The sequence below is a fragment of the Dietzia sp. UCD-THP genome (genome assembly GCF_000349585.1).
GTDB lineage: Bacteria > Actinomycetota > Actinomycetes > Mycobacteriales > Mycobacteriaceae > Dietzia > Dietzia natronolimnaea_A.
In genome coordinates this window covers 1-99064 of the sequence record NZ_KB714650.1, presented here as the reverse complement: position 1 = coordinate 99064, position 99064 = coordinate 1, and the positions used below count along the sequence as shown (strand labels likewise).

The 99064-nt window shown below is 70.2% G+C and carries 92 protein-coding genes and 1 tRNA gene; 61 read left to right on the top strand and 32 right to left on the bottom strand.

What is annotated here, in order from left to right; genetic code table 11:
• The 8 genes from H483_RS28980 to H483_RS28945 form a co-directional block, all read left to right on the top strand.
• Positions 1 to 413 (top strand): metalloregulator ArsR/SmtB family transcription factor (locus tag H483_RS28980; protein ID WP_017836806.1); only part of this gene is annotated, 413 nt, incomplete at its 5' end.
• Complete coding sequence (sufB, locus tag H483_RS28975; protein WP_017836805.1) at positions 410 to 1867, top strand: Fe-S cluster assembly protein SufB; 1458 nt, start codon at positions 410 to 412, stop codon at positions 1865 to 1867. The genes H483_RS28980 and sufB, both read left to right, overlap by 4 nt.
• Positions 1868 to 1872: 5 nt before the next feature.
• Positions 1873 to 3081 (top strand): Fe-S cluster assembly protein SufD, encoded by a 1209-nt coding sequence (gene sufD / locus H483_RS28970; RefSeq protein WP_017836804.1) that lies wholly within the window; start codon positions 1873 to 1875, stop codon positions 3079 to 3081.
• Positions 3082 to 3135: 54 nt separating this feature from the next.
• Entirely contained in the window at positions 3136 to 3906 is a 771-nt protein-coding gene (gene sufC / locus H483_RS28965; RefSeq protein ID WP_017836803.1) for a Fe-S cluster assembly ATPase SufC, read from the top strand.
• Positions 3907 to 3925: 19 nt separating this feature from the next.
• On the top strand, positions 3926 to 5188 hold the full coding sequence (locus H483_RS28960) for a cysteine desulfurase (RefSeq protein WP_017836802.1): 1263 nt from the start codon (positions 3926 to 3928) through the stop codon (positions 5186 to 5188).
• The gene (sufU, locus tag H483_RS28955) at positions 5185 to 5637 is read left to right on the top strand and encodes a Fe-S cluster assembly sulfur transfer protein SufU (protein ID WP_017836801.1); all 453 of its coding nucleotides are present in this window, start codon (positions 5185 to 5187) and stop codon (positions 5635 to 5637) included. The genes H483_RS28960 and sufU overlap by 4 nt, the downstream gene beginning before the upstream one ends.
• A 6-nt stretch (positions 5638 to 5643) precedes the next feature.
• The gene (locus H483_RS28950) at positions 5644 to 6114 is read left to right on the top strand and encodes a metal-sulfur cluster assembly factor (protein WP_017836800.1); all 471 of its coding nucleotides are present in this window, start codon (positions 5644 to 5646) and stop codon (positions 6112 to 6114) included.
• A gap of 131 nt (positions 6115 to 6245) precedes the next feature.
• Positions 6246 to 7031 carry a hypothetical protein gene (locus tag H483_RS28945; RefSeq protein WP_238556289.1) on the top strand — a complete coding sequence of 262 codons (786 nt, stop codon included), beginning with the start codon at positions 6246 to 6248 and terminating at the stop codon, positions 7029 to 7031.
• On the opposite strand, the gene H483_RS28940 is transcribed toward H483_RS28945, so the two are convergent.
• Complete coding sequence (locus H483_RS28940; protein WP_017836798.1) at positions 6993 to 8201, bottom strand: lycopene cyclase family protein; 1209 nt, start codon at positions 8199 to 8201, stop codon at positions 6993 to 6995. The genes H483_RS28945 and H483_RS28940 overlap by 39 nt on opposite strands.
• Positions 8202 to 8235: 34 nt before the next feature.
• On the opposite strand from H483_RS28940, the gene H483_RS28935 reads away from it, so the two are divergent.
• The 3 genes from H483_RS28935 (at position 8236) to H483_RS28925 (ending at position 12035) form a co-directional block, all read left to right on the top strand.
• Positions 8236 to 9018, top strand: a complete 783-nt coding sequence (locus tag H483_RS28935; protein WP_017836797.1) for a thioesterase family protein — start codon at positions 8236 to 8238, stop codon at positions 9016 to 9018.
• Between the two features lie 783 nt (positions 9019 to 9801).
• A complete protein-coding gene (locus H483_RS28930; RefSeq protein WP_017836796.1) occupies positions 9802 to 11433 on the top strand; it encodes an ABC-F family ATP-binding cassette domain-containing protein in 1632 nt (543 codons plus the stop codon).
• A gap of 164 nt (positions 11434 to 11597) precedes the next feature.
• Positions 11598 to 12035 carry a universal stress protein gene (locus tag H483_RS28925; protein WP_017836795.1) on the top strand — a complete coding sequence of 146 codons (438 nt, stop codon included), beginning with the start codon at positions 11598 to 11600 and terminating at the stop codon, positions 12033 to 12035.
• An 83-nt stretch (positions 12036 to 12118) separates the two neighbouring features.
• Here H483_RS28925 and H483_RS28920 read toward each other — a convergent pair whose 3' ends face one another.
• Both H483_RS28920 and H483_RS28915 read right to left on the bottom strand, forming a co-directional pair.
• A complete protein-coding gene (locus H483_RS28920) occupies positions 12119 to 13336 on the bottom strand; it encodes an alpha/beta fold hydrolase (RefSeq protein WP_031264862.1) in 1218 nt (405 codons plus the stop codon).
• Positions 13337 to 13388: 52 nt separating this feature from the next.
• The gene (locus tag H483_RS28915) at positions 13389 to 14603 is read right to left on the bottom strand and encodes a hypothetical protein (RefSeq protein WP_017836793.1); all 1215 of its coding nucleotides are present in this window, start codon (positions 14601 to 14603) and stop codon (positions 13389 to 13391) included.
• A gap of 100 nt (positions 14604 to 14703) precedes the next feature.
• Between H483_RS28915 and H483_RS28910 the strand changes: the two genes are divergently transcribed.
• Positions 14704 to 15405, top strand: coding sequence for a GAP family protein (locus H483_RS28910; RefSeq protein ID WP_017836792.1), 702 nt, complete (start codon positions 14704 to 14706; stop codon positions 15403 to 15405).
• A 67-nt stretch (positions 15406 to 15472) separates the two neighbouring features.
• Positions 15473 to 15820 (top strand): hypothetical protein, encoded by a 348-nt coding sequence (locus H483_RS28905; protein ID WP_017836791.1) that lies wholly within the window; start codon positions 15473 to 15475, stop codon positions 15818 to 15820.
• 100 nt (positions 15821 to 15920) lie between these two features.
• On the opposite strand, the gene H483_RS28900 is transcribed toward H483_RS28905, so the two are convergent.
• The 4 genes from H483_RS28900 to H483_RS28885 all read right to left on the bottom strand — a co-directional run bounded on the left by H483_RS28900 (position 15921) and on the right by H483_RS28885 (position 21225).
• On the bottom strand, positions 15921 to 17066 hold the full coding sequence (locus H483_RS28900; RefSeq protein WP_152427949.1) for a hypothetical protein: 1146 nt from the start codon (positions 17064 to 17066) through the stop codon (positions 15921 to 15923).
• A gap of 142 nt (positions 17067 to 17208) precedes the next feature.
• Complete coding sequence (locus H483_RS28895; RefSeq protein WP_017836789.1) at positions 17209 to 18753, bottom strand: aminotransferase class V-fold PLP-dependent enzyme; 1545 nt, start codon at positions 18751 to 18753, stop codon at positions 17209 to 17211.
• A gap of 64 nt (positions 18754 to 18817) precedes the next feature.
• A complete protein-coding gene (locus tag H483_RS28890) occupies positions 18818 to 20197 on the bottom strand; it encodes an MFS transporter (protein ID WP_017836788.1) in 1380 nt (459 codons plus the stop codon).
• Between the two features lie 185 nt (positions 20198 to 20382).
• On the bottom strand, positions 20383 to 21225 hold the full coding sequence (locus tag H483_RS28885; protein WP_017836787.1) for an aldo/keto reductase: 843 nt from the start codon (positions 21223 to 21225) through the stop codon (positions 20383 to 20385).
• A 134-nt stretch (positions 21226 to 21359) separates the two neighbouring features.
• Between H483_RS28885 and H483_RS28880 the strand changes: the two genes are divergently transcribed.
• Positions 21360 to 22067, top strand: coding sequence for a hypothetical protein (locus H483_RS28880; RefSeq protein ID WP_017836786.1), 708 nt, complete (start codon positions 21360 to 21362; stop codon positions 22065 to 22067).
• Positions 22068 to 22109: 42 nt separating this feature from the next.
• On the opposite strand, the gene H483_RS28875 is transcribed toward H483_RS28880, so the two are convergent.
• Positions 22110 to 22679 (bottom strand): TetR/AcrR family transcriptional regulator, encoded by a 570-nt coding sequence (locus tag H483_RS28875; protein ID WP_017836785.1) that lies wholly within the window; start codon positions 22677 to 22679, stop codon positions 22110 to 22112.
• 91 nt (positions 22680 to 22770) lie between these two features.
• Positions 22771 to 25584, bottom strand: coding sequence for an aconitate hydratase (locus tag H483_RS28870; RefSeq protein WP_017836784.1), 2814 nt, complete (start codon positions 25582 to 25584; stop codon positions 22771 to 22773).
• Between the two features lie 251 nt (positions 25585 to 25835).
• Here H483_RS28870 and H483_RS28865 point away from each other — a divergent pair, with 251 nt between their 5' ends.
• The 8 genes from H483_RS28865 to H483_RS28830 all read left to right on the top strand — a co-directional run bounded on the left by H483_RS28865 (position 25836) and on the right by H483_RS28830 (position 34007).
• Positions 25836 to 26366: a DUF6676 family protein gene (locus H483_RS28865; RefSeq protein ID WP_017836783.1), complete on the top strand. Its 531-nt coding sequence runs from the start codon at positions 25836 to 25838 to the stop codon at positions 26364 to 26366.
• Positions 26367 to 26746: 380 nt separating this feature from the next.
• Positions 26747 to 28180: an NlpC/P60 family protein gene (locus H483_RS40100; protein ID WP_017836782.1), complete on the top strand. Its 1434-nt coding sequence runs from the start codon at positions 26747 to 26749 to the stop codon at positions 28178 to 28180.
• A 131-nt stretch (positions 28181 to 28311) separates the two neighbouring features.
• The gene (locus tag H483_RS28855) at positions 28312 to 29394 is read left to right on the top strand and encodes a MoxR family ATPase (RefSeq protein ID WP_017836781.1); all 1083 of its coding nucleotides are present in this window, start codon (positions 28312 to 28314) and stop codon (positions 29392 to 29394) included.
• On the top strand, positions 29391 to 30371 hold the full coding sequence (locus H483_RS28850) for a DUF58 domain-containing protein (RefSeq protein WP_017836780.1): 981 nt from the start codon (positions 29391 to 29393) through the stop codon (positions 30369 to 30371). Before H483_RS28855 ends, H483_RS28850 begins: the two co-directional genes overlap by 4 nt.
• The gene (locus tag H483_RS28845; RefSeq protein ID WP_017836779.1) at positions 30368 to 31348 is read left to right on the top strand and encodes a VWA domain-containing protein; all 981 of its coding nucleotides are present in this window, start codon (positions 30368 to 30370) and stop codon (positions 31346 to 31348) included. Before H483_RS28850 ends, H483_RS28845 begins: the two co-directional genes overlap by 4 nt.
• 54 nt (positions 31349 to 31402) lie before the next feature.
• A complete protein-coding gene (gene fabG1, locus H483_RS28840; RefSeq protein WP_031264859.1) occupies positions 31403 to 32134 on the top strand; it encodes a 3-oxoacyl-ACP reductase FabG1 in 732 nt (243 codons plus the stop codon).
• Between the two features lie 2 nt (positions 32135 to 32136).
• Positions 32137 to 32964 (top strand): NADH-dependent enoyl-ACP reductase InhA, encoded by an 828-nt coding sequence (gene inhA, locus H483_RS28835; protein ID WP_017836777.1) that lies wholly within the window; start codon positions 32137 to 32139, stop codon positions 32962 to 32964.
• Entirely contained in the window at positions 32961 to 34007 is a 1047-nt protein-coding gene (locus H483_RS28830; protein WP_017836776.1) for a ferrochelatase, read from the top strand. The genes inhA and H483_RS28830 overlap by 4 nt, the downstream gene beginning before the upstream one ends.
• 23 nt (positions 34008 to 34030) lie before the next feature.
• Here H483_RS28830 and H483_RS28825 read toward each other — a convergent pair whose 3' ends face one another.
• Positions 34031 to 34873, bottom strand: a complete 843-nt coding sequence (locus tag H483_RS28825; RefSeq protein WP_017836775.1) for a hypothetical protein — start codon at positions 34871 to 34873, stop codon at positions 34031 to 34033.
• Between the two features lie 77 nt (positions 34874 to 34950).
• Between H483_RS28825 and H483_RS28820 the strand changes: the two genes are divergently transcribed.
• The gene (locus H483_RS28820) at positions 34951 to 35763 is read left to right on the top strand and encodes a DUF3097 domain-containing protein (protein ID WP_017836774.1); all 813 of its coding nucleotides are present in this window, start codon (positions 34951 to 34953) and stop codon (positions 35761 to 35763) included.
• Between the two features lie 16 nt (positions 35764 to 35779).
• Here the strand turns inward: H483_RS28820 and H483_RS28815 are convergent, their stop codons facing one another.
• Positions 35780 to 36484 carry a TVP38/TMEM64 family protein gene (locus tag H483_RS28815; protein WP_238556288.1) on the bottom strand — a complete coding sequence of 235 codons (705 nt, stop codon included), beginning with the start codon at positions 36482 to 36484 and terminating at the stop codon, positions 35780 to 35782.
• Positions 36485 to 36618: 134 nt separating this feature from the next.
• Here H483_RS28815 and H483_RS28810 point away from each other — a divergent pair, with 134 nt between their 5' ends.
• From H483_RS28810 to meaB, 3 genes are all read left to right on the top strand, one after another.
• Positions 36619 to 38466 carry a methylmalonyl-CoA mutase family protein gene (locus tag H483_RS28810; RefSeq protein WP_017836772.1) on the top strand — a complete coding sequence of 616 codons (1848 nt, stop codon included), beginning with the start codon at positions 36619 to 36621 and terminating at the stop codon, positions 38464 to 38466.
• Between the two features lies 1 nt (position 38467).
• Positions 38468 to 40762, top strand: a complete 2295-nt coding sequence (scpA, locus tag H483_RS28805; protein WP_017836771.1) for a methylmalonyl-CoA mutase — start codon at positions 38468 to 38470, stop codon at positions 40760 to 40762.
• Between the two features lie 134 nt (positions 40763 to 40896).
• Entirely contained in the window at positions 40897 to 41880 is a 984-nt protein-coding gene (meaB, locus tag H483_RS28800; protein ID WP_017836770.1) for a methylmalonyl Co-A mutase-associated GTPase MeaB, read from the top strand.
• A 54-nt stretch (positions 41881 to 41934) separates the two neighbouring features.
• On the opposite strand, the gene H483_RS28795 is transcribed toward meaB, so the two are convergent.
• From H483_RS28795 to H483_RS28755, 9 genes are all read right to left on the bottom strand, one after another.
• A complete protein-coding gene (locus H483_RS28795; protein ID WP_017836769.1) occupies positions 41935 to 43188 on the bottom strand; it encodes an RNA polymerase sigma factor in 1254 nt (417 codons plus the stop codon).
• Positions 43189 to 43232: 44 nt separating this feature from the next.
• On the bottom strand, positions 43233 to 43598 hold the full coding sequence (locus tag H483_RS28790) for a YciI family protein (protein ID WP_031264856.1): 366 nt from the start codon (positions 43596 to 43598) through the stop codon (positions 43233 to 43235).
• A 171-nt stretch (positions 43599 to 43769) separates the two neighbouring features.
• Entirely contained in the window at positions 43770 to 43967 is a 198-nt protein-coding gene (locus H483_RS28785; RefSeq protein ID WP_017836767.1) for a hypothetical protein, read from the bottom strand.
• A gap of 75 nt (positions 43968 to 44042) precedes the next feature.
• The gene (locus H483_RS28780; protein WP_017836766.1) at positions 44043 to 45359 is read right to left on the bottom strand and encodes an acyltransferase; all 1317 of its coding nucleotides are present in this window, start codon (positions 45357 to 45359) and stop codon (positions 44043 to 44045) included.
• Between the two features lie 172 nt (positions 45360 to 45531).
• The gene (locus H483_RS28775; protein ID WP_017836765.1) at positions 45532 to 46563 is read right to left on the bottom strand and encodes a nucleoside hydrolase; all 1032 of its coding nucleotides are present in this window, start codon (positions 46561 to 46563) and stop codon (positions 45532 to 45534) included.
• Complete coding sequence (locus tag H483_RS28770) at positions 46560 to 47072, bottom strand: DUF664 domain-containing protein (protein ID WP_017836764.1); 513 nt, start codon at positions 47070 to 47072, stop codon at positions 46560 to 46562. The genes H483_RS28775 and H483_RS28770 overlap by 4 nt, the downstream gene beginning before the upstream one ends.
• A 90-nt stretch (positions 47073 to 47162) precedes the next feature.
• Entirely contained in the window at positions 47163 to 48611 is a 1449-nt protein-coding gene (locus tag H483_RS28765; RefSeq protein WP_017836763.1) for an SDR family NAD(P)-dependent oxidoreductase, read from the bottom strand.
• A gap of 33 nt (positions 48612 to 48644) precedes the next feature.
• The gene (locus tag H483_RS28760) at positions 48645 to 49352 is read right to left on the bottom strand and encodes a hypothetical protein (protein ID WP_017836762.1); all 708 of its coding nucleotides are present in this window, start codon (positions 49350 to 49352) and stop codon (positions 48645 to 48647) included.
• 77 nt (positions 49353 to 49429) lie between these two features.
• Positions 49430 to 49515, bottom strand: a tRNA-Leu gene (locus H483_RS28755).
• A gap of 187 nt (positions 49516 to 49702) precedes the next feature.
• Here H483_RS28755 and H483_RS28750 point away from each other — a divergent pair.
• The gene (locus H483_RS28750; RefSeq protein WP_017836761.1) at positions 49703 to 50245 is read left to right on the top strand and encodes a YbhB/YbcL family Raf kinase inhibitor-like protein; all 543 of its coding nucleotides are present in this window, start codon (positions 49703 to 49705) and stop codon (positions 50243 to 50245) included.
• 2 nt (positions 50246 to 50247) lie between these two features.
• Here H483_RS28750 and H483_RS28745 read toward each other — a convergent pair whose 3' ends face one another.
• Both H483_RS28745 and H483_RS28740 read right to left on the bottom strand, forming a co-directional pair.
• On the bottom strand, positions 50248 to 51315 hold the full coding sequence (locus H483_RS28745; RefSeq protein WP_017836760.1) for a quinone-dependent dihydroorotate dehydrogenase: 1068 nt from the start codon (positions 51313 to 51315) through the stop codon (positions 50248 to 50250).
• Positions 51316 to 51349: 34 nt separating this feature from the next.
• On the bottom strand, positions 51350 to 52381 hold the full coding sequence (locus tag H483_RS28740) for a hypothetical protein (protein WP_017836759.1): 1032 nt from the start codon (positions 52379 to 52381) through the stop codon (positions 51350 to 51352).
• Between the two features lie 174 nt (positions 52382 to 52555).
• Here H483_RS28740 and H483_RS28735 point away from each other — a divergent pair, with 174 nt between their 5' ends.
• The 5 genes from H483_RS28735 to mshC all read left to right on the top strand — a co-directional run bounded on the left by H483_RS28735 (position 52556) and on the right by mshC (position 56870).
• Positions 52556 to 53401: an undecaprenyl-diphosphate phosphatase gene (locus tag H483_RS28735; RefSeq protein WP_042329841.1), complete on the top strand. Its 846-nt coding sequence runs from the start codon at positions 52556 to 52558 to the stop codon at positions 53399 to 53401.
• Between the two features lie 40 nt (positions 53402 to 53441).
• On the top strand, positions 53442 to 54149 hold the full coding sequence (locus H483_RS28730) for a histidine phosphatase family protein (protein ID WP_017836757.1): 708 nt from the start codon (positions 53442 to 53444) through the stop codon (positions 54147 to 54149).
• Between the two features lie 76 nt (positions 54150 to 54225).
• Positions 54226 to 54813 carry a DUF3090 domain-containing protein gene (locus tag H483_RS28725; RefSeq protein WP_017836756.1) on the top strand — a complete coding sequence of 196 codons (588 nt, stop codon included), beginning with the start codon at positions 54226 to 54228 and terminating at the stop codon, positions 54811 to 54813.
• Positions 54810 to 55592 carry an SCO1664 family protein gene (locus H483_RS28720; protein ID WP_017836755.1) on the top strand — a complete coding sequence of 261 codons (783 nt, stop codon included), beginning with the start codon at positions 54810 to 54812 and terminating at the stop codon, positions 55590 to 55592. The genes H483_RS28725 and H483_RS28720 overlap by 4 nt, the downstream gene beginning before the upstream one ends.
• A 27-nt stretch (positions 55593 to 55619) precedes the next feature.
• Positions 55620 to 56870: a cysteine--1-D-myo-inosityl 2-amino-2-deoxy-alpha-D-glucopyranoside ligase gene (gene mshC, locus H483_RS28715; protein ID WP_017836754.1), complete on the top strand. Its 1251-nt coding sequence runs from the start codon at positions 55620 to 55622 to the stop codon at positions 56868 to 56870.
• A 31-nt stretch (positions 56871 to 56901) separates the two neighbouring features.
• Here mshC and H483_RS28710 read toward each other — a convergent pair whose 3' ends face one another.
• Positions 56902 to 57834, bottom strand: a complete 933-nt coding sequence (locus tag H483_RS28710) for a PAC2 family protein (protein ID WP_017836753.1) — start codon at positions 57832 to 57834, stop codon at positions 56902 to 56904.
• Positions 57835 to 57883: 49 nt separating this feature from the next.
• Here H483_RS28710 and metH point away from each other — a divergent pair, with 49 nt between their 5' ends.
• The 6 genes from metH to hisG all read left to right on the top strand — a co-directional run bounded on the left by metH (position 57884) and on the right by hisG (position 66042).
• The gene (gene metH, locus H483_RS28705) at positions 57884 to 61444 is read left to right on the top strand and encodes a methionine synthase (protein ID WP_017836752.1); all 3561 of its coding nucleotides are present in this window, start codon (positions 57884 to 57886) and stop codon (positions 61442 to 61444) included.
• Positions 61445 to 61508: 64 nt separating this feature from the next.
• Positions 61509 to 63458 (top strand): heavy metal translocating P-type ATPase, encoded by a 1950-nt coding sequence (locus tag H483_RS28700; protein ID WP_017836751.1) that lies wholly within the window; start codon positions 61509 to 61511, stop codon positions 63456 to 63458.
• Positions 63459 to 63563: 105 nt separating this feature from the next.
• Complete coding sequence (locus H483_RS28695) at positions 63564 to 64091, top strand: hypothetical protein (protein WP_017836750.1); 528 nt, start codon at positions 63564 to 63566, stop codon at positions 64089 to 64091.
• Between the two features lie 75 nt (positions 64092 to 64166).
• Positions 64167 to 64883, top strand: coding sequence for an HAD family phosphatase (locus tag H483_RS28690; protein WP_017836749.1), 717 nt, complete (start codon positions 64167 to 64169; stop codon positions 64881 to 64883).
• Complete coding sequence (locus tag H483_RS28685; protein WP_017836748.1) at positions 64880 to 65143, top strand: phosphoribosyl-ATP diphosphatase; 264 nt, start codon at positions 64880 to 64882, stop codon at positions 65141 to 65143. The genes H483_RS28690 and H483_RS28685 overlap by 4 nt, the downstream gene beginning before the upstream one ends.
• A gap of 47 nt (positions 65144 to 65190) precedes the next feature.
• Positions 65191 to 66042 carry an ATP phosphoribosyltransferase gene (gene hisG / locus H483_RS28680; protein WP_017836747.1) on the top strand — a complete coding sequence of 284 codons (852 nt, stop codon included), beginning with the start codon at positions 65191 to 65193 and terminating at the stop codon, positions 66040 to 66042.
• A 52-nt stretch (positions 66043 to 66094) separates the two neighbouring features.
• Here hisG and H483_RS28675 read toward each other — a convergent pair whose 3' ends face one another.
• Together H483_RS28675 and H483_RS28670 are read right to left on the bottom strand one after the other, a co-directional pair.
• Positions 66095 to 66862, bottom strand: coding sequence for a thioesterase family protein (locus H483_RS28675; RefSeq protein ID WP_017836746.1), 768 nt, complete (start codon positions 66860 to 66862; stop codon positions 66095 to 66097).
• On the bottom strand, positions 66859 to 67788 hold the full coding sequence (locus tag H483_RS28670) for a RecB family exonuclease (RefSeq protein WP_152427948.1): 930 nt from the start codon (positions 67786 to 67788) through the stop codon (positions 66859 to 66861). The genes H483_RS28675 and H483_RS28670 overlap by 4 nt, the downstream gene beginning before the upstream one ends.
• 57 nt (positions 67789 to 67845) lie before the next feature.
• Here H483_RS28670 and H483_RS28665 point away from each other — a divergent pair, with 57 nt between their 5' ends.
• The 10 genes from H483_RS28665 (at position 67846) to H483_RS28620 (ending at position 79901) form a co-directional block, all read left to right on the top strand.
• Entirely contained in the window at positions 67846 to 68685 is an 840-nt protein-coding gene (locus H483_RS28665; protein WP_017836744.1) for a tRNA (adenine-N1)-methyltransferase, read from the top strand.
• A gap of 127 nt (positions 68686 to 68812) precedes the next feature.
• Positions 68813 to 70513 carry a proteasome ATPase gene (arc, locus tag H483_RS28660; protein WP_031264854.1) on the top strand — a complete coding sequence of 567 codons (1701 nt, stop codon included), beginning with the start codon at positions 68813 to 68815 and terminating at the stop codon, positions 70511 to 70513.
• Positions 70510 to 72036 (top strand): depupylase/deamidase Dop, encoded by a 1527-nt coding sequence (gene dop, locus H483_RS28655; RefSeq protein WP_017836743.1) that lies wholly within the window; start codon positions 70510 to 70512, stop codon positions 72034 to 72036. The genes arc and dop overlap by 4 nt, the downstream gene beginning before the upstream one ends.
• 55 nt (positions 72037 to 72091) lie before the next feature.
• A complete protein-coding gene (locus H483_RS28650) occupies positions 72092 to 72268 on the top strand; it encodes a ubiquitin-like protein Pup (protein WP_017836742.1) in 177 nt (58 codons plus the stop codon).
• A gap of 6 nt (positions 72269 to 72274) precedes the next feature.
• Positions 72275 to 73681: a Pup--protein ligase gene (gene pafA, locus H483_RS28645; RefSeq protein ID WP_017836741.1), complete on the top strand. Its 1407-nt coding sequence runs from the start codon at positions 72275 to 72277 to the stop codon at positions 73679 to 73681.
• 10 nt (positions 73682 to 73691) lie between these two features.
• Positions 73692 to 74660: a YafY family protein gene (locus H483_RS28640; RefSeq protein WP_017836740.1), complete on the top strand. Its 969-nt coding sequence runs from the start codon at positions 73692 to 73694 to the stop codon at positions 74658 to 74660.
• Complete coding sequence (locus tag H483_RS28635; protein WP_017836739.1) at positions 74657 to 75610, top strand: YafY family protein; 954 nt, start codon at positions 74657 to 74659, stop codon at positions 75608 to 75610. The genes H483_RS28640 and H483_RS28635 overlap by 4 nt, the downstream gene beginning before the upstream one ends.
• Before the next feature lie 108 nt (positions 75611 to 75718).
• Positions 75719 to 76201, top strand: coding sequence for a Sec-independent protein translocase subunit TatA (tatA, locus tag H483_RS28630; RefSeq protein WP_017836738.1), 483 nt, complete (start codon positions 75719 to 75721; stop codon positions 76199 to 76201).
• 117 nt (positions 76202 to 76318) lie between these two features.
• Entirely contained in the window at positions 76319 to 77257 is a 939-nt protein-coding gene (tatC, locus tag H483_RS28625; RefSeq protein WP_042329840.1) for a twin-arginine translocase subunit TatC, read from the top strand.
• Positions 77241 to 79901 (top strand): RNA helicase, encoded by a 2661-nt coding sequence (locus H483_RS28620; RefSeq protein ID WP_017836736.1) that lies wholly within the window; start codon positions 77241 to 77243, stop codon positions 79899 to 79901. The genes tatC and H483_RS28620 overlap by 17 nt, the downstream gene beginning before the upstream one ends.
• Here H483_RS28620 and H483_RS28615 read toward each other — a convergent pair whose 3' ends face one another.
• Entirely contained in the window at positions 79902 to 80831 is a 930-nt protein-coding gene (locus tag H483_RS28615; protein ID WP_017836735.1) for a 5'-3' exonuclease H3TH domain-containing protein, read from the bottom strand.
• Positions 80832 to 80964: 133 nt separating this feature from the next.
• On the opposite strand from H483_RS28615, the gene H483_RS28610 reads away from it, so the two are divergent.
• The gene (locus tag H483_RS28610) at positions 80965 to 82071 is read left to right on the top strand and encodes a Xaa-Pro peptidase family protein (RefSeq protein ID WP_017836734.1); all 1107 of its coding nucleotides are present in this window, start codon (positions 80965 to 80967) and stop codon (positions 82069 to 82071) included.
• Between the two features lie 340 nt (positions 82072 to 82411).
• Here the strand turns inward: H483_RS28610 and H483_RS28605 are convergent, their stop codons facing one another.
• The gene (locus H483_RS28605; protein WP_017836733.1) at positions 82412 to 82819 is read right to left on the bottom strand and encodes a pyridoxamine 5'-phosphate oxidase family protein; all 408 of its coding nucleotides are present in this window, start codon (positions 82817 to 82819) and stop codon (positions 82412 to 82414) included.
• Between the two features lie 135 nt (positions 82820 to 82954).
• Between H483_RS28605 and H483_RS28600 the strand changes: the two genes are divergently transcribed.
• Together H483_RS28600 and H483_RS38775 are read left to right on the top strand one after the other, a co-directional pair.
• Positions 82955 to 83734: an SDR family NAD(P)-dependent oxidoreductase gene (locus H483_RS28600; protein WP_017836732.1), complete on the top strand. Its 780-nt coding sequence runs from the start codon at positions 82955 to 82957 to the stop codon at positions 83732 to 83734.
• 28 nt (positions 83735 to 83762) lie between these two features.
• A complete protein-coding gene (locus H483_RS38775; RefSeq protein ID WP_017836731.1) occupies positions 83763 to 85400 on the top strand; it encodes a cobalt-precorrin-6A reductase in 1638 nt (545 codons plus the stop codon).
• On the opposite strand, the gene H483_RS38770 is transcribed toward H483_RS38775, so the two are convergent.
• On the bottom strand, positions 85392 to 86234 hold the full coding sequence (locus H483_RS38770) for a hypothetical protein (protein ID WP_017836730.1): 843 nt from the start codon (positions 86232 to 86234) through the stop codon (positions 85392 to 85394). The genes H483_RS38775 and H483_RS38770 overlap by 9 nt on opposite strands.
• A gap of 72 nt (positions 86235 to 86306) precedes the next feature.
• Between H483_RS38770 and H483_RS28585 the strand changes: the two genes are divergently transcribed.
• The 3 genes from H483_RS28585 to H483_RS28575 are packed head-to-tail and all read left to right on the top strand — an operon-like array spanning position 86307 to position 89593.
• Positions 86307 to 87206 (top strand): hypothetical protein, encoded by a 900-nt coding sequence (locus H483_RS28585; RefSeq protein ID WP_017836729.1) that lies wholly within the window; start codon positions 86307 to 86309, stop codon positions 87204 to 87206.
• Positions 87203 to 88813 (top strand): apolipoprotein N-acyltransferase, encoded by a 1611-nt coding sequence (lnt, locus tag H483_RS28580; protein ID WP_017836728.1) that lies wholly within the window; start codon positions 87203 to 87205, stop codon positions 88811 to 88813. Before H483_RS28585 ends, lnt begins: the two co-directional genes overlap by 4 nt.
• A 12-nt stretch (positions 88814 to 88825) precedes the next feature.
• The gene (locus tag H483_RS28575; protein WP_031264851.1) at positions 88826 to 89593 is read left to right on the top strand and encodes a polyprenol monophosphomannose synthase; all 768 of its coding nucleotides are present in this window, start codon (positions 88826 to 88828) and stop codon (positions 89591 to 89593) included.
• Between the two features lie 90 nt (positions 89594 to 89683).
• On the opposite strand, the gene H483_RS28570 is transcribed toward H483_RS28575, so the two are convergent.
• Positions 89684 to 90028: an RNA polymerase-binding protein RbpA gene (locus H483_RS28570; protein ID WP_017836726.1), complete on the bottom strand. Its 345-nt coding sequence runs from the start codon at positions 90026 to 90028 to the stop codon at positions 89684 to 89686.
• A gap of 168 nt (positions 90029 to 90196) precedes the next feature.
• Here H483_RS28570 and H483_RS28565 point away from each other — a divergent pair, with 168 nt between their 5' ends.
• Together H483_RS28565 and H483_RS28560 are read left to right on the top strand one after the other, a co-directional pair.
• Entirely contained in the window at positions 90197 to 90553 is a 357-nt protein-coding gene (locus H483_RS28565) for a hypothetical protein (protein WP_042329798.1), read from the top strand.
• Between the two features lie 98 nt (positions 90554 to 90651).
• Complete coding sequence (locus H483_RS28560; protein WP_017836724.1) at positions 90652 to 93021, top strand: excinuclease ABC subunit UvrA; 2370 nt, start codon at positions 90652 to 90654, stop codon at positions 93019 to 93021.
• Positions 93022 to 93034: 13 nt separating this feature from the next.
• Here H483_RS28560 and H483_RS28555 read toward each other — a convergent pair whose 3' ends face one another.
• The gene (locus tag H483_RS28555) at positions 93035 to 93241 is read right to left on the bottom strand and encodes a sigma factor-like helix-turn-helix DNA-binding protein (RefSeq protein WP_017836723.1); all 207 of its coding nucleotides are present in this window, start codon (positions 93239 to 93241) and stop codon (positions 93035 to 93037) included.
• A gap of 89 nt (positions 93242 to 93330) precedes the next feature.
• On the opposite strand from H483_RS28555, the gene H483_RS28550 reads away from it, so the two are divergent.
• The 3 genes from H483_RS28550 to H483_RS28540 are packed head-to-tail and all read left to right on the top strand — an operon-like array spanning position 93331 to position 95033.
• Positions 93331 to 93915 carry a pyridoxamine 5'-phosphate oxidase family protein gene (locus tag H483_RS28550; RefSeq protein ID WP_017836722.1) on the top strand — a complete coding sequence of 195 codons (585 nt, stop codon included), beginning with the start codon at positions 93331 to 93333 and terminating at the stop codon, positions 93913 to 93915.
• Between the two features lie 3 nt (positions 93916 to 93918).
• Positions 93919 to 94572 carry a GyrI-like domain-containing protein gene (locus H483_RS28545; protein ID WP_017836721.1) on the top strand — a complete coding sequence of 218 codons (654 nt, stop codon included), beginning with the start codon at positions 93919 to 93921 and terminating at the stop codon, positions 94570 to 94572.
• Between the two features lie 23 nt (positions 94573 to 94595).
• The gene (locus H483_RS28540; protein ID WP_017836720.1) at positions 94596 to 95033 is read left to right on the top strand and encodes a PaaI family thioesterase; all 438 of its coding nucleotides are present in this window, start codon (positions 94596 to 94598) and stop codon (positions 95031 to 95033) included.
• Positions 95034 to 95051: 18 nt separating this feature from the next.
• Here H483_RS28540 and H483_RS28535 read toward each other — a convergent pair whose 3' ends face one another.
• A complete protein-coding gene (locus tag H483_RS28535) occupies positions 95052 to 95492 on the bottom strand; it encodes a MarR family winged helix-turn-helix transcriptional regulator (RefSeq protein ID WP_017836719.1) in 441 nt (146 codons plus the stop codon).
• Between the two features lie 60 nt (positions 95493 to 95552).
• On the opposite strand from H483_RS28535, the gene H483_RS28530 reads away from it, so the two are divergent.
• Positions 95553 to 96032, top strand: a complete 480-nt coding sequence (locus H483_RS28530; RefSeq protein WP_031264849.1) for a membrane protein — start codon at positions 95553 to 95555, stop codon at positions 96030 to 96032.
• 56 nt (positions 96033 to 96088) lie between these two features.
• Here H483_RS28530 and H483_RS39620 read toward each other — a convergent pair whose 3' ends face one another.
• Positions 96089 to 97048, bottom strand: a complete 960-nt coding sequence (locus H483_RS39620) for a PHB depolymerase family esterase (protein WP_017836717.1) — start codon at positions 97046 to 97048, stop codon at positions 96089 to 96091.
• Between the two features lie 66 nt (positions 97049 to 97114).
• Here H483_RS39620 and H483_RS28520 point away from each other — a divergent pair, with 66 nt between their 5' ends.
• Complete coding sequence (locus H483_RS28520; RefSeq protein ID WP_017836716.1) at positions 97115 to 98620, top strand: amidase; 1506 nt, start codon at positions 97115 to 97117, stop codon at positions 98618 to 98620.
• Positions 98621 to 99064 lie beyond the last annotated feature (444 nt).

Sequence of the window (99064 nt, the reverse complement as noted above, 5' to 3'; positions counted from 1 at the left end):
CCGTGGCGGACTTCGCCCGCCAACGCGTCCGGTCGATCGTCGGGCACGTCCGCCCCGCGGACGGGCCGGAGGACGTCGAACGCGCGGCAACCGATGTCGCCGCGGCCCTGACCGAATCGGGGTACGCGGCATCCATCGAGGACGCCGGGGCGGGCCTGCAGATCTGCCAGCACCACTGTCCGGTGTGGAACGTCGCGTCCCGGTTCCCCGAATTGTGTGAGGCCGAGCAGGAGGTGGTGTCCGAGATAGTCGGCACCCACGTCCAGCGCCTCGCCACCATCGCCGGCGGACACTGCGCCTGCACCACGAACATCCCCACGGGGATGGTGACCGCCGGCGACCTGGCGGCCACCATGCCCGCAGCGGCCGACGCAGACGCGTCGGTTCCGACCCCCGAAAGGACTGTGCGATGACCATCACCCCAGATCAGGTGACGGCCGACGTCACCGTGCACGAGCCGACCACCGACGAGGAGCGGATCGCCTCGCTCGGCCAGTACAACTACGGTTGGCACGATTCCGACTCCGCCGGTGCGACCGCACAGCGTGGCCTCTCGGAGGCCGTGGTGCGTGACATCTCCACCAAGAAGAACGAGTCCGAGTGGATGCTCGCCAAGCGACTCAAGGCGTTGTCGACCTTCTACAAGAAGCCCATGCCCGCCTGGGGCTCGGACCTGTCGGGGATCGACTTCGACAACATCAAGTACTTCGTGCGCTCGACGGAGAAGCAGGCCACCTCGTGGGAGGACCTGCCCGAGGAGATCAAGAACACCTACGACAAGCTCGGTATCCCGGAGGCGGAGAAGCAGCGCCTGGTGGCGGGCGTCGCGGCCCAGTACGAGTCCGAGGTGGTCTACCACCAGATCCGCGAGGACCTCGAGAGCCAGGGTGTCATCTTCATGGACACCGACACCGCGCTCAAGGAGCACCCGGAGTACTTCGAGGAGTACTTCGGCTCGGTGATCCCGGCCGGTGACAACAAGTTCTCCGCGCTCAACACCGCCGTGTGGTCGGGCGGCTCGTTCATCTACGTGCCCAAGGGCGTCCACGTGGACATCCCGCTGCAGGCCTACTTCCGGATCAACACCGAGAACATGGGCCAGTTCGAGCGGACGCTGATCATCGTGGACGAGGACGCCTACGTGCACTACGTCGAGGGCTGCACGGCGCCGATCTACAAGTCGGACTCCCTGCACTCCGCCGTCGTCGAGATCGTGGTCAAGAAGGGCGGCCGCTGCCGCTACACGACCATCCAGAACTGGTCGAACAACGTCTACAACCTCGTCACCAAGCGCGCCCGGGCCGAGGAGGGCGCGACCATGGAGTGGATCGACGGCAACATCGGGTCCAAGGTCACCATGAAGTACCCTGCGGTGTGGCTCACCGGCGAGCACGCGAAGGGCGAGGTGCTCTCGGTGGCGTTCGCAGGTGAGGGACAGCACCAGGACACCGGGTCCAAGATGCTGCACCTGGCCCCCAACACCTCCTCGAACATCGTCTCCAAGTCGGTGGCACGGGGTGGTGGCCGGTCGGCCTACCGTGGGCTCATCCAGATCAACCCCGGCGCGAAGGGCTCCAAGTCCAACGTCGAGTGCGACGCCTTGTTGGTGGACAACATCAGCCGGTCCGACACCTACCCGTATATCGACATCCGTGAGGATGACGTGACGCTCGGGCACGAGGCCACCGTGTCCAAGGTGAGCCAGGACCAGCTGTTCTACCTCATGAGCCGCGGCCTGGCCGAGGACGAGGCGATGGCCATGATCGTGCGCGGCTTCGTCGAGCCGATCGCCAAGGAACTCCCGATGGAGTACGCCCTCGAGCTCAACCGCCTGATCGAACTCCAGATGGAAGGATCGGTGGGCTGACAGTCATGACCGACACCACTACTGCCACCACGGGATCCGGCCCCACCCCGGTGACGGATCGCTACGGGATCCCCGTCACCGCCACCAAGGGTGACCAGTTCTCCTCCTTCGACGTGAACGCGTTCGAGGTGCCGAGCCACAAGGACGAGATCTGGCGCTTCACCCCGCTCAAGCGGCTCCGCGGGATCCACGACGGATCCAATGTGACCGCCACCGGGAACCTGCTCGTCTCCGTCGCCGAACGTGACGGCCTGACGGTCGAGAGCGTCGGGACCGACGACAAGCGGATCGGCGAGGCCGGGGCCCCCCGCGACCGCGTCGCCGCGCAGGCCTTCACTTCCGTCGCCGAAGCGACGGTGCTGACAGTGGCCACGGAGACGGTCCTCGACGACCCCGTGTACGTCACCGTCGACGGCCCGGGGGAGGGGGAGCTGGCCTACGGCCACGCCCAGATCCGACTCGAGCCGTTCGCCAACGCGACCTTCGTGGTCGACCAGCGCGGCGGCGGGACGATCGCCGAGAACGTCGAGTTCGTCGTCGGCGACTCGGCGCACCTCGAGGTCGTCCTCATCCAGGACTGGGACGACGACGCCCTGCACCTGGCCAACCACCACCTGCAGGTCGGTCGCGACGCGACCCTGACCTACACCGCGGTGACGTTCGGCGGTGAGCTGGTCCGGATCGCGCCGCTGACGACGTTCACGGCCCCCGGGGGCACGGTGAACGTCAACGGCCTGTACTACGCGGACGACGGACAGCACATCGAGCACCGTCTGCTGGTGGACCACGCTGTGCCCAACTGCACCTCGCGGGTCCTGTACAAGGGCGCCCTGCAGGGTGACGCGTCGTCGAACCTGCCCGACGCCCACACCGTGTGGATCGGCGAGGTCCTCATCCGCGCGGCCGCCGAGGGTACGGACACCTATGAGATGAACCGCAACCTCGTCCTCACCGACGGGGCACGCGCGGATTCCGTCCCGAACCTCGAGATCGAGACCGGCGAGATCGCCGGTGCCGGTCACGCCAGCGCCGTGGGCCGATTCGACGAGGAGCACCTGTTCTACCTCATGTCCCGGGGGATTCCCGAGGACACCGCACGCCGCCTGGTCGTCCGGGGCTTCTTCGGCGAGGTGATCAACCGCATCGGCGTGCCCGAGGTGCGTGAGCGGATCGCCGAGGCCGTCGAATTGGAACTGCAGTCCTCCGGGATCTGACCCCCGGGCCCGAGAGACCACCCCGAAGACTTCACGAAGATTGCGAGCACACCAATGACCATTCTCGAGATCAAGGGCCTGACGGCCCGCGTCGCGGCGACCGCCGACTCGGCCGAGACCGTCGACATCCTCAAAGGTGTCGACCTGACCATCGAGTCCGGGCAGACCCACGCCATCATGGGGCCGAACGGCTCCGGCAAGTCGACCCTGGCCTACGTCATCGCCGGCCATCCCAAGTACGAGGTCACCGGCGGCACCGTCACCCTCGACGGTGAGGACGTGCTGTCGATGGAGGTCGACGAGCGGGCCCGCGCCGGTCTGTTCCTGGCCATGCAGTACCCGACCGAGATCCCCGGGGTCTCGACCGCCAACTTCCTGCGTACCGCGGCCACCGCCGTGCGCGGCGAGGCGCCCAAGCTGCGGCACTGGGTCAAGGAGGTCAAGGAGGCCATGTCCGACCTCGACTTCGACCCGGCCTTCTCCGAGCGCAGCGTCAACGAGGGCTTCTCCGGTGGCGAGAAGAAGCGCCACGAGATCCTCCAGCTGGATCTGCTCAAGCCCAGGATCGCCGTGCTCGACGAGACCGACTCCGGCTTGGACGTGGACGCCCTGCGCGTGGTGTCCGACGGCGTCAACCGCTACAAGGCCGAGGAGAACGGCGGCATCCTCCTCATCACGCACTACACCCGCATCCTGCGGTACATCACGCCCGACCGCGTGCACGTCTTCGTCGACGGCCGGATCGCCGCCTCCGGGGGCGCCGAGCTGGCCGACGAGCTCGAGGCGAACGGGTACGAGAAGTACCTGACGCCCGCCACCGCCTGATCGGAACAGCTGGGAGACCATGACCTCGACCCTCGACCTGACAGCAGTCCGCGCGGATTTCCCCATCCTGTCGCGGACGGTCCGTGACGGAAAGCCCCTGGTCTATCTGGACTCCGGGGCGACGTCGCAGCGCCCGACCCAGGTGCTCGACGCCGAGCGGGACTTCCTCCTGCACTCCAACGCCGCGGTCCACCGGGGCGCGCACCAACTCGCGGAGGAGGCCACGGACGCCTACGAGGGCGCCCGCGCCGACATCGCGCGATTCGTCGGAGCCGACGTGGACGAGCTGGTCTTCACCAAGAACGCCACCGAGGGACTCAACCTCGTGGCGTTCGCCCTGGGGGACCAGCGGTTCGGCGCGCACGCCGTCGGCCCCGGCGACGAGGTCGTCATCAGCGAGCTCGAGCACCACGCGAACCTGGTGCCGTGGCAGGAGCTGTGCCGGCGCACCGGCGCGACCCTGCGCTGGTACGGCGTGACCGACGACGGCCGGATCGACCTCGACTCGCTCGAGCTCACCGACGCCGTCAAGGTCGTCGCCGTGACGCACCAGTCCAACGTGACCGGCGCGGTCACCGACGTGGCCCGCGTTGTCGACGCGGCCCGCGCGGTCGGCGCGCTGGTCGTGCTGGACGCCTGCCAGTCGGTGCCGCACATAGCGGTGGACTTCCACGCGCTCGGTGTGGACTTCGCCGCCTTCTCCGGCCACAAGATGCTCGGCCCCACCGGGATCGGCGTCCTCTACGGACGTCGCGCACTGCTGCACGCGATGCCGCCCGTGCTCACCGGGGGGTCGATGATCTCCACCGTGACGATGGAGGAGTCGACGTTCGCCGAGCCGCCGCAGCGGTTCGAGGCGGGCGTTCCCATGGTCTCGCAGGCGGTCGGCCTGGCCGCGGCCGTCCGCTACCTCGAGGCGGTGGGGATGGAGACCATCGCCCGCCACGAGGAGGCGCTGACCGTGGCCGCCCTCGAGGCGCTGCAGCAGATCCCGGGCATCCGCATCGCCGGGCCGACGGACATGGTCTCCCGCGGCGGGGCCGTCTCCTTCGTGGTGGACGGCATCCACGCCCACGACGTGAGCCAGGTCCTCGACGACGACGGCGTCGCGGTCCGGGTGGGTCACCACTGCGCGTGGCCGCTGCACCGGCGCCTGGGCGTCCAGTCCACGGTTCGGGCGTCGTTCGCGCTGTACAACACCCTCGACGAGGTCGAGGCGTTAGCTCGGTCCCTGCGCCGTGCCCAGGAGTTCTTCGGAGTGGACAGGGGTGGAGTGAAGTGAAGCTCGAGCAGATGTACCAGGAGGTCATCCTCGACCACTACCGCCACCCGCACCACAGCGGGCTGCGGGAGCCCTTCGGCGCCGAGGTCCACCACGTCAACCCGACCTGCGGCGACGAGCTGACCCTGCGGTTGCGCCTGTCCGATGATCTCGCCACCGTGGAGGATGTGTCCTACGACGCACAGGGGTGCTCGATCAGCCAGGCTTCGACCTCGATGATGGCCGACCTCCTGGTCGGTCGACCCGTGGGGGAGTCACTCGATGTCGTCGACGCCTTCCAGGCGATGATCTCCTCCCGTGGCCAGGACGAGGGGGACGAAGAGGTCCTCGACGACGCGGTGGCCCTCGCCGGGGTGTCGCGGTACCCCGCGCGGGTGAAGTGCGCCCTGCTGGGCTGGATGGCGTTCAAAGACGCCCTCGGCCGACAGACCGAACACCATCAGGAGTGATGAGACATGACCGAGCAGATGACACCTGCCAACGATCCGACGGTCGACGACCCCATGTCGGCCACCGAGAACGACACGCCCGCGGGCACCGCCTACAACGGGGAGTTCCGCCCGGACCCCAACCGGCCCGAGCAGTCGGAAGAGGACCTCGCCCTGGTCGCCGATCTCGAGGAGGCCATGCGTGACGTGGTCGACCCCGAGCTCGGCATTAACGTCGTGGACCTGGGTCTGGTCTACGACATCTGGGTCCGCCCCGGCGAGACCGAGGGCTCCACGATCGCCCGCGTCGACATGACGCTGACGTCGGCGGCCTGCCCGCTCACCGACGTGATCGAGGACCAGGCTCGCTCTGCGACGGTCGGCTCCGACCTCGTCAACGACCTCGAGCTCAACTGGGTCTGGATGCCGCCGTGGGGACCCCAGATGATCACCGACGAGGGACGCGAGCAGCTGAGGGCCATCGGCTTCACCGTGTAGCCCTCCTCGCGGCGCCGCCGCCGCGATCCGCGTGCCCGCTAGAGCGCCCGCCCCGTTCCGGACGGGGCGGGCGTCTCCGCGTCGTCGCCGGCGATTACGGTTCCGTTCGGCCGACATTTACGCTGGGGGACATGTCCGCATCCGCTGATCACATTGTTGGCGACCGGTCTGAGGCCGAGAGTGGGGGCGGGCGTGTCATCGAAGGAACCCGCCTCACCCGGGCGACGGCGTGGCTGGTGTTCCCCCCGTCGCTTCTGCTAGCCCCGCTGTCGGGTTTCCTGCTCTACATGGTGCACGCCACTGGCAGCGATCAGCCGTGGCACGTCTGGAACCTGCTGTGGACCGCCTTCGACATCGGTGCCGAGGGCAACGCGGCCGTGTGGTTCGCCTCGGCGGTCTGGCTCCTCGTGGGCGCCTTCGCGGCCCTCGCCGCCGTCACCACCTCCCGTTTCCGCTCGTCGTGGTGGCTCTTCTCCGCGGTCGCCGTGACCGCCTCCGTGGACGAGGCGGGCGCCCTCCACGAGCGGCTCTTCGTGGTGGGGGACCGGCTGGCCCCGTACCTGCCGTTCGACACCTACTACAACTGGGTGATCCCCGGCGCCGTGATCGCCCTGATCGTGGGCGGTCTGCTCATCAGGCTGGTCCTCGCTCTCCACCGCCGCGTCGCCGTCTCGTTGATCGCGGCGGCCGTGGTCTTCCTGTCCGGCTCGCTCGTGATCGAGAGCCTCACCGGGCTCGTCGACCGCGAGATCGGCGCGTCGTCGACTCTCTACCTCACACTGATGTACATCGAGGAGACGTTCGAGCTCCTCGGCGTTGCGGGGGCCGCGGTCGCGCTGTCGTCGATGTTCCGCGTCGCTCGCCGCCCGGGCGGCCTGTTACTCACGTTCGACGGGTTTCGATCGCGCGACGCCTGACAGCGCCGCGGGACCGCGGGCAGAGCGCCGCAGGACCGCGGCCACCATCCCGGCCTTGTCGCGCACGGGCATGGTCACCCACATGTCCCACATCGCGGCAGCGACCTGGTACGAGGGGCTCGCCCCGTCGAGGAACCACCGCTGGCGGCGGCCGTCGAGGCGCCCGAACGCCGCGAACAGCGCCCGGAGGGTCCGGTCGTCCGCACGGAGTAGCGCCCGCAGGCCAACACCGTGAAGGGTCGTGCTCAGGGGGGACCGCGGCTCGGGAAGCGGGTAGCCGGCCCCGAGCGCGAGGACGGCCGCGGGGACGGCCGCGAGCATCGCGGCCACCGAATACCCCGTCGCCGCGTGTCCGTGCCCGCCCGCGGTGCCGAACGCCTCGACCAGCGGGTTCCCGGACCCGCCCGGCCGCGGCAGGAGCGGGATGTGCACCCGCTCGACCGATAGCGGGTCGTCGATCGCCGCGCTGGGCACCCCCCGGCCCGCCAGGCGCGAGCGCAGCCGGCTCGCCAGGACGGCGGGATCCGGGGCGGGCAGCCCCGCCAGACACGTCTCCTCCAGCAGAACCCGATCCGCGGACAAGGGGATCGCGTACAGGAAGCTGGTGCCGATCTCGTCGTCGTCGTTCCCGTCACGCGCGTAATCGGTGCGCCAGTCCATGAACAGGGCCGCCTCCCCACCCAGCGCGGGGGCGGCATCGGCGGCGTCCAGCACGATGCCGTAGGCCGTCTGCAGCGGGCCCGAGTTGAGCCGGCCCCCCGCGCCGCGGCAGTCCACCACGCGGTGGGCCCGGGCGGTCAGGGCAGGCAGTGCCTCGTCGTCGATCGCCTTCCGCTCCACGGTGACCCCCGCCCCGAGCGGGAGGGCGCGCCGCAGTGCGTCGTTGTCCAGCACCGCGTACTCGCGGTGGAGCACCGCGCGCCCGGGCGCGTACAGGGCGGGGGAGGAGACCCTGTGCGCGAGCACGTCGATCCCACACACTTCCGGACGCAGCCACGGCGGCACCTGGTCGGCCCACACCGACAGGGTCTGATGCCACGGCGCGTCGGGCCGCGGGTCGAGCGCCAGGACCGTGAGACCGTCTGCGGCGCAGCGGGAGGCGAGCGCGCGGCCGGCGGGGCCGAGCCCGACGACGGCGACGTCGAACAACTCGTCACCCGTAGCATTCATACGGACCGACACTACCGTCGCGCGAGAGGAACCCATGTCAGGCGCGTTCTACCAGCAGATGGACCACGGTCGCTTCGAGTCGACCGCGCTCACCGCAGGCCCGTGGTCCGCCGAATCGCAGCACGCCGGGCCGCCGAGTGCGCTGCTGGTGAGGGCGATGGAGAGGTTCGAGGCGGACGCGACGCTGCGGCTGGCGCGGATCTCGGTGGACGTGCTGGGCCCCGTTCCCATCGCGCCGCTCGACATCGAGGTCCGCACCGTGCGCCCGGGACGCAGCGTCGAACTGCTCGAGGCCAGCGCCTCCGTGGCCGGCCGGCCCGCGCTCGTCGCCCGCGGGTGGCGCATGCGCCGCACACCCGACGACTTCCCGACGGTCGGGACCCACGACGGGCCGCCCGTGCCCGCCACACGCGAACGCGGACCGATGATGAGCTTCGCCCACGCCGACGGCTACCTGTCCGTCGTGGACTTCTCCTTCGTCTCCGGCGGCGGCGACGAGCTCGGGCCCGCGCAGGCCTGGGGGCGTGCGCGCGTCGATCTCGTCGAGGGGGAGCGCATGACCGGGTGGCAGCACACCGTGGTGGTGGCCGACTCCGCCAGCGGGGTGTCCCTGGCCAGCGACCCGCTGAGTCACCCGGCGGTCAACTGCGACCTCGTGGTCTCGCTGCACCGCGACCCCGAGCCCGGCTGGGTGCAGCTGGACAGCGAGACCGTCGGCGGGCCCGGTCAGGGAGTGCTCACCGACACGCTGATCTCGGACGATCGCGGGCGGCTCGGCCGCTGCGTGCAGAATCTCTACGGTCGACGCGCGGGCTGAGTTCGGGTGGGCGTAGGTGCCTTCCCCCGGGGCCGGGTGAGCACTCTCGCAGCGCATCCCGGGCCGGGTGAGCACTCCCGCAGCGCATCCCGGGCCGGGTGAGCACTCCCGCAGCGCATCCACCTCCAGATCCGCTGCCCCTTTGTCCCGCGCTGGGAGAATGCACGCACCAGACGGGGTTGCGCTGGGAGAATGGACCATTGCGGCCGCATAAGCCGAAGCGCCAGCGCATCCCAGCGGGGTCACGCTGCCTGTCTGACAGTCTGGCCGCACCTGTCGCACCAGCGGCCTGAGCCGGCCCCCGAGCGGGCACTAGGACATGGCGGGCCAGCGGGCCAGCGGGTTGGCGGGTTGGCTGGCCAGCCGGTCGGCCGAACTCTTCGCAGCCGCCCCTCACGATGGCGTCTGGCCTGCCCCGATGCGCGGGCGAGACGCCATCGTGAGGAGCGAGGAGGGCTGTCGTGGACATCTGCAGACGCGAGACGTCAGGCAGAGGAGCGTCTGCTCGGACGTGTGACATGGCCGCGCGGGGCGGGAATGCACGGGCGGGAGCGAGGCGCCAGGGCCAGGAGCGGCTGCACAGAGCGGTAGGACCGCGGCCAGCAGGCCGCCCACAGACCGCAGCGAACGGAGCGCGGCAGGAGAATCCGCTCGAACGCCGACCCGGCGTGGTCGCTCTGGTCGCGGAGACCCAGGTCACCGGAGTCGTCCCGCGTCTCGCGCCGCAGGTAGAGTGGCTGGTCGGCCAGAACCCACCCGAGAACAGACGAGGTACCCGCGCACGTGATCACCATCGACGACCTGGAGGTGCGCGCCGGCGTGCGCACCCTGCTCCACATGGACGGGTCCTCGCTGCGGGTCCAGCCCGGCGACCGGATCGGCCTTGTGGGCAGGAACGGCGCCGGTAAGACGACGACGATGAGGATCCTCGCCGGCGAGGGTGAGCCGTACGCCGGGAAGGTCGTCTCGACCAGCGACGTGGGGTACCTGCCGCAGGATCCCCGCGAGGGCAACATGGACCAGCTCGCCCGCAGCCGGGTCCTCTCGGCCCGCGGGTTGGACGTACTGATGCTCCAGATGGCCGAGGCCCAGGAGCAGATGGTCGAGGCGCCCGACGACGCGGCGATGGACAAGGCCGTGCGGAAGTACGGTCGGCTCGAGGACGAGTTCTCCGCCCGGGGCGGATACGAGGCCGAGAGCGAGGCCGCCCGCATCTGCAGCAGCCTGGGGCTGGAGGATCGGATCCTCACCCAGAACCTCGGGACGCTCTCAGGAGGTCAGCGCAGGCGCGTGGAGTTGGCCCGGATCCTGTTCGCCGCGTCCGACGGAGCCGGCAAGTCCCAGACGATGCTGCTGCTGGACGAGCCCACCAACCACCTCGACGCCGATTCGATCACGTGGCTGCGCTCGTTTCTCGAGAAGCACGAGGGCGGGCTGATCATCATCTCCCACGACGTCGAACTGCTCGAGGCCGTGGTCAACAGGGTGTGGTTCCTCGACGCCGTGCGCGGGGAGATCGATGCCTACAACATGGGCTGGCAGAAGTACCTCGATGCGCGCGCCACCGATGAGGCCCGGCGCCGGCGGGAACGCGCGAACGCCGAGAAGAAGGCCTCCGCCCTCAAGACGCAGGCCGCCAAGCTGGGCGCCAAGGCCACCAAGGCCGCCGCGGCCAAGCAGATGATCCGCCGCGCCGAGACCATGATGAACCAGCTCGACGAGGTTCGGGTGGCGGACAAGGTGGCGCACATCAAGTTCCCCACCCCGGCCCCGTGCGGCAAGACCCCGATGTTCGCCAAGGGCCTGACCAAGATGTACGGCTCGCTGGAGGTCTTCGCCGGGGTGGATCTGGCGATCGACAAGGGCAGCCGGGTGGTGGTGCTGGGCTACAACGGCGCCGGCAAGACCACCCTGCTCAAGCTTCTCGCGGGTGTCGAGCGCACCGACGGTGAGGGCGGCGTCGTCTCCGGCCACGGCCTGAAGGTGGGCTACTTCGCCCAGGAGCACGACACCCTCGATATGGACGCCAGCGTGTGGGACAACATCCGCCACGCCGCCCCCGACGCCGGGGAACAGGACCTGCGCGGCCTGCTGGGCGCGTTCATGTTCACCGGCCCCCAGCTCGAGCAGCCCGCCGGCACCCTGTCCGGTGGTGAGCGCACGCGTCTGGCGCTGGCCGGGCTGGTGTCCTCGGCGGCCAACGTGCTGCTGCTCGACGAGCCCACCAACAACCTCGACCCGATCTCGCGCGAGCAGGTCCTCGACGCCCTGCGCAGCTACGAGGGCGCGGTCGTCCTGGTCACCCACGACCCGGGCGCCGTGGAGGCCCTTGAGCCCGAGCGGGTCATCATCCTGCCCGACGGTACCGAGGACCTGTGGAGCCAGGAATACATGGAGATCGTCGAGCTCGCGTGAGCCGAGCGGCGCGAGGGCTCGTGTCGTCGGCGACCTGCACGGTCGGCCTGGATTTCTCGCCCACGACCGCGCGGCATCGTGGCCGTGGGGCTACGGTGGGAGTGTCGCTGGATTCGGCCGGACGCCGGGTGCACCGACGACGGTGTCACCGAGGAGGTCGACCAATGGACGCACAGCCGGTCGTAGTCGGAGTCGACGGGGGACCCGACTCATTGAAAGCCCTGGCCTGGGCCGCCGAGTACGCGAACACGGTCGGGGCGCCCCTGATCGCCCTGGCCGCCGTCGAGACCCCCGCCGTCGTCGGCCCGTACGCGATGGCCGGGTGGGTGGACCCGTCGATTCTGGAAGAGAGGGCGAGGACCATGCTCTCGGATTCGGTGCGCGACACCCTGGGTGACGACGCCCGCGTCGACCAGACCGTCCTCCGCGGCCACCCTGCGGAGGCGATCGTCGCGGCCTCGCGGGATGCCCGGCTCGTGGTGGTGGGGAGCCGGGGGTGGGGTGGTTTCCGGGGACTGCTCATGGGCTCGGTGAGCCAGCACGTCGTCGCGCACTCGCGGTCCCCGGTCGTGGTCCTGCCGCGTCAGGCCGACGACGCCTGAGCGCGGTCGGCGTCGCGCGGCGAACGACGCACGACGCACGACGCACGACGAACATGACGGGTCCCTGCCGCTCCACGGACGGATCAGGTCTCCGTGTGTCCCACCAGACCCTCGAGCAGTGTCGGGAACCGGGCTGAGACGCCCCGGCGGGGGAGGGTGCTCAACGCCTCGCCCTGACCGGGAAGCGCGGCGTGCCTACCCGTGACCAGGTGGTCGAGTGCCCTCATCAGCGCCGCGGGGTGGGTGTCCAGCGCACTGTGGCCGTTCTCGATTCGGGTGACCGCCGCGTCCGGGGCGATCGACGCCACGCGGTCGGCGATGTCCGGAGGGGTGCGGAGGTCCCTGGTGCCGCTGAGGAGGACCATCGGCCAGGTGAAGCGGGATACCTCTCGACCCAGGTCGACCGGTTCCGCGTCGAACCCAGGAAACAGAGGTGCGAGCGGCGCATACGTGAGTGCGGGGTCGAGGGGCTGGCCGTCCGCCGGGGCGCCGTACCCCAGTTCGCGAAAGCCGATCGCTCCGGCGATGTCGAACTCGTAGACGCCCGGCACGCGGGCGAGCGTGCCTTCCCTGGTCGCGTAGGCCTCGAGTAGTCGCCAGGCTGCGCCCGCCGGCACCCGCAGCCGTCCCGGTGCCCGACCGCGCACCCGGCCCCGCAGCAACGGACCGAGCAGCTCCGGCCCGCCCAACTCGTAGGCCGCGCGGACCACGTCGAGCAGGCGTCGGCCGTCCTCTCCGCGGAGGTAGAGGCGCCGCACATCCGCCGCGATCGCGGTGTCTGCATCCCAGAACACCGAGCGCACCGCCCGTCGCTCGAGGTCGATGTCCGCCGACGACTGCAGCGCCGAATCCAACAGCATGCCCGCGACGCGCTCGGGATACAGGGCGCCGAAGTAGGACACCACATAGCTGCCGTAGGAGGACCCGACCAGGTAGGCCGAGTCCACCGCCTCCCGGTCGAGAACCGCCGCGATGTCGCCGGCGACAGCGGCGATGCGCATCGCCGACACCGGCAGGTCCCGGCCGGCGGTATCGGTGCGGGACAAGCCCACACCTCTGTGCTCCACCATGATCAGGTCGTGCCCGAGGCCGGCCGCCCATCGACGCAGGCCGCGATACGGCAGTACCGACCCGAGGCCCGGGCCGCCGGGGACCACCACGGTCGGCCGCCGGGCGTGCGGGCCGGTCCGCACGTAGGTCAGGTCGAACCCGGGCCCGGTGTCGTCGGCTGGCCGCCTGACGCGGCGGATCCCCGCGGTGCCGCGGGCCAGCGCCGACACCAACCCTCGGCCCCGGGTCACCTCCGCACCGACCGGAGCACCGGCGCGGCCATGGCAGCCGCTCGCGCGATTGTCAGACCCGCTGCTCGTGGACATCCTCGAGCGCCGCGGCGTCAGCCGCGCTCATCCCGGTGATGGGTTCTCCGTTCCACACGATGTCGTCGCCCAGAGCGCCCAACAACTCCTTGCGCTGACCGTGGCTCAGCTTGGCACCGTGGATGAGCGTCGCGGGGCTCCACATCATGGCGAAGGAGTCGTGCCACCCCGAACCGACGTCCTTCACGTGGAGCAGGTCGTGCAGCGACGTGGGCAGGTGCTTGAGCGGCTCTGCGAACGCGTCGGCGAGGACAGCCAGGCTGATCTGACGTTCGACGCCCGGTTCGACGACAAACGCCTCGGGGTTCCGGCCGGTGAGCGCCTGTTCGAGCTGCTCCGCCTCGAGCAGGATGACGCCGTTGGTCGGGCGTGGGTTGCACTCGATGGAGTAGAGCTGACCGTCGTTGTCGACGAAGTCGAAGGAGAGCTGGCCCGTGAACCCCGGGTCGAGCGCGTCGACGATGCGCTGCGTGTAGTCGAGGGTGTCGGTGCTGTCCACGGCGAGGAAGGTGATCCCCGTGCTGTGCGCCCACTGTTCGGGCGCGCGGTAGGTGCAGTGCGAGGTGACCCGGCCGTCCACGATGGTGCTGTAGGTGCACACCATCGGGCCGTCGACGAACGGTTGCACCAGCCACGGCTGCTCTTCGGTGGGGTGGCAGTCGTCGACGGACATCTTCCCCGCCAGCGGCCCGGTGTTGGTCAACAGACCCACGCCGCCTCGCGAGAACGCCGCCCGGGCGAAGTAGCGCGGGTACTTCTCGATCGCGGCCACGAGCGAGGCGTGGTCGGTGGCGACGGTCGTCTCGGGGATCGGCACCCCTGACCGCTCCACCAGGCGTTGGAAGCTCGCCTTGTCGTGCAGTTGCGCGAGTTTCGCGAAGCTCCCGCCGAACAGCGTCACCCCCTCGGGCAGGTCCGCGACCCGGGCGGCGAGGTAGAAGACCTCCTCGAAGGTCGGGATGATGAGGTCGATGTCGTATTCGGAGACGATCCGGCTCACGTCCCGGATGAACTGGTCGGTGTCGTAGCGGGGGGAGGCCGTGACGGCGTGACCCGCGAGGTATTTGGAGTGACTGCCCGTCGCGCCCGGATAGGTGTCGCTCGCCACCACGGTGTGGCCACGGCTCCCGAGCTTGCGGATGATGTCCAGGGCGAAGGTGTTCCTGGAGCTGGTGACGAGTACGCGCATCATGGTCCTCTCGGGTCTGGTGACCGTCCGCTTATCCTAATCACGGCCGCAGACGGGACGGCGCCCAATCGGTACTACTGTCGAGACGACGGAATGGGAGCACATGCACGAGGTGGCGAGATGGATCGCGGCCGTCCCGACACTCGTCGGGTTCGGTCTGGCGCTGGGCCTGAGCCCCGCGCTGTATGGGGCGACCGCCGACATCCTCGCGAGGAACCGGAACGTGCGCGCGCGTCTGACATGGTTGCTCTCGGGTCTGGCGTCGGGGGCCACCGCGCTCGGGTTGCTTCTCCACGGCGTCAATCCCGCCAACCTGGTGGATCAGGTGCGCCAGCGCGGGGACGCGGTGGTGGAGAACCACGTCGTCGACCTGGTCGTGGGTGTGGTCCTGCTGGTGGCGGCGTGTGCGATGGTGGTGTGGCTGCGGGTCGTGCCCGTGCGCCCGCAGCGTCCCGAGCGCGCACCCGATCAGAACTCCCCGCCGGCAGCCCTGTTCGTGCTCGGGTTCAGTTCGGCGATCATCGGTCTGACCACCCTCCCGATCATGTATCTCACCGGCCGTCTGGTCGAGAGCGTGAGCTCGGATCCCGTACTCAGGCTGTGCGCCTATCTCGTCTTCGTGCTGGCCCTGGTCGCACCGTTCGTCCTCCTCGCGTGGGTGTGGTCCCGATTCCCCGTCGCCACACGAAAGGTCACCGATGTGTACGAACGCATGCTCGGGTGGGACACACGGTGGGTGTCATTCGGCGTGATGGTCTTCGGCGGGATCGCCCTGCTGGTGTTCGCGACTCTCGTGCACCGCTGACCCTCCGTCACCGGTTAGGTGATCCTTAGCAACTACTGTGACCAGTGCGTTTGAGACACTTGTCCACATGGACATCGTTTTCGACATCGTTCTGATCCTGCACTTCATCGGCCTGGCCGGCATCATCGGCGGGTGGCTCGCCACCATCAAGGCGCCTCACATGAACAAGGCGATCCTGCACGGGGCGATCCTCCAGGTGGTCACCGGTCTGCTGCTCGTCGGTCTGCGCGAGATGCAGGACGTGGACCTCAATCACATGAAGATCGGGATGAAGCTCGTCGTCGCGGTTGTCATCCTGGTCGTCGCGGTGGTGGGCGTCCGTAAGGAGGCCAGGGCGGCGGGCAGCACCGGCACCCTCGCGACCATCGCCGGCGTCCTCGGCGTGGTCAACGTCGCCATCGCGGTCCTGGTCTGACACGGTCCTGGTCTGACACCGGGACTCCACGCCCCGCGCCGCCCCCCGACTCCGGTCGGGGGGCGGTTCGTGTGTCGCCTGTGAGGAGAGCGCAGACCTGTCAGTCCTTTTCCAGATAGACCGTCGAAGCGCTCACGTCCGAGTAGTACAGCGACCACCCCTCGACGGGCGACCCCATGTAGAGGGGCTCATCGGTTGCCAGGGTCTCGACCGTCGCCCCGGGGAAACTCAGAGCGATGGTCTCGTTGCTCTTCCTGATGATAAGGCGGCCATCCCCATCCAGGAGATGGTTGTTCGCCTCGAGATCGTTCAGCTCATCCTTGGTGATCCTGAATAGATATGTCCCGGTCGCGGCGTCGACGACTGCCAGGTCGTTGCCGTTCCTCACCAGGACGTGGTCGGCTGAAGCGCTCACGATCTCTGAAAAGTATTCGTCCACCTTGAACGGGGTTTCCCCGTGGCCGGGACAGAGCATCTTCGTTGGCGTCAGGTCGCTGCCGCTCGGAATGGTGAGCCAGCAGTCGCCGCGTGTCAACTGGTCGCTCGACAGCGGTGCACCCGGGAGTTCCCGCACGTTCTCCAGGTCGATGGTGGCACTCTCCCAGCCGTCCCCGCTGACGGGAAGGAAGTGACCGTAGAAGTAAGCCGGACTGCACCACTCACCAAAGCTCCCGGCCCGCTCGAACGTGGAGCTGTCGAACACCGTGATCTCGCCGCACTCTGAGTACGGTCCCTCTTCCACGGCGAACTTGGTGGGCGACGCCGCGAGGATTCCTTTGAACCCGGCCTCCTCGTTGCGGTCATTCTCAAACGTCGCGGTGAACAGAGGCTCATCCGAACCCGGTTCCAGAGCGTAGAGATGCGTGAAGTTCCGAACCGGGTCGAGCCCGGTCGACTCGATTTTGGTGCGCATCGTCGTGAGCATGGCGGGTCCCGACGCGCTCATGATGCCGATGCACTCGCCGCCCCACTCCTTCAGCACCTCGCCCTCGGGAACCTCGGGATACTCCACGGGCACGAACTCTCCGGATTCGTAGTCGAACACCTCAGTATCGTTGATCGAGTGGCAGTTCCTGATCACGACACCCGCCGGACCGGGCTCGTCATGGCGGCTGATCTCCACCCGGGTTCCGCTGGCGACCACTGTCGCCGTGGGCGTAGCGGTTTCGGACGTGCGGGAGGTCTCGGGCGCACTGGAGATGCTCGGTGACCGTTCGGGTGGTGGCGCCGCCTGTTCCTCGTTCACCCCACACCCCACAACGAGACCGATCGAGGCCAGGAGAACAAGAGGTAGGCCGGCGCGCAAGGAGTGGTCCCTTCTCGAAGAAGACGTAGACGAGGATCTTCTCACAACGCCGGATCGACGCCTGTCCCATCAACGGATGACTTCACCCCTCCATCACGGCGGCGAGGTACGCGCGCACCAGCCGGGCACCCACCTCGGCCGGAAGGCGTTCGATCGCCGCGAGGAGCGGCGCCATGCCGTCGTCGTCGCCACCTGTCTCGCCGAGGACCCCGGACACCATCGCGTGCACGTCGTCCTCGGGGAGGGCCAGCAGATCACCGGGGGAGAGAGCGCCGGCCTCCAGCGCGGCCAGCACGTCGGCGAACGCCGCCGGAGGCGACGGATCCGGCAGCCCGCGTACCGCGTCGGCGGACGCCCGGGCCACGGTGAGGATCTCGTCCGTCAGGCGTTCGGTCACCGGGGTGATGGTGAGGTGGGACGACGACGGCAACTCACCCCGCTCCTGACGGTAGGCAGGTTGCGCCTGCACCGCGATGCCCCTCCGACCGCACTCGTCCGCCCACAGGTGGGGGTGGACCCGCCGGGCATCTTCGACGGAGCCGTCGGCCACCACGGCGATCAGCGGGCCCGGATCGGAGTCGATCACCCGCAGTCCCTCGATGCCGGACAAGCCCTCCACGAGGCGTGCGGTTGCCCTGGCGGTGCGCGCGGCGAGTTCGGCCTGGCCGTCGTCGCCCAATGCCTCGAGCACGGCCCACGCGGCGGCCGCGGGCTCGAGAGGCTTGGACCCGGACAGAGTGGGGTTGACCACCGGGTAGCCCGGCCAGTCGACGGTGGAGAACCAGGATGCGCGGTGCCTGGCGCGGCCCCGGCTGAGCAGGACCGAGGTGCCCTTGGGGGCGAACCCGTACTTGTGCAGATCGGCCGAGATGCTGGTGACGCGCTTGATCCGTAGATCCCAGGTCGATCCCACCCCACCTGGCCAGAAGGGGAGGACCAGCCCGCCCAGGCAGGCGTCCACGTGCAGCCCGATCCGCGGGTCGTGGTACGCGTTGAGCCCGGCCGCGACCTGCTCCACCGGGTCGATCACACCGGTGGGGTAGGAGGAGGCCGAGCACACCACCAGGCAGGTGTCCCGATCCACGGCACCCAGGAGGTCCGCGGCGGACACGCGGCCCGAAGCGGGGTCCACCTCGACGCCGACGAAGCGCATCCCCAGAACGTGGGCGGCCTTGCGGAACGCCGCGTGGACGGTCACCGGGGCGACGATCGTCCCGCCGCTGCCCGGCACTCTCCCGGCGACCTCCCGGGCCGCCAGACACGCCAGGATGCAGCTCTCGGTGCCGCCCGACGTCACGACACCGTGGACCTCGTCGTCGTCGCCCGGACCGTCCCCGGGGTCCCCGCCCAGGATCGTGCGGACCCTTGCGACGATCCCGCCGTGGATCCATGCGACCGACCCGAACACGGTCGGGTCCAGGCCGTTGACCCCGTGTGCCAGACCGGCCGCGCGCACGGCCACCCGGTCCACGCCCACGATTCCCGAGTCGTAGACGTAGGAGAGCACCCTGCCGCCGGTCGTGGGCGGATCCGACGCCCGCAGCGCGGCCAGCGTCTCGAGGGCCGCCTCGCCTCTCCGGGCGATGAGGGCGTCCAGGGGATCGGTGTCCGGTGGTTCGACTGTCATGCGGGCTCCGTCCGTCGTGCGGGCTCGGTGATGCGGGCTCGAGCTGTCATGCGGGTTGGATCCGTCATGCGGGCTGAGTCCAATTCGGGTGTTCCCGGCCCAGTGCGCGGATGACGAGCAAACTGGCCGCGGTCAGCAGGGCCGGCACGAGGGAGAAACCCAGGACGATCGCCCACAGGGCCGGTTCGGGCTGATCGGCGACGCCGCCCGAGCGGAAGCCGGTCACCGCGAGCAGCGCCAAAACCACGACGGGCCCGAGCGCCATGGATCCCGTCTCGGACGCCGTCCACAGCCCGCTCATCGCCCCGCTGCGACGACGGCCGCCCAGCTCGCGGTCCATGTCCGTGGTGTCGGGGAGCATCGACATCGGTAGGGCCTGCATCCCGGCGTAGGCGACCCCCGCGAGCGCCACGGGGACGTGCACCCACATCCCGGGCCACACACCCGCGGGGATGAGCATGAGAGCCGACACGGTGAACAGGATCGTCGCGGTCGCCAGAGCGGGGACCTTGCCCCGGGCGTGCGCCAGGCGGGCCCACAGTGGCATCACCAGCAGGGCGGGGGCGATCAGCGCGAGGAACAGTCCGGTCAGCGCGGCCTCGTTGCCCAGGATGTAGGTGGCGACGTACTGACCACCCGCGAGCATCACGGCCGTGGCCACCGCCTGCAGGCAGAACAAGCCCACCAGCAACCGGTACGGCCGGGTCACCCGCAGCGCGTCGAGGCCGTCGCGGTACTGGCGGCCCAGGTCGCCGACCTGCGCGTCCGCCCGCAGGACCGTGCGCCGACCGGATCCGAGCGTCGCCCACAGCATGCCGCCGAGCATCAGGGCGGACACGGCGACGGCCATCACCACGTACCCCGTCGCCCCACCGCCCGCCGCCTCACGCAGGGCCGGACCACCGCCCCCCACGACGAGGATCGTCGCGGCCAGCACCGCGACGCGCCACGCGAGGATCGTCACCCGCACCCCCGAGTCGCCGGTGAGCTCCGCCGGCAGGGCGAGGTAGGGGACCTGGAAACACGAGAAGGCCAGCGAGGCCAGGAGGAAGAATCCCATCACCCAGACGCCGGCCAGGGCGGTGCCCCACTGGGTGGGCGCCGAGAAGGTCGCCACGAAGAGCAGGGGCAGCGCGAGCGCACCGAACAGCATCAGCCCCGTGCGGTAACCGGTGCGGTGCGAGGCGCGGTCGGAGATCGCCCCGATCAGAGGGTATGCCAAGACATCGATCACCTTGGGCACCAGCACGAGTACCGTCGCCACCGCGGCGGCCACCCCGATCGAGTCGGTCAGATAGTAGGCGAGCACCAACCCGGGCAGGGTGCTGAACGCCCCCGTGCCCACGCTGCCGGCGGCGTACGAGGCGAGCATCCGACCCGAGGGCCCCCCGGTGGACGAGCCGTCAGCGCGCGCGGCGTCACCGTGCGCTCGAGTGGTGGACATGAACGGACTCTAATTCCAGTCGACCGCGTTCATTGCCGAAAAGCGCCGCGAAGTGGGCGAACCGTCGGTCCGGTACGTTCCGCCGCAGGTTCACGAGGGAAAACGCTGACCGGAGTGACGGCTCACCCGGACCGGGGCCGGACTGGGGCCGGACTGCGGCCGGGCCGGGCCGGGCCGGGCCCGCCTCAGCCGCGCCAGTCGAAGGTGTCGGGGTCCGGCCCCGACCGCGTGCCGTTGTGCAGGGCCGATATCGAGGCCATCTGCTCGTCGTTCAGCTCGAAGTCGAAGAGGTCGAGGTTCTCGCGCATCCGACCCGGGCTCGAGGACTTCGGAAAGACGATGTCCCCGCGCTGGAGCACCCACCGCAGGACCACCTGCGAGATGGAACGGCCGACCTGGTCCGCCAGGGCCGTGAGCTGGGGGTCGTCGAAGACAGCGCCCTGCGCGAGCGGGCTCCACGCCTCCACCGCGATCCCGCGGTCGGTGCACGCCGCGCGCACCTCGTCGTTCACGAAATACGGGTTCGACTCGATCTGGTTGACCGTGGGAGTGCTGAGTCCCGCCTCCGACAGCCGCGCCAGGTTGGCGGGGGTGAAGTTGGAGACGCCGATCGAGTCCACCGCGAAGTCCGAGCGGATGCCCTCCATGGCCTCCCACACGCGGGCGACGTCGTCGTGCATGGCCAGCGGCCAGTGCACAAGGAACAGGTCGATCCGGCCACCGAGTGCCTCGAGAGAGCGCTCAGCGGAGTCGCGGGCCGCGGCGCGCTCGTGGAAGGAGTTGTTGAGCTTGGTGGTGAGCCACAGTTCGTCGCGCGGGATACCCGATGCCGCGATCGCACGACCCACCCCGTCCTCGTTGCCGTACATCTGGGCGGTGTCGAGGTGCCGGTATCCGGCCTCGAGCGCGTCCGAGACGACCTTCTCGGTATCAGCCGGGGGGACCTGATAGGTCCCGAAGCCGAGCTGGGGGATCGCACGGCCGTCGTTGAGGTCGATCAGGGGGATCTGGGGAGTGGAGGCGGTCATGCGCCCCACCGTACGCGCGCTCGCGGGGGAGAAAATCATGAGTTCGCCCGACAGCGATCCGGTAGCAGGACTCTTACGGTCAACCCACACGGTCTCTCCCACCGTCATTCTCTCCCGAATGGAGCCGACACCTCATGACGACCACTCTCCGCACCCATCTCGCCCGGGCCACCGCCGTCGCGGCCGCCTCGGCCACAGTTCTCGCCCTGACCGGCGGGCCAGCGCACTCGCAGACCGGAGAATCCGGCGGGTCCCTCGACTCGAGCCTCGCCCTGCTCGACACCAGCACGCAGCTGCAGGGCGGCGAGGGCAACCTCGGGAACATCGCGGGGTTGCTGGGGAGCCTCTCAGGGGTCGCCGAGGGGGATCTCAACGCCATGCAGATGGTCGACGCGATGTCGAGCGCGCTCGATTCGGGGGCGTTCGCCGTCCTCGCCGGGCTCCCCGGTGGCCTGAACGACTTCGCTCAGACCTGCATGCGAGCGATCGCGGGGCAGGCCACCATCGAGGACGTCTGGCGCCAGTTCAACGCGATCGGGGCACCGCTGCAGTACTGCAACGATCTCAGTGAGTCCGGCGGCTTCGGAGGCGTCTACCGGCGGGTCGAACTGGGGCGGCCGGGCCCGACGGTCTTCCGTCTCCGGTACGAGACCTACAGCATCCCCGACACGATCACGGTGCTCTACGAGGGGCGGCGGATCTTCATCGACCCGGAGGCGAGCACCCGCGGGAACCGGTGGGTCGACATCGACGTGCCGCCCGGGGCGTCCACCGCGGTCCAGGTCGAGGTGATCGCGCCGATCCAGGGCACCGACTGGAACTTCACCGTCCACTGCCCGTAGAACTGCGCGCCCGGAGGCGCGATGGACCTTCCGGTTCCGGGATCACTCGCGACCGGTGCGCAGCGAGGCCTCCACCAGATCGAGCATCGCACTGACGTGCTCGGTACCCCGCCCGGTGGCGAGATGGGTGATGAGCCCGTCGAGGACGATGTCGAGGTAGACGCGCAGTACGTCATCCGGCACGTCGGTCCGCATCCTGCCGGAGTCCTTCTGTTCCCGCAGGCGGGTGAGGATGGCGTCGTCGAGCTCCACCTGCCGGTCGGTCCACCGTTCGCGGAAGGCCGGGTCGGTGCGGATCCGTCGCGCGATCTCCAGCCGGGTTCCGAGCCAGGAGAACTCGTGGGGATCCGCGAGGATCTCCCGCATTACCTGGACCAGCCCCTGCTCCGCCACCGTGGCCGCCATCGCCGCGGCGTCGTCATGGGCGAGCGCGAGGAACAGCGCGTCCTTGTCGTCGAAGTGGTGGAAGATCGCACCGCGGCTCAGACCTGTGACCTCCTCGAGGCGACGAACGGTGGCGCCCTCGAACCCGAACTCGGCAAAGCACTCGCGCGCCCCCGACAGGATCTCCCGACGCCGGGCGTCCATGTGGTCCTGACTGACCCTGGGCATCTCACAACCTTCCTACGGATACACCACGGCGGTACGCGGTTCCCCCTGTCTCACCAGGAGTTACCGCGCACCGCCGTCGGGGTGGAGGTGATCAGCCCTTGATCATGTTGCGCAGGACGTACTGCAGGATTCCGCCGTTGCGGTAGTACTCCGCCTCGCCGGGGGTGTCGATGCGCACCTTCGCGTCGAACTCGACCGTTACGCCATCCTCCTTGGTGGCGACGACCTTCACCGTCTTGGGCGTGGTGCCGTTGTTCAGCTCCTCGATCCCGGTGATGTCGAACGTCTCCGTGCCGTCCAGTCCGAGGGTCTCGTGCGACTCGCCCTCGGGGAACTGCAGCGGCATGACGCCCATGCCGATGAGGTTCGAGCGGTGGATGCGCTCAAACGACTCGGTGATGACCGCCTTGACGCCGAGGAGGCTGGTGCCCTTGGCCGCCCAGTCGCGCGAGGACCCGGTGCCGTACTCCTTGCCGCCGAGCACGACGAGCGGGGTGCCCTGAGCGGCGTAGTTCTGCGCGGCGTCGTAGATGAACGCCTGCGGGGCGCCCTCCTGCGTGAAGTCGCGGGTGTAGCCGCCCGTCACGCCGTCCAGCAGCTGGTTCTGCAGACGGATGTTGGCGAAGGTGCCGCGGATCATGACCTCGTGGTTGCCGCGACGGGACCCGAAGGAGTTGTAGTCCTGACGGGCCACGCCATTGGCGTCGAGGTACTGCGCGGCCGGGGTACCCGGCTTGATCGTCGACGCCGGCGAGATGTGGTCGGTCGTGACCGAGTCACCGAGCTTGGCCAGCACGCGGGCGCCCTTGACGTCCTCGACCGGGGTGAGCTCCATCTGCATCCCCTCGAAGTACGGGGGCTTACGGACGTAGGTGGACTTCTCGTCCCACTCGAAGGTCTTGCCGTCCGGGGTGCTGAGCCCGCGCCAGCGGTCGTCGCCGGCGAAGACATCGGCGTACTTGGACGTGTACTCCTTGGACGAGATGGAGGCCTTGATGGTCTCCTCGATCTCCTCGCTGGAGGGCCAGATGTCCTTGAGGTAGACGTCGTTGCCGTCCGAGTCCTTGCCCAGGGAGTCGGTCTCGAAGTCGAAGTCCATGGTCCCGGCGATGGAGTAAGCGATGACCAGCGGCGGGGACGCCAGGTAGTTCATCTTGACGTCCTGGTTGATCCGGCCCTCGAAGTTGCGGTTACCGGACAGCACCGCGGTGGCGGTGAGATCGTGCTCCTGGATGGCCTCGGAGATCTCCTCCGGCAGCGGGCCGGAGTTACCGATACACGTCGTGCAGCCGTAGCCGACCAGGTAGAAGCCGAGGGCCTCGAGGTCCGGCCAGAGTCCCGCGCGCTCGTAGTACTCGGTGACGACCTGGGAGCCCGGCGCCATGGAGGTCTTGACCCACGGCTTGGCCTTGAGGCCCTTCTCGTGCGCCTTGCGCGCGAGGAGTCCGGCGCCGATCATCACCGACGGGTTGGACGTGTTGGTGCAGGAGGTGATCGAGGCGATGGAGACGATGCCGTGGTCCAGGACCATCTCGGTGCCGTCGACAGACACCTCGACGGGCTTGGAGGGACGGCCCTCGGCACCGGCGGAGGCGTCGGCACGGACCGAGCCCTCCTCCGCGTGGGACAGGGTGGCCGTACCGACGTTGTCGGAGGGGGCACCGCCCTCGGACTGCATCCGACCCTTCTCGGTGTCACCGAGGGGATCGACACCGGCATCCACGTAGTTGTGGATGTCCTTGCGGAACGCGCTCTTGGCGTCGGCCAGCTCGATGCGGTCCTGCGGACGCTTGGGCCCGGCGATCGACGGCACGACATCGCCCAGGTCGAGCTCGAGGTACTCGGAGAAGACGGGCTCCTCCGCCTCGGGGTCGAGCCACATGCCCTGCTCCTTGGCGTACGCCTCGACCAGCGCGAGCTGCTCGTCGTCGCGACCCGTCAGACGCAAGTAGTCGATCGTCTCGCCGTCGATGGGGAACATGGCGCAGGTGGAGCCGAACTCCGGGCTCATGTTGCCGATCGTGGCGCGGTTGGCCAGCGGCACGGCCGCGACACCGGCACCGTAGAACTCCACGAACTTGCCGACGACGCCGTGCTTGCGGAGCATCTCGGTGATCGTCAGGACGACGTCCGTGGCGGTGACGCCCGGCTTGATCGAGCCGGTGAGCTTGAAGCCCACCACGCGGGGGATGAGCATGGAGATGGGCTGGCCGAGCATCGCGGCCTCGGCCTCGATACCGCCGACGCCCCAACCAAGGACTCCCAGTCCGTTCTCCATGGTGGTGTGCGAGTCGGTTCCCACGCAGGTGTCGGGGTAGGCCTGGCCGTTGCGGACCATCACCGACCGCGCGAGGTACTCGATGTTGACCTGGTGGACGATGCCGGTACCCGGGGGGACGACCTTGAAGTCGTCGAACGCGCCCTGGCCCCAGCGGAGGAACTGGTACCGCTCCTCGTTGCGCTGGTATTCGATCTCGACGTTCTTGTCGAATGAATCCCGGCCACCGAAGGACTCGATGATGACCGAGTGGTCGATGACCATCTCGGCCGGCGCGAGGGGGTTGACCTTGTCGGGGTCGCCACCGAGGGTCTTGACGGCCTCACGCATGGTGGCGAGGTCGACGATGCAGGGGACACCGGTGAAGTCCTGCATGATCACGCGGGCGGGCGTGAACTGGATCTCGGTATCGGGCTCGGCGGAGGGGTCCCAGCCCGCCAGCGCCTCGATATGCGCCTTGGTGACGTTCTTACCGTCTTCGGTGCGCAGCAGGTTCTCGGTGAGGACCTTGAGGGAGTAGGGGAGCTTGGCGGCTCCGTCGACCGCCGACAGGCGGTAGATCTCGTAGGCTTGGCCGCCGACCTCTAGGGTTCCCTTGGCGCCAAAGCTGTCAATGCTTGCTGTCACGTCAGCTCCACTCGTGGTGTGAATGTCGATTCGTCATCCCTCCCGGTGTCACCGCGTGTCTCGGGCGGCGACGCCGGGGGCGGACACAGGACCCATTGTGGACCCTCGCGCCCGGTTGCGGTCACCAATTTACCAGTACGGTCGTTCTGTATAGGTCCCGGCACGCCCGAAGGTGGGGGGCGCGGAGTGGGTGTCGCGCCGTACGGCGCGCGTATTCGGTTCGACGACGACGAGATGGCACCATATCGCCCGTGGACAACTCCGACGATTCCGTGACCACGCTCGCCTACGAGGCCGAGCCGGTGATGTCATTGCAGGAGGGGGAGGTCCCGCAGTGGCTGGACTACGAGGCGGTGTCACGGGACCTCGCCGACGACGGCGTCTCCGCTCCGGAGCCGTTCGTCGAGGGCCTGCGGACCGTGGTCATCGAAGCGGGGGACCGTGGGCTCGACCTCAAGGTGGTCTACACCGAGGCCCCTGCGCTCGTCTACACGGACGCCCGTGACCTCGCGACCCTGCTGAACGAGGAGTACGAGGGGACGATCCTGGTCCGGACCCCGGCCTTCGTCGGCAGTTCCAGCGACACGATTCCGCGGCACCTTCTCGAGGCAGGTCAGGACGACGCCTGGGAAGAGTTCGACCCCGTTGCCTCCGCCGCGGTGTTCGCGCACAAGGTCACCGCTCCCGCTCCGCCCTGGGGAGCGCTCTCCGCCATCGTGCTCGTCCTCGCGATCGTGGTCGCGGTCGCGTTCGCGGTCGCGCTCCGGCGTCGCCTCCGCTGACGGTCGCGGCCCCGCATCACCGCCCGACACGCCGAGTTTCCTCGGGCTATTCGAGTTACAGCAGTGTATTTTGCCGCCTGATGTTCCAGACGGGGCTTCTGTGACCTACGGTGCTAGAGGAACCATCGGTTCTGCCGAGTTGGTATGAGGCTCTAGTGGCGCAGGGGAAGGCATCACCGGCACCTCACCCTTCTCGGTGACGCGTCCCGCCGTGCGGGTCGCGCGGTCGACCGCATCCTCGTGCGGTTATCGGAAGGTGAAACGTGAAGCCTGACCATTCATCAAGCCGCGCTCCGGGAGCGCGGAGACGTCGGGGTCCGGGGCCGGCGCGCGGACGCGCCCTACTCGCTGCGGCTCTCGTCCTGGGCACCGCGTCGGCTGTGGTCCAGGCGCCCGTCGTGGCGGCGCAGGTGGAACCCGCGGCCTCGCCCGAGGACATCAGCAGCCTGATCCGCGCGGTCGCGGACGCGTCCGCGCGGCTCGACGCCACCCGCCAGGACATCGCGGTCAAGCGCGAGGGGGTCAACAAGACCCTCGTCGACCTGCAGATGGCCCGGCTCCACCTCGACCGGTCGATAGCGGAGGCCGACCGCACGATCGCCGAGCGGGAACAGGCGGAATCCGGCGTGGAGTCCGCCAGGAGCACCCTGGACGAGTACTCCCGGTTGCTGCACCGCCAGGGAACGGCTCCGGGCGCGGCCTCCGCGATCCTGGACCCGGGCGGCCCCGCCGATGCCGGGCGACGTCAGGAGTTCCTCCGACGTGCGGCCGCGGACCAGCAGCACGTCGTGGGGGACATGGTCGCCGCGGTGGACGCCGCGGCCCGCCGGGAGTCCGACGCCGCACTCGCGAGGACGGAAGCCGAACAGCGCTACGCCGACGCCTCGTCACGACGTGACGCCGCGGAGTCCGAGGTGGCGGCCGTCTACGCCGAGGTCACCGACCTGGAGGCGGAGGTCGCCGACCTGACCCGGGCGCTCGAGCAGAACCAGAGCGCGCTCGCGGAGTCCGGAGCCACTCCCGCCGGACCCCAGACCGCCGACCCGTACACGGTCGACCAGGACGCGATGCGCGACGAGGCGGTCCGCGCCCTCGCCTCGGACCCCCGAGCGGGCCGCCAGGCGGCGGACATCGCCTCTGCGCTCCCCGGCCATCTCGACCTCGGCGCGGTACGCCAGTTCGCCGCGGGTTCCTCCGACGGGGCGACCAGGGCGATCGGCGGGACGATCGACGCCGGCAGCGTCGGAGCCGCGATCGACGCGGGTGTCAACGGGAACACCGAGGCGATCATCCAACAGGTGGCCGACGCGATCGGACGGGCCGACTTCGGGTCCATCCAGCAGGGCCCGGCAGCACCTGCCCCAGCGCCCGGGCAGGGGGGCGGCAACTCGGGCACGCCGTCGAGTTCGGCCCGGGTGGAGACGGTCGTCAACCGGGCCCTGTCCCAACTCGGCGTCCCCTACGCCTGGGGAGGCGGTGACGCGAAGGGGCCCACTCGTGGCATCCGGGACGGAGGCGTCGCGGACAGTCACGGTGACTACAACAAGATCGGCTTCGACTGCTCCGGCCTGATGATCTACGCGTTCGCCGGGATCGGGAAAGCCCTCCCGCATTTCACCGGTTACCAGTACACGGCGGGCCCCCAGTACCCGGTGGCCACCCGCCAGCGCGGTGACATGCTCTTCTGGCCCGGTCACGTCGCCCTGTACCTGGGCGACGGCCGGATGGTCGAGGCTCCCCAGTCCGGCGATGTCGTCAAGATCTCACCGGTGCGGATGGCGGGGATCTCACCCATGGTCGTCCGGTTGACCTGACGAGTCGGCCGGACCCGGCGCGGCCGGACACCGGTACTGTCAAGCCCGGGCCGTCCCGACGGCCCGGCCCCAGTGTCACCGAACCCGGTACCCCCGACCCCGATCCCGACCTCGCGAAGGAGCCCCCCGCGGTGAGCGATCCCCGAACCGACCACCCGGCCGACCCGGGTTCCGACCCCGCGGTGATCGCGTCCTCCGCGTCCTCCGCATCCTCCGCGGCCTCGGACGCCAGGCTCCTGGAGCAGGCGGTGTACGAGGTCAAGAAGGTCGTGGTGGGCCAGGACCGACTCATCGAGATGATCCTGGTGGGGCTGCTCTCCCGCGGCCACATCCTCCTCGAGGGCGTGCCGGGGGTCGCCAAGACGCTCACCGTGGAGACCTTCGCCACCGTGGTGGGGGGCAGCTTCCGCCGCCTCCAGTTCACCCCGGACCTGGTCCCGGCGGACATCGTGGGAACGCGGATCTACCGCCAGGGCCGCGAGGAGTTCGAGGTCGAACTCGGTCCGATCCTGGCCAACTTCGTGCTGGCAGACGAGATCAACCGCGCCCCGGCCAAGGTCCAGTCGGCCCTGCTCGAGGTGATGGCGGAGGGTCACGTCTCGATCGGCGGGCAGACCTTCCCGATGCCGGCGCCGTTCCTGGTGATGGCCACCCAGAACCCCATCGAGAGCGAGGGGGTCTACCAACTGCCGGAGGCCCAGCGGGACCGGTTCCTCTTCAAGCTCGTGGTGGACTACCCCAGGCCCGAGGAGGAGCGGGAGATCGTCTACCGGATGGGGACCCGGCCGCCGGAGCCCTCGCGCGTCCTCGGCGTGGACGCGTTGCTCCGGCTCCAGGGCGCCGTGCGTGAGGTCTTCGTCCACCACGCGCTGGTCGACTACGTGGTCCGCGTGACCGTCGCGACCCGCGAACCCGGGAGGCACGGCCTCGAGGACGTCGCCAGATGGCTCGCGTACGGCGCGTCCCCCCGCGCCACCCTGGGGACCGTCACCGCGGCCCGGGCACTGGCCCTGGTCCGGGGTCGCGACTACGTGGTGCCCCAGGACGTCGTCGACGTGCTGCCCGCCGTGCTCCGCCACCGGCTGGTGCTCACCTATGACGCGCTGGCGGACGAGATCACCGCGGACACCGTGGTGCGCCGCGTCCTCGAAGCCGTCCCTCTCCCACAGATCAGCGCGGTTCCCGCACAGCCCGGGCCGCCGTCCGCACGGTGACCCGGGCAGACGAGGGGACCCGCGACGACCCGGTCGCGGCGGCGTCCCGCGCCGCCCTGACGCAGCTGGAACTACTCGTGACCCGCCGCCTGGACGGCGTGCTCAACGGCGACCACCGGGGACTGCTCCCCGGGCCCGGTACCGAGCCCGGGGAGGCACGTGCCTACGAACCCGGTGACGACGTCCGCACCATGGACTGGTCCGTGACGGCCCGGACCACCGTGCCGCACATCCGTCAGACCATCGCCGACCGGGAACTGGAGACCTGGATCGTCGTGGACATGACGCCCAGTCTCGATGTGGAAGGGCGGTACGGCACCAAGCGTCGGCTCGTCGAGGCCGCGGCGGCCACGGTGGGGTTCCTGTCCGCAGTGGGCGGCAGTCGTGTGGGAATGGTCCTCACCGGCTCCGGTCGGCCCCGGGTACTCCGGGCCACGAGCGGGCGCGACCATGTCAGGCGCCTTCTCGAGGAGATCTCCCGGTCCGGGACCGAGATCTCGCCGGGCGGCACCCTCGACGATGCACTGCGCGCCGTCCGGAACGCGGCCCGCCGGCACGGGCTCGTGGTGGTGGTCTCCGACTTCCTCTCCGAGGTCGACTGGGAGCGGTCCCTCCGTGTCCTGGGGACCCGGCACGAGTTCCTCGCGGTCCACACCGCCGACCCGCTCGACATCGCTCTACCCGCGGTGGGGGCCGCACTCCTGCAGGACCCGGCCACCGGAGAGGTGCTCGAGCTCGACGTGGACGACGCGCTGGCCGCCGACTACCGGCGCGCCGCGGACGCCCATCGCCAGGAGGTCCACTCTGCGCTTCGCCGCTGCGGCGCACCGGTCCTGGCCCTGCGCACCGACAGGGACTGGATCAGGGACGTGATCGACTACGTCGGCGCACGGCGCCAGGGTGGTCTGCCCACGGGTGAGAGCCTCGTCCGAGACCTGCCCGACGAGTACCCGTCGACGAGCGGGACGCCCCGATGAGCCTGTCGGAGTTCCAGCACCCGCTGTGGCTCGCCCTGATCGTGGTGCCGCTGACCCTGGCGATCGGCTACGTGATCGCCCTGCGCTCCAAGAAGCGACGCACCGTGCGCTTCGGCAATTTCGGGGTCCTGCGAACGGTCGACCGCGGCGGACGGAGATGGTTCACGCACGTCCCCGCCGTCCTGCTCATCCTGTCGATACTCGCGCTGGTGGTGGCCCTGGCGGGCCCGCAGCAGGAACAGAAGGTGCCACGGAACCGCGCGACGGTGATGCTCGTCATCGACGTGTCCCTGTCCATGGAGTCCACCGACGTCGCACCCTCCCGCCTGGAGGCCGCACAGCAGGCCGCCACGACCTTCGCCAACAACCTCACACCGGGGGTCAACCTCGGACTGGTCTCGTACGCCGGCACCGCCTCCATGCTCGTCGCCCCGACCACCGATCGCGGGCCGGTCACCCGGGCGATAGAGCGGCTCAGGCTGGACGAGCGGACGGCCACGGGCGAGGGGATCTACACCGCCCTCCAGGCGATCACCACCTTCACGGAGAGCCTCGGTGGACCGGACCAGGCCCCGCCCGCGCGAATCGTCCTGCTCTCCGACGGCAAGGAGACCGTTCCCGCGGACCCCACGGAGGAGCGGGGTGGATTCACCGCCGCCGCCCGGGCCGAGGAGGCCGGCATCCCGGTCTCGACCATCTCCTTCGGCACCCTGTACGGGACCGTCGACATCCAGGGCCGTCCACAACCGGTCCCCGTCGACGACGCCTCGCTGCGCACGATCGCCGAGATCTCCGGGGGTGACTTCTTCACCGCCTCCAGCCTCGAGGAGCTCGACTCCGTCTACCGCACCCTCGAGGAACAGATCGGGTACGAGTGGAAGAAGGCGGACGCCTCGCGTCCGTGGCTCGTGATCGGCTCCCTGATGGCGATGCTGGCCGCGGCCGGCTCACTGGTGGCGCACCGCCGGATCCCATGAGCGGTCGGTGCACCGCCATCGGGCCACCCGCCCCCGTTCGATAGGTTGGTGCTCATGGTTCCCGACAGCACGACCACCCCCACGCCCCGGACGGTCCTGGTGACCGGGGGCAACCGCGGCATCGGACGCGCCGTTGCCGAACGACTCGCCGCCGACGGCCACCGCGTGGCGGTGACCCATCGGGGGTCGGGCGCACCGGAGGGGGTGTTCGCGGTGAGGTGCGACGTCACCGATCCCGACTCCGTCGAGGCGGCGTTCACCGCGGTCGAAGCCGAGTTGGGCCCCGTCGAGGTGGTGGTGTCCAACGCCGGGATCACCGATGACACCCTACTGATGCGGATGAAGGACGAGCAGTTCACCCGGGTGGTCGAGGCCAACCTGTCCGGCGCGTTCAGGGTGGCCAAGCGCGCGTCCCGCGGGATGCTGCGCGCCAGGTTCGGCCGGCTCATCTTCATCGGATCCGTGGTCGCCCAGTCGGGGACGGCGGGTCAGGTCAACTACGCGTCGTCCAAGGCCGGACTCATCGGGATGGCCCGGTCTCTGACCCGTGAACTCGGGTCGCGCAACATCACGGCCAACGTCGTGGCCCCCGGCTTCATCGACACCGACATGACCGCCGGCCTCGACGACAAGACGCAGGCCCTCGCGGTGGCGGCCATCCCGCTCGGCCGGAAGGGGAGCGCCGACGACGTGGCGGGGGCAGTCAGCTTCCTCGCCGGAGACGACGCCGGATACATCTCGGGTGCCGTCATACCCGTCGACGGTGGAATGGGAATGGGGCACTGATCATGAACGACGACACCGGCACCGGGCTCCTGGCGGGCAAGACCATCCTCGTCACCGGGGTGATCACCGACGCCTCGATCGCTTTCCACATCGCCAAGCACTGTCAGCTCCACGGCGCCACCGTCATCCTCACCGCGTTCGGTCGGCCGTCACTGGTCAAGGCCATCTCCAAGCGACTGCCGCACAGACCCGCGGTGATCGAACTGGACGTGCAGAGCGAGGAGGAGCTCGCCGCCCTCGAGGGCAGGGTAAGGGAGCACGCCGATTCACTCCACGGTGTGGTCCACTCGATCGGTTTCGCGCCCCCGAGCTGCCTCGGCGATCCGTTCCTCGACGCCCCGTGGAAGGACGTCTCGGTGGCCGTGGAGGTCTCCGCCTACTCGTACGCGGCTCTCGCCCGGGCGGTGCGCCCACTGCTCGCGCCCGGCGCATCGATCATCGGCCTCGACTTCGACCCGAGGTTCTCCATGCCCTTCTACAACTGGATGTCGGTGGCCAAGAACGCCCTCGAAGCGGTCAACCGCTACGTGGCCCGCGAACTGGGCCCCGAGGGGGTGCGGTCCAACCTCATCGCCGCCGGCCCCGTCAAGACCCTCGCGGCCAAGGCCATCGCCGGCGACGCACTCGGCCCGGGGGGAGAACTGGACCTGATGCAGGAGGAATGGGCCGAGCGTGCGCCCCTCGGATGGGACGTGGACGACCCCACCTCGGTCGCGACCACCGCGGTGGCGCTGCTCTCGGACCTCATGTCCGCCACGACGGGAACCGTGATCTACGCGGACGGTGGCGCCGGCACCGTCTCGTTCAGCGGACAGGAGAACTCCAGATGACCGATGGTGCCCTCGAACACACGGGTCCCGTGGACGCCCTTCTCGTGCTGTCCTTCGGTGGGCCCGAAGGACAGGAGGACGTGATCCCGTTCCTCGAGAACGTCACCCGCGGCCGCGGGATCCCGGCGTCGCGACTCGAGGAGGTGGCCACCCACTACCGACAGCTGGGCGGTCGCAGCCCAATCAACGACCTCAACCGCGAGATCATCGCGAACGTCCGCGCCGAGTTGACGCGGCGCGGCAGGGATCTGCCGGTCTATTTCGGCAACCGCAACTGGACGCCGATGATCGAGGAGACCGTACGGCAGATGACCGCGGACGGCGTCCGGTCGGCGGCGGTGTTCGCCACCTCCGCATGGGGTGGTTACTCGGGGTGCGCGCAGTACCAGGAGGACATCGCCCGTGCGCGCGAGCAGGTCGCCGGTGCACCGACCATGGTGCGCCTGCGCCAGTTCTACGACCATCCCCTGTTCATCGAGCGGTTCGCCGGCGACCTTCGCGCCGCGATGGCCTCGGCCGCCCCGGGCGCCCGCGTCATCTTCACCGCGCACTCCGTTCCCGAGGCGGCGGACGCCGTCGCGGGGCCGCCCGCACTCGGAGGCCACCTCTACAGCCGTCAGGTCGCCGAGGCGGCGCGGTTGGTCGCCGAGGCCGCGGGGGTCGAAGACCACGATCTGGTGTGGCAGTCCCGTTCGGGCCCCCCGAGCGTGCCGTGGCTCGAGCCCGACGTGGTGGATCATGTCAGGGAACTCGCGGAAACGCAGGGCGTCCGTGACGTCGTGGTGGTCCCCGTCGGGTTCATCTCCGATCACGTCGAGGTGATCTGGGACCTGGACACCGAGTTGGTGGACGAGGTGCGCGACCTCGGCGTGACGGTCACCCGGACCGCGACGCCCGGGCCCAGCCCGGAGTTCGCCCGGATGGTTCTCCAACTCCTCGATGAGGTCGAGACCGGAGCGGCCGGGGACAGGCTCGGTGGCGTGCCCGCGCTGGGCTGCAACCGGGACGGTGCCCGGTGCGCGGTGGGGTGTTGCGCTCGTTAGGACTGGCCCGGGCCGGGCCCGCGTCAGGGCCCGCGCAGGGGCGCGTCCCCCTTAGCCGCACCCCCCGCGGCGGCGATCCCGGCGGCGGCGACCGCCGACCGGCGCGCGGCGTCCTTCACGGCCACGAGGCGCCGCAGGACGGGCTCGCGGGTGGCCGGGTCGACGCCCAGGTCGGGATGTGCCAACGCGACCGAGATGATCGCCTCCACCCTGTCGATCCTGTCCACGAGCTCGATCACGCGGGACGGTAGACCGCCGGGCAACCGGGTGACGGGGGAGTCGGGATCCGGTCCTCCCACCTGGCCCACCCGCGTGGTGGTCCGCTCGATCGACTCCGCCGCCTCGAGCACCGCCTGACCCAGCGCGAACAACGCCCCGGAGGGCCCGTCGGGCTGGGGCGGCACAGGACAGTCCGCGACGCCGCGGGCACGCCACCGCAGGACGTCCGCATGCGGATGGACGCACGTAAGACAGACCGCCTCGCGGGTCGCCGGATCGCGGACGAGGACCCCCCACCCCGCCGCCGCCACGTCGGCCCGGACCGCGGGGACAGCGGGCAGGCTGGACGAGTCCCCGGGCGCGGCGGTCAGCAGGGCCAACGACTCCGGGGCGGGATACGTCCGACCCGATCGCCGGAGAGAGGTGATCAGGCCCGGGAGCAGTGCGGTCGGCCCCGAGGCGGGGGAGACCCCGTCCAGCATCCGCACGGGATCGCCCGTCACCTCGACAAGGTGGGACCCGGCGAGACCCGAGACATATCCGGTGAGGGCGTCGAACGGCTGGTCTCCCCAGGCGGTGCGCAGCAGGAAGAGCGGCAACGGCCACGCGGGGGACAGCGCGGCGCCGCGGGTGAGGGGGCGTGACATGCCGATCGATCCTACCGGTCGGTGCGCCGCCCCCTCCCGGTGCGCGCATCCGGCTAGCCTGTCGGGCCATGACAGACATGTACGGATCCGACATCCTGTCCGGGACCGCGCGGCGCCGCCGGCCGGAGATCCCCGTCGTCGTCGCCGAGACCGACCTGGTGGCGGAGCACGCGGACTCCGGCTTCTGCGGTGCCGTGGTGGGTTTCAGCCACACCCCCGACGGCGACTTCGTGAAGCTCGAGGACCGTCGCGGCCTGGTCCGCCTCTTCGCCATGACCCCCTCGGCCTTCCTGATCGACGGCTCACCGGTCACGCTGCGGCGGCCCGGCCCGGTCGTGAAGGCGGGCCCGAAGGTCACCGCGTCCGGGTCCCGGAAGGTCGAGGGCCTGCGTGCCAGGACCGCGCGCGCGGGCCGCATCTGGGTCGAGGGAATCCACGACGCAGCCCTCGTCGAGAAGATCTGGGGCCACGACCTGCGTGTAGAAGGGATCGTCGTGGAACCGCTCCACGGGATCGACGACCTGCCCGCGCTGGTGGCGGAGTTCGGGCCGACGCCGCAGGCGCGCCTGGGTGTCCTGGTCGACCACCTGGTGCAGGGCAGCAAGGAGTCGCGCATCGTGGCCGGGCTCGGGAACGACGTGCTGGTGACCGGCCACCCCTACGTCGACATCTGGCAGGCGGTCAAGCCCCGGGCCGTGGGTATCCACACGTGGCCCGTGGTCCCGCGGGGGGAGGACTGGAAGACGGGCATCTGTGACCGTCTGGGCTGGGGGGAACCCGCGGACGGCTTCCGGCGGGTCCTGGCGGCGGTGAGCTCCTACCGCGACATCGAACCCGCCCTGCTCGGGGCGGTCGAGCGGTTGGTGGACTTCGTCACCGAGCCCGTCTGATCGCCCCGGGGGCGGGTCACCGCGCCGCGGTGTCGTTCCCCGGCAGGGTGTCGCTCCCCGGCAGGGTGTCGTTCCCCGGTTCGGTGTCCTCGTCCCCCCGAACGGGCAGGCGGGCGTCGAGGATCATGCCGACCAGCCCCACCGCGGCGAACGCGACGGTCGCCCACAGTGCGGCGGTTCCGTCGCCTTCGGTGAGGGAGTGCCCCAGCAGGACCGCCGCGACCGTCCCCGGAGCACTGCCAAGGACCGTCGCGACAAGGAACTGACGGAACGGGATCGAGGTGAGGGCGGCCGCGTAGTTGAGTACGGAGAACGGCACCGCCGGGACCAACCTCAGGCTCCCGACGGAGAGCCATCCGCGCCGTCGGAGACGTGCGTCCACCGCGGCGATGCGGGGGTCAGAGCGCAACGAGGCGGTGCGGCGGTGGCCAAGCCGGCGGACCCCGACGAACGCCAGCGAGGCCGCTGTCCCGGAGGCCACCAACGACGCAGGAATCGCGACGGCGGGGGTGAAGAGCACCGCGGCCGAGTACGTGAAGGTCGACCGGGGGATCGGGCCCACCGTGACGAGTGCGTAAGCGGTGAAGAACGCGACCGGGAACCACGGTCCCAGCTGTTCCGCCCAGTCACGTAGTTGCTCCAGGCCAGGGGTCGGGATGACGGTGGCAAGCAACACCAGGAGCAGGACGACCGCCGCCCACCCCGCCACCCGTCCTCGCACGCGTCGACTCTAATCCCCGGGTTCCGTCGTACCCGCATCGGTGACCCCGCACACACGGTCACGTTCCGGCGGGCGAAGATGCTGCATTAGAGTCCGAGGTGACCCCCTTCACTCCACAAGAGAACGAGGTACCGGTGTCCAGTCCGACCACAGGCCCCGACCTTCAGTCCTGGTACGCCTCTGTGGGAGCCGTTCTCGCGAAGGCCGCCCGCAAGGATCCGTCCGAGATGCCGGAGGACGCGTGGCGCGCCCTCGTGGCCACCACCCGGGACGGGATCGAGGTGAACCCCCTCTACACGCGCGCCGACGAGACGTCTGAGCGCTCCGCGCCGGGCTCGTTCCCGTTCGTACGAGGAGGGGACCGGTCAGGGTTGCCGGACAACGGTTGGCACGTGTGCGTCCGGGTCGACGCCCACGGCGATCCGAGCGACGTCAACACCGCCGTCCTGGACCTCCTCGGCCAGGGGGCGTCCGCCCTCTGGTTGCGGGTGCCCGCCTCCCAGGTGGGTGCCGTCCTCAAGGACGTCTACCTCGACCTCGCCCCGGTGACGTTCGACGCCGGTGCCGACCTCGTCGAGGTCACCGACGCGTTCCTCGAATTGCTCGACCAGCGCAGGACCCAGGGCGACGGGGTGACCGACCGGTCCGCGATCATCGCCGACCTGGGCGCGGATCCGGTCACCGCCGCGTACGCCGACGGAGGGTCGTCGCGATCGATCGACCTCGGCGCGGCGGTCTCCCTGGCCACACGCGTGACCGAGCGGGAGGAGACCGTCCGTACCTTCGTGGCCGACGGCACGGTCTTCCACGCCGACGGCGCCGGGGACGCCCAGGAACTCGCCTACGCCACGGCGGCGGGCCTGGAGTACGTGCGCGCACTGGTCTCGTCGGGGCTCGACGTCGACCTCGCCCTCCGCCAGATCTCGTTCCGGCTGGCCGCCACCGACGACCAGTTCGTCTCGATCGCCAAGTTCCGTGCCGGGCGTCTGATGTGGGCCCGCGTCGCGGAACTGCTGGGCGCGCCCGAGGCCGGCGACGCGCCCCAGCACGCCGTGACCTCCGCGGCCATGATGTCGCGGCGTGACCCCTGGGTGAACATGCTGCGGACCACTCTCGCCTCGTTCGGTGCCGGGGTCGGCGGCGCCACCTCCGTGACCGTCCTGCCGTTCGACGCCTCCCTACCGGGGGGACTGGAGAGCACCTCCCCGGCCTTCGCCGAGCGGATCGCTCGTAACACCCAACTGCTGCTGCTCGAGGAGTCGCACCTGGGGCACGTGGTCGACCCGGCCGGTGGATCGTGGTACGTCGAGTCACTCACCGACTCGCTCGCCGAGGCGGCCTGGTCCGCGTTCCAGACCGTCGAGTCCGAAGGCGGGCTCACGGCCGCGATCGCCTCCGGAAGCGTCGCCGACGCCATCGCCCGTGTCCGCCAGGCCCGTGATGCCGACATCGCTCACCGCACGGCACCCGTCACCGGGGTCTCCGAGTTCCCGAACCTCGCCGAGCCACCACTCGACGCCACGCGTCGGGGCGGGGAGGACTACCGGTACGGCCGCGACTTCGAAGCGCTGCGTGATCGCTCGGACGCACACCTGGAGTCCACCGGGGCCCGACCGACGGTCCTGCTCGCGGGGCTCGGCCCGATGGCCGAGACCACGGGCCGGGTGACCTTTGTCGCCAACCTGCTCGCGGCCGGCGGCATCGACGCCCGGAACCCCCTGGCGACCGCGGCAGACCAGTACGCCGGCGTCCGGGAGACAGAGGACATCGCCGTCCTATGCGGTGCCGACAAGCGCTACGCCACCGAGGGCCCGGACGCCGTCCGTGCGCTGCGTGAGGCGGGTGTGGGAACGGTTTACCTCGCCGGCGCCGAGAAGGGTTTCCCCGCCGAGGCCACCGACCGGCCGGACGGGTACCTCGCCACCGGGATCGACGCCGTCGCCGCCCTGACCACCCTCCTCGACCAGCTGGGAGTGAAGTGAGATGACCGTCTTCCCCGATTTCAGCATCGCCCCGCTACGCGAGACCAGCGAGGGTGCTCCACTACCGGACGGTGTCGAGACCGCCGTCGACCACCACGCCGTCGGCGGTGTCGACCGGGACGTCGACGCCGGCCCGCGGTGGGAGACCCCGGAAGGTATCGACGTCAAGCGGGTGTTCACCAAGGCGGACCGTGACGCGGTCGAGGCGGGCGACGCCCCGACCGACGACGGCGAGAGGGTGACCCCCTTCCCTCTGGACACCGTCCCGGGAGCGGCGCCGTTCCTCCGCGGCCCGTACCCGTCCATGTACGTCAACCAGCCGTGGACGATCCGGCAGTACGCCGGCTTCTCCACCGCGGCCGAGTCCAACGCCTTCTACCGCCGCAACCTCGCGGCGGGCCAGAAGGGCCTGTCGGTGGCGTTCGACCTGGCCACCCACCGCGGGTACGACTCCGACCACCCCCGCGTCGCCGGCGACGTCGGGATGGCGGGCGTGGCGATCGACTCGATCCTCGACATGCGGGAGCTGTTCGACGGCATCGACCTGTCCGCCGTCTCCGTGTCGATGACCATGAACGGGGCCGTCCTGCCGATCCTCGCGTTGTACGTGGTGGCGGCCGAGGAGCAGGGGGTGGCGCCGGAGCAACTGGCGGGGACCATCCAGAACGACATCCTCAAGGAGTTCATGGTCCGCAACACCTACATTTATCCGCCCACGCCCTCGATGCGGATCATCTCGGACATCTTCGCCTACACCTCCCGCAAGATGCCCAGGTTCAACTCGATCTCGATCTCCGGATACCACATCCAGGAGGCCGGCGCGACGGCGGACCTGGAGCTCGCGTACACGCTCGCGGACGGCGTCGAGTACCTGCGTGCCGGGTTGGACGCCGGGCTGGAGATCGACAAGTTCGCACCCCGGTTGTCCTTCTTCTGGGCGATCGGGATGAACTTCTCCATGGAGATCGCCAAACTCCGGGCCGGCCGTCTGCTGTGGAGCGAACTGGTGGAGAAGTTCGGGCCGAAGAACGAGAAGTCCAAGTCGCTGCGTACCCATTCCCAGACCTCCGGGTGGTCGCTCACCGCCCAGGACGTGTTCAACAACGTGGCCCGCACGTGCGTCGAGGCCATGGCCTCGACGCAGGGGCACACGCAGTCGTTGCACACCAACGCACTGGACGAGGCGCTGGCCCTGCCCACCGACTTCTCGGCGCGCATCGCGCGCAACACCCAGCTCCTGCTCCAGCAGGAGTCGGCCACGACCCGCCCGATCGACCCCTGGGCCGGGTCGTACTACATCGAGTGGCTCACCGCTCAGCTCGCCGACAAGGCCCGCCTGCATCTGATCGAGATCGAGGAGGCGGGAGGGATGGCGCAGGCCATCGGCGAGGGGATCCCGAAGCTGCGCATCGAGGAGGCCGCGGCCCGCACCCAGGCGCGGATCGACTCCGGGCGCCAACCGGTCATCGGGGTCAACAAGTACGTCGTGACCGAGGACCAGGAGATCGAGGTCCTCAAGGTCGAGAACTCGCGCGTGCGCGCAGAGCAGCTGGCGAAGCTGGACAAGCTCCGTGCGGAACGGGACGAGTCCGCGTGTCAGGCGGCGCTCGCCAGGCTCACCGAGGCGGCGGCCGGGGGAGCCGGGAGCGGACTGGAGAACAATCTCATGGCGCTCGCCATCGACGCCGCCCGCGCCCACGCGACCATCGGCGAGATCTCGGACGCGCTCGAGGAGGTCTACGGTCGACACAAAGCCGAGATCAAGACGCTGTCCGGCGTCTACCGGCAGGAGGTCTCGAAGGAGGGCGCCGTGGACAACGTCACCAGGGCCATGAAGATGGCCGAGGAGTTCTCCGAGCTGGAGGGTCGCAGGCCCCGCATCCTGCTGGCCAAGATGGGCCAGGACGGCCACGACCGCGGCCAGAAGGTCGTGGGGACCGCGTTCGCGGACCTCGGTTTCGACGTCGACATGGGTCCGCTGTTCCAGACCCCGGACGAGGTCGCCCGACAGGCCGCGGACGCCGATGTGCATGTGGTCGGCGTGTCGTCGCTGGCCGCCGGTCACCTCACCCTGGTCCCGGCGTTGCGGGAGGCGCTCGCCGAGGTGGGACGCGACGACATCATGGTCACCGTAGGAGGCGTCATCCCGCCCGGAGATTTCCAGGAGCTCTACGACGCCGGTGCGACCGCCATCTATCCGCCCGGAACCGTGATCTCGGACGCGGCCATCGAGTTGCTCGAGGCACTCGCCCGGGAGCTCGGACACGAGCTGGCCTCCGCGGGGGCCGAGTCCTGAACCGCCTCGGTTCCGGTCCGGATCCCGCGGGCTCGGGCAATACCTCGGGCAGCCTGTCGACGACTCTCGGCACAGGTGCGGTCCGCGGTCCGGTCCCCTCGGCGACGGGCGCGCGGCCGCGCCGGGAGATCGATGTGGGGGCCCTCCTCGAGGGAGTGCTCCACGACGACCGCCCCGTGCTCGCGCGCGCCATCACGCTGCTGGAGTCCACGAATCCCGCGCACCGGGAGAAGGCGCAGGAACTGCTGCTGGGAGCTCTGCCGCATGCCGGGGGCGCCCTGCGCATCGGGATCACCGGGGTACCGGGCGTGGGCAAGTCGACGTTCATCGAGTCGTTCGGGCTGTATCTGGTGGAGAAGGGATACAAGGTCGCGGTGCTCGCCGTCGACCCGTCCTCGACGCGAACCGGCGGTTCGATCCTCGGCGACAAGACCCGGATGGCGACGCTCGCCACGGAACCCCGCGCCTACATCCGGCCCTCACCGACCTCCGGGACTCTCGGGGGCGTGGCCAAGGCCACCCGGGAGACGATGGTCCTCCTCGAGGCCGCGGGATTCGACGTGATCCTCGTCGAGACCGTCGGGGTGGGCCAGTCCGAGGTCACCGTCGCCGGGATGGTCGACTGTTTCACGTTCCTCACCCTCGCCCGCACCGGGGACCAGCTCCAAGGCATCAAGAAGGGTGTGCTGGAGCTGGCGGACGTGGTCGCCGTGAACAAGGCCGACGGCCCCCACGTCAAGGACGCCCGGCGCGCCGCGCGTGAACTCGGCGCGGCGCTGCGGCTCGTGCGACCGGCGGACTCGGTGTGGAAGGTGCCGGTCCTGACCATGTCGGGGCTCGAGGGCGAGGGTCTGGACGACTTCTGGGACGCCGTGCGATCCCACCAGGACACGATGGGGGAGATCGGCGAGGTCGAGGCCCGTCGCGCCCGCCAACAGGTCGAGTGGACCCGGTCGATGGTGCACGACACGCTCATGGCGCGACTGGCGGCCGACCCGGAGGTGAGGCGGGTCACGGCCGATGTCGAGCGACGCGTCAGCGAAGGGACGCTGACGGCGGCTCTCGCGGCCCAGGCCATCATCGACGCCTTCGATTCGCAGCGCTCGGAGCACTCATAGCGCTCGGGTCACTCGTAGCGAGTGACCCGAGCGGCGCACTCGGCGCCCGGCCGGCTACGCCTCCCACCACCGGCGGGTCAGATAGGCACGCTCGACCTCGTTCCTCGACAGCTCGAAGGCCCGGGCCCAGGCCAGGCGCGCGTCCTCGCTCCGGCCGAGGAGTTCCAGCGTGACCGCACGGGCCTCGTGGAACGGGTGGTGCTCCCGCAGTCCCGGATCCGGGGACAATGCGTCGAGTGCCACCAGACCCGCGTGGGGCCCGTCCCTACGCCCCACAGCGACCGCTCTGGCCACCCGCACGGCCGGCCCGGGGGAGAGCCTCAGCAGGACGTCGTAGAGCAGCACGATCTGGGCCCAGTCGGTCGAGTCGACGTCCTCGGCCTCGGCATGGAGTGCGGCGATCGCCGCCTGGACGCTGTACCGGCCCGGACCTCCCGCGGCAGCGGTCCGTGCCAGGGCGAGCCCCTCCTCGACGAGGAGCCGGTCCCATCTGCTGCGATCCTGGTCCGAGAGGGGGACCGGCATCCCGTCGCGGTCCATCCGCGCCGGCGTCCGCGCCTCGGTGAGCAGCATCAACGCGAGCAGGCCCGCCACCTCGCTCTGGCCCGCCATCAGGCGGTGGACGATGCGTCCGAGGCGGATCGCCTCCGAGGTGAGTTCGGTGCGCACATGATCCGCTCCCGCCGTCGCCGCGTAGCCCTCCGTGTAGATCAGGTAGATCACCGCGAGAACCGCCGGTAGGCGCCGGGGGAGGTCAGCGGCCTCCGGGACGCGGACCGGGATCCGGGTCACCCGCACGCGTTTCTTCGCCCGTACCAGGCGCTGCTGCATCGTGGGGACCGGGACGAGGAAGGCCTGGGCGATCTCGACCGTGGTCAGTCCGGCCAGGCACCGCAGGGTCAACGCGATCTGTTCCTCGATTCCGAGGGTCGGATGGCAGCAGGCGAAGAACAACTCGAGCCGCTCGTCGGGGATCTCGTCCGGATCCACGGGTGACACGCTCGGCGGCGGTGGGGACCGCCTCTCCTGCTCCACCCGCAACCTCGCCAGCCGCTCCGTCAAGGCCTTCTCCCGCCTGAGCCGGTCGATCGCCTTGCGGGTCGCGGTGGTCATCAGCCAGGCCAGCGGGGTGTGGGGGACGCCGGTTCTCGGCCACGTCTCCAGCGCTGCGGTGAGAGCGTCCTGCGCGGCGTCCTCGGCGAGCTCGAGGTCTCCGAACCGGGACACCAGCGCCGCCAGCAGCCGGGACCGCTCCTCACGCCTGATCCCGGCCAGCGCGTCGGACGCCGCGGACCCCGGGGAGGTCACGGGTGGGCCCCCGCTCCTCCTCCCCGGGGTACACGGACGTGCATCTAGAACTCCGCGATGGCGCGGACCTCGACCCGCCCGCCGTGGACCCCGGGACACCGGGCCGCCCACGACAGTGCCTCGTCGATATCGGGGACGTCGATGATGATGGTCCCACCGACGAATTCCCGGCTCTCGGCGAACGGCCCCGCCGTCACGACGGGTTCGGTCGCGCCCGGCGGGAGCGAGACGATGACCCCCGTGTCCGGATCCTCCAGGGCGAACCCACCGGCGAGCACCCCGGCCTTCTCCAGCTCTGCATCGAAGGCCATGAATTCCTCGACGCCGGGTCCCTCGTCCGCACCGGTGGCCGAATCCTCGCCGCAGCGGGCGGCATCGAGGTCTGCGAAGAGCAGTAGTACGTACTTCATGTCGATCTCCTGACCGATCGTGGTGGAAGTCGGCCGCGAGAGCGCCGACACCATGATGACGAACAGTCGCCGGGAGATCGACAGGACCGCGAAAAGAAATCTCCGCGCTCTGGCGGATTCCGCTCCCGGAGCGTCCGCGCAGGGGATGTCGCGCAGGGGATGTCCTCGGGCTCAGTACCGCTCGTCCGGAACCCGGCGCCCCCGGGAGCGCATCGCGAAGAGGAGACCGATCACGAAGAGCACCACACCGGCCACCATGAGGATCACCGCGAGGGTGTTCGAGTCGATTCCGGGAATGGTGACCTCGACCGCGTACATGAGTATCGCGCCGATCACCACAAGGACCACTCCGCCGCCGATGTAACCCATGGCTGTATCTCCTTCGTCGTGACCGCGCGCCTGTCGGCGGTCGTGGGCTCACCCTACGAGAACCGGGCGCGGAGTTCAGGCGTGCGGAGAGAGGAGCTTTCGCGCCGGCTCCTCGATGAACCGGTAGCTGGCCGCGCCCACGGCGATCGACCCGGCCACGGTCACGGGCCAGATCACGCCCATCCGCCGGGTCCACAGCGAGGTGCGGGTGAGCGGAAACGCGTAGTGCAGCACGATCAGGTGCCAGAGGAAGATGCCGTACGACCAGCGACCGATCGCCTGCAGGGGTGCCGATTCCAGGACGCGGAAGCGCGTCCCCGCCGGGGCGAGGATCACCGGTCCGAGGAAGAAGAACGCCATCGCGGCGGTGAGCCCGTTGCGCGCGGCGTACTCACGGCCGCTCGGATGGCGGAAGCCCTCGGAGAACCAGCGGGTCGACGTGGTGGCGAGCAGCGCCCCGGCGCCGGCCGTCCACCAACCCCACCTCGCGTAGGGTGCCCGGCTCAGTCGGGCGAGCAGTCCCGGGCGGGCGGTGGCCAGCTCGGCCAGCAGCATCCCGGAGCCGAACCAGGCGGAGAACGACGGCGGCAGGATCTGGTCGTTGACGCCCCTGGGCAGGAGTCGCAGCCGCTGCCAGGGGATCAGCGGGAACAGCAGGCCGGAGAGTCCGAAGGCGCCGACGACGGGCAGCCGCAATCGGGCCCGGTCGCCGCGCAGGTTCTTCATCCCGGTCCACAGCGCCGGGAGCGCCAGGTAGTAGGCCATCTCGACCGCGAGTGACCAGGCGTGGGTCAGCCCGGAGACGAGGAACTTCCTCTGGTAGATCTGCGTCAGGGTGAGGTTGCGCAGCCAGACCACGGGGCCGTTGACCCTGTTCTGGGGCAGGAGCACCATCGCGATGGCGACGAGCACCGTGTAGGCGGGCATGATCCGCACGAACCGGGCCCGCAGGTACGGGATCACCGCCCGGGCCGTTCCCGGCCGGTCGCGGCGGGCGTGGTCGGAGTGTGCGCGCCACAGGAGAAAACCGGTCTTGGCGAAGAACACCGCGACCAGCATGTCCAACCGGCCGTAGAGGCGGCGCACCGGCGTCCCGTAAGACATCCGGGTCACGAACGCGACGTGGGTGGTGATAATGCCGATCGCCGCGAGGCCGCGAAGACCCTCGAGTGCGGGGAGGTGACCGCGCGCACCGGCGAGCCGCGTCTGCTGCTCGCCGGTCGCCTCGGCTGCGGAGGTCTCGAAAGCGGCGGTCTCGGAAGCGGCGGTGTCGGGCGCGTCGACCGGGGCCGGAGCCGCCGCCGTCGGCCGGACGGGGTGCGCGAGGCGTCGCGCGGCGAACCCGGCCGCGACAGCTCCACCAGCGAGGGCGACGGCGGCGACAGGCCTCATGGACTCTCCTGGGGTTACTTCACGTGAGACGACGGTCCGTCGTCCGGCGACGGCGGTGCCGCCGTCAGGGCATCCGGACGAGATTAGCACCGGTTCCACCCGGCGACCCCAGGGGTGGTCGACCGCTCACAGGTGCTGGTCGTGACACAGGATCGCACTGGTGGAGGTCATCTCAGCGTAGGCCCGCGATCGAGACGGTGACCTCCTCGAGCACCGCACCCGCACCACCCGGAACGGAGAGATCCACCACGAGCTCGGCGTTCGCCGGCCGCCCCCGGTGGCCACGGCGGTCCTCGACCGTCATCCCCCGGGTGTGCTCTCCCGCGCACTCGACACGCAGATGGACGGGTTCGGTCACGGCCGCCTCGGGGTGCAGCGCCAGCCAGGCCACCAGGGGATCATGCACCTGCGCCAGATAGCCCTCGCCCACGGACTCGTGGAACTCGAAGTAGAAGCGCAGTGCGTCGACCAGATGTCTGGCCAGCGGGGTCCCGGAGGCCGCCAGGAGCCGCTCGGAATGCTCGGGGGTCCACACCGCGCGCTCGGTCAGATCGAGTCCGCACCACATCACGGGCGGCACCGCCGGGTCCGTGGACCGTGCCGCCTCCCACGACAGGCACACCCGGTCGGCGGCCTCGGGGTCCACGTCGACGTTCCACTCGCTCACCGGCGTGGTGTTACCCGGGTGTCCGCGGAAGGACCCGCCCATCACCACAAGCCGACGCAGCAACCGCGGGAGCGCGGGCTCGAGCTCCAGCGCGTGGGCGAGCGTGGACGAGGGACCGGTCACGATCCCCACCAGATTACCCGGAGCAGCGCGAGCCGCGTCCACCCAGAGTCGGGCCCCGGTCCGCGGATCCGGAACCCTCGTCGTCGTCGGCAGCCCCGCGTGTCCCGCACCGCGGGGGCCGTGGGTCTCGGGCGTGAACGCGTGGGGCACGACCGTCGCACCGGCGGCCCCGGCCGCCACGGGGACCGGGGGAGCGCCCGCCAGGTCCAGCCAGACCAGGGCGTTACGGACCGTGTCCTCGATGCCGACGTTCCCGGCCGTGCACACGAGCCCGGCCAGGTCGATCGACCCGGCTCGGTGCTCGGCGACCAGATAGGCGATCGCCAAGGCGTCGTCGATCCCCGGGTCGCAGTCGAGAAGGACCGGGATCCGGCCGCTCCGCTCGGAGTCAACCCCGGTGCGTGAGGAGCTCACCGGGAGCCGGCGGACAGCAGGACGTCGCGGGTGACCTCCAGGTGACCGAGGTGGGTGGCGACGTCGTGCAGGATGTGCGCCAGCACCCACTCCACGGTCAGGGTGCCGGCAGCACGGGCCCGTTCCACCGGGAACGCCGTACCCGCGGGGTGAGCGAGCTCGCCCCGTCGCAGAGCCGCCGTGGTCCAGTCCGGGACCCGGTCGGCCAGTGCGGACAGCCTGTCGAGTTCGGGCTCGACCGGCCCGTCGTACGCGAACTCCGATTCCCGGTGTCGGCGGACCTCCTCGCCCCCGAGGCACGCCGCTCCCCATGAGGTGAGGACCCCGCAGAGATGACGGACCGTCGCGCCTGCGGAGTTGGTCGGATGCGCCGAACCCACCGCCGTGGGCCGCGAATGGACCAGGGTGCCCGGGCCGTCCCCGCCGAGTTCGGTCACCACTGCGCGCAGCGCAGGCAGGAGCTCGGTGGTCAGGATGAGGTGCACGGCCGCCGAGGTGGGTGAGTCCATGCCGACGATCCTATTGTCCGGGCCGCCTATCGTCCGGGCCGCCTTCAGTCGGGACCGCCGGGTGCCCGGACTGCCCGGTGTCCGGACCACTCACCACGGGCTGGGGCGGAAGTCCTTGAGAAAACACCCGTAGAGGTCCTCGCCGGCCTCGCCACGCACGATCGGGTCGACCACGCGCGCCGCCCCGTCCACCAGGTCGAGAGGCGCGTGGAAGCCCTCCTCGTGCAGCCGGACCTTGGTCGTGTGCGGCCGCTCGTCGGTGATCCACCCGGTGTCCACGGCGGTCATGAGGATGCCGTGCTCGGTGAACATCTCCTCGGCGGAGGTGCGGGTGAGCATGTTCAGGCCGGCCTTGGCCATGTTGGTGTGCGGGTGGCCGGCACCCTTGTAGCGACGGGAGAACTGCCCCTCCATGGCGGAGACGTTGACGACGTACTTGCGGCGGGCGCCCGACGCCGCCAGTGCGGGCCGCAGGCGCGAGACCAGGATGAACGGCGCGACCGAGTTGCACAGCTGCACCTCGAGCATCTCCATGGGCTCCACCTGCTCGACCGTCGCCACCCAGCTGTTGTGGTCGACCACGTCCGGCAGCAGCCCGCCGGCGTCGATTGCGGTGCCGGCGGCGACCCGGTCCAGGGACGCCGACCCTGCCAGGAGCGCCTGCTCGGCGATGTGTCCGGCCTCGCGTTCGGCCTCATCGGTGCCGATGAGCGCGGATTCGCCGCCCATCAACGCGGCCGGATGCAGCTCCGAGGTGCGGCCCATCGTGATCATGGGGATGTCGGCGGCCCGTCCGGTGAGGGGCGCGGACTCGCCGTCCACGAGTCCGGAGTACGACCCGGGGGAGCGGCGCACCGTCTGGGCGGCGTTGTTGATGAGGATATCCAGCGGACCGGCGGCGGCGACCTCGTCGGCCAGTGCCACGACCTGGGCGGGATCGCGCAGGTCCACACCGATCACGTGGACCCTGTCGGCCCAGTCCGCGTGGTCGGGCATCGAGGCGAACCGTCGGACGGCGTCGCGGGGGAACCGGGTCGTGATGGTCACGTGAGCCCCCGCCCGCAGCAGCATGAGAGCGATGTACATGCCGATCTTCGCGCGCCCCCCGGTGAGCAGGGCCCGCCGCCCGGTCAAGTCCATGTCCGGGTCCCGTCTCGCGCGGTTGGCCGCCGCGCACTCCGGGCACAGCTGGTGGTAGAAGGCGTCGACCTGCGTGTAGAGCTGCTTGCAGACGTAACAGGCCACCGCGCGCTGCAGGTGCCCGGCCACGGCTCCCGGAGTGTTCGAGACCAGGCGGATCCCGGCCGTCTCGTCATCGATCCGGGTGGGCGAACCGGTCGCGGTGGCCTCGATGACGGCCTTGTCCGCCTCCTGCCGGGCGCGCCGGACCTCGTTGCGGCGAGACTTCTTGAGCAGCTTGAACATATGGCCGACCGAGCGCTGTACACGGATTGAATCGGGGTGGTCCTCCCCGAGCGCCGCAGCCTGGTCGAGGACGCGCTGGAGGGTCTCGAGGTCGTCCGGATCGATGCCTGTCACCAGGACACGGTACGACGACGAGGCCGCCGGTCCCTAAACCGCTCGCGCCCGCAGGGTGGGCGCGCGACCTGCCCTGAGCCCGGCGAGCACCTCCTCCACGGCTCGCGGCTCCCGGTCGTGCCCCGCGTCAACGGTGAGTCGGGTGAACCCGTGGCGGCGGGCGTAGGCATCGGAGACCAGCTGGGCGTGGGCCTCCACCGGGAACATCCACGGGACTCGGTTCAGTGGAGCCCGGTCCTGGGGGGCATGGTCGTGGGCAGCCCGGTCGAGGACCGCGCGCCAGTCGTAGGCCCGGCGCCCCTTCAGCGCCTGCTCGACGAGCGCGATGACCACGTAACGGGGTCCGACGACCCGGCCCTGCCAGACGTGGACCAGTTCGTGCACCAGCGTCGGTGTGGCCCTGAGTTGCTGGTCGCCCCCGCCGCCCGCGCGCACGATCCCGGCGTCGACGCCCAGATAGATCAGGCCCGGAAGGGCGAACGCCCGCGGGTGGGGCACTCCGGGCACGTGGCCCCGACGGATCGTCACCTCCGACGGGTCGATGGTGTGGCCGAAGAACGCGCGAAGGTCGTCGCGGACCCCGGAGGGCAGGTCGAGCGGCGGGGGAGCCAGCCCGAGGGCGTCGAGTCGCCGGTCCACGGCGCGAGCGGCGGCGCCGATCAGCGACCCCAGCGTGTCCGTCGCCCGTCCGGCGGCCGCTCCCAGCACTTGACGGACCGGGGTCGGCGGTGTGCGGGCCATCGGGAGACCTCCCGGGAAAACAAGTGGGCCCCGGATCCTCACGGATCCGGGGCCACTTCTACTGTCTCGACACAGTGTGCGCGAGGGGGGACTTGAACCCCCACGTCCGTTAATAGGACACTAGCACCTCAAGCTAGCGCGTCTGCCATTCCGCCACTCGCGCTCGCACACTGGTGACCTGCACCGGTTCGTACCCGGCTTGGTCGTGCGAGGAATGACACTAGCCGATGCGCGAACCGGGGGCCAAATCGGACCCCACTCCCACCCGACGCCGTCCGGTCATCGCTGGTAGACAAGGACGTGACCGGCCGGGGACTCCTCCCCGCACCGTCCGACCCAGGAGGATGACGATGACCGACTTCCGTGTGCCGAACCCCTACGACGCCCTTCCGGATCTCCCCGCTCTCGAGGTGACGAGCGAGTCCTTCGACGAGTGGGCCAGCCTCTCGCCCGCGCAGCTCGGCGGGAAGATGGGCGTGGAGGGAGGCGAGGACAAGTCGCCTCAGGTGAGCTGGAGCGCCGGACCGGAGGGTACCCGGACCTACGTGGTCACCGTGTTCGATCCCGACGCGCCGACGGCCTCGGGGTTCTGGCACTGGTCGGTGGCGAACATCCCGGCCGACGTGACCTCGCTGCCGGAGGGGGCGTGCACGGGGGAGGACACCTCGGGGCTCCCCGAGGGGGCCGTGGTGGTCCGCAACGACGCGGGGTTCAAGGGGTTCGTGGGCGCGGCCCCGCCGGAGGGCCACGGCCCGCACCGCTACATCCTCGCCGTCCACGCCGTCGGTGACCGGATCGACCTGGGGGAGGACGCCTCCTGCGCCTTCGTCGGGTTCAACCTCTTCGGCCAGGGCCTGGCCCGCGGTACCACCACGGCGGTCTTCGAGCAGTAGGGTCAGTCGACCGCGGAGCCGACGGCCTCCGCCAGCGAGGTGAACCCACCCTGGCGGAGCCGTCGCGCGACCACCTTGTTGGTTCCCCGGATCAGCCCGGGGCCGGTGAAGACGAAGCCCGTGTAGGTCTGGACGAGGTGGGCGCCGTGGGTGATGCGTTCCCACACGTCCTCCGGCGTCTCGACACCGCCCGCCGAGATGAGGACGAGCCGGTCACCGGCCCGCCGGTGGATCCGGGCGAGCACCTCGCGGGACCGGGCCGCGACGGGCGCCCCCGAGATCCCTCCCGCCCCCATCGCCTCCACGAGGTCAGCCGGTGTCCTGAGCCCGTCGCGGGAGACGGTGGTGTTGGTGGCGACGATGCCCGCGAGCCCGAGCTCCACGACGAGGTCGGTGACCGCGTCGATGTCGTCGTCGTCCAGGTCGGGCGCGATCTTGACCAACACGGGGATCGTCGCCACGTCACGGACCGCGGTGAGGATGGGGCGAAGCGAGTCGACCGCCTGGAGATCCCTGAGGCCGGGGGTGTTGGGGGAGCTGACGTTGACCACCATGTAGTCGGCCAGCCCGGTGAGCATGCTGGCGGACGCCACGTAGTCCCGGACCGCATCCTCCGCGGGCACCACCTTGGTCTTTCCGATGTTGATCCCCACGGGGTCGCTGCTGCGGCGCCTGCGCAAATTGTTGGCCGCGTTGCCCGCGCCATGGTTGTTGAACCCCATCCGGTTGAGGATCGCCCGGTCCTCGGGCAGCCGGAACAGACGGGGCGCCGGGTTCCCGGGCTGGGGTGACGCGGTGACCGTGCCCACCTCGCTGAACCCGAACCCGATCGCCCCCCACGAGTCGACGGCCGCGGCGTTCTTGTCGAAGCCGGCGGCGAGCCCGAGCGGCCCGGGGAACCGGCGCCCCAGGACATCCTGGGCCAGGACCGGATCCCGGACGCCGAGGACCCGGCGCACGAGCGAGCCCAGCGGCGGAACCAGGGTCAACAGCTTGAGAAAGCCGAAGACCAGGTGGTGGATCCGTTCCGCGGGAAAGCGGAACAGCACACTCTTCATCAGCGAGTACACGGTCCTCCTCGATGGGACGTGGGTGGTCCTTCGATCAGCTCGACGGCTCCGGGAGCTCCGGCCGCACCAGGTGCAGTCCCGCACCGTCGGCGGATCCGACGACCACCGTCCCGGACTCGGTGACCACCAGGGAATCGGGTTGGCGCACCGTCGCGATCTCAGCCCGCCGTACTCCTGTCCCGTCGCCGAGATCGTACGCCTGGATGGTGTTGGTCCCGGTGGAGGTGACCCAGACGACGTCCCGGGTGGGGTCCCCGGCCACCGCCCAGGGTGCGGCCGCGACCGGGAACTGCTGATGGAGCCGGATCGGCGAGGTCGAGTAGACCAGCAGTGTGTCCCCCACGGTGTCGCTGGCGACGATGGTGACGTCCCCGTATTCGCCGAGCATCCCGGCTCCTCTGCCGGCGCGCAGGAGCGGCCCGGCCCCGGACTCGTCCAGATCGATGCTCGCGATGACGGTGTCCGGTCGGCTGAACGCCGTGACCGAACCGTCCCGGGCCACGCTGATCCGATCGACCGACGTCAGGCCCCGGACGCGATGCTGCTCGGCCCCGTCGGAGTCACGGACCACCACCTCGCCACCCGGGGCGCCCGTGAGGAGGCGACCGTCGGTGGTCACGGCCGCCGCGGTGACGGGTCCGAGCCCCGCGATCTCGCGCGAGTCACCGTCCGGTGAGACGACGACGACGCCGTCGCCGTAGGGCACAAGGACCGTCCCGTCGAGCGCGGTAGTGGCGGTCCCCGCGTCCGCGGGCAGCTCGAGGGTCGTCTCCGGGATCCACCGGGTGCCCTCCACCCGGGCGATCTCCAGGGCCGGTGGTCCGTCGACCTGTGCCAGCACCCGGTCGCCCACGGCGACCAGTGCGGACACGGAACCCGGCGCCGAGACGACCTCGCCACCCTCGGGGTCGGCGGCCGACGGCGCGGAGGCCGGGCTGGCGTTGCCCTGTTCGATCCCGGTGTAGTCCTCCAGTTGGCCGGTGGTCGACGCGCAACCGGTGAGCCCGACGACGAGGGAGAGGACGGCGGCGGTGACCGCGGTGCGGCGGTGGGCACGAAGGGGCACTGTGTTCCTTTCGACGTGACCACAGTGTCCCTCACGCGGGTCCTCAGCCTCCGTCCAGGTCCGGGCGACTACCCTCACGTCGGTGCGGGGACCACCCGCTCCCGTGCCCACGGTCCCCGACAGAAAGCAGCGCCCGTGAACCCGACGGTCCTGGCCGCCCCCGCCGCGGACGGCATGTCCTGGCTCCAGGTGGTCGTGCTCTCCGTGATCCAGGGGATCACGGAGTTCCTGCCCGTCTCCTCCTCCGGGCACCTGCGGATCTTCTCCACCTGGATGTTCGGGGCGGACGCGGGCGCCTCGTTCACGGCGGTCATCCAACTCGGCACGGAGGCGGCCGTTCTGGTGTTCTTCTTCAAGGACATCGTGCGGATCGTCGTCGCCTGGTTCCGGGGCGTGTTCGACTCTGCACATCGCGACGACCCGGACTACCGCCTCGGGTGGTACGTCATCATCGGGTCGATCCCCATCGCGGTGATCGGTTTCCTGGGCAAAGACCTCATCCGGGACGCGGCCCGCAATCTCTGGATCACGGCCATAGTCCTCATCGCGTTCTCCTTCGTGTTCCTGATCGCGGAGAAGGTCGGAAAGCAGGACCGTCCGGTCGACGGCCAGTCGCTCGAGGGTCTGAAGTTCAGGGACGCCGTGGTCATGGGCCTGGCCCAGTGCCTGGCCCTCATCCCCGGCGTCAGCCGGTCGGGCGGCACCATCTCCGCGGGCCTGTTCCTCAACATGTCCCGCGAAGCCGCCGCACGGTTCTCCTTCCTGTTGGCCATCCCGGCGGTGCTGGCCTCAGGACTGTTCAGCCTCCCCGACGCGTTCGAGCCGTCCGTGGGGCAGTCCGCGACCGGGATCCAGCTGGTCGTGGGATCGGTGATCGCGTTCGTGCTGGGATACATCGCCATCGCCTGGCTCCTGCGCTTCGTCCAGAAGCACTCCCTGGCCTGGTTCGCCGGCTACCGCATCATCCTCGGTCTGGTCGTGATCGTCCTGCTGTCCACCGGCACGATCCCCGCGACCTGACCGCACCACGGATGCGGCGCGGCGTCGGTAACCTGCGGTCATGACCGTCATCCTCCTGCGTCACGGCCGCTCCACCGCCAACACCGCGCTCACACTGGCCGGCCGGACCTCCGGGGTCGCGCTCGACGAGACGGGCCGCGCGCAGGCACAGGATCTCTGCCGACGCCTGGCGGGCCTGCCCGTCGAGGCCGTCATCCGGTCGCCGCTCATGCGCTGCAGGGAGACGGTCGAGCCGTTGGCCGCCGCGTTCGGGGTCGAGCCGGTCGTGGACGAGGGCCTGGTCGAGGTCGACTACGGGTCGTGGACCGGACGGACCCTGAGCGAACTCGCGTCGGAGCACATGTGGTCGGTGGTGCAGCAGCACCCGTCCTCTGCCGTCTTCCCGGAGGGCGAATCCCTCGCGGAGATGGCCACGCGCGCCGTCTCGGCCGTCCGGGCACACGACCGACGCCTGGCGGAGGATGCGGGCCGCGACGTCCTCTGGGTGGCGTGCAGCCACGGGGACGTGATCAAGTCGGTGATCGCCGACGCGTACGGAATGCACCTCGACCACTTCCAGCGCATCGTGGTCGAACCGGGATCGGTGTCGGTGGTCCGCTACACCCCTCACCGACCGTTCGTCCTCCGGGTCAACGACACCGGCGGGGACCTGGCGAGTCTCCGGGGGGAACCCGCCGGACACGTGGGCCGGGCCACCGCGGGCGACGCCAGCTCGGACGCGGTGCCCGGCGGGAACGTACCCTTGTGAACCGCACCTCCGCCCAGGACCGCCCGGCACCACCCGTCAGTACACTTCACAGCACAGCACCGAGGAGACGACCGGCATGAGCAGGGAAGTCCACGAGTTCCGCGACCCGGCGAGGTTCGTGGTGGGCACGATCGGCCAGCCCGGCGAGCGCGTGTTCTTCGTCCAGGCCACGGGCGGCGGCCGGACCGTCTCCGTCCGGTGCGAGAAGCAGCAGGCCCAGATCCTCTCCGAGCGGATGGGTGACCTCCTCGACGAGATCGCCGCGAAATCCGACGTCCCCGTCCCGCCGGCCGCGGGTGTCGTGGACGATCTCGCGCCACTGGAGATGCCCGTCGACGCGGAGTTCCAGGTGGGGACCATGGGTCTGGGCTGGGACGGGGAGAAGAGCCAGATCGTCGTGGAGTTGCTCGCGGCGGACCCCTCCGCCACCGACGAGTCGGTCGTCCTCTCGGATGCCGAGGACGCCCCGGACGCACTCCGCGTCTTCCTCAGCCCGCAACGCGCACGGCAGTTCGTCCTGCGCAGCGAGAAGGTGGTCTCCGCCGGCCGTGCCCCGTGTCCGCTGTGCGGCGAACCGATCGACACGACGGGACACCTGTGCATCCGCCTCAACGGGTACCTCCCTCGTTCCGGTGAGGCACTCGCCGACCTCGTCGATCCGTGAACGCCCGCCCGCCGGGCCCCGAACTCACCGTTCTGCACCGGATCCCCTCGGGCAGCAACGCGGTCTACCGCTGCGTGGACACACTGGGGGAACACTGGGTCTACAAGCCCTCGGCAGGAGAGCGGCCGCTCTCGGATTTCCCCGACGGCAGCCTGGCGGCCCGGGAGGTCGCGGCATATACGGTGTCCGTCGCGCTGGGGTGGGACCTGGTGCCGGAGACGGTGGGGGCGCACGGCCCGGGCGGCCCGGGGATGGCGCAACGGTGGGTCGACGAGATCGACCGGACCGAGATCCCCGGCCACGACCCGGTCGACGTCCATCCCGTCGACGCGCTGCCTGCCGGCCGCGTGGCGGTTCTGCGCGGACAGGGTTCGGGGGGACAGGACGTGGTGGTGGCGCACGCCCTCGACGACCGACTCCGCCGCATCGCGCTGTTCGATCTCGTCATCAACAACGCCGACCGCAAGGGCGGTCACGTCCTGGTCGACACCTCCGGTCAGATCTGGGCGATCGACCACGGCTTGTCCTTCCACACCGAGCACAAACTGCGCACCGTCCTGTGGGGGTGGGCGGGTCAGCCCCTGCCACCGGAGGATCTCGAGGCCCTCGAGACGGTGCGCGACGGCCTGGCCGCGGACGGCCCCCTGGCGTGCGTTCTGAGAGACCTGCTCGCGCCCGCCGAGGTCGGCGCGCTGGGGGAGCGGGTCGCGGCGCTGGTGGAGGGAGAGGTGTTCCCCGCGCCGGGGCCGGGGTACCCGTTACCCTGGCCGCTCTTCTGAGATCCCGCGGTATCTAGACTCGGCCGCATGCACTCGTGGCCCCCGCCCGTCGTCCCCGCCGTACCCGGTGACGGCGCCCCGCTGAAACTGTTCGACACCGCGAGTGGCGAGATCCGCGAGGTGTCCGCCGGGCCCGTCGCGGGCATGTACGTGTGCGGCATCACCCCCTACGACACCACTCACCTCGGTCACGCCGCGACGTACCTGACCTTCGACCTGGTGTACCGGCTCCTCCTGGACGCCGGGCACGAGGTCCACTATGTCCAGAACACCACGGACGTCGACGACCCGTTGTTCGAGCGCGCCGAGCGCGACGGCGTGGACTGGAGAGAACTCGGCGATCGCGAGACCGACCTCTTCCGCGCCGACATGCAGGCGCTCCGTGTGCTCCCCCCACGCGACTACGTGGCCGCCACGGAGACCGTCGACGAGGTCGTGGAGATGGTCGCCGAACTCGTCGACGGCGGCCACGCCTACACGATCGACCCGGGGGTCGACGGCTACCCCGACGTCTACTACCGACACCGGTCCACCCCGGAGTTCGGGTACGAGTCGGGGTATGACGCCGCGCAGATGGCCGACGCCTTCGCCGAGCGCGGCGGGGACCCGGACCGGCCCGGGAAGGAGCACCCACTGGACGCGCTGCTGTGGCGGGTGGCACGGCCCGGGGAGCCGTCCTGGCCCTCACCCTGGGGAGCGGGCAGGCCGGGTTGGCACATCGAGTGTTCGGCCATCGCACGCAACAGACTGGGAATGGAGTTCGACATCCAGGGTGGGGGCAGCGATCTCGCGTTTCCACACCACGAGTTCTCCGCCGCCCACGCGGAGGCCGCGACCGGGCGCTCCCCGTTCGCGCGCTTCTACGTGCACGCGGCGATGATCGGCCTCGACGGGGTCAAGATGAGCAAGTCACTGGGCAATCTCGTGCGGGTCAAGACTTTGCGCGAGCACGGGGTGGACCCGGCGGTGATCCGGCTCGCGCTGGCCGCCGGACACTACCGGACGGACCGGTCATGGTCGGAGGAACTGCTCGCGGAGGCCCGCTCCCGGTGCGAGAGGTGGGTCCGTGCGATCGCCCGGGAAGCGGGCGCCGACTCCGCCGCGACCATCGCCGCGGTGCGCGACCGTCTCGCGGACGACCTCGACACCCCTGGCGCCCTGGCCGCGGTCGACGACTGGGCGGAGGCGACCCTGGACGGCGACGAGTCGGACCCGTCCGCCGGACCCTCCGTCGCGATCGCCCTCGACGCCCTGCTCGGGCTCGCCCCCGGCACCTGACGGCCCGCCTCTGCGCCCCTCTGCCCGGCCATCACACCTGGCCGGTGTCGGGCTCGTCCCGGTCCCCTCTCAGAAAGCGCTCGAACTCGGCGGCGATCGAGTCGCCGTCGACCAGCGGCATCGTCTCACCGTCTGCGGCACGCCCACGGTCGGGCTCGGGATCCACACCCGCACCGACCCCGTTCTCCTCGTCCATCCGGTCCTCGAGGGACTGGATGTAGTCGCGCAGGTCCTCGTCCTCGCCGGCCGCGGCGTCGACTTTCGCCACCCACGTGCGGGACTGCACCCGCAACGCGTCCATCGGGACGGCCACCCCGAGATTCCCCGCCAGCCAGGACAGGACGGCCTCGGTGCCGCGCGGGTTGGGTGGGGCGGCCACGTAGTGGGGGACACCCGCCCACAGGCTCACCGTCGGGACACCGGCCTCGGTGAGGAGCTGCTGGAGGACACCGGTCATCCCGGTGGGCCCCTCGTAGTCGGACGCCCGCACCCCCATGTCGGCGATCCGCTGGCGGTTGAACGCCGTCCCGGTGAGGGGCACGGGGCGGGTGTGGGGGACATCGGCCAGGTAGGCACCCAACAGCACCACCTCGGTGACGGCCAGCGTGTCGACGAGGTCCACGAACTCGGAGGCGAACCGGCGCCACTTCAGGCCGGGTTCGGGGCCGCGGACCAGCACGACGTCGTGATCGACCCCGTCCGGTCGGCACACGGACACCAGGATTTGCGGCCACTCGACCGACCTCGACACCCCTCTCGAGTGCCGGACCGTCGGTCGCTGGTCGAGGTAGTCGAAGAACTCGTCGCCACCGATCTCCGCGATCTGTCGTGCCTCCCAGGTCAGGGCGAGGTGTTCAACCGTGCCGGTGGCCACGTCGGCGGCGTCGTTCCAGCCCTCGAAGGCCACGATCATGACGGGGCTCTCGAGATCGAGAGGCCCGTCGGGCGTCCATTCGACAGTCATCAGTACAGCCTACGGACGGCGACTTCCGGGGCACCCATACACTGGGGCCATGTCTGCCGATTTCGATTCGCCCCTGTTGGACGCCGCCCGTCGGCGAGTGCTGATCAGCGACGGGGCGATGGGCACGATGCTGCAGGCCGTGGACCTCGACGTCGATGTGGACTTCCTCGGGCTGGAGGGATGCAACGAGATCCTCAACGCCACCCGACCTGACGTCGTGGCGGACATCCACCGCGCGTTCTTCGAGGCCGGCGCGGACCTGGTCGAGACCAACACCTTCGGGTGCAACCTGTCCAACCTCGGGGATTACGACATCGTCGACCGCATCGGCGAGTTGGCCGAGAAGGGTGCGGCGATCGCCCGGGGCGTCGCCGACGAGATGGGTCCTTCCGAGGACGGGACCCCGCGGATGGTGCTCGGTTCCCTCGGGCCCGGGACCAAGTTGCCCTCGCTCGGGCAGAGCACGTTCGAGGAGATGCGGGATGCCTACACCCGCGCGGCGGAGGGTCTGGCGCGGGGCGGGGCGGACGCGTTCCTGGTGGAGACCAGCCAGGACCTGCTCCAGGTCAAGGCAGCCGTGCTCGGGTGCCAGGACGGGATGGCGGCCGCGGGGCGCCGGCTGCCGATCATCACGCACGTGACCATCGAGACAACCGGGACCATGCTCCTGGGGTCCGACATCGGCGCCGCGCTGACCGCTCTCGAGCCGCTCGGGATCGACATGATCGGCCTCAACTGCGCCACCGGGCCCGCCGAGATGATCGAGCACCTGCGTTACCTCACCCAGCACGCCGGTGTCCCCGTCTCGGTCATGCCCAACGCCGGCCTCCCCGAACTGGGTGAGCACGGCGCCGTCTACCCGCTCGGCGCCGACGCGTTCGGCCCCCAAGTGGCCGACTTCGTCTCCGAGTTCGGACTGTCGATGGTCGGTGGCTGCTGCGGCACCACCCCCGAGCACATCACCCGACTCCGCGAGGAGGTGCTCTCGCGGTCGAAGGCCCAGCGGCGGGTCGAGCCGGTCAACGCCGTCGCCTCCCTCTACACCTCGACCCCCCTGCGGGCCGACGCCGGCATCCTCATGATCGGCGAACGCACCAACGCCAACGGGTCGAAGCGGTTCCGCGAGGCGATGCTCGCGGCCGACTGGGACACCTGCATGGACATAGCCAAGGAGCAGATGCGCGACGGGGCGCAGATGATCGACCTGTGCGTGGACTACGTGGGCAGGGACGGGTCGGGGGACATGGCCGAGCTGGCCGGGCGCCTGGCGACCTCCTCGACGCTGCCGATCATGCTCGACTCGACCGAGCCCGACGTCATCCGGACCGGCCTGGAGCACCTCGGCGGACGGTGCACGGTCAACTCGGTCAACTACGAGGACGGGGCCGGCCCGGACTCACGCTTCCAGAAGATCATGGAGTTGGTCTCGCGCCACGGCGCCGCGGTGGTCGGGTTGGCCATCGATGAGGAGGGCCAGGCACGCACCGCCGACCGGAAGGTGGCGATCGCGGAGCGGATCATCGCCGACCTCACGGAGAACTGGGGGATCGCGGAGGACGACATCATCATCGACTGCCTCACCTTCCCCATCTCCACGGGACAGGAGGAGGTCAGGCGGGACGGCATCGAGACCATCGAGGCGATCCGCAGGCTCACCGAGTCGCATCCGAACATCCACACCACCCTGGGCCTGTCCAATATCTCGTTCGGCCTCAACCCCGCCGCCCGGCAGGTGCTCAACTCCGTGTTCCTGCACGAGTGCATCCAGGTGGGACTGGACAGCGCCATCGCGCACAGCTCCAAGATCCTGCCCATGAGCAAGATCGACGAGCGCCAGCGTGAGGTCGCGCTCGACCTCGTCTACGACCGCCGTAAGGAGGGGTACGACCCCCTCCAGGTCTTCATGGAGTTGTTCGACGGTGTGTCGACCGCGAGCACGAAGGATGCCAGGGCGGCAGAGCTCGCCGCGATGCCGCTCATGGATCGACTCTCCGCGCGGATCGTCGACGGGGAACGCAAGGGCCTCGAGGCCGATCTCGACGCGGCTATGGAGGAGATCCCCCCGCTCGAGATCATCAACACCCACCTGCTCAGTGGCATGAAGACGGTCGGCGAGCTGTTCGGCTCCGGCCAGATGCAGCTGCCGTTCGTCCTGCAGTCCGCCGAGACCATGAAAACCGCGGTCGCCCATCTCGAACCCCACATGGAGGCCAGCGACGAGGACGGCAAGGGTCGGATCGTCCTGGCGACGGTCAAGGGCGACGTCCACGACATCGGCAAGAACCTCGTGGACATCATCCTGTCCAACAACGGGTACGACGTGGTGAACATCGGAATCAAGCAGCCGATCGCCGACATCATCTCGGCGGCCCGGGAGCACAAGGCCGACGTGATCGGCATGTCCGGGCTCCTGGTCAAGTCGACCGTGGTGATGAAGGACAACCTGGCCGAACTCAACTCGGAGGGCATCGCCGGCGACTTCCCCGTTCTCCTGGGTGGTGCGGCCCTCACGCGTGCCTACGTCGAGGTGGACCTCGCCGGGATGTACGAGGGTGAGGTGTTCTACGCCCGGGACGCGTTCGAGGGACTGCGCCTCATGGACGAGGTGATGACGGCCAAGCGGACCGGTGTCCCCATGGCCGAGTCCTCGGACGCGTCGGCCAAGGCCGCGGAGCGGCGGGAGCGCCGCGCACGAAGCGAGCGGATCGCCGCCAAGAGGGCCGCCGAGGCCGAGCCCGTGGTGGTCCCGGAGCGTTCGGACGTCGCGGCGGACCAGCCCATCGCCACCCCGCCCTTCTGGGGGACGCGGATCGCCAAGGGGATCCCGGTGGCCGACTACGTCGGGCACCTCGACGAGCGCGCCCTGTTCTTCGGACAGTGGGGACTCCGCGGCACCCGCAGCGGGGACGGCCCCGACTACGACGAGTTGGTCGCCACCGAGGGACGACCGCGGATGCGCGCGTGGATCGACCGGCTCACGACCGAGAGGATCCTGGCCCACTCCGCCGTGGTCTACGGGTACTTCCCGGCCTACTCGGAGGGCGAGGACATCTGCGTCCTCGCCGAGCCACGCCCGGACGCCGAGGTGCTCCACCGGATCTCCTTCCCCCGCCAACAGCGGGGCCGGTTCCTCAGCATCCCGGACTTCCTGGCCTCCAAGGAGCGCTGTGAGGCCGAGGGGACCGTCGACGTGCTGCCCTTCCAGCTCGTCACCATGGGCACCCCGATCGCGGACTTCGCCAACGAGCTGTTCGCGGCCGACAACTACCGCGACTACCTCGAGGTCCACGGCCTGTCGGTCCAACTCACCGAGGCCCTGGCCGAGTTCTGGCACCGGCGAGTACGTGACGAACTGCGCCTGCCCGAGGGCGCCGTCTCCGACGAGGACCCCGACACCATCCACGACTACTTCGACCTCAAGTACCGGGGAGCCCGCTACAGCTTCGGCTACGGAGCGTGCCCGGACCTGGAGTCCCGCAAGGTCGTGGTGGACCTGCTCGAGCCGGAGCGCATCGGTGTCGAACTCTCGGAAGAACTGCAGCTCCACCCCGAACAGTCGACGGACGCGTTCGTGCTCTATCACCCGGAGGCCAAGTACTTCAACGTGTGACCCGAGCACCCAGGGCAGCCTCTCCTGGCTGGTAGCGGCCGTCCTTCCGGGTGATGATAAGTGCATGGACACCGGCCGGGACGGGGCGCTGCGTACGTTCGCCGCCTCTCGACAGGGCGCCCTTGCCCTATCCACCGTCCTGGCGATCACGGTCCATCTGCTCACCCGCGCGGTGGCCGATCCCGACGGCTCCGACACGACGGAGTGGGTGATCCGCGCTCCGCTGGTCGCCGTGGTGGTGATCGGTGGGGTCCCCCTCATCATCGGGGTCATCCGCTCGGCGGTGAAGAGTGCCGGGGGAGCGGACATGCTCGCCGCGGTGTCGATCGTCACCGCGGTCCTGCTCTCCGAGTGGCTGGTGGCCGCGATCATCGTCCTCATGCTGTCCGGGGGAGAGGCGCTCGAGGCCGCGGCGTCCCGGAGGGCATCGGCGACTCTCGACGCTCTCGCCCGACGCAGCCCGACGATCGCGCACCGCCTCCGCGGGGACACGGCGTCCGAGGGCATCGACGACCTCCATGCCGACGATGTGCTGGTCAACGACCTCCTGCTGGTCCTTCCCCACGAACTGTGCCCTGTCGACGGCGAGGTGGCGGAGGGCAGAGGCGCGATGGACGAGTCGTACCTCACCGGCGAGCCGTACGTCGTCCCCAAGACACCCGGGGCCCAGGTGCTCTCCGGCGCCATCAACGGCGAGTCACCACTGACCGTCCGCGCCGAGCGGGTCGCGGCGGATTCCCGCTATGCGCAGATCGTCGGCGTGCTTCGGGAGGCGGAGGAGAACCGGCCCCCGATGCGTCGCCTCGCCGATCGCCTCGGCGCCTGGTACACGCTCATCGCGCTGGCGCTGGGCATCCTCGGTTGGGCGTTCTCCGGAGATCCGACCCGTTTCCTCGCGGTGGTCGTGGTCGCGACCCCGTGCCCGCTCCTCATCGGCGTCCCCGTCGCGATCATCGGTGCCATCTCGCTGGCCGCCAAGCGGGGCATCATCATCCGGAACCCGGCGATGCTCGAGGACGTCGGACGCGTCGAGACGATGATGTTCGACAAGACCGGCACGCTGACCTACGGGCGTCCGGTCCTCACGGAGATCATCGCGAGGCCCGGGATCGATCCCGACGAGGTGCTCGCCGCGGCGGCGGCGGTCGAGGCATACTCCCGCCACCCGCTCGCCAGAGCCGTCATCGACGCAGCGGCCGAACGGAACCTCGGCACCCCGCCCACCACCTCCGTCGCGGAGAAGCCCGGCGCCGGACTGGCCGGCGAGGTGGGTGGACGCGTGGTCCGCCTGACCAACCGTCGCGGGCTCGCCGACGTCGATCCGGGCGCGTCCAGCCTGCTCCCGGGGTCCGAGACGGGAATGGAGGCGGTCGTCCTCATCGAGGACCGGTACGCCGCGGTCCTCCGATTCCGTGACGAACCACGGGCGACCGCGGCTGACTTCATCGCGCATCTCCCGCGCGCACACGGAGTCACACGGATGATGATCATCTCCGGTGACCGTGAGGCCGAGGTCCGCCGGTTGGCCGACCGGGTGGGTATCACCGAGGTCTACGGCGGGGTCAGTCCCGAGGGGAAACTCGCGATCGTCCGCGAGCGCACGGCGGCGGGTCCCACCCTGTACCTCGGCGACGGGATCAACGACGCCCCCGCGATGACGGCCGCCTCGGCCGGGGTCGCCTTCGGCTCCACGTCCGACGTGACCGCCGAGGCCGCCGACGCCGTGGTGCTGGACTCGTCCCTGGAGCGACTCGACGAACTCCTCCATATCGGGGCGCGTATGCGTCGGATCGCCCTGCAGTCGGCGTTGGGTGGAATTGCCGCCTCCGTGATCGGGATGCTTCTCGCGGTCTTCGGCCTGCTCAGCCCTCTCGCCGGAGCGATCGCGCAGGAGGTCATCGACGTCCTCGCAATCCTCAACTCGGCACGCGTGGTGATCGCGCCGCACAAGCTCAGCGACTTCGACGCGCCGCCGACCGAACCACCGGAGGCATGGCCCGCCCGGCGGCGGTGACGCGGCTAACGCCCTGCCCGCCCGCACCGATAACCCGGTAGGACCTGTGCCCCGGGGGGATCCGCCGAGAGCCGTAGTCGTCGAGGAGTCGTCGAGGAGACAGTCATGAGCACTATCCGTCGATCAGTTGCGCTCACCTGCGCGGCGACCCTGCTCGCCGGGGGAATGGCCGTGACCGGATCCCCTGTCGCGTCAGCGCAGATGTGGCGCGAGTCGCCCGCCTGGGATGTCCGCATGCCGTACCCGCTGGGCGGCGAGCACACCATTCGTTTCGGCGCCTTCACCACCTGCAAGCTGGGTGGCGACGAGCGCTTCCACCAGGCTCTGAGCGCGAACGCCAGGGACCTCGACCAGCCCGTCGGCTCTCTCGACTTCTCGGCCACCCTGTTCCCGTTCAACTCCGCGACGGTGGAGTGGCACAACATCGATACCGATGCGAGGGGCGTGCACACGGTCCAGTCGACCGGACCCGAAGTCGGTGTCGGCGGCGTGTTCACCGAGCACGGGCGGCTGGCGGTCACCATCACCACCAGCAAGTCCGCCTTACCGACCTTCGCCCCCGGGTCCGTCGCACCGCTCGCCTCCGCCACCCACACCGAGCGCTTCCTCGTCCCGGCGGGGACGTGCCGCTGAACCGCGATCGGCGGGGTGGCAAACGGGACCGGTCACGGTACCCCCGGTCTCCCCATGTCGGGTAGACAGTAGGCCGTGACCAGCATCTCGTACGACCGTGTCCCCGCCGCCGTGTGTCTCGACATGGACGGCACACTCGTCGACACCGAGCGACTGTGGGACATCGCCGTCTACGAACTCGCCGAGTACCTGGGCCGGCCCCTCGACGAGGCGACCCGCGAGCGGACCCTGGGGAACTCGCTCCCGGGGTTCTTCGCGATCCTGGGTGAGTACACCGGGCGGATCATCGAGGGGGCAGAGTTCGATCGACTGGCCCGCAGGCTCAACTCGCGGGTCACCGAGCTCATGCGGTCCGACATGCGGTGGCGGCCGGGCGCCGAGGAGCTGCTGGACGACCTCGCCTCGACGAACGCTCCGGTCGCCCTGGTGACCAACACGACCGCGGATGTCGCCACGGTGCCGCTGGAGTTCATCGACCGTTCGCGATTCGATGTGGTGGTGACGGGGTGCATGGTGGCCGACCCCAAACCGGCCCCCGACCCCTATCTGCTGGCCTGCTCGCGGCTCGGGGTCGAGGCGACGGCCGCCGTGGCCGTCGAGGACTCGGTGACCGGGGCCACCGCCGCGGTCGCCGCGGGGTGCCGGGTCCTCTATGTTCCGTCCACCGACGGACAGCCGGACGTGGCCGGGGCACACACCCACCCGAGCCTGGCCGGCGTGACCGCGTCCGGTCTCACCGCCCTCACCTCGGGAACGCCCGTGGGCGTGGCTGTGGGAGAATCGGGCGCGTGAAGACCTTCGACTCCCTGTTCGCCGAGCTGTCCGAGCGCATCGCCGCGCGTCCCGAGGACTCCGGCACCGTCGCCGCCTTCGACAAGGGCGTGCACCATCTGGGCAAGAAGGTCAACGAAGAGGCGGGCGAGGTGTGGATCGCCGCCGAGTACCAGTCGGACGAGGAACTGGCCGAGGAGATCTCGCAGCTCCTCTACTGGACCCAGGTCATGATGCTCAAGCGCGGACTCGGTCTCGAGGACGTCTACCGGCATCTCTAGCCGCCACCGCCGTCACCCCGCCCGCACCGAATCCTGGAGCCACCACCATGCTGCGTGTCGCAGTGCCCAACAAGGGCGCCCTGTCCGAGTCCGCCTCCGAGATGCTCTCCGAGGCGGGGTACCGCCGACGTACCGAGGGCAGCAAGGATCTCACGCTGATCGACCGTGAGAACGATGTCGAGTTCTTCTTCCTTCGACCCAAGGACATCGCCGTCTACGTGGGTTCCGGCCGCCTCGAGCTGGGCATCACCGGCAGGGACCTGAGCATGGACTCGATGGCGGAGGTGGACGAGCTCCTCGACCTGGGGTTCGGACACTCCACCTTCCGGTACGCCGGCCCGGCGGGCAGTGGGTGGACCACGGACCGCCTGGCAGGGGCCCGCATCGCGACGTCGTACCCCAACATCGTCCGACAGGACCTCGAGAGGCGGGGAATCGAGGCCGAGGTCATCCGGCTCGACGGCGCTGTGGAGATCTCCATCCAGCTCGGGGTGGCCGACTGCATCGCCGACGTGGTGGGCTCCGGTCGCACTCTCAAGGTGCACGGTCTGGAGGCGTTCGGGGACATCCTGTGCGACTCCATGGGGGTGCTGATCTCGCGTGCCGGCGAGGCGATCACTCCCGCGATGGCCCAGCTGAGGGCGCGTCTCCAGGGCGTGGTCTTCGCCCAGCAGTACATGATGCTGGACTACGACTGCCCCAGGGAACTCCTCGACTCGGTCTCCGCGATCACCCCCGGCATCGAGTCACCCACCGTCTCCCCGATGGCCGATCCGGCGTGGGTGGCGGTCCGGTCGATGGTCCCGCGCAAGAAGGTCAACTCGATCATGGACGAGCTCGTCGCCGCCGGCGCCAAGGCGGTCATCGCCACGGACATCCGGTCCTGCCGCATGGGGTGAGCCCGCCAGTTCTGCCCGCCCGTGCGGCTCGCTCAGTTTCGATCAGTCCCGCTCAGACCCGTTCCACCAGAAGGGCCTGAAGCGTGTGCCCGATGGCGCCCGCCTCGTCGTAGAGGGTCCCGGACGTGGCACCGACGCCGTCGGGGCCGATCGACGCGTCCGCGGTGACCCCGATCCATTCGCCGACGGGCCGCCGGTGGAGGTGGGTGACCAGGTCGGTGTTGAGGAACCGCCACTCGTCGGGTTCCAGAACGGCCCCGACGCCGTTCGCGATGTCGGCAACCGACATGACCCGTTCCGCCGGCGTCATCTCCTCCCCGGAGACCAGGGGGAGGGTGGGACGGGCCCAGACGACCCCGTCCTGCGCACCGCGGATCTCCAGCGAGTCGATGTAGCCACTGGTCCACCGGTCGAAGAAGCCGCTGTCGTGATCCACCTCCGGGAGCTCGCGCGGGCGGTCGGCCGACTGCTCGACCTCGGCGGTGTCGCCGACGGCCATCCGCCAGGCGCTCGCTCTGGCGACGATCCGGCCCCCCGCCTCGAGTTCCGCCTCGAGCAGTTGGATCCGGCGACCGGGCCGGACGATGCGGGCCCGGGTGCGGACCTCGCCCAGCGGCACGGGCCCGAGCAGGTCCACGGTGACGCGCGCGATCCTGGTCGACTCCGCCCGTTCGAGACGATCCATCGCGCGGGTGAGCACGGCCGAGGGCGGGGATCCGTGCTGCAGGTCCGGACCCCAGGCGCTCACCGTGTGCGGGGTCGCCCGGAAGACCTCCCAGCCGTCATCAGTGCCCAACGGCTCGAAGTAGGCCTCCGTCATGATGTGCTCCTCGGTCCGGCGTGCCCCGCTGCGGGGTTCGTGACCTCGAGAGGTATCACGCGACGCCCCGGCCACCCCGGGTACTGCGGCGGGGTACCCCCGAACGCCGGACACAACGACTGGTGGTTGCACCAGTCGCACAACCGGGAGGTACGTGGGGGGAAGATCCCGGTCTCACCCGCCCGCTCGATCTCCGCCCACAGCGAGTCGAGCTGGGACTCCGTCTCGGTGAGAGTCGCGAGATCGGGGGTCAGAGTGAGCCAGCTGCCGTTCCTGAGGTAGATCAACTTGAGCTGCGCGGGCACCACACCGTGGGTGCGCTGGTACATCAGGGCGTAGAACCGCATCTGGAACATCGCCTGGTCTTGATAGCGCGGACGGGGCGGTTTGCCCGTCTTGTAGTCGACCACCCGGACCTCGCCGGTCGGCGCCACGTCCACCCTGTCCAGGTAACCGTGGAGCGGGGTACCGGAGGCGGTGGAGGTGACGAGATACTGCTCACACGCCGCGGGGGAGAAGCGCCGGGGATCCTCGATCCCGTAGAGCGCGGACACCAGGGCGGCGACCTCCGACTGAAACTCCGCCCTGCCGCTGAGCGGCACCACCTCGGAGCCCCCGCCCTCGTAGAAGAGTCCCACCGCAGTGGGGACGAGCTCCGCGGCGCGCTCCGGGGCGCGCTCGGACTGCTCCAGTGCGTACAGGTCCTCGAGCACCGAGTGCACGACTGTGCCCAGCACCTGGGCGCGGGTCTTCGGTTCCGGGATCCTGTCGATCGCCTTGAGCCGGTAGAGCAGGGGGCACTGCCTGAAGTCCGCGGCGCGCGACGCCGACAACGCCAGGGGCGTGCGCACCGGCGGGGGCGCGCTCTCAGGAGCGGCAGGGGAGGCCGGGGTACCGCTGCTGCCGATTTCCAGGGGATCCGTCACACCTGGCAGGGTAGACAACCGGTCGGACAACCGGCCGTCGTCCCCTGGAGGTCCACCGTGCAGCGATCCGGCCCGTTCGTCGTCGGCGACCGCGTCCAGCTCACCGACACCAAGGGGCGCAAGTACACCGTCGTCCTGGTCGAGGGAGCCGAGTTCTTCACCCACCACGGCGCCGTTCGCCACGACGATCTGATCGGAACCCCCGAGGGGTCGATCGTCAGGTCGTCCGGGGACGCCGACTACCTCGCGTTGCGGCCGCTTCTCACCGACTACGTCCTGTCGATGCCGCGCGGGGCCCAGGTGATCTACCCCAAGGACGCCGCACAGATCGTCCACGAGGGCGACGTGTTCCCCGGCGCACGTGTGCTCGAGGCCGGCGCGGGTTCCGGTGCCCTGACCTGTTCACTGCTGCGTGCGGTGGGCCCCGGGGGCCGGGTCCTGTCGTACGAGATCCGCGAGGACCACGCCGAGCACGCCGAACGCAACGTCCGGACCTTCTACGGTGAGCACCCCGAGAACTGGGACCTACGCGTCGCCGATCTCGCGGAGACCTCCGTGGAGGCACTAGGCGGACAGGTCGACCGCGTGGTGTTGGACATGCTCGCCCCCTGGGACTGCCTGCCCACGGTGCGCGAGGTCCTGGTCCCCGGGGGGGTGCTCGTGGTCTACGTGGCCACCACCACCCAGATGTCCGACGTCGTGGAGGCCCTGCGTCGCCAGGAGTGCTGGACGGAGCCGCGGGCGTGGGAGTCGATCAACCGCGGCTGGCACGTCGTGGGCCTGGCGGTCCGACCCGAGCACCGCATCCAGGGCCACACCGCGTTCCTGGTCACCGCCCGTCGCCTCGCCGAGGGCGTGACAACCCTCAAGCCCAGGCGCCGGGCCGGCAAGCACTGACCCCCGGAACCGGCGCGCACACCGGCCCGCCCCGCACCCGCCCCACACCCGGCCGCTCACCCCGGCGATAGGGTGGGGGCGACGACAACGAGGATGTCGTCCGCGAGTCGGAGGGCGGGTGATCGAGGTGACCGAGGGACGTTCCCCGGGCGAGCGGGGCGGCGACAGCGTGACGCTTGACCGGGCCGAGCTCGCGCGATTGCGCAACGCCGTCGACGAGGGTGCGCGCACGGACCGGGAGAAGTCGGTCAAGATCGACGCCCTCGGCGCCCGCAACGTCCGACTCGCCGAACTCCTCAAGGAGTCCCGCGACGAGCTACAGGTCCTCAAAGGCGAGGTCGAGCGGCTCGGCACGCCCCCCAGTACGTACGGGATCGTGCTGCAGGACCCCGTGGACGCCGATACCGCGGAGGTCATGGCGGCCGGTCGGCGGATGCGTCTGACCCTGGCGCCCGGGATCGACCCCTCCGTCCTCGCGGCGGGCGTCACCGTCCGCCTGAACGAAGCGATGACCGTCATCGAGGCCTGCACCGGCCTCCCCGTCACCGGCGTCACCGCGGTCTTCCGGGATGTGCTGGCCGACGGGGCGCGGGCCCGCGTGGTGATGGGCAACGACGAGGAGCACGTCGTCCATCTGGCGACCGGCCTGCGCGGCGGGCGGACCGCCGATCACCCGGCTCCGGTGCGCCCGGGCGACGCGGTCCTGGTGGACCCCAAGGCCGGCGTGGCGTTCGAGGTCGTGCCCAAGGCCGAGGTCGACGAGCTCCTGCTCGAGGAGATCCCGATGGTCGAGTACTCCGACATCGGCGGTCTCGGCCCCCAGATCGAGCAGATCCGTGACGCCATCGAACTGCCCTTCATCCATCACGACCTGTACCGCGAGTTCCATCTCTCCCCGCCCAAGGGCGTCCTCCTCTACGGCCCTCCCGGGTGCGGAAAGACCCTGATCGCCAAGGCGGTCGCGCACTCGCTGGCGCTGGCCTCCGCGAAGTCGCGCGGACAGGACGTCACCGACGGCCGGTACCCCAACTCGTACTTCCTCTCCATCAAGGGCCCGGAACTGCTCAACAAGTACGTGGGAGAGACCGAGCGACACATCCGGTCGATCTTCGAGCGGGCGCGGGAGAAGGCGACCGAGGGCAACCCGGTCATCGTGTTCTTCGACGAGATGGACTCGATCTTCCGCACCCGCGGGTCGGGCATCTCCTCGGACATGGAGACCACGATCGTCCCGCAGCTCCTCGCCGAGATCGACGGCGTGGAGGACCTGCGCAACGTCATCGTGATCGGTGCCTCCAACCGGGAGGACATGATCGACCCGGCGATCCTGCGACCGGGGCGTCTCGATCTCAAGATCCGCATCGACCGGCCGGACGCCGACGCCGCGGCCGACATCCTGGCCAAGTACATCACCCCCGACCTTCGTTTCGACCCGGACGAGGTCGGTTCCGCAGGCGGCGAGGATCACGTCCGGGTCCTCATCACCCGGATCGTCGACCGTCTCTACACGAGGGACGAGTCCACGACCTACGTGCATCTGGTCCACGCGTCCGGCCGCCGGTCGTCCCTCCACCTCGCGGATCTGACCTCCGGGGCGATGCTGCGCAACATCGTGGACCGGGCCAAGAAGCTCGCGATCAAGGACATCGTGCACGGCACGGGGCAGGGTCTGACGACGGACGACTTCCTCGACGCCGTCGACGCGGAGTTTGCGGAGAACACCGATCTGCCCAACACCTCCAACCCGCAGGAATGGGCGCGTCTCGCGGGAGTCCGCGGAGAACGCGTGGTCGAGGTCATCGTGCCGCACAGGGAGGACGAGCGGTGACCCCGGCTGAGCGCAGCGCGTCCGACGAGGTCGCGAGAGGCCGGGTGATCGGGACCGAGATCGAGTTCGGGATCGTCGCCGTTGGTCAGCCGCTGCTCAGCTCGGTGGTCACCTCGACCCAGGTGGTCAAGGCCTACACCGACCCGGGCGGGGCAGCCGAGGTCGCCGGGACCGCCGATGGGACCCGCTGGGACTACGGGTCCGAATCGCCCCTCCGGGACGCCCGCGGGTTCGATCTTGGCTCCGCCCGAGCCTACGACCCGAGCGAGTTCGGGGTGACCAACCGGGTGCTCACCAACGGCGCGCGCTTCTACGTCGACCACGCGCACCCCGAGTACTCCTCGCCCGAGGTCGATTCCCCGATCGACGCGGTGATCTGGGACAAGGCGGGGGAGCGGATCATGCACCGGGCCGGTCGTGAGTCGTCCGCCGTCGAGGGCAACGCCGAGCTCAAGCTCTACAAGAACAACGTCGACGGTAAGGGCGCGTCCTACGGCGCACACGAGAACTACCTCGTGCGCCGCGAGGTCGACTTCGACGACCTGACGATGAGCCTGGCGCCGCACCTGCTCTCCCGGCAGGTGTACTGCGGCGCCGGTCGCGTCGGTATCGGTCAGTCCGCGGAGGAGGCCGGGTTCCAGATCTCCCAACGCGCGGACTACATCGAGGTTCTCACGGGTCTCGAGACCACTCTGCGCCGCGGGATCATCAACACCCGCGACGAACCGCACGCCCCGGACGAGACGTGGCGCCGTCTCCACGTGATCCTCGGCGACGCGAACATGGCCGAGCTCGCGACGTACCTGAAGATCGGCACCACCGGCCTGGTCCTGGACACGATCGAGGCGGGGATCGATCTGTCCGACCTGGTCCCGGTCGACCCGGTCGAGGCGGTACACACCATCAGCCACGACCCGTCCCTCACCGCCACCGTCGCACTGCCCGACGGCCGCGCGCTCACGGGGATCGGCCTCCAGCGCGAAATCCTCGGCCGTGTGTCGGACCTGGTCGGGGACGGCAGGGGGCGCCCGGGGTGGGCCGTCGAGGTCCTGGCCGAGTGGCGGGAGATCCTCGACGCACTCGAGCGGGACCCGATGTCGTGCGCCGACCGGCTGGACTGGCCGGCCAAACTCCGCCTCCTGGAGGGGTTCAGGGCACGCGACAACCTGGAATGGGACCACGCGCGACTCGCCCTCATCGACGTCCAGTACCACGACATCGACCCGGAGCGCGGACTCTACAACCGTCTCGTGAGCAAGGGCGCCATGCGCAGACTGGTCACCGAGGCCCGGGTAGAAGCTGCGGTCACGACCCCTCCCGAGTCCACGCGGGCCTGGGCCAGAGGTCGCTTCCTGGCCGAGCTAGGCGACCGCGTCCACGCGGCGGGGTGGGATCACGTCGTCGTCGTCGACTCCCGCGGCGACCACCGTCACGTCGACCTGGCCGACCCGTACACGGGGACCCGGGCCCACTGCGACGCCCACCCGGAGTTCCTCAGCCCCGACGGCCCACCGGTCCACTGAGCACCCCGTTCACACCGCCCACACCGCCCACACCGACACAGGAGCAGCCCACACCATGTCCCAGATCCAGAAGAGCGCCGGCGGCGCAGGCGAGTCGGACGACGAGGCCGGGCAGGTCGCCAAGACCGCCCAGACCTCGTCCGCCGACTCACTGCTCGACGAGATCGACGACATCCTCGAGACCAACGCCGAGGAGTTCGTGAAATCCTACGTCCAGAAGGGCGGGCAGTAGACCGCCATGATCCGCCGCATCGTCGGGATCGAGACGGAGTTCGGGATCACCAGCGTCGGTGGCGAGGGTGCACGCTCGCTCGGGCCCGACGAGATCGCCCGCTACTTCTTCCGTCCCGTCGTCGAACGCTGGCGCAGTTCGAACGTGTTCCTCGAGAACGGATCCCGCCTCTATCTGGATGTGGGTTCCCATCCCGAGTACGCGACCGCGGAGTGCGACGGTCTGGAGCAGATCGTCGCCCACGACAGGGCGGGGGAGCGGATCATCGACGACCTCGCCGTCCACGCCGAACAGTCGCTCGCGGCCGAGGGGATCGACGCCAAGGTCTACCTGTACAAGAACAACACCGATACCGCGGGCAACTCCTACGGCTCACACGAGAACTACCTCCTCGACCGTTCGACCCAGGTCCGGAGCCTGGCCACGACGCTGCTGCCGTTCCTGGTGAGCCGACAGTTGATCTGCGGCGCCGGCAAGATCCTGCCCGGGACCCCGGCGGGCGTGGGCGCCGCCGAGGACGGGGAGACGACCTTCTGCTTCTCCCAGCGGGCCGAGCACATGTGGGACGGTGTCTCGTCGGCCACCACGCGATCGCGCCCGCTCATTAACACCCGTGACGAGCCGCACGCGGACTCGACCCGGTTCAGACGGATGCACGTCATCGTGGGCGATTCCAACATGATCGAGACCACGACCCTGCTCAAGGTGGCCAGCACCCGATTGGTGTTGGAGATGCTCGAGGCCGGCGCCCCGTTGCGGGCGATGGCGATCGCCCACCCCGTCCGCGCGATCAGGGAGATCAGCCGCGACCTCACCGGGACCCGGCCGGTCGCTCTCACCGACGGCACCACGATGACCGCCCTGGAGATCCAGCGGGAGTTCCTGGCCGCGGTCCACCGCCACCTCGGGCGTGGCGGGTGGGAGCGCGACGACCGCCCCGTCGTGGAGAGGTGCGTGACCCTGTGGGAGCGGGTCCTCGACGCGGTCGAGTCCGGCGATCACGATGCGATCGCCGGTGACATCGACTGGGCCGCGAAGCTGCGGCTGATCCGACAGGTCCAGGGCAGGACGGGGGTCGAACTGGATCACCCACGGTTGGCCCAGATCGACCTGACCTACCACGACATCCGGCCGGGGCGCGGGCTGCACTCCGTGCTCGAACGCCGTGGTCTGGTCTCGCGGGTGGTGAGCGACCCGGAGATCGAACGGGCTCGGCAGAACGCCCCGGAGACCACCCGGGCGGCGCTGCGTGGCCGGTTCATCTCCGCCGCCACCGCGGCCCGGCGGGACTACACCGTGGACTGGGTGCATCTCAAGGTCGCCGACGGCACCCTGCCCACCGTCGCGCTCACCGACCCGTTCGCCGCCGAGGACCCGCGTGTCGACGGCCTGATCGCCGCGCTCGGGCGATAGCGTCCTGCCCGTGTCCACCTCCAAGTCGCAACGGCTGGTCAACCTCGTCATCTGTCTGAGGTCGACCAACGCCTACCTGTCCGCGGGGGAGATCCGCAGGATGGTCCAGGGCTACGACGACTGCGAGAACGAGGCCGCCTACCTGAGGATGTTCGAGCGGGACAAGAGGGAACTCCGCGAGGTGGGCGTCCCCCTCGAACAGGGAGCCTCACTGGCGCCGGGGTCCCCGGCCGGGTACCGGATCCCCGCCGGTGGCTACGAGCTCCCCGAGATCACCCTCACCCCCGAACAGGCCGGAGTGCTGGCCGTGGCCTCCGAGGTGTGGCGCGAGGGGGAGCGGGCCGCCCGGGCCGACGGGGCGCTGGCCAAGCTCACCGCCGCGGGGATCGACCCGGTGCACGACGCCGGAGCGACCGTGTCGGTGGAGGACCCGGCCGAACTCGCGGTCGCCGCGGTCGTCGCGGAGGCGGTCGCGGAGGGCCGACACCTCACGTTCTCGCACACCCCTGCCGGGGCGACCGAGCCGAGCGCCCGGAGGATCGAACCGTGGTGGACCGGTTCCCGGCAGGGCAACTGGTACGTGGTCGGTCACGATCTCGATCGTGGCGAACCCCGCACGTTCCGCCTGGTGAGGGTCTCGGACGTCCGGGTGGGCCAGGCCGGCCGGACCGTCCCGGTTCCGCGCACCGCCGAGGTGCTGGCGCTCGTCGACGACGCCATCTCCCGCCTGAACCCGGTGGTCGAGGCCACCGTGTGGGCTGCGGACGGCCACGCCGCCGAACTCCGTGCGATGGCCCGCGACGCCGCATCCGCGCACCGGTTCGGGCGTGCGGGCGCGGACCTGGAGGTGCGTGCCCCGCTCGGTGAGCTGTCGTCGATGGTGGCGTCCCAGGGCGCCGACGCCGTGGCCCTCCGGCCCTCCGAACTCCGCGTCCGCGTCCTGACCATCCTCTCCGCCGCGCAGGAGGCCGACCGATGACCTCCCGTGCCGTCCCACTGGCGACGCTGCTCAGCGTGGTCCCGTACTTCCACACCCGGGGCGCGGTGCACGTGGACGAGGCCGCGCGGAATCTCGGAATGACGGAGAAACAACTGCGGGACGCGCTCTGGCAACTGTGGTCCTGCGGGTTACCCGGGTACGGGCCGGGCGACCTCATCGACCTCGCCTTCTCCTCGGAGGACCTGGACGACGCCGAACTGGTCGAGGTGACGTTCACCGCCGGCATCGATCGTCCCGTCCGGCTCACCGCGGCCGAGGCCGTCACCCTGGAGACCGGCCTCGCGATCTTCCTCGATCATCCCGAGGTGGTCGACCAGACCGCCCTGCGTGATCTCCTGCGGACCCTCCGGGCCGCAGCCGGGGTCGAGGCCCGGGCGGAGGAGCCCTCCCGCCCCGACACCCCACCGGACGCCGATGTGGTCCGCACCGCCCTCCACGACGGACGCGCCCTGCGATTCGTCTACCACTCGGCCAGCTCGGACACCTCGACCACCCGAGTGGTCGATCCCGCTCGGCTCTCGGTGTCCGACGGACACTCCTACGTCCACGGGGTCGATCGCGGGACAGGGCAGTGGAGGACCTTCCGCACCGACCGGATGAGCGGGGTCGAAGAGGTCGGCCCGCGCCGGGCGCTCGGTCCGGAACCCCAGGACGGCGGGGCAGGCGTCCTCCTGGAACGGGCCGTCGTCCCCGCCGCGGCCGCGTGGTTCCTCGACGAGTTCGGGTTCCACGACGTGGTCCGGCGCCCCGACGGCGATCTCGACGTCTCGATCGCCTATCACGACCGGACGTGGCTGGTCAGGTTCCTGCTCGGACACGCCGACGTCGTGACGCCGTCCGACCCCGGACTGGCCGCGGAGATCGCCGACCGGGCCACCGCCGGGCTCGCGCTCTACGGGGCCCGCGACGACTCGGTGTCCTCGCCGTGAAATCCGCGTGAACCCGCTGGTCACCGCGTTCGGCGGGGGGGACCGCGCCACCGGCTGTCGTCGTGGGTGCGTTAGCATGGGCGTGTTGTCACACAAACGGAGGTTGACATGGGTGCGTTGAGCATCTGGCACTGGCTCATCGTCCTCGCGGTGGTGCTGCTCCTCTTCGGCTCCAAGAAGCTCCCCGACGCCGCTCGCGGCCTCGGCCGGTCGATGCGGATCTTCAAATCGGAGATCAAGGAGATGCAGAACGACGACAAGCCTGCCGAGCCGGAAGCGCTCACCCAGGCGGGTCAGCCGAACGCCGCGCAGTACGTCCAGCCGCAGGCGCATCCCGCTCAGGCTCAGCATCAGGCCCAGGGCTACCCGCAGGCCCCGCAGCAGCCTTACCAGCAGCAGGGCCAGTCCCAACAGACGGGGCAGCAGTACCAGCAGCAGTACCAGCAGCCGTCGCAGGCGGGGCAGCAGCAACAGCAGCAGTACCCACAGACTCCGCAGGCGGGGCAGCAGCACCGGCCGCAGCACCAGCAACCGCCGCAGCAGTTCGACCCCACCGGTCCGTACGACGGCGGAACCGGCACCGAGCGGTAGCAGGTCTACTCACAGATGACGCAGACAGGACCCCAGAAGACCGGCGCCACCCCCGGGGGCGGCGCCGGTCGGTTGTTGTCCAGGCGCAAGCGCCGGCCCCGGAACCCCGACGGCACGATGCCGCTCATCGAGCACATCTACGAGCTGCGCAAGCGACTGCTCATCGCCCTCGCGGCGATCGTGGTGACGCTGGGCTTCGGGTTCTGGTGGTACGGCAGCGGCTTCTTCGGCGTCCCCTCGCTGGGCGAGATCCTCACCGGCCCCTACTGCGACATCCCACCCGGCGCACGCCTACAACTGGGCGACTCGGACGACCAGTGTCGGCTCCTCGCGACCGGCCCCTTCGAGCAGTTCATGCTCCGTCTCAAGGTGGCCGCCACCGCCGGGATCGTGCTGGCCAGCCCGGTCTGGCTGTACCAGTTGTGGGCCTTCATCACGCCGGGTCTGCACAAGAACGAGAAGCGCTACGGAATCGCGTTCACCGTACTCGCCGCCATCCTGTTCATCGGCGGGGCGGTCCTGGCCTACGTCGTCATCGTCTTCGCCCTCGAGTTCCTGCTCTCCATCGGCGACAACGTCCAGACCACGGCCCTGTCGGGCACGCAGTACTTCTCCTTCCTCATCCAGCTGATCCTCATCTTCGGGGTGAGCTTCGAGATCCCGCTGCTCATCGCGATGCTCAACGTCGCCGGTGTGCTCAGGTACGAGGTGCTCGCCAGGTCGCGGCGCGGGATCATCATGGGAATCTTCGTCTTCGCCGCGGTCGCCTCGCCCGGTCAGGATCCGTTCTCGATGCTGGCGCTCGCCGCGGCGGTGTGCGTGTTGGTGGAAATGTCCATCCAGTTCGCCCGCATCCACGACAAGCGCAAGAGCAGGGCCCGCGAGGAATGGCTCGACGTCGACGACGAGTCCGCCTCACCGCTGGGTCCGTCCGAGCGCCTCGACGGTTCCGGGGAGGTGCGTTCCACCGGCCCGCTCGCCGCGCCCGAGCCGGTCAGCGGTGCACGGCCCCTCCAGGCACCGGCGGGTGGGGCGATGTATGACGACACGCTCTGAGCCGCACGACGCGGGCACCCTGCTCGAGTCGTTCCTCCAGACGGAGGGTTTCGATCCGGACCCGTTCCAGCTCGAGGCGTTCTCCGCGCTCGACGCCGGCCGCAATCTCCTCGTCTCGGCGCCCACCGGGTCGGGCAAGACGCTCATCGGGGAGTACGCGGCCCACCGGTCCCTGTCCGGCGGCGGCCGGTGCTTCTACACCACACCGGTCAAGGCACTGAGCAACCAGAAGTTCCGTCAGTTCCGCCACCGTTTCGGGCCCGAGAACGTGGGGTTGCTCACCGGGGATCACTCCATCGACGCCGACGCCCCGGTGGTCGTGATGACCACCGAGGTCCTGCGGAACATGATCTACGCCGGGTCCTCCGCCCTGCACGACCTGGACTGCGTGGTGATGGACGAGATCCACTACCTGGGGGACCGGTCGCGAGGCGTGGTCTGGGAGGAGATCATCCTGACCCTCGATCCGGCGGTCCGGCTCGTGGGCCTGTCGGCGACGTTGAGCAACACCGAGGAGCTCGGGGACTGGATCACCGAGATCCGGGGCGACACCGCCGTGGTCCTCTCCGACGTGAGGCCCGTTCCCCTCGCGCACATGCTCTACACGGACGGGGACCTGGTCCCCATCCGTGCGGCCGCCGATCACCGACGACGCAGCCGCGGCGGGTATCACGACGAACGGGTGGCGGCGCGGCCCCGGGCGCAGTGGGCGCGGCGCCAGGACGTCATCGAGAAGCTCGACGACGACCATCTCCTGCCGGCGATCTACTTCGTGTTCTCGCGGGCCGGGTGCGACGGGGCGGTGTCTCAGATGCGCCGGGCCCGGTTGCGACTGACCACAGGGGAGGAGTCGCGACGGATCGCCGCGCACGTCGACGCGGCCTGTGCGCAGGTTCCCCGACACGACCTGGACGCCCTCGACTTCACCGCCTTCAGGGCCGGGCTGATCAGTGGCATCGCCGCCCACCACGCGGGCATGCTCCCGCTGTTCCGGACCGTCGTGGAGGAGCTTTTCTCGGCCGGTCTGATCAAGGTGGTGTTCGCCACGGAGACCCTCGCCCTGGGTATCCACATGCCGGCCCGCGCGGTCGTCCTGGAGAAGACCACCAAGTTCAACGGCGACACCCACGCGATGCTCACCTCCGCCGAGTACTCCCAGATCACCGGCCGCGCCGGCAGGAGAGGGATCGACACCAAGGGCACCGCGGTCGTGTTGGACCAGCAGGATCTCGACCTGGACGCGCTGTCCGCCCTCGTGGACACCCCCCGATTCCCCCTGCTCAGTGCGTTCACCCCCGACTACTCCATGGCCGTCAACCTCGTGGAACAGCTCGGTGTGGCGGAGGCGACCTCCCTCATCGGCAGGTCGTTCGCCCAATTCCAGACCGACCGCACGCTGGTGTCCCGGTCACGGGCGGTCGAACGACGGACTAACGAGCGGGACCGGATCCGTGCGGACCTGGAGGAGGCCGGCGGCGACTCCCAGCTCGACGAGTACATGTCGCTGCGCGCGGACCTGAGCCGGCTCGAGAAATCATCCGAGAAGGCCACCCGCGACGACCGGCTGGACTCCGTGCGCGCGGCGATGCTCAAACAGACCGCGGGTTCCGTGATCACCGTCGGACGCAAGCGGTTCGGCATGGTCGCCACGGTGCTCCAGGTGCGCACCGACATCCCCTCCGACCCGGCCCTGTTGTGTCTGACCGACTCCGGCTGGACCGGGTGGCTGCGCCAGCAGGACTTCGCGGCGCCCCCCGTGCCGGTGGGGAGGGTCGACCTGCCCCGGGGTCGCCGGAAACTCGACGGGCGGGCCAAACGGGCACTGGTCCAGCGGATGGAGGGGCTGCGGGGTAAGGCCAGAGGCCGGATGAAGAACGCCGGGGGCAAGTCCGTCCGGAAGGACCCACGACTCGCGGCCACGCGACGCGCCCTGCGCCAGCACCCCCTGCACGAGGATCCCCGGATCGACAGGCTGGCCCGTCTCCACGAACGTTGGGCACGAGCCGCAGCGGACGTGGACACGCTCACCGCGGAGGTGGAGGCGGATGCCGACTCCCTGGCCCGCCGGTTCCGCAGGATCGTCGACCTGCTCGACCACCTCGGCTACCTGGAGAAGCACGAGGGGGATGTCCGTGCCACGGACGCCGGTCATCTTCTGGCGGGGATCCACACCGAGCAGGACCTGTTCGTGGCGGAGTGTCTCCGGCGCGGTGTGTGGTCGGGGCTCGACCCGGCGGGGCTGGCCGCGGTGATCACAGGCGTCGTGGCCCACCCCCGGAGCGACTCGGCGGTCCGCGAACCCTCCGACGAACTGCTGCGCGCGGCCCTCGCCGAGACCGACCGCGTCGCCGCGGACGTCACGGCGGCCGAGAAGTCCCACCAGTTGCCGCCGACCCCCGATCTCGATGCCGGACTCGCCCCGGTCCTGCACCACTGGGTGTCGGGCGGTGCGCTCTCGTCGATCCTCGCCGCGTCCTGGCAGGAGGGCGTGGAACTCACCGCCGGGGACTTCGTGCGATCGGCTCGTCTCGTCGTGGACGTGCTGGCCCAGGTCGGACAGGTCGCCGAGCCCGACCTGGCGCGCACAGCGCGATCGGCCGTGGGGTCACTGCGCCGCGGGGTCGTCCTCGACCACATGGCCTGATCAGGCCGGATCGAGCACTGAGGCGGCCTTCTCCAGACGTCCGATCGCCCGGGTCTGCCCCGTCGCCTCGCCCAGGAGATCCAACTTCTCGCGGTCCACGCGCCCTCGCCGACCGTCGACATCCCCCTCGAACTCCGGCTCGATGCCCCGCGTCCGGAGCCGGACCACCCCGCGGGCGGCGGCCAGATAGTCGGCGGCCTCGAGGACCGCCGTGCGCTGCCGCGCGGCGAGGCCCGACCCCTCGTCCTCGGCGGCCGCCACGATGCCGTCGAGGTCTGCGTACTCCCGCAGGAGGGAGGCCGCGGTCTTGGTGCCGATACCCGCCACCCCCGGCAGGCCGTCGGAGGCGTCACCGACCAGTACCGCGTAGTCCGCGTACACCCGCGCATCGTCGCCGGCGGGCAGATCGAATCGCTCCGCGACGACCTCCGGGGTGTACGCGAGACGCTTCCTCATACCGGCGCCCACGTACACGACCGTGGTGGTCGCGGATGCCAGCTGGAACAGATCGCGGTCTCCCGTCACCACCAGCACCTCGCGGTCACGCGCAGCGAGCTCCGCCAGGACGTCGTCGGCCTCGGCGTCGGCCGCGGACGCCTGCGTGATGCCCGCCGCGGTGAGGATCTCTCGTATCGCACCGACCTGGGGGTGGAGCGAGGCGGGCGCGTCCTCACCGCCGTCATCCCCGACCCTGTGGGCTTTGTACGACGGCAGCAGGTCGACGCGCCAGTCGGGGCGCCACTCACGGTCGAGGGCTGCCACCAGGCCTGTCGGCGAGTACTGCTCGAGCAGCACCGACACCATGTCGCAGAACCCGCGCACCGCGTTGGCCGGTGCGCCGTCCGGCCCGGTGATCTTCTCCGGCACCGAGTGGAACGCGCGGAACCACAGGCCGGCACTGTCGAGAACCATGAGCGGGCCCTGGGACACCACGCCTCCTCGGGTCGGGATCGGGCCGGGTGTCGGCCCTGCGCCAGGATAGTCCCCCGTGCTCCGTCGTCAGCGGCTCACGCCCATCGCCACGACCGGGCGGCGGCGAACCGGGAGACCCTAGGGTGGGGGGATGAGCACCGACCCCTCGGACCTCCACGCCCGACGACTCGCGGCCGTGCGTGACCGCGCGCGGGAGATCGGCATCGACCACGTGGTGGTGTACTCCGGCGAGGACATGGCCTACCTCACCGGTGAGCGTATGGACTCACACGAGCGGCTCACGGCGATGGTCGTCCCCGTCGGCGACGGGGTGCCCCTCCTCGTCGTCCCGGCCCTCGAGCTCACCCACGCCCTCCGCGTGGCGGCCGACCGGGTGGGCGCGGAGCTGCACCCCTGGGCTGACGGAACGGATGCCGTCCCGCTCGTGGCCGGCACGGTGTCCGGCCGCGTCGCCGTATCCACCGCGATGCCCGCCCTCCACCTCGTGCCGCTCCAGCTGGGCGTCGACGGCGAGGTGGTCCTCGCCTCAGAGGTGATCGACCACGTGCGGGCCGTCAAGACCCCTTCGGAGGTCGAGCAGCTCGCCGAGGCCGCACGTCGCATCGATGCGGTCCACGCCCGGATGGGTGAGTTCCTCGTCGTCGGTCGCACCGAAGCACAGGTGGGTGAGCTGATCACCGCGGCCATCGAGCAGGAGGGCCTCGCGCACGCCGAGTTCGTGATCGTCGGGTCGGGCCCCAACGGCGCCGACCCTCACCACGGCGTCTCCGAGCGGGTGATCGAGCGGGGGGACGTCGTCGTCGTGGACATCGGGGGACCACTCCCGAGCGGGTACCACTCGGACTGCACCCGCACCTACTCGATGGGCGCACCGGCCGCCGGCGTCGCCGAGACCCACGCCGTACTGGAGGAGGCGCAGAGCCTGGCCCGCAACGCCGTACGACCGGGGATCGCGATCGGTGAGGTCGACGCCGCGGCGCGCGACCACCTCGCGGCCGCCGGACTCGGGGAGCTCTTCGTCCACCGGACCGGACACGGCATCGGCATGGGCCTGCACGAGCCGCCGTTCGTCGCCCCCGGCGCCGACACCGTCCTGGTGGAGGGGATGACTTTCTCAGTCGAGCCCGGGATCTACCAGGCCGGCCGGTGGGGTGCCCGCCTCGAGGACATCGTCGCCGTCACCGCGGACGGCCGACGCGACCTGAACACCGGGGACAGGGGACTGCGAGTCCTCTAGCCTCGGCGACCTCTGCAATCAGCGGCCTCTGCAGTCAACGACCTCCGGCGTCGTCGTGCACCACGGACCGAAGCGCAACGGCCCGAGGTGCAGCGCCCGGTGCTCCCGCCGCACGTCGGCCTTCCCGCATCCGCTCCCGCGCCTGGCGTCTCGCTCGCGCGGCTGCATTCGCCAGCCACAGCCGCCCGCCGGGATGGCGTCCGGCCTGCGCATCGGCTCAGGCGAGACGCCATGGCAGCGGGCGGCTGTAACCGCGCACGCGAACCCGGAGGAGTCGTCTGGTCTCGTCCAGCAGACCGCGCACCCGGCCGCGCCCCCGGCCGTGCATCGAACCGCGGTGTCAGGCGTCGGCGAACATCTGCTTGGAGCCCAGGACGCGGTCCACCTCGATCGCCACCACGACCCGCTCGGGATTGGGCTTCGGCTCCCGGTAGCGCATCCCGTACCGGCGCTCCCCCTCGCGCACGGCGGCCTCGTCGGTGAGCAACGTCGCCCGGCCCTCGAACGTCAACCAGCGGCCGCGGTCCACGTGGCAGACCGCCGCCCGCCCACCTCGTGCGGCATTGCGGGCCTTCTGCGACCCCCTCCGGGTGATCACGCGGGCCAGACCCGACCCGGTGTCGATGGTGAAGCCCACCGCGACCACGTGCGGTGAACCGTCACTGCGGAGGGTGGTGAGCGTACCGAGGTGGTACTCGGCGAGGAACTCGTGAGCTTCGGGGGAGAGGTCTGCCAGGGTGCGGGACATAGCGGCGAGCCTGCCACAGTGAGCCGGAGCGGACGGCGGCGACGGGTGGCGGCGACGGACGGCGGCGCCGGGCGTGCGACCGAACCTGGGCCGTGCGTGGGACCCGGGTGTCACCGGGCGTGGGACAATGCCCTCATGTCCAGCCCCGCATCCCCCGCACCCCGGCGCGCACCGGGCGGCGAGGTCGTCGTGATCTTCGGTGGCCGGAGCGAGATCGGTCTGGCGATCGCCCGGCGTCTCGCGGACGGACGCACGGTCGTCCTCGCCACACGACCCGGCCGCGACGTCTCCTCCCTGGCGGCACCTCTCACAGCCGCCGGAGCCTCGGCGGTCGAGATCATCGACTTCGACGCCGACGACCTCGGTTCCCACGCGAGGGTGGTGGAGGACGTCGAGTCCCGGATCGGTGAGATCTCGGTCGCGGTCCTGGCGTTCGGGATCCTCGGCGACCAGGAGGTGGCCGAGAAGGACGCGGCGGCAGCGGCCCGGATCCTGCACACCGACTTCGTGGCCCAGGCCGCCCTGCTCACCGTGCTGGCGGAGCGGATGAAGCCCCGGAAGCGCGGTGTGTTGGTGGCGTTCTCCTCCGTCGCCGGTCAACGGGTTCGGCGCGCGAACTACGTGTACGGGTCCGCCAAGGCGGGTCTCGACGGTTTCGCCTCGGGGATGGCGGACGCACTCCATGGCACGGGCGTCACTCTGGTGATCCCCCGCCCGGGATTCGTGATCGGCCGGATGACCGAGGGCATGGACCCCGCGCCGTTCTCCTCCACGCCCGACCAGGTGGCCGATGCGGTGGTCGACCGGGTGCGGGCCCGACGGGCCGGGGTGGTGTGGATCCCGTGGCAGCTGCGGGTGATGTTCGTCGTGGCCCGGTTCGTCCCGCAGCCGATCTGGCGACGGATGCCCCGGTGAGGCCCCCTGCCACCGTGGATCGCGACCGGTGACCGCCGCGTTCGTCGGCGTCGGCACCGGCGATGCCGACCTGCTCACCGTCCGCGCCTCCAGACTCCTCGCCGAGTGCGGCACCTGCCTGTTCGAGGGTGACCACGAACTGCAGGAGGTGCTGTCCCTCTGCCCTCCGCGGGCCCGACTGGTCGACACCACCGGGATGCCGGTCGCGGATGTCGTCGCCGAGATCCGGGAGGCGAGTGGACGCGGAGACCCGGTGGTCCGGCTCATCCCAGGCGAGCCCTCCACGTACCGGGGGGTGGCGCAGGAGCTCCGCGCTCTCGACGCCGCGGGGATCGGGTGGCAGATCGTCCCCGGCGTTCCCGTCATCGCCGCGGCCGCCGCCGCTCTCGGGATCGAGCTGGCGGGACCCGGTGGACCCGCCTCGGTCCGCATCGTGCGGCCGTCCCACGAGTCCGGAGCGTCCCCGTCCGACGGGGAGCCGGTCCCATCCCTCCCGACCGGCGGTGCGGACCTCACCGTCGTGCCGCACGTGGGTCCCCGTCGACTCGCCGGGGTGATCCGGGAGCTCGCGCCCGCCCACGGCCCGGAGTGCAGCGTCGGGATCGTGGTCGCCCCGGGCCGGGAGGGCGAGATCACCGTCGTCGGAACCTTCGGCGACATCATGGGCCGCATGACGGGAACGGATCTCCCGGAGGACATGGTGGTCTGCGCGGGACCTGCGCTCGGGCGCGGACGGGACGACGACGGTCTCGGCGGAGACCCGGCGCCGAACGGGAGCCCGTCACCCGAGTCCGCTCGTGAATCGGTGACGCCGTCCGTCGCGCCGAGCACCTCCCGGATGCCCGCGCCCACACCGGGCCGGATCCTCCTCCTGGGCGGGACCGACGAGGCGCGCAGGCTCGCCGAACTCATGGTCACGGCCGGGCTCGACGTGGTGACCTCTCTGACCGGAACATCGTCCCGCCCACGGATGCCCCGTGGCGAGGTGCGGATCGGTGGGTTCGGGGGGCCGGAGGACCTGGCCCGCTGGCTCCGCGAGAACCGGGCGAGCGCCCTCATCGACGCCTCCGACCCGTTCGCCACCGACGTGTCGGTTTCCGCGACCAGGGCCGCCCACGAGACCGGCACCCCTCTGCTCCGCGTTCTCCGGCCCCCGTGGGCGCCGGAGGACGGCGACCGGTGGATCCCGGTGGCCGACGTGGACGCCGCCTCGCGACTGGTCCGCGAGCGATTCCGCCGCCCGATGCTCACAGTGGGACGAGGGGGCCCGGCCGCCTTCGCGGGCGACACCCGGGGGTCCTACCTGATCCGGTGCGCCGAGCCTCCACCCGGACCACTCCCGCACCGCTACCTGCTCGTCCTCGACCGGGGTCCGTTCGGAGTCGAGTCCGAGCGCACCCTCATGTCGCGCCACCGCATCGACGTCCTGGTCACCCGGAACACCGGGGCGCAGGCGGCGGCCGCCACGCTTCGTGCCGCGCGCGATCTGCGTATCCCGGTCGTCATGGTGGACCGGCCGTCTGCGTCACCCACCGACGTGGGCGGACGCGGCGACACCGGGGCCCTCGACACCCCGTTCATTGGCGACACGGCGTTCACTGCCGACACCGTGCACTCGGTGGACGAGGCGGCCCGCTGGCTGGTCCACCGCTTCGGCTCACGCTGATCCGGTCACCCAGGGGGACGAGGCGTCGAAGATCATCCCCATCGGCGCCAGGACCCGCACCACCTGTTCGGCCATGTCCTCGGTCAGGCCGTGGAGGCCGATCACCCTGTCGGCGGAGACGGTACTCGGCCGATCGACGGCCCCGAGGAACCCGGCAAGACGTGCCGGGACGATGCCGTGGGGGACCACCGCGAGAAGGCTGACGAGCCCATCGGTGGTGTCGACCCACCCCACGCGTGGGATCTCGGCGGCGGTGACGGGGGAGCGGGGTGCGTGCGGGACACCGCTTCCCCGGGCCGCATCCGGGCCACGCAGAAGTGCGTCAGCCATGTCCGCGAGGACCCGTGGAGCGTCGAGCGCCGATACCTCGGTTTCCTCCAGCCGGCCGGGCGCGTGGACCCGGACGGCGCCGCCGGGACCAGAGCTGACCGCCGCCAGGTCGGGCGCGTGGGCCAGCACGTCCCCGGAGCCGTCGTCGAGGCCCACCACCAGCGAACGACGCGGCACCGGGGTCTCGACGCGTCCGAGCAGTTCCGCGCACAGGCGCTCGGGGAGGTCCGCGAGGTCGTGGTGACCCTCGAGGCGGCCGGCCATGGGTGAGGCGAGGACGTGGGGGAGGCGGTGATCCCCGACGGCGGGGGACAGTCCGGCCGCGACGAGTGCGGAACGGGGGATCGGCTCACCGTCGGCGGGCCGGATCAGAACGCCACCCCCAGGCGCGAGCCCGATCCCACCGCCGACGTCTGCGGCCACCGTGGCCAGGGTCGTCCAGTCGGTGGGGCGCAGCCGGCCGCCCGGGAACCGGGCGAGTGCGTCGTCGGGCGAGGCGGTCATGGGAAGTCAGCTTAGGCGGGGAGCGGGTGGGGGGCCGGTCCCCGGACCGGTGGCTCAGGGATACTCGGGGTCATGACCGCATTGTTGGCCACCGGGGGCCGCGTCCTCACTCCCTCCTCACGTGATGCCACCGCCCTGGCCCACGAGGACGGAGTGATCCTGTGGGCCGGTGCCGACGCCCCGGGACCCGCACTGTTCCCCGGAGCCGACCGCCTCGATCTCGAGGGGGACTGGGTCGCCCCCGCATTCGCCGAATGCCTCTCGGTGGGCCTTGACCTCGAGTCCGCCGCCGACGCCGGCGTGGTCACCGCCCACGTGCCCGCATCGCATCCGCTCGAGGCCGTGGCCGGCCGGGTCCGGGCGGGGGAGCGGGTGGTCCTGGACGGCCACGAGGACCCCGCCCGGATAGCGGACGCGCTCACCCGGGTGGCCGGCGAGGTCGGCGGTCCGACGGTGGCGCGGTGCACGCCGCTCCTCATCGGCATGGGCGCACGGATCGACGACGAGACACTCACGGGCCTCGCGGCCGTCGGCACGGTTCTCCTGCTCCGGCCCCTCGTCGACGACCTCGAGGGTGTCGACCTCGTCCGGATCGCCGGTTCCGGGGTGGCGCTCGCGGCATCGACCCGGAAGGACGGCTCGGTCCGGCCATGGGACACCCTGCGGGCGCTGACCGCGGTACCCGGCGGTCGCGGCCTGTCCCCCCGCGCCGCGTTCACCGCTGTGACCCGGGGCGCCCGCCGCGCCGCCGGGGCGCGCGACGGCACGGCCGGGACCCTCACCCCGGGCGCGGCGGCGACCTACGCGAGGTGGCGGACCGGTGAGCTGGCCGTGGTCGCGGCCGACGACGCGGTCCAACGATGGTCCACCGACCCGCGGTCCGGTGTGCCACCGATGCCCGACCTCTCGGGGCCGGACCCCGTCCTGCGCGCGCTGGTGGTCGACGGTGAGACAACGGTGCCCCCGCGGTGACCGGCGTCCTGTCCCGGGCGGTGGGGGCGGCTGCGGCCGGCGCCCTGCTGGCCGCGTCGTTCCCCCCCGTCGGCCTGTGGTGGTCCGCGATCCTCGCGTTGGCACTGCTCGTCGTGGTCCTGTCCCCGCTGCGCGGCGTGGCGCCCCGTCCGCGGACCGGTGCCCTCCTCGGGTTGATCGCGGGCCTGGTGTTCTTCCTCCTGCTGGTCCCGTGGGTGGGCCTGTACGTGGGGGCCTACGCCGCGTGGGCTCTGGCGCTGGTCGAGGCGTTGTACCTCGCCGCGTTCGGGGCCGGGGCCGTGGTGATCCTCCGGGAAGGACTCGCGGCCGGGCGACGGCACGGTCTGCGGGTGGTGGGCGCGGCACTCGGGGTGGCCGGATGGTGGTCGGTGTGGGAGTGGATCCGCTCCTCGTGGCCGTGGGGCGGTTTCCCGTGGGGCCGACTGGCGTTCGGCCAGGCCGACGGCCCGTTGCTGCCGTTGGCCTCGCTCGGAGGTACCCCGTTGCTGGGGTTCGCGGTCGCGGCCACGGGCACCGCGCTCGGACTCGTCGTCCTCCTGCTCATTCGCCGGCACCGGCCCCCGCGCGTGCCACTGCGCTCGGCCGGCGGGCTCCTGATGGTTCCCCTCGTCACCGCTGGACTCGCCGCCGCCGCGGCACTCGACACCACGTCCCGAGAGACCGGGGAGACAGCCGATATCGCCGTGATCCAGGGCAACGTCCCGCGCCTCGGATTGGACTTCAACGCGCAGCGCCGGGCGGTCCTCGAAAACCACCTCCGGGTGACCGCGGAACTCGCCGACGACGTCGAGGCCGGAACCGCGGTCCGGCCGGATGTGGTGCTGTGGCCGGAGAACGCCTCCGACATCTCGCCCCTGGCCGACCGGCAGGCCGGCGCCCAGATCTCCGCCCTGTCCCGCCGTTTGGACGCCCCGATCCTTGTGGGCACCGTCCTGCGGGTGGGTGACGGCCCCGAGGCCACCAACTCCTACCTGGTCTGGGACGATCGATCGCCCGAGCCCGCCGCGGATCCCGTGGTCGACCGCCACGACAAGAAGTACATCCAACCGTTCGGGGAGTGGTTGCCCCTGCGCGCGCCGCTCGAAGCCATGTTCCCGATCGCCCGGACCGCCGGGCACTTCGTCCCAGGCGACGGCGACGGGGTGGTGACCGCGGCCGGGATCGACTTCGGGGTGGCCATCTGCTTCGAGATCGCCTTCGACGCCGCGGCACGTGAACCGGTCGCCCGCGGAGCGCAGATCCTCACGGTGCCCACGAACAACGCGACCTTCGGCAGATCCCCGATGAGCTACCAACAGCTCGCCATGTCGCGGGTCCGGGCGGTGGAGCACCACGTCCCCGTCCTCGTCGCCGCCACCAGCGGGGTCAGCGCGGTGATCGGCCCGGACGGTCAGGTGCTCCAGGAGACCGGGATCTTCGAGCCCGCGACACTGTCGGCGCAGGTCGAGTCGGACTCCGCCGGTACCATGGCAACCCGACTGGGGGGCATCCCGCAGATGGTGAGCTGCCTCATCGGGCTCGTCAGCCTGGGATGGGCGTTGATCCGCACCCGGCAGCGACCCGCGACCGAGTACGAGGAGACGTAAGTGACCGATCCGATGGCGCCTCCGCCCGCAGCCGCGTCCGCGCGGACGCTGGTGATCATCCCCACCTACGACGAGCGCGAGAATCTCCCGGGCGTCGTCGAGCGTCTGCTCGCGTCAGCCCCCGACGTGGCGGTCCTCATCGCCGACGACAACAGCCCCGACGGCACCGGGGAGGTCGCCGACCGGCTCGCCGCCGACGACCCCCGGGGGCGGATCACCGTCCTGCACCGCGCTGGCAAGCAGGGGCTCGGCGCCGCCTACATCGCGGGATTCCGCTGGGGCCTGGAACGCGGCTACTCCGTGCTCGTGGAGATGGACGCCGACGGCAGCCACCCGCCTGAGCGGCTGCCCGCGATGCTCGCGGAGATCGACGCCGGCGCGGACCTGGTGATCGGATCGCGCTACGTGCCCGGTGGCAGCGTGGAGAACTGGCCGTGGCAGCGCCACGTGATCTCCCGCGGCGGCAACGTCTACTCCCGAATCATGCTGGGGGTGGGCATCAAGGACATCACGGCGGGCTTCCGGGCGTACCGCAGCGAGTCCCTGTCGCGTCTGGACATGGGCGCGATCGAATCGAAGGGCTACTGCTTTCAGATCGACATGACCTGGCGTCTGTTGAACACCGGGGGCACGGTCGTCGAGGTCCCCATCACCTTCACCGAACGCACCGTCGGGCACTCCAAGATGAGTGAGTCCATCTTCCGCGAGGCCGCTGTGAACGTGGCGCGGTGGGGCTGGGAGAAGCGACGCGGACAGCTGAGATCGCTCGTCCGGCGCTGACCCCCGCCCCGCGAAGTCGGGACGCCCCCGAACGCCGGGACGCCCCGGCCCCGTCGAGGGGCCGGGGCGTCCCAGCGGGGTCTGGCTGCTCTAGCGAGCGCCGGCGCGCCGACGCTTCTTGAGGATGTCCATCCGCTCCTTGAGCAGGTCCTCCAGATCGTCGAGCGACCGACGCTCGAGGAGCATGTCCCAGTGGGTGCGCGGCGGCTTACCCTTCTTGACCTCCACCGACGGGCCGTCGATGAGCTGGCCTTCCTGGCCGTTCTTGCACATCCAGGTGCCGGGGATCTCGGCGTCGTCGGCGAACGGGACCTCGTACACCTCGCCGTTCTCCGTCTGGTACTTGGCCATCCGCCGGGGCGCGAGATCGGTGTCCCGGTCGGTCTCGTAGCTCACCGCACCGAGGCGGCTGCCCCTGAGGACTCGATCTGCCATGCGAACTCCTTCTACCGTGTTCGTCCGTCTGTCCAGCTGACTGCCACATGACATCCTGTGACACGACGCTGTCGTGTTCCTGGTCATGTAACGCCAGGTGACCCCCCAAATGTTCCCACGGCACACGGCAGCAGGCCAGCCGGGGACCCTCTCGGTACCCTGACCACCGTGGACACCGACGCCCCCACCGAGCTCCCCCCGCCCCGGCGGGGTGAGGCCTCGTGCGCGTGGTGCGGGCGTCCGGTCGACGAGGGGAACACGGGTCGACGACGACGGTACTGCCGTCGCTCCTGCCGTCAGCGCGCCTACGAGCAGCGCCAGTCATTGCGGGTTCGCGAGCTGCCGGAGGGTACGGTGGTGCTCTCGGACGCCGAGTCGACGGATCTCATGGACCGCATGTTCCAGCTCAGGTGTGCGTGCGAGGACCTGCACACCGCGATCGTCGAGGGGGAGGACGCCGCCGAGTTGGCGCGGATGTCCGGCGATCTGGTGGCCGCTGCCCGGCGCGCCGAGCGATTGAGGTGACACGAGCGCCTGAGGTGAACCGGGCCACCGGATAACCCGCGGGCGGTGTCTTTCGGCACCTACGGTTGACCGCAGACCCGCAGCGAGGAGATGCCCCCGTGAGTGACCACATCGCCGATTCCCACGACGTCATCCGTGTCCGGGGGGCGCGGGAGAACACCCTGAAGTCGGTCGACGTCGATCTGCCCAAACGCCGGCTCACCGCGTTCACCGGCGTCTCCGGTTCAGGCAAGAGCTCCCTGGTCTTCGCCACGATCGCCGCCGAATCCCAGCGGATGATCAACGAGACCTACAGTGCCTTCCTGCAGGGCTTCATGCCCACCCTCGCGCGCCCCGAGGTCGACCTCCTCGACGGTCTCACCACGGCCATCGTGGTGGATCAGGAGCGCATGGGATCCGATCCCAGATCGACGGTCGGAACGGCGACCGACACCGGAGCCCTGTTGCGCATCCTGTTCAGCCGGCTCGCGGAGCCGCACATCGGCGGACCCAAGGCGTACTCGTTCAACGTCGCCTCTGCCAGCGGGGTGGGCACCCTCAAGAAGGCGGACGGCACCCGGCAGAAGGCGGAGTTCTCCATCACCGGCGGGATGTGCGTGAGATGCGAAGGACGTGGGTCTGTGTCCGACTTCGACGTCGACGCACTCGTCGACAGGTCCAGGTCGCTCGCCGAGGGCGCCATCACGGTGCCCGGGTACTCGATGGACGGGTGGTACGGGCGCATCTACGCGGGCTCCGGGTTCTTCGACATGGACAAGCCCGTCCGGGACTTCTCCGAGCAGGAGATGCACGATCTGCTCCGGAGGGATCCGGTCAAGATCAAGGCCGACGGGATCAACGTGACCTTCGAGGGTCTGATTCCGAAGATCCAGAAGTCGATGCTGGCCAAGGATGTGGAGGCGATGCAGCCGCACATCCGGGCGTTCGTCGAGCGGGCGGTGGTGTTCACCACCTGCCCCGACTGCGACGGTACCCGCCTCAACGAGGGCGCGCGGTCTTCCCGTATCGGGGAGTTGAACATCGCCGACGCCTCGGCGATGCAGATCACCGATCTCGCCGAGTGGCTGCGCGGGCTCTCCAAGCCGTCGGTCGCCCCGCTGCTCGCGGCTCTCCAGCACACCCTGGACTCCTTCGTAGAGATCGGGCTGGGTTACCTCTCGCTGGACCGGCCGGCCGGCACGCTCTCCGGCGGCGAGTCGCAGCGGGTCAAGATGATCCGGCATCTGGGATCAGCGCTGACGGACGTGACCTACGTCTTCGACGAACCCTCGATCGGGTTGCATCCACACGACATCCAGCGGATGAACGACCTGCTTCTGCGGCTGCGCGACAAGGGGAACACCGTGCTCGTGGTGGAGCACAAGCCGGAGATCATCGCTATCGCCGATCACGTGGTGGACCTCGGGCCCGGCGCGGGGTCCGAGGGGGGCGAGATCTGTTACGAGGGGTCGGTCTCCGGGCTCCGGGAGAGCGGCACCGTCACCGGCCGGCACCTCGACGACCGGGCGTCGCTCAAGGTTGAGGTGCGCAAGGCGACCGCCCACCTCGAAGTGCGGGGCGCGACCGCCCACAATGTCCGGGACGTGGACGTCGACATTCCGCTGGGCGTGTTGTGCGTGGTGACCGGTGTGGCGGGCTCCGGGAAGAGCTCGCTCATCCACGGGGCGGTGTCCCCGCGGCCCGGGGTGGTCGCGATAGACCAGGCCGCGATCCGCGGGTCCCGCCGCAGTAACCCTGCCACCTACACCGGGTTGCTCGACCCCATCCGGAAAGCCTTTGCCAAGGCCAACGGAGTCAAACCCGCGCTGTTCAGCCCCAACTCCGAGGGTGCGTGCCCCACCTGCAAGGGTGCGGGAGTGATCTACAGCGATCTCGCGCTGATGGCGGGGGTCGCCACGATGTGCGATGACTGCGAGGGGCGGCGTTTCCAGGCCGAGGTGTTGGAGTACCGGCTGGGGGAGCGCACCATCGGTGAGGTTCTCGAGATGTCGGTGGCCACGGCCGAGGAGTTCTTCCGCGAGGGACCGGCCCGGATCCCGGCCGCGCACAAGATACTGCTCCGGCTCCGCGATGTGGGATTGGGCTATGTCCGTCTCGGACAGCCGTTGACCACGCTGTCCGGCGGGGAGCGGCAACGGCTCAAGCTGGCCGCGCAGATGGCGGACAACGCGGAGGTCTACGTGCTCGACGAACCGACCACCGGCCTGCATCTGGCCGACGTCCAAAACCTGCTGGGTATGCTCGACCGGCTGGTCGACGCGGGCAGGTCCGTCGTCGTCATCGAGCACCACCAGGCCGTCATGGCCCACGCCGACTGGATCATCGACCTCGGCCCCGGGGCCGGCCACGGTGGTGGCCGCGTCGTGTTCGAGGGCACGCCCACCGAACTCGTGGCGGCCCGATCCACGCTCACCGGTGAGCACCTTGCGCAGTACGTGGGGCAGAGCGGCGAACCCGCCACCAGCTGAGGTATGCCGTCACTCAGCCCGCTCGACCGAACCGTTTGTGCAGCGCCTGCTTGCTCACTCCTAGGACGACCCCGATCTCCGCCCAACTCAAGCCGTGCAGCCGGGCGTGCCGGACCGCTGCGGACTCCTCGCGAGCGAGGGCGGTCTTCGCCTCCGCGATCGCGGCCAGACGCGCGACCGGGTTCGGCGCGTCGTCGTCGTTATCGAAGGTCGTCTCCACATCCCTCACCTCGGTCGTCAACCTACATTGACGACGGCCGGTCGTCAACCAGCGTTGACGCCGCGTGTGGGCGGAGTAGGGTCGGACCCGTGCCCGCCAACCGCTATCCGGAGATCGCGTTCGGCCCCGCCGCGCGTGCCCGGCAGGCGTCGGTCGGACTCACCCGGCCGCCGGAGGCCGGCGAGTTCAGCCTCGAGGGCACCGACTCCGCGCTGATCAGGCGCGCCGACCACTTCGTCCTCTCCAGCGTCACCGAAACCGGATGGCCCTATGCCCAGCACCGCGGCGGTCCCGCGGGTTTCGTCCACGTCCTGACGCCCACGTCACTTGCGTGGGCGGAGTTCCGCGGCAATCGTCAGTACGTCTCGGTGGGCAACGTGGACCACGACGGCCGCGTCTTCCTGCTCTTCGTCGATTACCCCACCCGGTCCCGGCTCAAGGTGTTCGGCCACGCCCGCATAGTCGAGCCGGACCGCGACCCCGAGCTGGTGGAGCGCCTGCGGGTGATGGGGGAGAGGACCTACGCCGGGCATGTGGAGCGGGCGGTCGTCGTGGACCTGGTCGCCGCCGACGCCAATTGCAGCAAGCACATCACCCCCAGGTGGGATCGCGCGTACATCGACGACCTCACCGAGGTCTACCGCCGGCACATCGACGAGCTTCGCGAAGGGTGAACCGTGGACTCCTTCGACATCAAGCGCGAACGCAAGGATCTTTACAACGGTCGAATCGGCCGGTTCGACGTGATTGAAGTGCCCTCGATGCGGTTCCTCATGGCCGACGGCCACGGCGATCCCAACACTTCCGGTGACTACGCCACAGTGATCGAGGCCCTGTACACGTGCTCCTATGCGGTGCGGGCTGCGGCGAAGGGCGAGCTCGGGCGCGTCCACACCGTCGGCCCACTCGAGGGACTCTGGTACGCCCGCGATCTCGAGGTGTTCACCGCGCGGAACAAGGACGCGTGGGAATGGACCATGATGATCTGGCAGCCGGACTGGGTTCCCGCAGACATGATCGTCGCCGCGCTCGAGACGGTGACCGAGAGGAAGCCCCACGTCGCGGTGGACCGGATCCGCGTGGAGGACTTCACCGAGGGCACCGCCCTGCAGTCCCTGCACGTCGGGCCGTACGACGCAGAAGCGCCGGTGATCGCCCGGATGCACGAGGACGTCATCCCCGGCCGCGGATTCATCGCCTCAGGGCATCATCACGAGATCTATCTCTCCGACGCACGCAGGACCGAACCGGCTCGACTGCGAACGATCCTGCGTCAACCCGTGGCGAGGGCCGCCGAAGACCTGATCCGGCGCGGTGCTCCGGAGCAGTGATCGGGTGCGGGTAGAAAGGACTCATGACCGCCTCCGACGGGTTCCCCGATGCCTCTTCTGATGACGCGAGTACCTTCGTCCGGGCCTCCGGACTCGTCGTCGACGAGGTGACCTCGACGACCCTCAGAGGACACGCGGAACTCGGAACCGACCACCTCACCGCCTGGGGGACCGTCCACGGGGGTGTCTACGCGAGCATCGTCGAATCGGCGGGCGGCGCGGGCGCCGGCGCCGCCGTGACCGGCTCCGGCCAGATCGCCGTGGGCATCCACAACGCCACCGACTTCCTGCGGGCATCGACCGGTGGACGCGTGGAGGTACTCGCGGAAGCCCTGTTCCAGGGGCGCAGCCAGCAGTTGTGGGACGTGGTGATCAACCAGTCCGAGAGCGGGAAAGTTCTGGCCAGGGGCCAGCTCAGGTTGCAGAACGTACCGCGGCCTGATCCTGCGCCGCACGCCTGACTGAATACGAGGCGTCGATCAGTCGGCGCCCGCACGCTCCATAGCGGAGACGACGCTCCGCGCCAGTCGGCGTAGCTCGACCAGGTCTTCCGAAGGCATGTCCAGCTTCTCCAGCACTGCGCACTGGATGCGGCCGGCCTCCTCGCGCAGTGCGCGGCCCGCATCGGTGAGCACGACGGTCACGCTTCGGGCGTCCCTGCCCTCCCTGCTGCGAGAGACCAGCCCGGCGGTCTCCATTCTCGAGATCAGTGGGGACAGGGTGCCGGAGTCGAGGTACATCTGCTCGCCCAACTGTCGAAGCGTCAGACGGTCCTCCTCCCACAGGGCCAACAACACCAGATACTGGGGATAGGTGAGCCCCACTGCAGCCAGGGCCTCCCGATACGCCGCGGTCGACGCCCTGGAAGCGGCATAGAGGGCAAAACAGACCTGTTGGTCGAGGCGGAGATCGGCGTTCATCCACCCAGTGTCTCTCGGAAGTCGATTGCGCACAATTGAATTGTGCGCAATACTTCTGCCATGAACCGAACTCCGGACAACCGACCGGCCGGCCCTACAGGCATCCAGGCGACTCGTCGTGGAGGCCGGGCCGGGGAGGCGGTCCGCCACGTCGGTCGCTGGGCTCTCGGCGCAGCGCTGGCGGGCGCCGGAGTGGGGCATCTGACCACTCTGCGCCAGGAGTTCCAGGCCCAGGTGCCCGGTTGGGTACCACTGGACCCGGACTTTGTGGTGCTGGCCTCCGGGGTGGTCGAGATCGGGCTGGGCGCCGCGCTCATCCTGGCCCCCTCGAGGGTCCGGCCCGCCGTGGGGTGGATCACCGCCGGCTTCTTCGTCGCGATCTTCCCCGGCAACATCTCGCAGTACGTCACCGGTACGGACGCCTTCGGACTGGACACCGACCGCGCCCGCCTGGTCCGACTGTTCTTCCAGCCCCTGTTGGTGGCGTGGGCCTTGTGGTCCACCGGGGCGTGGCGCGCGTGGCGGAACCGACGCCCCTGATCGCCGATCCCGCTGATGCCCGAGACCCCACAGTCGTCCGGGTGAATCCGATTCTCTCACTCGAGCTCGGAGAAGAACCTCCAGATCTCACCGGGGGCGTCATAGCGGGCCCCTCCGTCGCGGCCCCACCTGCCGGACAGGGTGGGGAAGGAGTGGCCGACGCGGTCCACCATCACCAGCCGGACCGGAGCGTGCCCCTCCCAGGTGAGGGTCTCGGCGTCGGCCTCCCGACTGGTCGACGGCGTCCCCGGGCCCTCTGCCACCCCGTTGTGTCGGGCGAACCACTCCGCACCCTCCACGGCGGACATGACCTCGCCCCGGGAAACCGCGGTGAGTCCCGATCCCACGCGGACCTCACCACCGTCGATCGGGTTGATCGGGTCCTGTCGCCCCTGCACGAACATGATGGGGACCGGGTCACCCTGCACCTCGCAACCGAGGTTGCCTGCGGTCGGGGGATTTGCGGCCACGGCCGCGACCCCATCGACCAGGTCTGGCGCCTCTAGGGCCAGGCGCATCGCCATGTGACCGCCGGAGGAGAAGCCCACCGCGTAGACGGGGCCGGTCGTCCCCACCGACTCGGCAGCCTGACGCATGAGACCCAGATCGTCGAGGTCCTCCTCCTTGGCGGGCCAGTCACCCTCGACGCGGCACTCGTTCCAGTTGTTCTGGTGACCGTCGACGTAGACGACGGTGACCCCCTCCTCGTCGGCCAGTTGCTCGAGATCGGGTCCGATCCCGTTGCGGATCCCCGACGCGGTGTCCCCGGTCCCGTGGATGACCAGGAGGACGGGTGCCGAGGGGTCGTCCACCGCGGCCGGCGGACGGTAGACCGTCCACGTCCGGGTCCGCTCGTCCAGCACCGTCGAGTGGCTGGTGAGGTTCTGCGACGCGTCCGCCGGGATCGAGGCGGACGGGTCGCCTTCGCCGGACGGCGATGCGCAGGCGGCAGTCGACACAGCGAGCGCGAGGCACGCCAGAGCCCGGGCCGGTCGGGGGAACATCGAGTGGGTCATCTCTCGAGTGTGCGTGATCTGTCGTTGGCCCGGCCCCCGGGGCGGCCCTGGGTAGACTCACACCCCATGCGTATCGATGAGTACCGTCGCCACGACGCCCTCGGCCTGGCCGCGCTGGTCCGGTCGGGGGAGGTGACGGCCAGCGAGTTGCTCGCGGTCGCGGTGCAGCAGGCGGACGCCGTCAATCCGCAGCTCAACGCCATCGTCCACCGGATGGACGCCCGGGCCCGCGAACGGGTGACGGAACCGCTCGACGGACCCTTCGTCGGCGTTCCCTTCCTCATCAAGGATCTGGGCCAGGACTACCGGGGAGTGCCGACCAGCGGCGGCTCACGGCCCCTGTCGCACGTCCCCGCGGTCGAGCATTCCACCGTGGTCCAGCGCTGGCTCGACGCGGGGCTCGTCATCTTCGGCAAGACCAACACCCCCGAGTTCGGCGCGAAGGGCATCACCGAACCAGACCTCTTCGGGCCCGCCCGCAACCCGTGGGCCACCTCCAGGACGCCCGGTGGGTCCTCGGGAGGGTCGGCCGCCGCTGTGGCGGCCGGTGTCGTCCCGGTGGCCGGGGCCAGTGACGGCGGCGGCTCCATCCGCATCCCGGCCGCGTGCTGCGGCCTGGTGGGGCTCAAGCCGGGCCGGGGCCTGGTGCCGATGGGGCCGTCACTAGGGGAGGCGATGCACGGTGCGGCGACGCACGGCGTGATCTCGCGGTCCGTCCGCGACTCTGCGGCGATGCTGGATGTACTGGCCGGTGGCGAACCGAGCGGGCCCTACGTCCCCGGGATGCCCACCGAGGACTTCCTCTCGCAGGTCGGTAGAGACCCGGGGCGACTGCGGATCGGCGTGTGCACCGCGTCCTCGATCAACTCCGACCCACACCCGGAGGCCTCGGCATCGGTCGAGGCGGCGGCACGCACGCTGTCCGACCTCGGGCATGACATCGAGATGTTCGCCGAACAGCCGATCGACGACCTGGCGCTGGCGCGCGACTTCCTCACCACCTGGTTCGTGGTGCTGGCGTGGCAGGTCGACGACGTCAAGAGGCGCACCGGATGCCGGGACGAGGACTTCGAGCTGGACACGCAGATCATGGCTGCCCTCGGACGAGCGCACAGCAGCGTCGAGTACGTCGACACGGTGATGCGTCGACACGAGCACGTGCGGCGGCTGTCCGCGTTCTTCGAGGGTTACGACCTGCTGGTCACGCCCACGCTGGCCGACCTGCCGCCGCGTATCGGCGCGCTGGACACCCCGCGACTCGCTCACCGTGCGGCGAAGGGTTTGCTCAGGACCCGGACGGCCGGACTCTTGCGACACTCGGGGCTCGTGGAGTCGATGATCAACAACAACCTCAGCTGGATCCCGTACACCCAGCTGGCCAATCTCACCGGTCGACCGGCACTCTCGCTACCTCTGCACCGGACCGCTGAGGGCGTGCCGATGGGGGTGCAGTTCATCTCACAGCTCGGGGGTGAAGCCATGCTCCTGCGCCTCGCCGGTCAGCTCGAGCAGGCGGTGCCGTGGGATCACCAGCGGCCGCCCGTACCCGCCGGCGCGGGGGGACCTCGATAACTCGGGGCTCGTCACCCGGCCTCACGGGGAGCGCCCCTAGATACGTCACAGTGACGTTTTGAGCGTAGTCCGCTGGCCTCCCCGGTGTCGCCCCGGTGTCGCCCCGAAGGCCCGGCGCTTGACCCGTCAGGTTGGGCTCCACCCGTCTGACTGGTTCCGCCCGTCAGAGTCCGCGGCCAGCGGTACCGGGGCCAGGCCGCCCAGAGGGCGTCTCCGCACGACGGAGTCGGCCGGCGCGAACGTCGGCTGAAACCGCGTCGACGGGGCCGCGACCTCAGTGGACGGGCGGGGCGACCGGGACAGTCCGACAGAACAACACCGCGCCGGGGCCGGCACCCGGGCGGCACGATCAACAGCATCGCTGCAGGGCCCACCGCTATCGGCGTTATCGCCAAGTGCCGATAATCTACATTATGTAAAGTCAAAATCTGCGTATTGCATCAG

What these genes read in the sequence shown, in the direction of transcription:
- sufB (WP_017836805.1), top strand. Translation starts at nt 410, where the DNA reads ATGACCATCACCCCAGATCAGGTGACGGCCGACGTCACCGTGCACGAG.
- sufD (WP_017836804.1), top strand. Translation starts at nt 1,873, where the DNA reads ATGACCGACACCACTACTGCCACCACGGGATCCGGCCCCACCCCGGTG.
- sufC (WP_017836803.1), top strand. Translation starts at nt 3,136, where the DNA reads ATGACCATTCTCGAGATCAAGGGCCTGACGGCCCGCGTCGCGGCGACC.
- H483_RS28960 (WP_017836802.1), top strand. Translation starts at nt 3,926, where the DNA reads ATGACCTCGACCCTCGACCTGACAGCAGTCCGCGCGGATTTCCCCATC.
- H483_RS28950 (WP_017836800.1), top strand. Translation starts at nt 5,644, where the DNA reads ATGACCGAGCAGATGACACCTGCCAACGATCCGACGGTCGACGACCCC.
- H483_RS28945 (WP_238556289.1), top strand. Translation starts at nt 6,246, where the DNA reads ATGTCCGCATCCGCTGATCACATTGTTGGCGACCGGTCTGAGGCCGAG.
- H483_RS28940 (WP_017836798.1), bottom strand. Translation starts at nt 8,201, where the DNA reads ATGAATGCTACGGGTGACGAGTTGTTCGACGTCGCCGTCGTCGGGCTC.
- H483_RS28935 (WP_017836797.1), top strand. Translation starts at nt 8,236, where the DNA reads ATGTCAGGCGCGTTCTACCAGCAGATGGACCACGGTCGCTTCGAGTCG.
- H483_RS28925 (WP_017836795.1), top strand. Translation starts at nt 11,598, where the DNA reads ATGGACGCACAGCCGGTCGTAGTCGGAGTCGACGGGGGACCCGACTCA.
- H483_RS28915 (WP_017836793.1), bottom strand. Translation starts at nt 14,603, where the DNA reads ATGATGCGCGTACTCGTCACCAGCTCCAGGAACACCTTCGCCCTGGAC.
- H483_RS28910 (WP_017836792.1), top strand. Translation starts at nt 14,704, where the DNA reads ATGCACGAGGTGGCGAGATGGATCGCGGCCGTCCCGACACTCGTCGGG.
- H483_RS28905 (WP_017836791.1), top strand. Translation starts at nt 15,473, where the DNA reads ATGGACATCGTTTTCGACATCGTTCTGATCCTGCACTTCATCGGCCTG.
- H483_RS28895 (WP_017836789.1), bottom strand. Translation starts at nt 18,753, where the DNA reads ATGACAGTCGAACCACCGGACACCGATCCCCTGGACGCCCTCATCGCC.
- H483_RS28890 (WP_017836788.1), bottom strand. Translation starts at nt 20,197, where the DNA reads ATGTCCACCACTCGAGCGCACGGTGACGCCGCGCGCGCTGACGGCTCG.
- H483_RS28885 (WP_017836787.1), bottom strand. Translation starts at nt 21,225, where the DNA reads ATGACCGCCTCCACTCCCCAGATCCCCCTGATCGACCTCAACGACGGC.
- H483_RS28880 (WP_017836786.1), top strand. Translation starts at nt 21,360, where the DNA reads ATGACGACCACTCTCCGCACCCATCTCGCCCGGGCCACCGCCGTCGCG.
- H483_RS28875 (WP_017836785.1), bottom strand. Translation starts at nt 22,679, where the DNA reads ATGCCCAGGGTCAGTCAGGACCACATGGACGCCCGGCGTCGGGAGATC.
- H483_RS28845 (WP_017836779.1), top strand. Translation starts at nt 30,368, where the DNA reads ATGAGCCTGTCGGAGTTCCAGCACCCGCTGTGGCTCGCCCTGATCGTG.
- fabG1 (WP_031264859.1), top strand. Translation starts at nt 31,403, where the DNA reads ATGGTTCCCGACAGCACGACCACCCCCACGCCCCGGACGGTCCTGGTG.
- inhA (WP_017836777.1), top strand. Translation starts at nt 32,137, where the DNA reads ATGAACGACGACACCGGCACCGGGCTCCTGGCGGGCAAGACCATCCTC.
- H483_RS28830 (WP_017836776.1), top strand. Translation starts at nt 32,961, where the DNA reads ATGACCGATGGTGCCCTCGAACACACGGGTCCCGTGGACGCCCTTCTC.
- H483_RS28825 (WP_017836775.1), bottom strand. Translation starts at nt 34,873, where the DNA reads ATGTCACGCCCCCTCACCCGCGGCGCCGCGCTGTCCCCCGCGTGGCCG.
- H483_RS28820 (WP_017836774.1), top strand. Translation starts at nt 34,951, where the DNA reads ATGTACGGATCCGACATCCTGTCCGGGACCGCGCGGCGCCGCCGGCCG.
- scpA (WP_017836771.1), top strand. Translation starts at nt 38,468, where the DNA reads ATGACCGTCTTCCCCGATTTCAGCATCGCCCCGCTACGCGAGACCAGC.
- H483_RS28790 (WP_031264856.1), bottom strand. Translation starts at nt 43,598, where the DNA reads ATGAAGTACGTACTACTGCTCTTCGCAGACCTCGATGCCGCCCGCTGC.
- H483_RS28785 (WP_017836767.1), bottom strand. Translation starts at nt 43,967, where the DNA reads ATGGGTTACATCGGCGGCGGAGTGGTCCTTGTGGTGATCGGCGCGATA.
- H483_RS28780 (WP_017836766.1), bottom strand. Translation starts at nt 45,359, where the DNA reads ATGAGGCCTGTCGCCGCCGTCGCCCTCGCTGGTGGAGCTGTCGCGGCC.
- H483_RS28770 (WP_017836764.1), bottom strand. Translation starts at nt 47,072, where the DNA reads ATGGACTCACCCACCTCGGCGGCCGTGCACCTCATCCTGACCACCGAG.
- H483_RS28760 (WP_017836762.1), bottom strand. Translation starts at nt 49,352, where the DNA reads ATGGCCCGCACACCGCCGACCCCGGTCCGTCAAGTGCTGGGAGCGGCC.
- H483_RS28750 (WP_017836761.1), top strand. Translation starts at nt 49,703, where the DNA reads ATGACCGACTTCCGTGTGCCGAACCCCTACGACGCCCTTCCGGATCTC.
- H483_RS28735 (WP_042329841.1), top strand. Translation starts at nt 52,556, where the DNA reads ATGTCCTGGCTCCAGGTGGTCGTGCTCTCCGTGATCCAGGGGATCACG.
- H483_RS28730 (WP_017836757.1), top strand. Translation starts at nt 53,442, where the DNA reads ATGACCGTCATCCTCCTGCGTCACGGCCGCTCCACCGCCAACACCGCG.
- H483_RS28725 (WP_017836756.1), top strand. Translation starts at nt 54,226, where the DNA reads ATGAGCAGGGAAGTCCACGAGTTCCGCGACCCGGCGAGGTTCGTGGTG.
- mshC (WP_017836754.1), top strand. Translation starts at nt 55,620, where the DNA reads ATGCACTCGTGGCCCCCGCCCGTCGTCCCCGCCGTACCCGGTGACGGC.
- H483_RS28710 (WP_017836753.1), bottom strand. Translation starts at nt 57,834, where the DNA reads ATGACTGTCGAATGGACGCCCGACGGGCCTCTCGATCTCGAGAGCCCC.
- metH (WP_017836752.1), top strand. Translation starts at nt 57,884, where the DNA reads ATGTCTGCCGATTTCGATTCGCCCCTGTTGGACGCCGCCCGTCGGCGA.
- H483_RS28700 (WP_017836751.1), top strand. Translation starts at nt 61,509, where the DNA reads ATGGACACCGGCCGGGACGGGGCGCTGCGTACGTTCGCCGCCTCTCGA.
- H483_RS28695 (WP_017836750.1), top strand. Translation starts at nt 63,564, where the DNA reads ATGAGCACTATCCGTCGATCAGTTGCGCTCACCTGCGCGGCGACCCTG.
- hisG (WP_017836747.1), top strand. Translation starts at nt 65,191, where the DNA reads ATGCTGCGTGTCGCAGTGCCCAACAAGGGCGCCCTGTCCGAGTCCGCC.
- H483_RS28675 (WP_017836746.1), bottom strand. Translation starts at nt 66,862, where the DNA reads ATGACGGAGGCCTACTTCGAGCCGTTGGGCACTGATGACGGCTGGGAG.
- H483_RS28650 (WP_017836742.1), top strand. Translation starts at nt 72,092, where the DNA reads ATGTCCCAGATCCAGAAGAGCGCCGGCGGCGCAGGCGAGTCGGACGAC.
- pafA (WP_017836741.1), top strand. Translation starts at nt 72,275, where the DNA reads ATGATCCGCCGCATCGTCGGGATCGAGACGGAGTTCGGGATCACCAGC.
- H483_RS28635 (WP_017836739.1), top strand. Translation starts at nt 74,657, where the DNA reads ATGACCTCCCGTGCCGTCCCACTGGCGACGCTGCTCAGCGTGGTCCCG.
- tatA (WP_017836738.1), top strand. Translation starts at nt 75,719, where the DNA reads ATGGGTGCGTTGAGCATCTGGCACTGGCTCATCGTCCTCGCGGTGGTG.
- tatC (WP_042329840.1), top strand. Translation starts at nt 76,319, where the DNA reads ATGCCGCTCATCGAGCACATCTACGAGCTGCGCAAGCGACTGCTCATC.
- H483_RS28620 (WP_017836736.1), top strand. Translation starts at nt 77,241, where the DNA reads ATGACGACACGCTCTGAGCCGCACGACGCGGGCACCCTGCTCGAGTCG.
- H483_RS28610 (WP_017836734.1), top strand. Translation starts at nt 80,965, where the DNA reads ATGAGCACCGACCCCTCGGACCTCCACGCCCGACGACTCGCGGCCGTG.
- H483_RS28605 (WP_017836733.1), bottom strand. Translation starts at nt 82,819, where the DNA reads ATGTCCCGCACCCTGGCAGACCTCTCCCCCGAAGCTCACGAGTTCCTC.
- H483_RS28600 (WP_017836732.1), top strand. Translation starts at nt 82,955, where the DNA reads ATGTCCAGCCCCGCATCCCCCGCACCCCGGCGCGCACCGGGCGGCGAG.
- H483_RS38770 (WP_017836730.1), bottom strand. Translation starts at nt 86,234, where the DNA reads ATGACCGCCTCGCCCGACGACGCACTCGCCCGGTTCCCGGGCGGCCGG.
- H483_RS28585 (WP_017836729.1), top strand. Translation starts at nt 86,307, where the DNA reads ATGACCGCATTGTTGGCCACCGGGGGCCGCGTCCTCACTCCCTCCTCA.
- H483_RS28575 (WP_031264851.1), top strand. Translation starts at nt 88,826, where the DNA reads ATGGCGCCTCCGCCCGCAGCCGCGTCCGCGCGGACGCTGGTGATCATC.
- H483_RS28570 (WP_017836726.1), bottom strand. Translation starts at nt 90,028, where the DNA reads ATGGCAGATCGAGTCCTCAGGGGCAGCCGCCTCGGTGCGGTGAGCTAC.
- H483_RS28540 (WP_017836720.1), top strand. Translation starts at nt 94,596, where the DNA reads ATGACCGCCTCCGACGGGTTCCCCGATGCCTCTTCTGATGACGCGAGT.
- H483_RS28535 (WP_017836719.1), bottom strand. Translation starts at nt 95,492, where the DNA reads ATGAACGCCGATCTCCGCCTCGACCAACAGGTCTGTTTTGCCCTCTAT.
- H483_RS28530 (WP_031264849.1), top strand. Translation starts at nt 95,553, where the DNA reads ATGAACCGAACTCCGGACAACCGACCGGCCGGCCCTACAGGCATCCAG.
- H483_RS39620 (WP_017836717.1), bottom strand. Translation starts at nt 97,048, where the DNA reads ATGACCCACTCGATGTTCCCCCGACCGGCCCGGGCTCTGGCGTGCCTC.
- H483_RS28520 (WP_017836716.1), top strand. Translation starts at nt 97,115, where the DNA reads ATGCGTATCGATGAGTACCGTCGCCACGACGCCCTCGGCCTGGCCGCG.